The 98,339-nt window shown below is 71.5% G+C and carries 96 protein-coding genes and 1 tRNA gene (1 of these 97 running past the window's edge); 53 read left to right on the top strand and 44 right to left on the bottom strand.

Features of this window, described 5'->3' with window-relative positions; all coding sequences use genetic code 11:
• Nucleotides 1-223 (top strand): hypothetical protein (locus RUR49_RS26180; protein ID WP_409149663.1); only part of this gene is annotated, 223 nt, incomplete at its 5' end.
• A 436-nt stretch (nt 224-659) separates the two neighbouring features.
• Here the strand turns inward: RUR49_RS26180 and RUR49_RS26175 are convergent.
• Together RUR49_RS26175 and RUR49_RS26170 are read right to left on the bottom strand one after the other, a co-directional pair.
• Nucleotides 660-878 carry a hypothetical protein gene (locus RUR49_RS26175; RefSeq protein WP_409149661.1) on the bottom strand — a complete coding sequence of 73 codons (219 nt, stop codon included), beginning with the start codon at nt 876-878 and terminating at the stop codon, nt 660-662.
• 181 nt (nt 879-1,059) lie between these two features.
• Nucleotides 1,060-1,134, bottom strand: a tRNA-Asn gene (locus RUR49_RS26170).
• Nucleotides 1,135-1,393: 259 nt separating this feature from the next.
• On the opposite strand from RUR49_RS26170, the gene RUR49_RS26165 reads away from it, so the two are divergent.
• The 3 genes from RUR49_RS26165 (at nt 1,394) to RUR49_RS26155 (ending at nt 4,238) form a co-directional block, all read left to right on the top strand.
• Nucleotides 1,394-1,702 carry a hypothetical protein gene (locus RUR49_RS26165; RefSeq protein WP_409149659.1) on the top strand — a complete coding sequence of 103 codons (309 nt, stop codon included), beginning with the start codon at nt 1,394-1,396 and terminating at the stop codon, nt 1,700-1,702.
• 458 nt (nt 1,703-2,160) lie between these two features.
• Entirely contained in the window at nt 2,161-2,727 is a 567-nt protein-coding gene (cobU, locus tag RUR49_RS26160) for a bifunctional adenosylcobinamide kinase/adenosylcobinamide-phosphate guanylyltransferase (protein ID WP_409149657.1), read from the top strand.
• A gap of 26 nt (nt 2,728-2,753) precedes the next feature.
• The gene (locus RUR49_RS26155; protein ID WP_409149685.1) at nt 2,754-4,238 is read left to right on the top strand and encodes a cobyric acid synthase; all 1,485 of its coding nucleotides are present in this window, start codon (nt 2,754-2,756) and stop codon (nt 4,236-4,238) included.
• Here RUR49_RS26155 and cbiB read toward each other — a convergent pair.
• Entirely contained in the window at nt 4,196-5,185 is a 990-nt protein-coding gene (cbiB, locus tag RUR49_RS26150) for an adenosylcobinamide-phosphate synthase CbiB (protein ID WP_409149655.1), read from the bottom strand. The genes RUR49_RS26155 and cbiB overlap by 43 nt on opposite strands.
• Entirely contained in the window at nt 5,182-5,691 is a 510-nt protein-coding gene (gene ruvX, locus RUR49_RS26145; protein ID WP_409149653.1) for a Holliday junction resolvase RuvX, read from the bottom strand. The genes cbiB and ruvX overlap by 4 nt, the downstream gene beginning before the upstream one ends.
• Before the next feature lie 264 nt (nt 5,692-5,955).
• Here ruvX and RUR49_RS26140 point away from each other — a divergent pair, with 264 nt between their 5' ends.
• From RUR49_RS26140 to gatA, 3 genes are all read left to right on the top strand, one after another.
• Nucleotides 5,956-6,693 (top strand): metal-dependent hydrolase, encoded by a 738-nt coding sequence (locus RUR49_RS26140; protein ID WP_409149651.1) that lies wholly within the window; start codon nt 5,956-5,958, stop codon nt 6,691-6,693.
• A gap of 89 nt (nt 6,694-6,782) precedes the next feature.
• Nucleotides 6,783-7,070, top strand: coding sequence for an Asp-tRNA(Asn)/Glu-tRNA(Gln) amidotransferase subunit GatC (gene gatC / locus RUR49_RS26135; RefSeq protein WP_409149650.1), 288 nt, complete (start codon nt 6,783-6,785; stop codon nt 7,068-7,070).
• Between the two features lie 10 nt (nt 7,071-7,080).
• A complete protein-coding gene (gatA, locus tag RUR49_RS26130) occupies nt 7,081-8,559 on the top strand; it encodes an Asp-tRNA(Asn)/Glu-tRNA(Gln) amidotransferase subunit GatA (RefSeq protein ID WP_409149649.1) in 1,479 nt (492 codons plus the stop codon).
• A 4-nt stretch (nt 8,560-8,563) separates the two neighbouring features.
• Here gatA and RUR49_RS26125 read toward each other — a convergent pair whose 3' ends face one another.
• The 3 genes from RUR49_RS26125 to meaB form a co-directional block, all read right to left on the bottom strand.
• Complete coding sequence (locus RUR49_RS26125) at nt 8,564-8,983, bottom strand: type II toxin-antitoxin system VapC family toxin (protein ID WP_409149647.1); 420 nt, start codon at nt 8,981-8,983, stop codon at nt 8,564-8,566.
• Complete coding sequence (locus tag RUR49_RS26120) at nt 8,980-9,264, bottom strand: hypothetical protein (protein ID WP_409149645.1); 285 nt, start codon at nt 9,262-9,264, stop codon at nt 8,980-8,982. The genes RUR49_RS26125 and RUR49_RS26120 overlap by 4 nt, the downstream gene beginning before the upstream one ends.
• A 63-nt stretch (nt 9,265-9,327) precedes the next feature.
• Complete coding sequence (meaB, locus tag RUR49_RS26115; RefSeq protein ID WP_409149643.1) at nt 9,328-10,326, bottom strand: methylmalonyl Co-A mutase-associated GTPase MeaB; 999 nt, start codon at nt 10,324-10,326, stop codon at nt 9,328-9,330.
• 168 nt (nt 10,327-10,494) lie between these two features.
• Here meaB and RUR49_RS26110 point away from each other — a divergent pair, with 168 nt between their 5' ends.
• Nucleotides 10,495-11,307: a sulfotransferase family 2 domain-containing protein gene (locus tag RUR49_RS26110; protein ID WP_409149642.1), complete on the top strand. Its 813-nt coding sequence runs from the start codon at nt 10,495-10,497 to the stop codon at nt 11,305-11,307.
• Nucleotides 11,308-11,320: 13 nt separating this feature from the next.
• On the opposite strand, the gene RUR49_RS26105 is transcribed toward RUR49_RS26110, so the two are convergent.
• The 4 genes from RUR49_RS26105 to RUR49_RS26090 all read right to left on the bottom strand — a co-directional run bounded on the left by RUR49_RS26105 (nt 11,321) and on the right by RUR49_RS26090 (nt 14,998).
• Complete coding sequence (locus tag RUR49_RS26105; protein ID WP_409149640.1) at nt 11,321-11,866, bottom strand: SixA phosphatase family protein; 546 nt, start codon at nt 11,864-11,866, stop codon at nt 11,321-11,323.
• A 124-nt stretch (nt 11,867-11,990) separates the two neighbouring features.
• Nucleotides 11,991-12,986 (bottom strand): sulfotransferase family 2 domain-containing protein, encoded by a 996-nt coding sequence (locus RUR49_RS26100; RefSeq protein WP_409149639.1) that lies wholly within the window; start codon nt 12,984-12,986, stop codon nt 11,991-11,993.
• Nucleotides 12,987-13,006: 20 nt separating this feature from the next.
• On the bottom strand, nt 13,007-13,864 hold the full coding sequence (locus tag RUR49_RS26095; protein WP_409149638.1) for an AAA family ATPase: 858 nt from the start codon (nt 13,862-13,864) through the stop codon (nt 13,007-13,009).
• Nucleotides 13,865-13,981: 117 nt separating this feature from the next.
• Nucleotides 13,982-14,998 carry a sulfotransferase family protein gene (locus RUR49_RS26090; RefSeq protein WP_409149636.1) on the bottom strand — a complete coding sequence of 339 codons (1,017 nt, stop codon included), beginning with the start codon at nt 14,996-14,998 and terminating at the stop codon, nt 13,982-13,984.
• 219 nt (nt 14,999-15,217) lie between these two features.
• Between RUR49_RS26090 and dksA the strand changes: the two genes are divergently transcribed.
• Together dksA and RUR49_RS26080 are read left to right on the top strand one after the other, a co-directional pair.
• The gene (gene dksA / locus RUR49_RS26085; RefSeq protein ID WP_409149635.1) at nt 15,218-15,634 is read left to right on the top strand and encodes an RNA polymerase-binding protein DksA; all 417 of its coding nucleotides are present in this window, start codon (nt 15,218-15,220) and stop codon (nt 15,632-15,634) included.
• A gap of 371 nt (nt 15,635-16,005) precedes the next feature.
• On the top strand, nt 16,006-17,022 hold the full coding sequence (locus RUR49_RS26080) for a cytochrome-c peroxidase (RefSeq protein ID WP_409149633.1): 1,017 nt from the start codon (nt 16,006-16,008) through the stop codon (nt 17,020-17,022).
• On the opposite strand, the gene RUR49_RS26075 is transcribed toward RUR49_RS26080, so the two are convergent.
• Nucleotides 17,000-17,743 carry a hypothetical protein gene (locus RUR49_RS26075; RefSeq protein ID WP_409149632.1) on the bottom strand — a complete coding sequence of 248 codons (744 nt, stop codon included), beginning with the start codon at nt 17,741-17,743 and terminating at the stop codon, nt 17,000-17,002. The two genes, RUR49_RS26080 and RUR49_RS26075, sit on opposite strands and share 23 nt — an antisense overlap.
• 156 nt (nt 17,744-17,899) lie before the next feature.
• Between RUR49_RS26075 and RUR49_RS26070 the strand changes: the two genes are divergently transcribed.
• Entirely contained in the window at nt 17,900-20,827 is a 2,928-nt protein-coding gene (locus tag RUR49_RS26070; protein WP_409149630.1) for a response regulator, read from the top strand.
• Here the strand turns inward: RUR49_RS26070 and RUR49_RS26065 are convergent.
• Nucleotides 20,802-22,049, bottom strand: coding sequence for a winged helix-turn-helix domain-containing protein (locus tag RUR49_RS26065; protein ID WP_409149629.1), 1,248 nt, complete (start codon nt 22,047-22,049; stop codon nt 20,802-20,804). The genes RUR49_RS26070 and RUR49_RS26065 overlap by 26 nt on opposite strands.
• A 216-nt stretch (nt 22,050-22,265) precedes the next feature.
• Between RUR49_RS26065 and RUR49_RS26060 the strand changes: the two genes are divergently transcribed.
• Nucleotides 22,266-23,033 (top strand): methyltransferase domain-containing protein, encoded by a 768-nt coding sequence (locus RUR49_RS26060; protein WP_409149628.1) that lies wholly within the window; start codon nt 22,266-22,268, stop codon nt 23,031-23,033.
• A gap of 12 nt (nt 23,034-23,045) precedes the next feature.
• Here RUR49_RS26060 and metW read toward each other — a convergent pair whose 3' ends face one another.
• Together metW and RUR49_RS26050 are read right to left on the bottom strand one after the other, a co-directional pair.
• The gene (metW, locus tag RUR49_RS26055) at nt 23,046-23,666 is read right to left on the bottom strand and encodes a methionine biosynthesis protein MetW (RefSeq protein ID WP_409149627.1); all 621 of its coding nucleotides are present in this window, start codon (nt 23,664-23,666) and stop codon (nt 23,046-23,048) included.
• 20 nt (nt 23,667-23,686) lie between these two features.
• Nucleotides 23,687-24,871, bottom strand: coding sequence for a homoserine O-acetyltransferase (locus RUR49_RS26050; RefSeq protein WP_409149625.1), 1,185 nt, complete (start codon nt 24,869-24,871; stop codon nt 23,687-23,689).
• Nucleotides 24,872-25,096: 225 nt separating this feature from the next.
• Between RUR49_RS26050 and RUR49_RS26045 the strand changes: the two genes are divergently transcribed.
• From RUR49_RS26045 to RUR49_RS26030, 4 genes are read left to right on the top strand one after another with little or no spacing between them, the layout of a single operon-like run.
• Nucleotides 25,097-25,906 carry a chorismate mutase gene (locus RUR49_RS26045; protein ID WP_409149624.1) on the top strand — a complete coding sequence of 270 codons (810 nt, stop codon included), beginning with the start codon at nt 25,097-25,099 and terminating at the stop codon, nt 25,904-25,906.
• A 41-nt stretch (nt 25,907-25,947) separates the two neighbouring features.
• Entirely contained in the window at nt 25,948-27,048 is a 1,101-nt protein-coding gene (gene hisC, locus RUR49_RS26040) for a histidinol-phosphate transaminase (RefSeq protein WP_409149623.1), read from the top strand.
• 11 nt (nt 27,049-27,059) lie between these two features.
• Nucleotides 27,060-28,037, top strand: a complete 978-nt coding sequence (locus RUR49_RS26035) for a prephenate/arogenate dehydrogenase family protein (RefSeq protein WP_409149622.1) — start codon at nt 27,060-27,062, stop codon at nt 28,035-28,037.
• Nucleotides 28,034-28,867, top strand: a complete 834-nt coding sequence (locus RUR49_RS26030; protein WP_409149620.1) for a hypothetical protein — start codon at nt 28,034-28,036, stop codon at nt 28,865-28,867. Before RUR49_RS26035 ends, RUR49_RS26030 begins: the two co-directional genes overlap by 4 nt.
• Before the next feature lie 24 nt (nt 28,868-28,891).
• On the opposite strand, the gene RUR49_RS26025 is transcribed toward RUR49_RS26030, so the two are convergent.
• Complete coding sequence (locus RUR49_RS26025) at nt 28,892-29,929, bottom strand: DUF2125 domain-containing protein (protein ID WP_409149619.1); 1,038 nt, start codon at nt 29,927-29,929, stop codon at nt 28,892-28,894.
• Between the two features lie 239 nt (nt 29,930-30,168).
• Between RUR49_RS26025 and dnaK the strand changes: the two genes are divergently transcribed.
• The 9 genes from dnaK to RUR49_RS25980 all read left to right on the top strand — a co-directional run bounded on the left by dnaK (nt 30,169) and on the right by RUR49_RS25980 (nt 38,801).
• Entirely contained in the window at nt 30,169-32,085 is a 1,917-nt protein-coding gene (gene dnaK / locus RUR49_RS26020; RefSeq protein ID WP_409149618.1) for a molecular chaperone DnaK, read from the top strand.
• 130 nt (nt 32,086-32,215) lie between these two features.
• On the top strand, nt 32,216-33,358 hold the full coding sequence (dnaJ, locus tag RUR49_RS26015; RefSeq protein ID WP_409149617.1) for a molecular chaperone DnaJ: 1,143 nt from the start codon (nt 32,216-32,218) through the stop codon (nt 33,356-33,358).
• A 133-nt stretch (nt 33,359-33,491) separates the two neighbouring features.
• The gene (locus RUR49_RS26010; RefSeq protein ID WP_409149616.1) at nt 33,492-34,094 is read left to right on the top strand and encodes a class I SAM-dependent methyltransferase; all 603 of its coding nucleotides are present in this window, start codon (nt 33,492-33,494) and stop codon (nt 34,092-34,094) included.
• A 73-nt stretch (nt 34,095-34,167) separates the two neighbouring features.
• Nucleotides 34,168-34,758, top strand: coding sequence for an ATP-dependent protease subunit HslV (gene hslV, locus RUR49_RS26005; RefSeq protein WP_409149614.1), 591 nt, complete (start codon nt 34,168-34,170; stop codon nt 34,756-34,758).
• Nucleotides 34,745-35,803: a hypothetical protein gene (locus tag RUR49_RS26000; protein WP_409149613.1), complete on the top strand. Its 1,059-nt coding sequence runs from the start codon at nt 34,745-34,747 to the stop codon at nt 35,801-35,803. Before hslV ends, RUR49_RS26000 begins: the two co-directional genes overlap by 14 nt.
• Entirely contained in the window at nt 35,800-36,321 is a 522-nt protein-coding gene (locus tag RUR49_RS25995; protein ID WP_409149612.1) for a GNAT family N-acetyltransferase, read from the top strand. Before RUR49_RS26000 ends, RUR49_RS25995 begins: the two co-directional genes overlap by 4 nt.
• A gap of 1 nt (nt 36,322) precedes the next feature.
• Nucleotides 36,323-37,627 carry an ATP-dependent protease ATPase subunit HslU gene (hslU, locus tag RUR49_RS25990; RefSeq protein WP_409149610.1) on the top strand — a complete coding sequence of 435 codons (1,305 nt, stop codon included), beginning with the start codon at nt 36,323-36,325 and terminating at the stop codon, nt 37,625-37,627.
• Nucleotides 37,628-37,718: 91 nt separating this feature from the next.
• Nucleotides 37,719-38,129, top strand: coding sequence for a hypothetical protein (locus RUR49_RS25985; protein WP_409149609.1), 411 nt, complete (start codon nt 37,719-37,721; stop codon nt 38,127-38,129).
• Between the two features lie 261 nt (nt 38,130-38,390).
• Nucleotides 38,391-38,801, top strand: a complete 411-nt coding sequence (locus RUR49_RS25980; protein WP_409149607.1) for a hypothetical protein — start codon at nt 38,391-38,393, stop codon at nt 38,799-38,801.
• A gap of 72 nt (nt 38,802-38,873) precedes the next feature.
• Here RUR49_RS25980 and RUR49_RS25975 read toward each other — a convergent pair whose 3' ends face one another.
• The 4 genes from RUR49_RS25975 to RUR49_RS25960 all read right to left on the bottom strand — a co-directional run bounded on the left by RUR49_RS25975 (nt 38,874) and on the right by RUR49_RS25960 (nt 41,467).
• Entirely contained in the window at nt 38,874-39,431 is a 558-nt protein-coding gene (locus RUR49_RS25975) for an HNH endonuclease (protein WP_409149605.1), read from the bottom strand.
• A 156-nt stretch (nt 39,432-39,587) separates the two neighbouring features.
• Nucleotides 39,588-40,235, bottom strand: a complete 648-nt coding sequence (locus RUR49_RS25970) for an alpha/beta hydrolase (RefSeq protein WP_409149604.1) — start codon at nt 40,233-40,235, stop codon at nt 39,588-39,590.
• Between the two features lie 76 nt (nt 40,236-40,311).
• Complete coding sequence (locus RUR49_RS25965; RefSeq protein WP_409149603.1) at nt 40,312-40,953, bottom strand: DNA-3-methyladenine glycosylase family protein; 642 nt, start codon at nt 40,951-40,953, stop codon at nt 40,312-40,314.
• The gene (locus tag RUR49_RS25960) at nt 40,946-41,467 is read right to left on the bottom strand and encodes a hypothetical protein (RefSeq protein ID WP_409149601.1); all 522 of its coding nucleotides are present in this window, start codon (nt 41,465-41,467) and stop codon (nt 40,946-40,948) included. Before RUR49_RS25960 ends, RUR49_RS25965 begins: the two co-directional genes overlap by 8 nt.
• A 132-nt stretch (nt 41,468-41,599) precedes the next feature.
• Between RUR49_RS25960 and RUR49_RS25955 the strand changes: the two genes are divergently transcribed.
• The 9 genes from RUR49_RS25955 (at nt 41,600) to RUR49_RS25915 (ending at nt 55,100) form a co-directional block, all read left to right on the top strand.
• Nucleotides 41,600-42,778 carry an RluA family pseudouridine synthase gene (locus RUR49_RS25955; protein WP_409149600.1) on the top strand — a complete coding sequence of 393 codons (1,179 nt, stop codon included), beginning with the start codon at nt 41,600-41,602 and terminating at the stop codon, nt 42,776-42,778.
• Nucleotides 42,779-43,034: 256 nt separating this feature from the next.
• Nucleotides 43,035-44,336 (top strand): AmpG family muropeptide MFS transporter, encoded by a 1,302-nt coding sequence (locus tag RUR49_RS25950; protein WP_409149598.1) that lies wholly within the window; start codon nt 43,035-43,037, stop codon nt 44,334-44,336.
• A gap of 20 nt (nt 44,337-44,356) precedes the next feature.
• Entirely contained in the window at nt 44,357-44,848 is a 492-nt protein-coding gene (locus tag RUR49_RS25945) for a hypothetical protein (protein WP_409149596.1), read from the top strand.
• Between the two features lie 130 nt (nt 44,849-44,978).
• On the top strand, nt 44,979-47,297 hold the full coding sequence (locus RUR49_RS25940; protein WP_409149595.1) for a xanthine dehydrogenase family protein molybdopterin-binding subunit: 2,319 nt from the start codon (nt 44,979-44,981) through the stop codon (nt 47,295-47,297).
• Nucleotides 47,298-47,324: 27 nt separating this feature from the next.
• Nucleotides 47,325-47,885 carry a hypothetical protein gene (locus RUR49_RS25935; protein ID WP_409149594.1) on the top strand — a complete coding sequence of 187 codons (561 nt, stop codon included), beginning with the start codon at nt 47,325-47,327 and terminating at the stop codon, nt 47,883-47,885.
• A 225-nt stretch (nt 47,886-48,110) separates the two neighbouring features.
• Nucleotides 48,111-50,975 (top strand): xanthine dehydrogenase family protein molybdopterin-binding subunit, encoded by a 2,865-nt coding sequence (locus tag RUR49_RS25930; protein ID WP_409149592.1) that lies wholly within the window; start codon nt 48,111-48,113, stop codon nt 50,973-50,975.
• The gene (locus RUR49_RS25925) at nt 50,972-51,517 is read left to right on the top strand and encodes a (2Fe-2S)-binding protein (protein WP_409149591.1); all 546 of its coding nucleotides are present in this window, start codon (nt 50,972-50,974) and stop codon (nt 51,515-51,517) included. Before RUR49_RS25930 ends, RUR49_RS25925 begins: the two co-directional genes overlap by 4 nt.
• Nucleotides 51,518-51,528: 11 nt before the next feature.
• Complete coding sequence (locus RUR49_RS25920) at nt 51,529-52,815, top strand: c-type cytochrome (RefSeq protein ID WP_409149589.1); 1,287 nt, start codon at nt 51,529-51,531, stop codon at nt 52,813-52,815.
• A 257-nt stretch (nt 52,816-53,072) separates the two neighbouring features.
• A complete protein-coding gene (locus RUR49_RS25915; protein ID WP_409149588.1) occupies nt 53,073-55,100 on the top strand; it encodes a methyl-accepting chemotaxis protein in 2,028 nt (675 codons plus the stop codon).
• A gap of 295 nt (nt 55,101-55,395) precedes the next feature.
• On the opposite strand, the gene RUR49_RS25910 is transcribed toward RUR49_RS25915, so the two are convergent.
• Together RUR49_RS25910 and RUR49_RS25905 are read right to left on the bottom strand one after the other, a co-directional pair.
• Entirely contained in the window at nt 55,396-57,573 is a 2,178-nt protein-coding gene (locus RUR49_RS25910; RefSeq protein ID WP_409149587.1) for a molybdopterin cofactor-binding domain-containing protein, read from the bottom strand.
• Nucleotides 57,574-57,605: 32 nt separating this feature from the next.
• Complete coding sequence (locus RUR49_RS25905) at nt 57,606-58,049, bottom strand: (2Fe-2S)-binding protein (RefSeq protein ID WP_409149585.1); 444 nt, start codon at nt 58,047-58,049, stop codon at nt 57,606-57,608.
• Between the two features lie 356 nt (nt 58,050-58,405).
• On the opposite strand from RUR49_RS25905, the gene RUR49_RS25900 reads away from it, so the two are divergent.
• The 3 genes from RUR49_RS25900 (at nt 58,406) to RUR49_RS25890 (ending at nt 61,577) form a co-directional block, all read left to right on the top strand.
• Nucleotides 58,406-59,614 (top strand): putative DNA modification/repair radical SAM protein, encoded by a 1,209-nt coding sequence (locus tag RUR49_RS25900; protein ID WP_409149683.1) that lies wholly within the window; start codon nt 58,406-58,408, stop codon nt 59,612-59,614.
• 25 nt (nt 59,615-59,639) lie between these two features.
• Nucleotides 59,640-61,076 (top strand): UdgX family uracil-DNA binding protein, encoded by a 1,437-nt coding sequence (locus RUR49_RS25895; protein WP_409149584.1) that lies wholly within the window; start codon nt 59,640-59,642, stop codon nt 61,074-61,076.
• A 90-nt stretch (nt 61,077-61,166) separates the two neighbouring features.
• Nucleotides 61,167-61,577, top strand: coding sequence for a hypothetical protein (locus RUR49_RS25890; protein ID WP_409149583.1), 411 nt, complete (start codon nt 61,167-61,169; stop codon nt 61,575-61,577).
• Between the two features lie 46 nt (nt 61,578-61,623).
• Here RUR49_RS25890 and RUR49_RS25885 read toward each other — a convergent pair whose 3' ends face one another.
• On the bottom strand, nt 61,624-62,172 hold the full coding sequence (locus RUR49_RS25885) for a DUF4142 domain-containing protein (RefSeq protein ID WP_409149582.1): 549 nt from the start codon (nt 62,170-62,172) through the stop codon (nt 61,624-61,626).
• Between the two features lie 84 nt (nt 62,173-62,256).
• Complete coding sequence (locus RUR49_RS25880; RefSeq protein WP_409149581.1) at nt 62,257-62,595, bottom strand: ArsR/SmtB family transcription factor; 339 nt, start codon at nt 62,593-62,595, stop codon at nt 62,257-62,259.
• 82 nt (nt 62,596-62,677) lie between these two features.
• Between RUR49_RS25880 and RUR49_RS25875 the strand changes: the two genes are divergently transcribed.
• From RUR49_RS25875 to RUR49_RS25850, 6 genes are all read left to right on the top strand, one after another.
• A complete protein-coding gene (locus tag RUR49_RS25875) occupies nt 62,678-63,160 on the top strand; it encodes an SRPBCC family protein (RefSeq protein WP_409149580.1) in 483 nt (160 codons plus the stop codon).
• A 250-nt stretch (nt 63,161-63,410) separates the two neighbouring features.
• Complete coding sequence (locus RUR49_RS25870) at nt 63,411-64,253, top strand: DMT family transporter (RefSeq protein WP_409149579.1); 843 nt, start codon at nt 63,411-63,413, stop codon at nt 64,251-64,253.
• Nucleotides 64,254-64,386: 133 nt separating this feature from the next.
• Nucleotides 64,387-65,337: a DMT family transporter gene (locus tag RUR49_RS25865; RefSeq protein WP_409149578.1), complete on the top strand. Its 951-nt coding sequence runs from the start codon at nt 64,387-64,389 to the stop codon at nt 65,335-65,337.
• An 81-nt stretch (nt 65,338-65,418) separates the two neighbouring features.
• Complete coding sequence (gene gloB, locus RUR49_RS25860) at nt 65,419-66,195, top strand: hydroxyacylglutathione hydrolase (protein WP_409149576.1); 777 nt, start codon at nt 65,419-65,421, stop codon at nt 66,193-66,195.
• The gene (locus RUR49_RS25855; protein ID WP_409149575.1) at nt 66,192-66,674 is read left to right on the top strand and encodes a cupin domain-containing protein; all 483 of its coding nucleotides are present in this window, start codon (nt 66,192-66,194) and stop codon (nt 66,672-66,674) included. The genes gloB and RUR49_RS25855 overlap by 4 nt, the downstream gene beginning before the upstream one ends.
• A 228-nt stretch (nt 66,675-66,902) precedes the next feature.
• Nucleotides 66,903-67,778: a DMT family transporter gene (locus tag RUR49_RS25850; RefSeq protein ID WP_409149574.1), complete on the top strand. Its 876-nt coding sequence runs from the start codon at nt 66,903-66,905 to the stop codon at nt 67,776-67,778.
• Between the two features lie 7 nt (nt 67,779-67,785).
• Here RUR49_RS25850 and RUR49_RS25845 read toward each other — a convergent pair whose 3' ends face one another.
• The 12 genes from RUR49_RS25845 to RUR49_RS25790 all read right to left on the bottom strand — a co-directional run bounded on the left by RUR49_RS25845 (nt 67,786) and on the right by RUR49_RS25790 (nt 77,380).
• Nucleotides 67,786-68,139 carry a cupin domain-containing protein gene (locus RUR49_RS25845; protein ID WP_409149573.1) on the bottom strand — a complete coding sequence of 118 codons (354 nt, stop codon included), beginning with the start codon at nt 68,137-68,139 and terminating at the stop codon, nt 67,786-67,788.
• Between the two features lie 13 nt (nt 68,140-68,152).
• A complete protein-coding gene (locus RUR49_RS25840) occupies nt 68,153-68,857 on the bottom strand; it encodes an SDR family NAD(P)-dependent oxidoreductase (protein ID WP_409149571.1) in 705 nt (234 codons plus the stop codon).
• Between the two features lie 82 nt (nt 68,858-68,939).
• On the bottom strand, nt 68,940-69,149 hold the full coding sequence (locus tag RUR49_RS25835; protein ID WP_409149570.1) for a hypothetical protein: 210 nt from the start codon (nt 69,147-69,149) through the stop codon (nt 68,940-68,942).
• Nucleotides 69,146-69,946, bottom strand: a complete 801-nt coding sequence (locus RUR49_RS25830; protein WP_409149569.1) for a hypothetical protein — start codon at nt 69,944-69,946, stop codon at nt 69,146-69,148. Before RUR49_RS25830 ends, RUR49_RS25835 begins: the two co-directional genes overlap by 4 nt.
• Entirely contained in the window at nt 69,943-71,043 is a 1,101-nt protein-coding gene (locus RUR49_RS25825) for a Rieske 2Fe-2S domain-containing protein (protein ID WP_409149567.1), read from the bottom strand. Before RUR49_RS25825 ends, RUR49_RS25830 begins: the two co-directional genes overlap by 4 nt.
• Nucleotides 71,040-71,435, bottom strand: coding sequence for a hypothetical protein (locus RUR49_RS25820; RefSeq protein ID WP_409149565.1), 396 nt, complete (start codon nt 71,433-71,435; stop codon nt 71,040-71,042). The genes RUR49_RS25825 and RUR49_RS25820 overlap by 4 nt, the downstream gene beginning before the upstream one ends.
• Complete coding sequence (locus RUR49_RS25815; protein ID WP_409149564.1) at nt 71,432-72,337, bottom strand: alpha/beta hydrolase; 906 nt, start codon at nt 72,335-72,337, stop codon at nt 71,432-71,434. The genes RUR49_RS25820 and RUR49_RS25815 overlap by 4 nt, the downstream gene beginning before the upstream one ends.
• Nucleotides 72,338-72,339: 2 nt before the next feature.
• On the bottom strand, nt 72,340-73,602 hold the full coding sequence (locus RUR49_RS25810; RefSeq protein ID WP_409149562.1) for an OpgC family protein: 1,263 nt from the start codon (nt 73,600-73,602) through the stop codon (nt 72,340-72,342).
• Nucleotides 73,586-75,226, bottom strand: a complete 1,641-nt coding sequence (locus RUR49_RS25805) for a thiamine pyrophosphate-binding protein (protein WP_409149560.1) — start codon at nt 75,224-75,226, stop codon at nt 73,586-73,588. The genes RUR49_RS25810 and RUR49_RS25805 overlap by 17 nt, the downstream gene beginning before the upstream one ends.
• On the bottom strand, nt 75,223-75,726 hold the full coding sequence (locus RUR49_RS25800; RefSeq protein ID WP_409149558.1) for a hypothetical protein: 504 nt from the start codon (nt 75,724-75,726) through the stop codon (nt 75,223-75,225). The genes RUR49_RS25805 and RUR49_RS25800 overlap by 4 nt, the downstream gene beginning before the upstream one ends.
• Before the next feature lie 26 nt (nt 75,727-75,752).
• The gene (locus RUR49_RS25795) at nt 75,753-77,138 is read right to left on the bottom strand and encodes a tetratricopeptide repeat protein (protein WP_409149556.1); all 1,386 of its coding nucleotides are present in this window, start codon (nt 77,136-77,138) and stop codon (nt 75,753-75,755) included.
• Nucleotides 77,135-77,380 (bottom strand): zf-HC2 domain-containing protein, encoded by a 246-nt coding sequence (locus RUR49_RS25790; RefSeq protein WP_409149554.1) that lies wholly within the window; start codon nt 77,378-77,380, stop codon nt 77,135-77,137. The genes RUR49_RS25795 and RUR49_RS25790 overlap by 4 nt, the downstream gene beginning before the upstream one ends.
• Before the next feature lie 269 nt (nt 77,381-77,649).
• Here RUR49_RS25790 and RUR49_RS25785 point away from each other — a divergent pair, with 269 nt between their 5' ends.
• The 6 genes from RUR49_RS25785 (at nt 77,650) to RUR49_RS25760 (ending at nt 86,800) form a co-directional block, all read left to right on the top strand.
• On the top strand, nt 77,650-79,359 hold the full coding sequence (locus tag RUR49_RS25785; RefSeq protein ID WP_409149552.1) for a carbamoyltransferase C-terminal domain-containing protein: 1,710 nt from the start codon (nt 77,650-77,652) through the stop codon (nt 79,357-79,359).
• 130 nt (nt 79,360-79,489) lie between these two features.
• Nucleotides 79,490-80,245 (top strand): SDR family oxidoreductase, encoded by a 756-nt coding sequence (locus RUR49_RS25780; protein ID WP_409149551.1) that lies wholly within the window; start codon nt 79,490-79,492, stop codon nt 80,243-80,245.
• A gap of 54 nt (nt 80,246-80,299) precedes the next feature.
• The gene (gene uvrC / locus RUR49_RS25775) at nt 80,300-82,321 is read left to right on the top strand and encodes an excinuclease ABC subunit UvrC (RefSeq protein WP_409149550.1); all 2,022 of its coding nucleotides are present in this window, start codon (nt 80,300-80,302) and stop codon (nt 82,319-82,321) included.
• Between the two features lie 138 nt (nt 82,322-82,459).
• The gene (locus tag RUR49_RS25770) at nt 82,460-84,385 is read left to right on the top strand and encodes a putative bifunctional diguanylate cyclase/phosphodiesterase (RefSeq protein WP_409149549.1); all 1,926 of its coding nucleotides are present in this window, start codon (nt 82,460-82,462) and stop codon (nt 84,383-84,385) included.
• Between the two features lie 84 nt (nt 84,386-84,469).
• On the top strand, nt 84,470-85,717 hold the full coding sequence (locus RUR49_RS25765) for an MFS transporter (protein WP_409149547.1): 1,248 nt from the start codon (nt 84,470-84,472) through the stop codon (nt 85,715-85,717).
• 84 nt (nt 85,718-85,801) lie between these two features.
• Nucleotides 85,802-86,800 carry an MDR family oxidoreductase gene (locus tag RUR49_RS25760; RefSeq protein WP_409149546.1) on the top strand — a complete coding sequence of 333 codons (999 nt, stop codon included), beginning with the start codon at nt 85,802-85,804 and terminating at the stop codon, nt 86,798-86,800.
• 4 nt (nt 86,801-86,804) lie between these two features.
• On the opposite strand, the gene RUR49_RS25755 is transcribed toward RUR49_RS25760, so the two are convergent.
• Nucleotides 86,805-87,305, bottom strand: coding sequence for a PaaI family thioesterase (locus tag RUR49_RS25755; RefSeq protein WP_409149544.1), 501 nt, complete (start codon nt 87,303-87,305; stop codon nt 86,805-86,807).
• A 226-nt stretch (nt 87,306-87,531) separates the two neighbouring features.
• Nucleotides 87,532-88,611, bottom strand: a complete 1,080-nt coding sequence (locus RUR49_RS25750) for an EamA family transporter (RefSeq protein ID WP_409149542.1) — start codon at nt 88,609-88,611, stop codon at nt 87,532-87,534.
• Nucleotides 88,612-89,022: 411 nt separating this feature from the next.
• Between RUR49_RS25750 and RUR49_RS25745 the strand changes: the two genes are divergently transcribed.
• Together RUR49_RS25745 and RUR49_RS25740 are read left to right on the top strand one after the other, a co-directional pair.
• The gene (locus tag RUR49_RS25745; protein ID WP_409149540.1) at nt 89,023-90,513 is read left to right on the top strand and encodes a SulP family inorganic anion transporter; all 1,491 of its coding nucleotides are present in this window, start codon (nt 89,023-89,025) and stop codon (nt 90,511-90,513) included.
• 26 nt (nt 90,514-90,539) lie between these two features.
• Nucleotides 90,540-91,394 (top strand): universal stress protein, encoded by an 855-nt coding sequence (locus tag RUR49_RS25740; protein ID WP_409149539.1) that lies wholly within the window; start codon nt 90,540-90,542, stop codon nt 91,392-91,394.
• Nucleotides 91,395-91,412: 18 nt separating this feature from the next.
• Here the strand turns inward: RUR49_RS25740 and RUR49_RS25735 are convergent, their stop codons facing one another.
• From RUR49_RS25735 to RUR49_RS25725, 3 genes are read right to left on the bottom strand one after another with little or no spacing between them, the layout of a single operon-like run.
• Nucleotides 91,413-91,919 (bottom strand): tyrosine phosphatase family protein, encoded by a 507-nt coding sequence (locus tag RUR49_RS25735; protein WP_409149538.1) that lies wholly within the window; start codon nt 91,917-91,919, stop codon nt 91,413-91,415.
• Complete coding sequence (locus RUR49_RS25730) at nt 91,916-92,587, bottom strand: hydrolase (protein WP_409149536.1); 672 nt, start codon at nt 92,585-92,587, stop codon at nt 91,916-91,918. The genes RUR49_RS25735 and RUR49_RS25730 overlap by 4 nt, the downstream gene beginning before the upstream one ends.
• A gap of 3 nt (nt 92,588-92,590) precedes the next feature.
• Nucleotides 92,591-93,484 (bottom strand): YgfZ/GcvT domain-containing protein, encoded by an 894-nt coding sequence (locus tag RUR49_RS25725; protein WP_409149534.1) that lies wholly within the window; start codon nt 93,482-93,484, stop codon nt 92,591-92,593.
• 135 nt (nt 93,485-93,619) lie between these two features.
• Between RUR49_RS25725 and RUR49_RS25720 the strand changes: the two genes are divergently transcribed.
• On the top strand, nt 93,620-93,922 hold the full coding sequence (locus RUR49_RS25720; RefSeq protein ID WP_409149532.1) for a DUF3297 family protein: 303 nt from the start codon (nt 93,620-93,622) through the stop codon (nt 93,920-93,922).
• A 222-nt stretch (nt 93,923-94,144) separates the two neighbouring features.
• A complete protein-coding gene (locus tag RUR49_RS25715) occupies nt 94,145-94,552 on the top strand; it encodes a hypothetical protein (RefSeq protein WP_409149531.1) in 408 nt (135 codons plus the stop codon).
• A 101-nt stretch (nt 94,553-94,653) separates the two neighbouring features.
• Here RUR49_RS25715 and ftsH read toward each other — a convergent pair whose 3' ends face one another.
• The 3 genes from ftsH to ybgF form a co-directional block, all read right to left on the bottom strand.
• The gene (ftsH, locus tag RUR49_RS25710) at nt 94,654-96,585 is read right to left on the bottom strand and encodes an ATP-dependent zinc metalloprotease FtsH (protein ID WP_409149529.1); all 1,932 of its coding nucleotides are present in this window, start codon (nt 96,583-96,585) and stop codon (nt 94,654-94,656) included.
• Nucleotides 96,586-96,721: 136 nt separating this feature from the next.
• Complete coding sequence (gene tilS, locus RUR49_RS25705; protein ID WP_409149528.1) at nt 96,722-98,053, bottom strand: tRNA lysidine(34) synthetase TilS; 1,332 nt, start codon at nt 98,051-98,053, stop codon at nt 96,722-96,724.
• A 22-nt stretch (nt 98,054-98,075) separates the two neighbouring features.
• On the bottom strand, nt 98,076-98,339 hold the end of the coding sequence (ybgF, locus tag RUR49_RS25700; RefSeq protein ID WP_409149526.1) for a tol-pal system protein YbgF. It continues 891 nt past the right edge of the window; only the last 264 of its 1,155 coding nucleotides appear in the window; its start codon lies off the right edge, out of view; the stop codon is at nt 98,076-98,078.

The following is a 98,339-nucleotide window of genomic DNA, read 5'->3' as shown; positions in this document are numbered from 1 at the left end:
TCTCACAACCAACGAAATGAGGAATACAAACCCCTCTGTTCCGATCGCCAGCCAAACTATAAACAAAACAAAAATCGTCACGGCTCCTGCAATCAACCAAATCAAGAAATCTGCAAGAAGACATACAACAAGCAATATAAGTAGCAATGGGATGACTGCAAGAAAATATATCATCTTTCTTCCCCGTCTATTCAAACATGGAAGCTGCCAAAATCTTGCATAGACTCAGCTATATCTGTAGAATCCCCAGTGGCTGTGAGCACCAAGGTAAATCAGATTTTCTCCTAGGTCAGCCAAACGAAGGACTTGAGCATCTTGAATGGGCAACCCAAAGCCATTTGCCGCTTGAGGGCAAGTGTGCCTGTTTGTGTCAACCTATCAAGCGCTTTTGTCTGCAGACGCCGGAGCAGAAAGGCGGGCGCCCCAGTCTCAGGGGGGAGGCGAGACCGGCGCGCCCGCCTCCGGCCCGGGCAGGCCTGGGCGCAATATGACGGGATGCGGTGCGCTCCGCATCGCAGACAAACGGGACGAAGCGTTCCAGATGCCGCCGCCGCCCCTGTCCAGACTCACAGGAGACCCGTGGCGCGCGTTTCGGCCGGCCGGGAGTAGGGACGCCGGCCGGCGCCGTTTCGCAATGTGGATGGCTGGATTTTGATCGGTCAGCCTTGGGCGGCGTCCAGCGCGGCAACGAAAACACGGGCCTCCGTCAGCGCAACGCGCCACTCAGGGTGGGGTGGGTGCTTTTGATAGATCACCCCGTGCCGCGGCGGTGCTTCCTCCTTTGGCATGATCACTTTCGCGTTGTGCGCTCCGTGCCTGGCGCGAACCATGGCCTCTGCAACGCGCACCACCCGCGGGTCATCCACCCTCTCATCCATGGCATTCCCTCAACCAACGCCATCGCGGCACCCGTTATGCTACCGCAGAGCGTGGGGAGGGCAAGTCATCGCTAGAGTTGAGATGTGCGCACGTCGCGGAAGCCGAGCGGCAACCCGTACATATACCGTACATCACGCTGATTTGGCTTCGTCGAGACTTCCGGTAAGTGCTTGGAAGTGTTGGCTCCCCGGGCCGGATTCGAACCAGCGACCAACCGGTTAACAGCCGGTTGCTCTACCACTGAGCTACCGGGGAACAGGCGCTCGTACAGCCGGCGCGGGCTATAGCAATGCCGAACCGGAATGTACAGCCCCGCGATGCGGGAGCCGCCGACGGAACGATCCGGGCGGAGTCGGCGTTGCAGCCGGTCCGCACCACTGCGGCCCCGAGCCCCGAGCCGGTGGCGCCTTGTCCTCGCCCGACCGGCGGCCCATCTCGGGGGCGGCGACGGAGGGTCGCACGGGGACACCGCCCGCAGTCTGGACGACGCCCCGCATCTCGACGAGGAGCCTCGATGGCCGATCTGCGTTTCGGAAGCCGACGGATGCCGCTGCCCGCGTCGCGGGCGGCGCGGATCGCGCTCGGCAGCGCGCTGATCGTCGGCGGGCTGTTCGGCTTCCTGCCGATCGTCGGCTTCTGGATGCTGCCGCTCGGGCTGCTCGTGCTGTCGGTCGACCTCGCGATCGTGCGCCGGCAGCGCCGGCGTGCGGCGGTGTGGTGGGCGCGGCGGCAGCAGGCCCGCGCCGCGGCCCGCGCTGCAACCGCCACGGGCGCCCCGCAGCCGGGGCCGGCCGATCCCGGTCCCGCCGCGCGGCCGGACTGACGGGACGGAGCGGTGGCTCCGCCCGGCCTTCCCGATTTGTGACACCCCTTTTCCGCTTCCGGAGTCATTCCCGGCCTTGTGCCGGGAACCCATTCTTCGCCGCGCGCTCACCCCTCGCCATGGGAGCCGCCTGTGCGGCAGCCTCGCGTGGGTTCCCGGCACAAGGCCGGGAATGACCTCGAGGGAGGGGCGGGCAAGCGCGTTTGAGGCGTGATGTGCACGGCAGCGTGAGGAGAGGGGAGCCGCGCAACCCACCGCTCGCCATCAGCGCCGACTGTGCGGCGGCCCCGCATGGGTTCCCGGCACAAGGCCGGGAATGACCCCGAGGGAGGGGGGAGCAAGGGCGCGGGAGGCCGTGGCGAGTGGCGCGAGGCTGACACGGGGGCGGCGGCGCGCGATAACGGGCGCCCCGCGACGATTCCCGTCGCCCGTGCTCCCGTTCCGCAGGCCCCGCCGCCATGATCGATGCGTCGCGCCCAACCTTCCCGACCTCGCCCGTCGTGCTGGTGCTCGGCGGCGCGCGCTCCGGCAAGAGCGATTTCGCCGAGCGGCTGATCATGGTCAGCGGTCGGCGGCCGGTCTATCTCGCGACCGCCACCGCCGGCGATGGCGAGATGGCCGAGCGCATCGCCCGCCACCGCGCCCAGCGCGGCCCCGACTGGCTGACGCTCGAGGAGCCGCTCGAGCTCGCCGCCACCTTGCGCCGCCAGTCCGGCCCCGACCGGGCCGTGCTCGTCGACTGCCTGACACTGTGGCTGTCGAACCTCGTGTTCGCCGAGCGCGACGTCGAGGCGGAGACGACGCGGCTGATCGCGACGCTGCGCGACCTGCCGGGGCCGGTGGTGATGGTGTCGAACGAGGTCGGCCTCGCGATCGTGCCGGAGACGGCGCTCGGCCGCTCCTTCCGCGACGCTCAAGGAAGGCTCAATCAGCGCATCGCCTCGGCTGCGAGCGACGTCGTGCTCGTCGCCGCCGGCTGCCCGGTCAGGCTGAAGCCGGCGCCGGTGGTCGAGATCGCCCTGTGAGCGAGCGCCCGCCGGCCGCCGCCGTGATGCTGCAGGGCACCGGCTCGGATGTCGGCAAGTCGCTGCTGGTGGCCGGCCTCTGCCGCCATTTTACCCGCGCCGGGCTGACGGTGCGGCCGTTCAAGCCGCAGAACATGTCGAACAACGCCGCCGCCACCCAGGACGGCGGCGAGATCGGCCGCGCCCAGGCGCTGCAGGCGCGCGCCTGCGGGGTCGCGCCCAGCGTCCACATGAACCCGGTGCTCCTGAAGCCCGAGAGCGAGCGCGGGTCGCAGGTGATCGTGCAGGGCCGCCGCCACGCCACCGCGGCGGCGAGCGCCTACCAGGCGATGAAGCCATCGCTGATGCCGGCGGTGCTCGACAGCTTCGCGCGGCTGTCGGCGGAGGCCGACCTCGTCATCGTCGAGGGGGCGGGCAGCCCGGCCGAGGTGAACCTGCGCGCCGGCGACATCGCCAACATGGGCTTTGCCCGCGCCGCCGGGGTGCCGGTGGTGCTCGTCGGCGACATCGACCGCGGCGGCGTCATCGCCAGCCTCGTCGGCACGAAGGCGGTCATCGAGGCGGCGGACGCGGCGATGATCCGCGGCTTCCTGGTGAACCGGTTTCGCGGCGATCCGCGATTGTTCGACGACGGGCTCAGCATCGTGACGGAGCACACCGGCTGGCCGTCGCTCGGGCTGGTGCCGTGGTTTGCCGCCGCCCACCGGCTGCCGGCGGAGGACGCGGTGGCGCTGTCGAGCGCCGCGCCCGCGAAGGACGGAGCGCGCATCCGCGTGGCGGTGCCGATGCTGCCGCGGATTGCCAACTTCGACGACCTCGACCCCTTGAAGCAGGAGCCGGCGGTCGACGTGGTGTTCGTGCCGCGCGGGTCGCCGCTGCCGGGCGATGCGGCGCTCGTCGTGCTGCCGGGTTCGAAGGCGACGATCGCCGATCTCGCGGTGCTCAGGGCCGAGGGCTGGGACGTCGATCTGGCCGCGCACGTGCGCCGCGGCGGGCGGGTGCTGGGCTTGTGCGGCGGCTACCAGATGCTCGGCCGCTCGATCGCCGACCCGGACGGCATCGAGGGGCCGCCTGGCGTGGTGGCGGGCCTCGGCCTGCTCGCGGTCGACACGGTGCTGACCGCCGACAAGGTGACGCGGCCGGCCTCGGGCGTGGAGGTGGCGAGCGGGCTGCCGGTGACGGGCTACGAGATCCATCTCGGCCGGACGGACGGGCCGGACTGTGCGCGCCCCTTTGCGATGCTCGCCGGCCGGCCGGATGGGGCGACGTCGGCGGACGGGCTGGTCGCCGGCACCTATCTGCACGGGGCGTTCGCCGGCGATGACGTGCGGGCCGCCTTCCTTGCCCGCCTCGGCGTGCCGTCGGAACTCTCCTACGAGGCCGGCATCGAGGCGACGCTCGACGCCCTCGCCGACCATCTGGCTGAACACGTCGACACGGAGCGGCTGCTGTCGATCGCCCGCGAGCGTCAGACCGACAGCGCCAGCGCCACGGCGGCGATCGCACCATAAGCGAGGGCGTGCAGCCCGCAGGCGAGGCGGAAGACCCGGAGCGAGCGGGTGACGTCGGCGGCCTCGAGGGCGTGGCGGCCTTCGAAGTTCAGCCACGGCTTCTGGTCCGTCTCGCCGTCGTAGACGGTCGGGCCGAGGAGGGCGATGCCGAGCGCGCCGGCCATTGCCGCCTCCGGCCAGCCGGCGTTCGGCGAGGCGTGGCCGCGGGCGTCGCGGGCCATCACGGACAGCGCCGTGCCGATGCGGCCGCCGGCGATCGGTGCGGCGAGAGCGGTGAGCACGCCGGAGAGGCGGGCCGGGATCAAGTTGACGAGGTCGTCGAAGCGGGCCGACGCCCAACCGAAGGCGCGGTGGCGATCGTCGAGGTGGCCGATCATCGAATCGGCGGTGTTGACCGCCTTGTAGGCCAGAAGCCCCGGCAGGCCGCCGATCGCCAGCCAGAAGGCGGGCGCCACGACGCCGTCGGCGAAGTTCTCCGCCGCCGTCTCGATGGCGGCGCGGGCGACACCGCTCTCGTCGAGCGCCTGCGGGTCGCGGCCGACGATGTGCGAGACCGCCTCGCGGGAGGCGGCGAGATCGCCGGTGGCGAGGGCGTCGCGGACACGGGCGACGTGCTGGTCGAGGCTCTTCTGGGCGATCAGCACGGCGGCGAGCACCGCGGTGATGGCGAAGCCGGCCGGCGCCGGCAGCAGCTGCACGACCGCCTCGATCGCGAGGCCGACGCCGACCGCCACGGCGACGAGGGCGAACAGTGCCACGACGCCGCACAGCCGGCGGGCGCGGTCGCTCTGGCGGGGATCGTTCAGGCGGCGGTCGAGGGTGGCGATCAGGCGGCCGAACAGCACCACCGGATGCGGCAGGCGGCGCCACAAAGCCGGCGGGTCGCCGACGACGGCGTCGACGGCGAGTGCCGCCACCACGGCCGCCGTCGCCGCCGCGAGGCTCACGGGGGGGTGGCGCGCTGCGTCTCGTCGGCGCGCGCCATCATCGTCATGCGGTCCAGCGCGCCCTGCAGGATGTAGGTGGCGGCGAGCTTGTCGACGAGCTCGGCGCGGCGCGCCCGCGAGCGGTCGGCCTCGATCAGCGTACGGGTGACGGCGGCGGTCGACAGCCGCTCGTCCCAGTAGACCATCGGCAGGGGCGTGAGGGGGGTGAGGTTGCGCACGAAGGCGCGCGTCGACTGCACCCGCGGCCCCTCGCTGCCGTCCATGTTGAGGGGAAGCCCGATGACCAGGCCGCCGACGCCGTGGCGGGTGGCGAGCGCCAGCATCGTCTCGGCATCCTTGCCGAACTTCGTCCGCTTGATCGTCTCCAGCGGCGAGGCGATGCGGCGGCCGACGTCGGAGAGGGCGAGGCCGATCGTCTTGGTGCCGAGATCGATGCCGAACAGCCGCGCGCCGGGCGCGAGGCGGGCGAGCAGGTCGGCGAGGGAGAGCGTTGGATCATCGGCCATCGGCGGTGCGTAACACGGCCGGGAACCGGCGGCGAGGCGCAACGGTTGAGGCGCGGCTCCGTCTGCCTATACTGCCGCCGCTTCGGAGGCGGCGACACGCACTTGCTGACCCGCTCCCAGACCCCCTGACGGCCGATGCCATCGGCCATCGTCGACTTGCAATGAACCGGCCCTAAGACACGCCGGTGCGTCTCGCGCCTCCGCTGCGGCCGGCTGCTTCCGGCCGCATCCCCGCCGGAGGCCCGCTCCACGAGGAGATTGCCCATGAAGATCACCTGGTTCGGCCATTCCGCCTTCCGCGTCGAGATCGCCGATGCGGTGGTGCTGATCGATCCGTTCCTGACCGGCAACCCGGCCTTCGAGGGCTCGGTGGAGGCGGCCTCGGAGGGGTGTACCCACGTCGTGCTGACGCACGGCCACGACGACCATGTCGGCGATTCGCTGGCGATCCTGCAGGCGACCGGCGCCGAACTCGTCGCCAACTTCGAGATCTGCATGTGGCTGGCGAGCCAGGGTGTGGAGAAGTTCAACCCCGGCAATACCGGCGGCACGGTGCCGTGCGGCTCCTTCACGACCACCTTCACCCCGGCCCTGCACTCGTCGGGAACGGTGCGCGAGGGCCGCTCGATCTATCTCGGCAACCCGCTCGGCGTGGTGCTGAAGGCGCCGGGCGAGCCGACGCTGCTGCACATGGGCGACACCGACGTGTTCAGCGACATGAAGCTGATCGACGAGCTGCACCGCCCCGACATCGGCATCGTGCCGATCGGCGACCGCTTCACCATGGGCGCCAAGACGGCGGCCTTCGCCTGCCAGCGCTTCTTCTCGTTCAAGGCGGTGATCCCGTGCCACTACGGCTCGTTCCCGATCATCGCCCCGGACGCCGAGGCCTTCGTCAACGAGATGTCGATGAACTCGCGCGCCCTCGTCGTCGTGCCGGAGCGCGGCGTGCCGTTCGATCCGCTGGCGGGGCGTGAGGCGAACGGCGGCCCGGTGGCGTGATCGGCGCGTTGTGAACGGCGCGCGGCGGGTGCTATAGCCGGGCGCCCGCCGCGCCGCCGCGCACGAGATCGCCCGGAGACCCTTCGCCCATGTCGGTCGATGCCGCCACCGTCACCAAGGTCGCCCACCTCGCCCGCATCGCGGTGACGCAGGAGGAGGCGAACCGGCTCACGGGCGAGCTCAACGCCATCCTCGGCTTCGTCGAGGAACTCGCCGCCATCGACGTCGAGGGCGTCGAGCCGATGACCTCGGTGGTGGCGATGACACTCCGCACCCGCCCCGACGTCGTCACCGACGGCGAGAACGCCAAGGCGGTGCTGGCGAACGCGCCGGCGAGCGACGACGGCTATTTCCTCGTTCCCAAAGTGGTCGAGTGAGGGCGCACCGATGACCGAGCTCACCGCCCTTTCGATCGCCGACGCCCACGCCGGGCTGACGCGCCGCGAGTTCACCGCCCGCGAGCTGGCCGAGGCCTACCTGTCGGAAATGGAGGCCGCCCGCGGCCTCAATTCATACGTCCTCGAGACCCCCGAGCACGCCCGCGCCCAGGCGGCGGAGGCCGACGTGCGGCTTTCGCGCGGCGAGGCGGGGCCGCTCGAAGGCATCCCGATCGGCGTCAAGGACCTGTTCTGCACCGACGGCGTGCGCACCACCGCGTGCTCGCGCATCCTCGGCTCGTTCGTGCCGCCCTACGAATCGACGGTGACGGAGAACCTCTGGAAGGCCGGCGCGGTGCTGCTCGGCAAGCTCAACTGCGACGAGTTCGCCATGGGCTCGTCGAACGAGACCTCGGCCTTCGGGCCGGTGATCAATCCGTGGCGCCGGTCCGGGGACGAGACTCCCCTGGTGCCGGGGGGCTCATCCGGCGGCTCGGCCGCGGCCGTTGCCGCCAACCTCTGCGCCGCCGCCACCGCCACCGACACCGGCGGCTCGATCCGCCAGCCGGCGGCACTGACCGGCACGGTCGGCATCAAGCCGACCTACGGACGCTGCTCGCGCTGGGGCATCGTCGCCTTCGCCTCCTCGCTCGACCAGGCCGGCCCGATCGCCCGCGACGTCCGCGACGCCGCCGTGATGCTGGGCGCCATGGCGGGCTTCGATCCGAAGGATTCCACCTGCGTCGACGCGCCGGTTCCGGACTACGCGGCCGCGGTCGGCGCGAGCGTCAGGGGCCTGCGCATCGGCATCCCCCGGGAGTACCGCGTCGAGGGCATGCCGGCGGAGGTCGAGGCGCTGTGGGAACGCGGCAAGGCGTGGCTGGTCGACGCCGGCTGCGAGCTCGTCGACATCTCGCTGCCGCACACCCGCACGGCGTTGCCGGCCTACTACATCGTCGCCCCGGCCGAGGCGTCGTCGAACCTCGCCCGTTATGACGGCGTGCGCTACGGCTTGCGCGTCGGCGCCGACGACATCGTCGGGCTCTACGAGAAGACGCGCGCCGCCGGCTTCGGCGCCGAGGTGCGCCGCCGCATCCTGATCGGCACCTACGTGCTGTCGGCCGGCTACTACGACGCCTACTATTCCCGCGCCCAGAAGGTGCGGACGCTGATCAAGCGCGACTTCGACCAGGTCTTCGACGGCGTCGTCGACGCGGTGCTGACGCCGACCACGCCCTCGCCGGCCTTCCCGGTCGGCTCGAAGGCGAATGCCTCACCGGTGGAGATGTACCTGCAGGACGTCTTCACCGTGACGGTGAACATGGCCGGCCTGCCGGGCATCTCGGTGCCGGCCGGCCTGTCGGGCGACGGCCTGCCGCTCGGCCTGCAGCTGATCGGCCGCCCCTTCGACGAGACGACACTGTTCTCGCTCGCCGGCGCGGTGGAGAAGGCGGCTGGCCGGTTCACGCCGAAGGCGTGGTGGCGGTGAGGGGCTAGGCTGCCGGTTCGAACGGATTGAGGACGGCCACGCCGAGGTCGGCGACGTCGGCTCGGTTGCGCGTGACCAGAACGAGCCGGTGGACGTCGGCTGTCGCGGCCAGCAGGGCATCGACGACGGGGAAGCTTCTCCCTGCCGTCAGATAGGCCCATCGTTCCGCGACCGCCGCGTCGATCGGAAGAATTCGATCCGCGAAGCCCTCGATCACGGCTTCCAGCCATTCGTCGAGGGTCGTGGCCCGCTCAGGCTCGCGTCGGCGCAAGCCTTCGATGCCGCGTCTAATTTCCGCCGTCACAAGCACGCTGAGGTAGATGCTGTTCGCGTCGATCGTCGCATACCAGGCCGAGACGGCAGGGTTTATGTGCGCTCCCTTGCGGAGCTCGGAAAGGACGTTGGTGTCGAGCAGGTAGCTCACAGGTCGACGTCGCGGGGCAGATCCTTGTCGCGCCGCAGGTCCACGCCTTCCAGCGACACCGAGGCGAGCAGGGCCTTCAAGTCGACCGTCGGGGCAGGTGCAAGCGCACGCTTCAGGGCCGAACGTGCGGACTCTTGTCGTTCTGGGTCGTTCAGCGCGGCGGCCACGCGCTTGACCAGCGCTTCGTCGTCCCGACCAACCCGAACCTCCACCCGGACGATGCCGCGCTCCTTCAGGCGTTGCCTGTGGGACGCGAGATGAGTCGCCGGTTTCGAAGGCATGGTCACCACTCCGCGCGATGTCCGGAAATATTTCCGGAAATGTAGTTGGTACTCACGGCGGCGTCAAACCTCGCCCAGCCCGAGCCGCTCGGCCACCTCGTCGGCGGCGACGCTGGCGGCCAGCCGGCCCTCGCGGACGTCGGCCTCGAGCTCCGGCAGCCGCTCCGCCAGTGCCGGGTTGTCGCGCAGGCCGGCCTCGAAGCGCTCGCGGATCATCGCCCACATCCAGGCGACCTGCTGGCGCGCCCGCGTCTCGGCGAGGCGGCCGGAGGCCGTCATCCGCTCGCGGTGCAGCAGCACCTGGCTCCAGAAGTCTTCCAGCCCCTCGCCCGTCAGGCCGGAGACGGTGACGACGGCGGGCGTCCAGACCGGATCGTGGCGTCCGAGGATCTGCAGGGCGGCGCGCAGTTCCGCGGCGGCGAGGCCTGCACGCGCCCGGTTCTCGCCGTCGGCCTTGTTGACGGCGAGCACGTCGGCGATCTCGAGGACACCCTTCTTGATGCCCTGCAGCTCGTCGCCAGCGCCCGGCAACAGCAGCACGGCGAAGGTGTCGACCATCTCGGCTACCGCGGTCTCCGACTGGCCGGTGCCGACCGTCTCAACGATGACGACGTCGAAGCCGGCGGCCTCGCAGAGGAGCATCGCCTCCCGCGTGCGCGCCGCGACGCCGCCGAGACTGCCGCCGGAGGGGGAGGGGCGGACATAGGCTGCGCGGTCGAGCGAGAGGCGGGCCATGCGCGTCTTGTCGCCGAGGATCGAGCCGCCGGTGCGGGTGGAGGACGGGTCGATGGCGAGCACGGCGACGCGGTGGCCGCGGCCGGTGAGCATGGTGCCGAGGGCGTCGAGGGTCGTCGACTTGCCGACGCCGGGCGGTCCGGTGAGGCCGAGCCGGACGGCGCCGCCGGTCGCCGGCAGCACGGCCTGCAGGAGCGCCCGGGCGGTGCGGCGGTGCTCGGCCTTGCGTGATTCGACCAGCGTGATGGCGCGCGCCAAGACGGCGCGCTCGCCGCGGCGGAGCGCCTCGGCGATGGCGGCGACGTCGCCGGGGGCGGGCAGGGGCATCGCGGCTCCATATTGCGGCGGAGGCGAAGGGGCGGTAGCACGGGGCGATGCGGCTGTCAGCCGGGACGGCGCAACGCGCCGCCGGCGCCGGGCGCGCGGTTTGAAGAGTGTCGGCGAGGCGAGGCGATGGGAAGCGTTCCCCCGGTGCGGACAGAACGGCGGGGGCTGGTGGGTTGGCTCGCGGACGCGGTGCGGCCGAAGGCGGCGGTAAAGTCGCGCAAGCTGCGCAATGGCGGCCCGAAGCCGCTGATCGACCCCAAGGGCCGCTTCGTCGTCTACTGGTCGCCGAAATCGGCCTGCACGACGACGCTGATCTGGTTCCTGCACGTCTCCGGCTTCGGCGAGGAAGCGCGGGCCCACAGCTCCTGGCCGCACCGCTACCGGCTCGAGGTCTACAACCGCTCCGAGGCGTTCCACCGCGCGCTCGCCGCCGGCTTCAAGGACATGCGGCGCATCCGCGTCATCCGCGATCCCTATGACCGCGCCGTCTCGTCCTTCCGCCACGCCGTCGGCACAGGATATGCCGACGAGGGCATTGCCGCGTTCCTGCAGCGCGACCTCGCCGAGGATGCGAAGTTCTCCTTCCGGGAGTTCCTCGACTATCTGGAGAGCGAGGACATCGCCACCACCAACACCCACCATCGCCAGCAGATGCAGCCGATCGAGCGGCGCTTCCCGGCGACCGACGTCATCAACATCACCCGCCAGGACCTGTTCACCGAGCTGAACCGGCTGGAGCGCGAGATGGGCATGGCGCCGACCGACTTCTCCGCCCTCGACTGGCTGCACCGCACCGAGGCGCCGCGCAAGCCGATGGTCGCCGCCTCGGACGAGCCGGCCTACGAGCAGAAGATGTCGGCGGATGCGGCGCGCGGGCGCGCCTTCTGGCCGCCGACCGAAACGCTCCTCACCGAGGAGGCGCGGGCGCGGCTTTCGAAAATCTACCGGATCGACCTCGAGGCCTACCGCGACCACATCTGAGCGGCCGGCGTCCTCACTCGTCGACGCTGCCGTCGGGGTCGACCACTTCCAGCTCGCGCGGGCGGAAGAAGGCGACGATCCGCCCGCCGCGCGGGGCGATCTCCGACCACTTCTTCTCGGGGAAGTCGATGACGGCCAGCGCCGCCGTCGGATAGTCGGCGGCGATCGCCTCGATCAGCACGGGGTTGCCGGCGCCGACGAGGTCGACCGCGACCTCCTGCATCGCCGGATTGTGGCCGATGACGAGCAGTTGGCGGGCGGTGGCGCCATAGGCGCGGATGACGTCGAGATAGTCGCCGCGGCCGCTCTCGTAGAGATCGCGGGTCATGCGGATGTCGAGGTCGTTGTCGAAATGCGCCATCAGGCCGGAGAGGGTCTCACGCGTGCGGCGAGCGGTCGAGCAGACGATGCGGTCCGGCAGGAGAGCGTGGGCGGCCATGTGGCGGCCCATCAGCGGCGCGGCGTGGCGGCCGCGGGCGTTGAGCGGCCGGTCGAAGTCCTTCACCCCGGCCGCGTCCCACGACGACTTGGCGTGGCGCAGAAGCATCAGCCGCGGCATGCGCGCCCTCCCAGAAAAGCGACGATCGGCCGGAATCGCCTGGTCAGACGCTCGGGCGGGCGCACGGTCGCAGCCGGCGCCGGCGCTGTCCAGTCCACGGCGCCGGCGGCACGCCTGTGCGCGGTCATCGCAGCCGCACCGGCGAGCCGGGCAGCTCGATGTCGGTGCCGGCGATGCGTACCGAGGCGGTGGCCGGCAGGAACGGGCGGCCGGCGGCGAGCAGGAGCCGGCGCAGCGGCACGTCGAAGCCGGCGACGCCGGAGCGGCTCCGCCCGCTCGACTTCAGCCACGGCCGGAAGCGGTCGGCCTGGACGCGGGTGACCAGGCGGCCGCCGGCGTGGACCTCGAGTTCGAGGATCGCCTCGACGGCGCGATGCACGGCATAGCCGACGAGGCGGCCGCCCGGCGCGAGCCGCACCCGGCCGCGGTAGCCCTCTGCCTCGGCAAGGCCGGCGAGCCGGCGGGCGCGCAGCTTGTCGTAACGGTTGCGCAGGCGCCGGTAGACCGCGTGGTCGACGGAGACGAAGCGGCGGACCTGCTTGCGGAACACCGGGTCCTCCGCCTTCTCGCGCAGGCCGGGCGCGTAGGTGCCCTCGTTCTCGCGCAAAGCGGACAGCGGGTGGCCGACCTTTTCCGACAAGGCCCGCAGGTCGTCCTCGAAGGTGTCGGTGAAGCCGACGAAGCCGAACTCGGCCGGGTCGACGCCGCGGAAGAGGTCGGAGACGTGGCGGCTGAAGCGCGTCGTCTCGATGAACGCCTCGAGCTCGAGCTCGGCGCCGTAGCGCTCGACATAGTGGTTGTACTCGGAGATCAGCCGGTCGATCGGATCGCGCAGGAAGGTGACGAACGAGTCCGGGTGGAAGGCGTCCCAGTATTTGTCGGCGTGGAAGTGGCCGATCAGCAGCAGGCCGCGACGGTCGCCGAAGTGGCGGCGCAGGCCGACGCCGTCACCGGTGAAGCCGTCACGATAGAGGGCGTCGCGCAGGGCCGGCGTCGTCTGCTTCTCCTCGGCCCCGTAGTCGTAGAGCACGCGCCGGTCGCCACAGCCGCGGACGAGGGCGGTGCGCACGGCGCTGCCGCCGGTCTTCGGAACGTGCAGGAAGACGATGTCGCGCAGCATTCGGGTCCGCCCGGCCGCACTCAGCGGTCGGTACGCCCCCCGTCGCGGCCGGCGATGAAGGCGAGACGCTCGAGCACGTGGACGTCCTGCTCGTTCTTGACGAGGGCGCCGGCGAGGGGCGGGATGAGCTTGCGCGGGTCGCGGGCCCGGAGCGTCTCCGGCGACACGTCCTCGGCGACGAGCAGGCGCAGCCAGTCGAGGAATTCCGAGGTGGACGGCTTCTTCTTCAGGCCCGGCACCTCGCGCAGGTCGTAGAAGACGGCGAGCGCCTCCGACAAAAGCCGCTTCTTCAGTCCGGGGAAGTGGACGTCGACGATCGCCTGCATCGTCTCCGGGTCGGGGAAGCGGATGTAGTGGAAGAAGCAGCGGCGCAGGAAGGCGTCCGGCAGCTCCTTCTCGTTGTTGGAGGTGATGAAGACCACCGGCCGGACCGCCGCCCGCACCGTCTCGCCGGTTTCGTAGACGTGGAACTCCATGCGATCGAGCTCCTGCAGGAGGTCGTTCGGGAACTCGATGTCGGCCTTGTCGATCTCGTCGATGAGGAGGACCGGGCGCACGGGGGCCTCGAACGCCTCCCACAGCTTGCCCTTGCGGATGTAGTTGGCGATGTCGGAGACGCGCGGGTCGCCGAGCTGGCCGTCGCGCAGGCGCGCCACGGCGTCGTACTCGTAGAGGCCCTGCTGGGCGCGCGTGGTCGACTTGACGTGCCACTCGATCAGCGGCGCCCCGAGGGCGCTCGCAACCTCGCGGGCGAGCACCGTCTTGCCGGTGCCGGGCTCGCCCTTCACCAGCAGCGGCCGTTCCAGCGTGATCGCGGCGTTGACGGCGACCCTGAGGTCGTCGGTGGCGACATAAGACTTGGAACTACGAAACGTCATGGGCGGGCTCGCGGCTTCGTCCGGTCGGGCGCTCGGGCGCCGGGCCACCGTGGCGGTCCGGCTGCGGTGCGACGCCCGACGGGCGCCGCGGTCTTCTCTAGCGGGACTTTCTTGCTTTTAGCGGGACTTTCGCCCGAAGCCGAACAGGCGGCCGACGGTCGCCATCAGGCCGGCCGGCCAGCCGCGGCCGGACGCCGCCGCCGTCCGGTCGCGACGCTTCCGGCGCCCTGCCGGTGCCTCGCTACCCTCGGCCTTCTGCCGGCGGCCGGTCCTGAGGGGGCGCGGTGCGGCCAGCGGCTGCGGCGCGTCCGGGCCGAGGGCCGCCATCGCCGGGATGGCCGCACAGCGGTCGAGGTGCCCGGCGAGAGTGCGCACCGCGGCCTCCGAGCCGGGGTCACCGGTCATGCGGGCATAGAGCACCGCTGCCGCCACCGAGGCGACGCCGGTCGCCAGCACCTCCCGCGGGTCCGAGCGGACGTGGTCGCCGTCGTCGCTGACGAACGCGTCGATCTCCGCGCGCTCGGCCGCGCCGAGAGCGGGAAGCGGCAGCGCCAGCGCCGCGACTAGGCGTTCGACCTCGCGCGACTTGTCGCGCAGCAGCATGCCGTAGTCGGAGACGGCGCGCGGGCGCCCGCGCGTGTCGCGCTCCGCCGCAGCGACGTGGTCGGTCCACAGGGTGAGCGCAGTCGCCGCGTCCATGTCGTTGCGGGCGGCGAGCGAACTCGCGACGTCGGACGGACTGCGCACGGCCAGCACGTAGCGCGGCTCGGCGCCGAACTCGCGCAGCGCGAGGTCCCAGAACGGGACGAGGCGCGCCATCCGCGGCTCCTTGACGATGAAATGGCCGGAGGGCCCGAACAGCGTGCCGAGCGCCGTCACCGCCTCCCGGCGCAGGTCGGCGAACTCCGGGCCGACGAGGCGCTCGGCGGGCACCTCTCCCGGCGCGAACCAGTCGAGGCCGAAACGGGTGAGGATGCGGTTGTCGATGCCGATGATCGTGCGCGATTCCCAGACGCGACCGGTGTCCGGGGGCAGGGCGAGGCCGGCGAGCGACAAGGCCCGCGTCAGCGCCGACGTGCCGCTCCGGTGCATTCCGAGGACGACGACGGCGATGCGGGGAGGAGGTCGGTCCATGACGCCCTGTCGTGAGGAGCCCGCCGTCGCGGGGCCTGCGCTTCCCTAAACCAGGCTCTGCGGCGTGTCGAGGCGAGCGGCGGGCGACGGCCCGGCCTGTATCGTCCGGCCGAATGCCAGTCGCGAACGAGCCGGGCAAACGCGATCACCACAGGCCGTTGTCCCGGCGGGGGCGCATCGCTATAAGGGCGGCGCCACGAGGCGGAGTCGAGGAGCACCATGGCGGTTGACATCGACGAGGACTACCGTCCTTCCGACCATGAAGCTTTCATGAACGAGCGCCAACGGGAGTATTTCCGCAAGAAGCTGCTCGCATGGAAAGACGAAATCCTTCGGGAGAGCCGTGAAACGCTCAACCATTTGCAGGAAGAGAGCCAGAACCACCCCGATCTTGCAGATCGTGCATCGTCGGAAACGGACCGCGCCATCGAGCTTCGGGCGCGAGATCGCCAGCGCAAGCTGATCGCCAAGATCGATGCGGCGCTGAAGCGGCTGGAAGATGGAAGCTACGGCTACTGCGAGGAGACCGGCGACCCGATCTCCCTGAAGCGGCTGGATGCGCGGCCGATCGCGACCCTGTCGATCGAGGCGCAGGAGCGCCACGAGCGACGCGAGCGCGTCTACCGCGACGACTAGGGCCACCGCGCCGGCCTCGACGGCCGGGGCGCACGAGGGACTGGGCCGCGCCGGCGGAGGGCGCGACGGGTGCCCCGTGTGCGTCGCCCGCATGCGGCCCCATGGACTCCGGGCGGCCCGTGCCGGCACTGTTGCGGCGCCCGGCCCCAAACGCCGGGTCGACACGTCGCCGGCGCCCCGCGGGCGATCATCGGGGTGCCACGGTGAGCCCACCACCACCCTTGACCGCCGGGCCAATCGACACTGGTGCACTCGCACGTGCCGGCTGTTCCGGACGCGTCCGGGGCCCACGCCCGAGCCTGATTCGCGTTCGAGCGCTGGTTCGGGATCTCGCACGGCGTCTCGGTCGCCCGCTCACTCCGATCCTGTGCGTGGCTCTGGCGATGTGCCTCGCTCCGGTGCCCGGCCCGGCGCCATCGGCCGCCGAGATCGATGCGGCCGGCGAGATCGCCGCGTCCGCAAGGATCGACGCGTCCGGCGCTTCGCCGGCAGTCGTCGCCCTCGGTGCGGCGCTGTTCTCCGATCCCCGGCTGTCGCCAGACGGCCGCTTTTCGTGCGCGTCCTGCCACCGGCCGGATGCCGCCTTCGCCGAGCCGGGCGTCGCGCGGCAGCGCGGACGGGACGGCAAGCTGCTAGCCACCAATGCGCCAAGCCTCCTCGGTCTCGCCCGCCGCGGACCGTTCCGCCACGACGGGGCGGCGCCGACGCTCGCAGCACAGATCGCGGTGCCGCTGCTCGCCGCAAACGAGATGGCGAACCCGTCGCTCGCCGCGGTCGCCGCGCGGCTGGCGGCGGATCGGGCGACCGTTTCAGACTTCGAGGCGGCCTTCGGCGGTGGCCCGACGGAAGCGCGCGTCGTCGCGGCGCTCGGCGCCTATCTGCGATCCCTGACGCCGGAACCCTCTCCCTTCGACCGCTTCCAGGCAGGTGATCCGGCGGCCCTGTCGCCCGCCGCCCGGCGCGGCCTCACGCTCTTTCGCGGCAGGGCCGGCTGTTCGGCGTGCCACCTCGTCGACGGCGACTTCCGGGACGGGCGCTTCCACGACACCGGCATCGCGGCGCGCCGAATGCGACGGCCGTTCCCCGACGGTGTGCGCCCCTCGCAGGGCCGCATCGCCGTCACCGGCGCGGCGGTCGACCGGTTCCGCGTGCGCACGCCCGGCCTGCGCGCGGTGGCGCGCACGCCCCCCTACATGCACGACGGCTCGATCCGCACCCTCGCCGACGTCGTGCGCTACTACGCGGCGGGCGGCGCTGCCCACGCGGGGCTGTCGCCGCTGATCATTCCGTTCGCGGTCGACGAGGGCGATGTCGCCGACCTCGTGGCGTTCCTCGAGGCGCTGGGCGAGACGCCGACGGTTCCGGTCAGCGCCGCTCCGGCCGAATGACCCCGTCCGTCGGTCGCGGATCGGCATCGCGGTCGAGGCGCGGCACCGGTGCATCGCGCACGGGCGGCCGCGGCGCCGTGGCCGGTTCGACCGCCGGTGCCGAGGGCCGCACCGGTCGAACGTCGAGGGAGGCCGCCGGCCGCGGCGCGGGTGGGGTCGGCCGTTCCGGCGAAAGCCGCAAGGGGGCGGGTTCGGAAGCGGCCGGTACCGGCGGCGCGTAGGCGGGCGCAGCCGGCTCCGGTGGCCTCGGCGCCACAGTGACCGGCGGGCCCGGCGGCGGCGCGGCGGGCGGCGGGTCCGGCTGGCGCGCGACGGGAGCGGGCGGGGCGGCCGCGATGGGCGGCTCCGGGGCGACCTGTGGCGGTACATCGGCGGCCACTGGCGGTCGCGGAGTGGCGGGGGCAGCGGCGGGGCGTGCCGCCGCGCGGTTGATCGCCGTCTCGACGACGACGTCGCTCGGCCCGCCGATCAGCAGCAGGTGCTCGACGCCGTCGCGCCGCACCAGCACTAGCCGCCGGGTGTCGTCGACGCTGAGCGCCTCGACGAGCCCGAGCCGGCGCTGCGGCGTGCGTGGACCGGCGTCGCGCCCGCGCGCCCGCTTTCTGAGCACCGCGAAGACGACGAAGATCGCCGCGACGACGAAGGCGAAGGCGAGGACGAGTTGCAACCCGCGAGCGAGCAAGGGGTCGAGACCGAGGGCGTCTTGAAGCCAGACCGTCATGCGGGTCCCCTTGCAGGTGGAAGATAAGGGATTGTAAACGCCGCGTCGGGCATTACGAAACGGGGTTGCGGAACGCGACCTTCAGCGGCGTGCCGACGCCGACGGTCCGCGCGCGCACTCCGCGCCCGTATGTGACGGCGGGCTCGGGAGGGGCAGGTGGTCGACACCCGGCGCGGCAGACGGAGAGGGCGGGGCGGCGGACTGCTGGCAGTGCTACTCGCCGTGCTTCTGGCGGTCGGGACGGGCGCGCTCGCCGTGCTGTCGCCGGGCGAGATCGAGGCCTACCTCGTCTACGTGCTGGGAGCGCTGGCCGTCGTCGGCGTCTTCGCCGTGCTGGCGCTGGTCGCCGGCCTGATGCGCTTCGGCGAGGCGCACGGCGGCGACGAGGCGATCGATTCCTCCATCCTCGACGCCCTGCCAGAGGCGGTGCTGGTCGCCAGCGCCAATGGCGACAGCCTGCTCGCCAACAGCGCCTACAGGGTGCTCGCCGACGCCGACCTCGAGGGCCGCGGCGATGTCGCCGGACCCGAGCGGCTGCTCGCCGGCATTCCCGAGGCGTCCGAGACGCTGTTCCGCCTCGCCAAGGCGGCGCAGGAGGGCACCATCGTCGAGGAGGAGGTGCGCCTCACGCACCCGATCGGCCGCCCCGGCGGCGGGGCGCGCTGGTACCGCATGTCGGTGCGCCCGCTCGGCGGCGAGCGCCGCATCTGGCGGATCGCCGACGTCACCTCCGAACGGCGCGAGCAAGAGACGAGCTTCCTCGACCTGCAGAACGCTATCGATTTCCTCGACCACGCCCCGGCGGGCTTCTTCTCGGCCGACCCGGCCGGGCGCATCGTCTACCTCAACGCCACGCTCGCCGAGTGGCTCGGCTACGACCTCGCCGCCGTCGATCCCGGCCACATCGGCCTGCGCGACATCGTCGGGGGTGACGGCACGGCGCTGCTCACCGGCCTCACCGGCCGCCCCGGCGACACCCGCACCGAGACGGTGGAGGTCGACCTCGTCCGCCGCGATGGCCAGGCGCTGCCGGTGCGGCTCCTGCACCGCGTCGGCTTCGGAGCCCAGGGCGCGGCGGGGGATTCGCGGACGCTGGTGCTGTCACGCGCCGCCGGCGAGGACACCTCCGAATCGCTCCGGGCGGCGGAGGTGCGCTTCTCGCGCTTCTTCAACAACACGCCGCTCGCCATCGCCTCGGTCGACCGCGACGGCCGCATCGGCCGCTCCAACGCCCCCTTCGCCCGGCTGTTCGGCGCCTTCGTGCGGCGCTCGCCGGGCGAGCCGCGGCCGCTGCTGATCTCCTCCGTCGCCGAGCGCGACCGCGCCCGTCTGGCCGAGGCGCTCGGCGAGGCGATCGCCGGCCAGAGCACCATCGCCCCGGTAGAGGCGACCCTCGCCGACCGCGCCGACCGCAGCGTGCGGTTCTACCTCTCGGCCGTGCAGGATGCGCAGCCCTCCGGCGACGACGAGGCGGCGATCGTCTACGCCCTCGACACCACCGAGCAGCGGGCGCTCGAGCAGCAGTTCGCCCAGAGCCAGAAGATGCAGGCGATCGGCCAGCTCGCCGGCGGAGTCGCCCACGACTTCAACAACATGCTGACGGCGATCATCGGCTTCTCCGACCTGCTGCTGCAGAGCCACCGGCCGAACGACCCGTTCTTCCAGGACATCATGAACATCAAGCAGAACGCCAACCGGGCCGCCGGCCTGGTCGGGCAACTGCTGGCGTTCTCGCGGCAGCAGACGCTCCGGCCGGAGCGGGTGGTCATCAACGACGTGCTCGCCGACCTCAACATTCTGCTCGGCCGCCTGCTCGGCGAGACGGTGGAGCTGAAGGTCATCCACGGCCGCGACCTCTGGCCGGTGATGGCCGACGTCAACCAGCTGAACCAGGTGATGCTGAACCTCGCGGTCAACGCCCGCGACGCCATGCCGGAGGGCGGGCGCCTGCTGGTGCGCACCGCCAACGTGCCGTCGGCCGACGCTCTCCGCATCGCCTCGGAGGGCGGCCAGGAGGGGCTGGCGCCGGGCGACTATGTGATGATCGAGATCGCCGACACCGGCACCGGCATGTCGCCGGAGGTGCGCGCCAAGATCTTCGAGCCGTTCTTCACGACGAAGGACGTCGGCAAGGGCACCGGCCTCGGGCTGTCTACCGTCTACGGCATCGTCAAGCAGTCCGGCGGGGCGATCGCGGTCGAGAGCACCCAGGGCGCCGGCACCACGTTCCGCGTGCTGTTCCCGCGCGCTGCCGCGGAAGTGGTGCGCCCGGTCGAGGCGCCGCGCACCGTCGCCGACGCCACCGGCGCCCGCCGCCTTGCCGAGGCGTTCGGCGGCGGGCGCGAGACGGCGCGGGACGAGGCGGAGTTCGCGCCGCCGCGGCCGCCGCGGACACCGGTGCCGCCGCAGCAGTCGATCGTGACCTCGCGCCGGTCGTTTGACGCGATGTCCGAGGCGCCGGTTGCGGAGGAGGCAGCGGCAGAGGCTCCGGCCGAGACGGTGCGTGCTCGCACCGAAACACTGGCAGCTGCTCCGCTGGATCCCCCGCACCCCGTCGATCGGCAGACGGCGCCTGAGCGGCAGGCTCAGCGCGGCGCAGCGGCCGACGGCTTTGGGGCCACCCCCGCCGATCGGGAGCCTGCACCGCGGCCGCCCGCCGCCTCGCCGTCCGCCGCGCCGCCGCCGGCGACCGACCTCACCGGTACCGCCTCGATCCTGCTCGTCGAGGACGAGGAGGCGGTGCGTGCCTTCGCCGCCCGCGCGCTGACCTCGCGCGGCTACACCGTCCACCAGGCGGCGAGCGGCGCCGAGGCGTTGCGAATCATGGTGGAGACAGGCGGACGGGTGGACCTCGTCGTCTCCGACGTCGTCATGCCGGAGATGGACGGCCCGACGCTCTTGCGCGAGCTGCGCAAGACGCGGCCGGACCTGAAGATCGTCTTCGTCTCCGGCTATGCCGAGGATGCGTTCGCCCGCAACCTGCCGGACAACGAGAGCTTCAGCTTCCTGCCGAAGCCGTTCACGCTGAAGCAGCTCGCCACCGCCGTGAAGGCCGCCCTCAGCGAGCCGCCGCCGGTCCGCTGAGCGGACCCGTGGCCGCGACCGCTGCGGCGAGCGCCGGCGCGAGATCGCCTTTCGCCGCCACCGCCACACCCTCGAGCCCGAGCCAGCCGGCCATCGTCGCCAGTTCGGCAGCGAGTTCCGTCGCCGTGTCGGCGGGGGCGTGCGGCTCGGCGAAGGCGGCGAGCACGCGCAACTGCCCGGTCGCCTTGTCGGCCTTGAGGTCGACGCGCGCCACCAGCCGGTCGCCGAGCAGGAAGGGCAGCACATAGTAGCCGTGCACCCGCTTCTCCGCCGGCGTGTAGATCTCGATGCGGTAGTGGAAGCCGAACAGCCGCTCGGCGCGGCCGCGCTCCCAGACCAGCGGATCGAACGGCGACAGCAAGGCGCGGGCGGCGATGCGCCGGGGGCGGCGGGCCTCGGTGTGGAGATAGGCCGTCTGCGTCCAGCCGGGGACGGTGACGGGCACGAGTTCGCCGGCTTCGACGAGCTCCGGCAGCCGCGGCTTCACGTCGTCCGGCGACAGGCGGAAATAGTCGCGCAGGTCGCTCGCGGTGGCGATGCCCAGCGCCCGGGCTGCGATCGACAGCAGCGCGCGGTGGGCGTCCGCCTCGGGCGGCGTCGGCGTCGCCAGCACCGCGGCTGGCAGCACCCGCTCCGGCAGGTCGTAGAGCCGCTCGAAGCCGCGCCGCGTCGCGGTGGTGACGAGGCCGGCCCAGAACAGCCATTCGAGCGCGCGCTTGCACTCGCTCCACCCCCACCAGCCGCCCGCACCCTTGTCGCCTGCCCACGTCTCGCCCTCGAAGTCGGAGGCGGCGATCGGCCCGCGGTCGCGGACGGCGGCCAGCACCGTGTCAATGAAGCCGCGCCGTTCGGCGCCGAAGCGAGCAAGGCCGCCATAGATGCCGTGGCCGGCCTCGGCCCGTGCCATCCGCCAGCGCATCAAGGGCTGCGTCTCGAGCGGCAATAGCGAGGCCTCGTGCGCCCAGTACTCGAACAGGAGCTTGCGGCGCGACCAGGCGGCGTCGTCGAGGAGCGGCCGCGGGTAGGCACCAAGCCGCGAGAACAGCGGCATGTAGTGGGCGCGGGCGACGACGCTCACCGAATCGATCTGGATGAGCCCGACATGGCCGAGCACGCGCTTCAGGTGCCGCCGGTCGAGGACGGCGTCCGGGCGCGGCTGGCCGAACCCCTGCGCCGCCAGCGCGATGCGGCGGGCGGCGGGAAGCGCGATCGTCTCGGTCATCGGGGCGGAACTTGCGCGCGCATCGCCGGCATCGAAGCAGAGGATCTCACCGATCCGCCAGCCCAAATCGCTGCCGTCCCCAGGCACCTCTCCCAAACCCGGCCCAAAAGCAACTGAAGGTTCGATCGCCATCCGGTCGCGGCGCGGGGTGTCTCTCCGTCGCACGCTCGGGCTAGACTGCGCCGGCGCCGCGCGCGCTGCGCCACGGAACCGCCGATGCACCTCGACGTCTCCGACCTGATCGCCTTTTACGACACGCCACTCGGCCGCATCTCCCGCCAGCTCGTCGGTGCGCGGCTCGGGGCTCTGTGGCCGCGCGTCGGCGGCATGCGGGTGCTCGGGCTCGGCTACGCCGGCCCCTATCTGCAGCCCTTCCAGGCGGAGGCCGAGCGCGTGCTGGCTGTAGCGCCGGCGGCGACCGGGGTGACGGCGTGGCCGGGAGACGGCCGCCAGCGCGTCTGCCTCGCCGCCGAGGACCAGCTGCCGCTGCCGGACGCCGCCGTCGACCGCATCCTCCTCGTGCACGCGCTGGAGGTCGCCGAGGACCCGGAGCGGCTCCTGCGCGAACTCTGGCGGGTGCTCGCCCCCGGCGGACGCATTCTCGCGGTGGTGCCCAACCGCTCCGGCCTGTGGGCACGCGCCGAGACGACGCCGTTCGGGACGGGGCGCCCCTACAGCCGCCGCCAGCTCGACCGGCAGCTTTCGGACGCGCTGTTCTCGCCGGCCGCCTGGGACGAGGCCTTGTTTCTGCCGCCCTGGCCGCGCCGCTTCCTGATGAGCTCGGCGCGGGCGTGGGAGCGCGTCGGCAAGCGCGCCTGGCCGGCCTTCGGCGGGGTTCTTCTGGTGGAGGCCGAGAAGCGGATGTGGATGGGCATCCCGGCGAAGCGGAAGTCCCGGCGGGTGCCGGTGCTGGTCCCCGTGCCGGCCGCGGTGGCGCGCCGCGAGCCGCTGCCGCCGGGCGCGGGCGTCCTGGGCGGCGGCTGAGCGGACGCGCCGTCAGCGCCGCAGCAGGAACACCGCCTGCTCGCCGAACAGGTTCCAGAACTCCCACGGCGCATTGAAGGGGATGCGGGCGCCGTTGCCGTTCAGCGCCACGGCGCGCTCGACCTTGGCGTCGAGGGCCTCGGTGAGGGCGAGGAAGTCGCGGATCGTGCAGAAGTGGATGTTCGGCGTCTCGTACCAGGCGTGCGGCAGGTTCTGCGTCACCGGCATGCGGCCGCGCAGCACGAGGCTCGCGCGGATGCGCCAGTGGCCGAAATTCGGGAACGACACGATCGCCCGCCGGCCGATGCGCAACAGGTTCGCCATGACGAGGCGGGGGTCGCGCGTGGCCTGCAGCGTCTGGCTGAGGATGACGTAGTCGAAACTGTCGTCCGGATAGTCCTCGAGGTCGGTGTCGGCGTCGCCCTGGATCACCGACAGCCCGCGCGCCACGCACTCGTTGACGCCCTGCTGCGACAGCTCGATGCCGCGCCCGTCGACGCCGCGCTTCTCGGCCAGAAGATGCAGGAGCCCGCCGTCGCCGCAGCCGACGTCGAGCACCCGCGCGCCGGGCTGCACGAGATCGGCGACGACCTCGAGATCGACGCGGCGTTCGGGGAGGGGGGCGATGGCCATGGGGAGTGGTCCTTGTCGCCTCAGACCGCGCCCGCCGGCGGGGCGATGCCGCGGGCGTTGGCGGCGCCGGTGAGGAAGCCGCGGACGGTGCGGAACAGCTCCGGCTCGTCGAGCAGAAAGGCGTCGTGGCCGCGGTCGGTCTCCACCTCGACGAAGGAGACGTTCGCCGCGGCGGCGTTGAGCGCGTGCACCACCGTGCGGCTCTCGCGCGTCGGGAACAGCCAGTCGCTGGTGAAGGAGACGACGCAGAAGCGCGTGCGCGAGCCGGCGAACGCCTTCGCCAGCACGCCGCCATGGTCGGCGGCGAGGTCGAAATAGTCCATCGCCCGCGTCACGTAGAGGTAGGAGTTGGCGTCGAAGCGGTCGACGAAGCTCATGCCCTGGTGGCGCAGGTAGCTCTCGATCTGGAAGTCGGCGTCGAAGCCGAAGGAGATCTGCGGCCGGTCCTGCAGGTTGCGGCCGAACTTCCGGTGCAGCGCCTGCTCGGACATGTAGGTGATGTGGGCGGCCATGCGGGCGACGGCGAGGCCCTTGCGGGGCCGGAGGCCCTCGGCAATGTAGCGCCCGCCGCGCCAGTCCGGGTCGGCCATGATCGCCTGCCGGCCGACCTCGTGGAAGGCGATGTTCTGCGAGGAGTGCCGCGCGCCGGTGGCGATCGGCACCGCCGCGAAGACGCGGTCGGGGTAGCGCGACGCCCAGTCGAGCACCTGCATGCCGCCCATCGAGCCGCCGACGACGGCAAACAGCGTCTCGATGCCGAGCCGGTCGATCAGGCGGGCCTGCGCCCGCACCATGTCGCCGATGGTGACGAGCGGCAGGTCGAGCGCGTAGGGCAGGCCGGTGGCGGGATCGGTGTTGGCGGGCCCGGTGGTGCCCATGCAGCCGCCGAGCACGTTGGCGCAGATCACGAAGAAGCGGTCGGTGTCGACCGGCTTGCCGGGGCCGACCAGGGTCGTCCACCAGCCGGGCTTGCCGGTGACCGGGCTGTCGTTGGCGGCGTGCTGGTCGCCGGTCAGCGCATGGCAGAGCAGGATGGCGTTCGACTTGTCGGCGTTGAGGGTGCCGTAGGACTGGTAGGCGATCTGCCAGGGGCCGATCGACACGCCGGCGTCGAGCGGCAGCGCCTCGTCGGCGGAAAAGCGCGCCACCGGGCTCGACGGTGCATCGGCCTCCCGCCGCCGCGCGCTGTCGTCCACGCCGTCCATGCCGCCCGCCGCCATTTCACGCACCTGCCACAACGCGTTCCGCGGTAGGAGCGGGCCGGGTGACTGTCAACGTTTTCTTTGATTTCGCGGGTCGACCTGCTTAAGACCATGGCCCGCGACGGGGCGTGGTGCGCCACCGTCAACGATCCGCGGGCCGGCCGTTCCGTCTCGCGGCGCAGCCGATCCGACCGACGATCCGACACGAGTGTCCGGGCGCTTCCGACCATGACCGACACCCCCGCCGGCGATGCCCCGACCGCGACCGCGCCGTCGCTCGCCTCGCTGCGCGTGCGCATCGACGAGATCGACGCCGAGGTCCACACGCTGCTGATCGAGCGCTCGACGGTGATCGACGCGCTGATCCGCGCCAAGGGCAAGGCGCAGGGTGGCTCCGCCTTCCGGCCCGGCCGCGAAGCCGACATCATGCGGCGTCTCGCCGCCCGCCACGAAGGCTCGCTGCCGATCTCCTCGGTCGAGCACCTGTGGCGCGAGATCATCGGCACCTTCACCAATCTGCAGGCGCCCTTCCGCGTCCACGTCGCCGGCCTCTCGGCCCCGGACGGTGCGATGCGCGACCTCGCCCGCTACCAGTTCGGCTTCGACATCGAGCTCGTGCCTGCGGCCGATGCCGAGGCGGCGGCCGCCGCCGTCGTCGCCGAGCCGCGCGATCTCGCCCTGGTGCCGCTCGATGCCGAGCCTTCGACCGCGTGGTGGCGCGCCCTCGGCCCCGGCGGCGCCCGCATCATCGCGCGCCTTCCCTTCCTCGTCACCACAGGGCCGGGCGCGCGACCGGCCCTCGTGCTGTCCGGCGCCGAGATCGACGAGGCGCCGACCGAGATCGAGTGCCTCGCCGGCACCCTCGACGCCGCTCCCGACCGCGCGGCCCTGTCGGCCGCCGGCGTCGAGCTTATGGCCGCCGTCGGCAACGACGTCCTCGTCGCCCGCCGGCGCTCGCCGGCCGCCGCTCCGCTCGGCTCCCATATGCGGGCGGCCGGGGGCTATGCCGCGCCCCTGGTGTCGACCGCCACCCCCTAAAGCCGCGGCGAAGTCCCCTTTTTGAAGTCGAGGTCGACGTGATGTCCGCGTCCAACCGTCCACAGCCGCGCCCGAGCGTGCTCAAGATCGCCCCCTACGTCCCCGGCAAGGCGAAGGCCGGTGCCGTGCCGGCCGTCCACAAGCTGTCGTCCAACGAGACGCCGCTCGGCGCCAGCCGCAAGGCGGTCGAGGCCTTCAAGGCCGCGGCCGAGAAGCTCGAGCTCTATCCCGACGGCGCCCACACCCAGCTGCGCGAGGCGATCGCCCGGCGCTACGGGCTCGACCCCGCCCGCATCGTCTGCGGCGCCGGCTCCGACGAGCTGATCTCGTTCCTGTGCAACGCCTATCTTGGCGCTGGCGACGAGGCGGTGCAGAGCCAGTACGGCTTCCTGATGTACGCGATCTCGACGCTCGCCGCCGGTGGGCGGATGGTGAGCGCGCCGGAGCGCGACTTCCTCGCCGACGTCGACGCGCTTCTCGCCGCCGTGACGCCGAAGACGAAGCTCGTGTTCCTGGCGAACCCGAACAACCCGACCGGCACCTACCTGCCGTTCGCGGAAGTGAAGCGCCTCGCCGAGAGCCTGCCGCCGCACGTGCTGCTCGTCATCGACGCGGCCTACGCGGAGTATGTGCGGCGCAACGATTATTCGGCCGGGCTCGAGCTCGCGGCGACGATGGACAACGTCGTCATGCTCAGGACCTTCTCGAAGATCCACGGCCTCGCCGCGCTGCGCATCGGCTGGATGTACGGGCCGGCGGCGGTGGTCGACGCGGTCAACCGTGTGCGCGGGCCGTTCAACCTCGGCGCGGCGGCGATCGCCGCCGGCGCGGCGGCCATCGACGACACCGCCCACGTCGAGACCGCCATCGCCCACAACGAGATGTGGCTCGGCTGGCTCGAGGCGGAGCTGACCAGCCTCGGCCTCACCGTGACGCCGAGCGTCGGCAACTTCCTGCTCGTCCACTTCCCCGACGTCGACGGCAAGCGTGCCGCCGATGCCGACGCCTTCCTGCAGGACCGCGGCATCGTCGTCCGCCGCATGGACGGCTACGGGCTGAAGGGAGCGCTGCGCATCACCATCGGCACGGAAGCGGCCAACCGCGCTGTCGCGGAGGCGCTCGCCGCCTTCGTGAAGGGCTGAACGGAGGTCCGATGGCCGACCGGCAAGCTCCCCTGATCGGCCGCGTCGCCATCGTCGGCATCGGCCTGATCGGCTCCTCGCTCGCCCGCGCCATCGCGCGGGCGGGCCTTGCGCGCGAGATCGCCATCGCCGACCGCGATCCGGCGGCGCTCGCCCGCGCCGAGGCGCTCGGTCTCGGCACGAGCTACTACGCGACCGCCGCCGGCGCTGCCGAAGGCGCGGACCTTGTCATCGCCTGCGTGCCCGTTGGCGCCTGCGGGCCGGTCGCGGACGAAATCGCGCCGGTGCTGTCGGCGACCGCGATCGTCTCCGACGTCGGGTCGGTGAAGGGCTCGGTGATCCGCCAGATGGCGCCGCTGCTGCCGAACCCGCGCCGGCTGGTGCCGGCCCATCCGGTCGCCGGCACCGAGCACTCGGGTCCGGACGCCGGCTTCGCCGAGCTGTTCGACAATCGCTGGTGCATCCTGACGCCGCCTGAGGACGCCGAGGCCGACGCGGTCGAGACGGTCGCGGCGCTGTGGAAGGGCTGCGGGGCGAACGTCGAGGTGATGACGTCGGATCACCACGACCTGGTGCTCGCCATCACCAGCCACCTGCCGCACCTGATCGCCTACAACATCGTCGGCACCGCTGCCGACCTCGAGCAGGTGACGCAGTCGGAGGTGATCAAGTTCTCCGCCGGCGGCTTCCGCGACTTCACCCGCATCGCCGCCTCCGACCCGACGATGTGGCGCGACGTCTTCCTGCACAACAAGGACGCGGTGCTGGAGGTGCTCGGACGCTTTTCCGAGGACCTCGCGGCTCTGCAGCGGGCGATCCGCTGGGGCGACGGCGAGCAGCTCTTCGACGTGTTCACGCGCACCCGCGCCATCCGCCGCGGCATCATCGAGGCCGGCCAGGACACCGCCTCGCCCGACTTCGGCCGCCGGCCGGCGGTCGATGCGGCACCCGCAGCGGTCGAGCCGCCGGTGACGGCGAAGGCGTCGTGACGACGCCGCTGCATCTCGTGCTGCACGTGCCGAAGTGCGCCGGCAAGACGCTGGAGCGCCACTTCGAGGCGCACATGCGACCGGGTGAGTTCGTCAAGCCGAAGCGGCGGTCGGTGCCGGCGCGCTGGGTGCTGCCGCGCCACGCCCGGGACGCCGTGCCGGACACCGGGCGCGTCCGCGTCATCTCCAGCCAGCAGATCGGCAGGTCGCTGGAGGCGCGCTTCGCCGGCCGTCCGATCCTGCGCTCGACGCTGATCCGCGACCCGCTCGGGCACGCGCTGTCCTACTACAATTTCCGCATGATGCGGTACGTGGCGATGGGGTGGGGAACCTACGACTTCGACACCCACGTGCGCTCCGAGCCGAGGAACCGCATCACCCGGTTCCTGCTCGCGACGTATCTCGAGGTTCCCTGGCCGCGCCTGGTGGCGATGTCGGGCGAGGAGGCGTTCGCCCTCGTCACCCGCCACTTCCGCGAATTCTGGTTCGTCGGCTCCCACCTGCTCTGCGACGAATTGACGGGGGAGCTCGGACCGGTACTCGGTATCCCGCCCGTGGCGGTGCGCCAGAACGACCGGGCCGAGATGGCAAAGACGATCGTCTGGGACGAGCTCAAGGCGGCCGACCTCGATCCGAAGCTGCGCGCCGCGATGGTCGATGCCAACGCCGTCGACGAGGCGCTGTTCGACACCTTCGCAGAGGCCCGCCACGGGGCCGGAGCCGTCAAGCTCAAACCGCCGACGCGGGCGGCCCGGCTCGCGCCGCTCAGCCACGAGATTGCCCGTCCCGTCCACGAGGCGCGCCGGCGCCTCGGGCGCGGCTACTGGTAGCGGCCCGCGGCTTCTCTGTCTCGGTCAGGGCGAGCCCAGCGCGCGCACTGGCAGGCGTGGCAGCCGGCCGAGCGGGATGAGCCCGATCGTGCCGCGGCCCCGGCGGATCGTCACCGTCACCGTGCGCTGGCCGTCGCCGTCGTCACGCCCGAACGCCGCCACCGCGCCGGCCAGCGCCGCCGGCAGCTGGCTGTCCTCCGGCAGGAAGGGGCGCAATGTCGCGGCGAGCGCCGCAGGGTCGGCGATCGTCACGTCGAGCACGCCGTCGAGGCGGCCCTCGGCATCCACAGTGAGGTCGCCCGCGGCCCGCAGCTTCGCCGCGCCGCTGGCCAGCGACAGTTCCCGAATGAACAGCGGCAGCGGCTCGTCGCCGATGCCCTCGGTCAGCGGCCCGCGGCCCGAGAGCGCGGCGCCTTCGTCGCCGATCCGCACCACCGCCGACACGTCGAGCGGCAGCGGCAGCATCGGCGAGGCGAGGCCGGTGGCGGAAAGCGCAGCATCGGTGCCGGCCGGCGTGTCGCCATCGCCCGGCGCCCGACGCACGTGCGCCTCGAGGTGGCCGGCTCGGCCGGCCTCGCGGCCGGCGACGGTGAGGACTGGGGCCTCCAGCACGATGTCGGCGCTGTCGAGGAGGCGGCCGTCGCGCGCGCCGCTCGCCCGTGCCGATGTCCACGTGGCGTCGATCGCCGGGCCGTCCGCGGGCCGAACCGACAGCGGCCCATCGAGTTCGAAGATCGCCTTGCGCCAGTCGTAGGCGAGGGCGACCGCGGTGAACGCGCCGGCGGCGAGCGTGCCGCCGTCCGGCAGGGTGGCGGCCGTCGAGCCGCAGCGCGCCTCGACGCGGAACGGGTAGCCGCCGACCGCGAGCGGGTCGCAGACGACGACGGTGCCGTCCGGCAGCGGCCGCACCAGCGCCTCGCGCAGCATCGTCTCCACCCGGTCGGTGACGACCCACCAGTAGATCGACCAGCCGACCACCAGCACCGCGACCGCCGCGACCAGCAGTATGAAGTTGCGGCGCATGCGCGCGGGGCGGTGGAGGGGCGTCTCGGACGAGGGCATGCTCATTTCCGGTCGGTCTCAGATGCTGTCGCGGCGAATTGGCCCGCCATTGCGGCGAAATCGGCCCCGCCCCTCGCCTTGCGGCCGTTTGGGCCCCCTCTTATATACCCGTCGAGCGTCGCGTCCGGGCTCGCCGGGCGCCAAATCCCACGCTGTTGTTGGGGGCCGGCCCGGCCTCGCCGGGACCCGCGTTCGGATGCCATGTATGGGTCCGACCGGCCTGCCTGAAGGAGACGAGAATGGCAAAAGTCATCGGTATCGACCTCGGCACCACGAATTCCTGCGTCGCCGTCATGGACGGCAAGAACGCCAAGGTGATCGAGAATTCGGAAGGCGCGCGCACGACGCCGTCGATGGTGGCGTTCACCGACGATGGTGAGCGCCTGGTCGGCCAGCCGGCGAAGCGCCAGGGTGTGACCAACCCGGAGCGTACCTTCTTTGCGGTAAAGCGGCTGATCGGCCGCCGCTACGACGACCCGATGGTCGCCAAGGACAAGGACCTTGTCCCCTACAAGATCGTCAAGGGCGACAACGGCGACGCCTGGGTCGAGGCGGACGGCAAGAAGTACTCCCCCTCGCAGATTTCCGCCTTCATCCTGCAGAAGATGAAGGAGACGGCCGAGGCCTATCTCGGCCAGACGGTGACGCAGGCCGTCATCACGGTCCCCGCCTACTTCAACGACGCCCAGCGCCAGGCCACCAAGGACGCCGGCAAGATCGCCGGCCTCGAGGTGCTGCGCATCATCAACGAGCCGACGGCGGCAGCGCTCGCCTACGGTCTCGACAAGGGCGGCGCGTCGAAGACGATCGCGGTCTACGACCTCGGCGGCGGCACGTTCGACGTGTCGGTGCTGGAGATCGGCGACGGCGTCTTCGAGGTGAAGGCGACGAATGGCGACACGTTCCTCGGCGGCGAGGACTTCGACATGCGCCTCGTCAACTACCTCGCCGACGAGTTCAAGAAGGAGCAGGGCATCGACCTGCGCGGCGACAAGCTCGCCTTGCAGCGCCTCAAGGAGGCCGCCGAGAAGGCGAAGATCGAGCTCTCCTCGGCCACCCAGACCGAGATCAATCTGCCGTTCATCACCGCGGACCAGACCGGTCCGAAGCACATGACGCTGAAGCTGACCCGCGCCAAGTTCGAGGCGCTGGTCGACGATCTCGTCCAGAAGACGATCGGCCCGTGCAAGGCGGCCCTCAAGGACGCCGGCCTGTCGGCTGGCCAGATCGACGAGGTGGTGCTGGTCGGCGGCATGACGCGCATGCCGAAGATCCAGGAGATCGTGAAGCAGTTCTTCGGCAAGGAGCCGCACAAGGGCGTCAACCCCGACGAGGTGGTGGCGATCGGCGCGGCGATCCAGGCCGGCGTGCTGCAGGGTGAGGTGAAGGACGTCCTCCTTCTCGACGTGACGCCGCTGTCGCTCGGCATCGAGACGCTGGGCGGCGTGTTCACCCGCCTGATCGAGCGCAACACGACCATCCCGACGAAGAAGGGCCAGGTGTTCTCGACCGCCGAGGACAACCAGACCGCGGTGACGATCCGCGTCTTCCAGGGCGAGCGCGAGATGGCGGCCGACAACAAGATGCTCGGCCAGTTCGATCTCGTCGGCATCCCGCCGGCGCCGCGCGGCGTGCCGCAGGTCGAGGTCACCTTCGACATCGACGCCAACGGCATCGTCAACGTGTCGGCGCGTGACAAGGGCACCGGCAAGGAGCAGCAGATCCGCATCCAGGCCTCGGGCGGCCTCAACGACGCCGACATCGAGAAGATGGTGAAGGACGCCGAGGCCCACGCCGAGGAGGACAAGAAGCGGCGAGCGCTGGTCGAGGCGCGCAACCACGGCGAGGCGCTGGTGCATTCGACCGAGCGCACGCTCGCCGAGCACGGCGCCAAGGTCTCGGCGGCCGACAAGTCGGTGGTCGAGGCGGCGGTGGCCGACCTCAAGACGGCGCTCGCCGGCGAGGACGTCGAGGACATCCAGGCGAAGACCAACGCGCTGGCGCAGGCCTCGATGAAGATCGGCGAGGCGATGTACCAGTCGAGCCAGGACGGCGGCGACGACGCCGGCCCGTCCGGCGGCGAGGCCAAGCAGGACGACGTCGTCGATGCGGACTTCGAGGAAGTCCGCGACGACGACCGCAAGAAGTCCGCCTGATCGACGGCCGAGGACTGAACCGATGGCTCCGGTCGCCGCGTCGCACCCTTGCGAATCGGCCGGCCGGAGCCGCTCTTTTGCGGGCGGCGCCGACCGCCCGCCGGCCGGCCCCATTCCGAGACGCTGACAGATGGCCAAGCGCGACTATTACGACGTGCTGGGAGTGGCGCGCGACGCCGACGAAGCCGCCCTGAAGAGCGCCTATCGCAAGCTCGCCATGCAGTTCCACCCGGACCGCAATCCGGGCGACGGCGAGGCCGAGAGCCGTTTCAAGGAGGTCAGCGAGGCCTACGAGGCGCTGAAGGACCCGCAGAAGCGCGCCGCCTACGACCGCTTCGGCCACGCCGCCTTCGAGGGCGGGGCGGGCGGCGGCCCGGGCTTCGGCAACGACTTCGCCTCGGCGATGTCGGACATCTTCGACGAGTTCTTCGGCATGGGCGGCGGTGGCCGGCGGCCCGGTGGCGGCGGCGGCCGCGGCGGCCGCGAGCGCGGCGCCGACCTGCGCTACAACCTCGAGATCGAGCTCGAGGAGGCCTTCGCCGGCAAGACCGTCGAGGTGCGTATCCCGTCGTCGATCGCCTGCGAGCCGTGCGGCGGCACGGGCGCGAAGCCCGGCTCCAAGCCCGTCCCCTGCCGCACCTGCGGCGGCACCGGCCGGGTGCGCGCCCAGCAGGGCTTCTTCACCCTCGAGCGCACCTGCCCGACCTGCCAGGGCCGCGGCGAGACGATCGCCGACCCCTGCACCGCCTGCGGTGGCGCCGGCCGGGTGACGAAGGAGCGGACGCTCTCGGTCAACATTCCGGCCGGCATCGAGGACGGCACCCGCATCCGCCTCGCCGGCGAGGGCGAGGCCGGCTCGCGCGGTGGCCCGGCGGGCGACCTCTACATCTTCGTGTCGATCAAGCCGCACGAGTTCTTCCAGCGCGACAGCGCCGACATCTACTGCCGCGTGCCGATCTCGATGACGACGGCCGCCCTCGGCGGCGAGTTCGAGGTGCCGACGATCGATTCCGGCCGCACGCGCGTTCGGGTTCCGGAAGGGACGCAGACCGGCCGGCAGTTCCGCATGCGCGGCAAGGGCATGCCGGTTCTGCGCAGCGCCCAGCGCGGCGACATGTATATCCAGGTGGCGGTGGAGACGCCGCGCAACCTCACCCGCCGGCAGCGCGAGCTGCTGGAGGAATTCCAGCGCGACCAGTCCACCGACACCCATCCAGATGCCCAGGGCTTCTTTGCCCGGGTGAAGGATTTCTTCGACGGTTTGAGCGGCTGATACGTCACGAAGAAGTCACAGTCCGCAGTGAACCGATCGCTAACGGAAGTTGTTATAAGGTCGTCATCGGCTCTGGCGTAGCGTTCAGTCCAGTCTGGCGAATCGTCTTACCTCCCTCGAGTGGCAGATCGATATGAAAGCCAATGCACGTCGCTTATCTACCTTCGTCGGCGACGAGGTGCGCTTCTTTCGCGCCTGGATCGAAAAGCCGTTGACGATGGGCTCGGTGACGCCGTCGAGCCCCTTCCTCACCCGCGCCATCGCCGCCCAGGTCGAGATCGACCGGCCCGGCAAGATCGTCGAACTCGGTCCGGGCACGGGCGTCGTCACCGACGCGCTGGTGGCGCGCGGCGTGCCCCAGGATCGCCTCGTGCTCATCGAGTACAATGGCGAGTTCTGCAAGCTGCTGCGCAAGCGCTTTCCTGCCGCGACGGTGATCGAGGGCGACGCCTACGATTTCGACCGAACCCTCGGCCATCCCGCCGACGGGTCGCTCGCCTCGGTGATTTCCGGCCTGCCGCTTTTCACCAAGCCGATCGAGATGCGGCGCAAGCTGATGGACACCTCGTTCCGGCTGCTCGCGCCGGGCGCGCCGTTCGTGCAGTTCTCCTACGCGCTGGTGCCGCCGGTACCGGCCGAGGCCGGCCGCACGACGATCTGGACGAGCCCGTGGATCCTGCGCAACGTGCCGCCGGCCCGCGTCTGGGTCTATCGCACCGAGGCCGTGCCGGCCTGATCCTGCAGGGCCGTTTGCATCCGGCGCGCCACCGCCTACATATCGGCGGTCGCACTCCCGGATGCTCCCCGACATGACTGAATTCCTCGGTTCGGGCGCTGGCCCGAACATGTCCTCCCGTTTCCCGAACTGGCACGGCACGACCATCGTCACCGTTCGCAAGAACGGCCGCGTGGTGATTGCCGGCGATGGCCAGGTCTCCCTCGGCCAGACCGTCATCAAGGCGAGCGCCCGCAAGGTGCGCCCGCTCGGCAAGGGCGACGTCATCGCCGGATTCGCCGGTGCCACGGCGGACGCCTTCACGCTGCTCGAGCGCCTCGAGACCAAGCTCGAGCAGTATCCCGGCCAGCTCGTCCGCGCCGCCGTCGAGCTCGCCAAGGACTGGCGCACCGACCGCTATTTGCGCCAGCTCGAGGCGATGATGATCGTCGCCGACCGCTCGTCGAGCCTCGTCCTCACCGGCACCGGCGACGTGCTCGAGCCCGAGGGCGGCGTCATGGGCATCGGCTCGGGCGGCATGTATGCGCTCGCCGCCGCCAAGGCGCTCGCCGACACCGACCTCGACGCCGAGCAGATCGCCCGCCGCGCGATGGCGATCGCCGCCGAGATCTGCGTCTACACCAACGGCAACGTCATCGTGGAGAGCCTCGGTGCCGACGCCTGACGACTGGTCGGCGGCCGTCGCCGCCGGCCTCGTCGATCGCGCCGGTGCCGAGCGCCTCGCCGCCTTCTTCGCCGCCCGCGAGCGCGCGGAGTTCGCCGGCGACGCCGAGGCGGTGCGCTTCGTGCGTGGCTTCCACGACATCTTCCTGGCGATCGGCGTGGCGATCCTCGTCTTCGGCGTCGGCTTCGCCGCCATGCTCGTCGCGGGCATCCCGGTCGGCACGATCGTCCCGGCCGTTGCGGCGTGGGGCCTCGCCGAGGTCTTCACCCGCCGGCGCCGCCTGGTGCTGCCGTCGATCGTGCTCGCCGCCGCCTTCACGGCGGCCGTGGGCCTGACGGTCGCGACCCTCTATGCGCTCGGCGCCGAACTCGCCACCGCCGGCTCGTCCGACCTGCCGGCGGACTGGTCGGAGGGCGGCATCGGCATCGCCGGGGCGGCCGGCGGCATCGTCGGGGCGCTCGCCTTCTTTGCCCGCTTCCGCCTGCCGTTCGCCCTCGGCGCGGCGGCGCTGTCAGCGGTCGTACTGGTGCTCGTCGCGCTCATGTGGTGGGGCGCCGGCGACGACGTCTTCTCGCTCGCCACGCTCGCAACTGGCCTCGCGGTGTTTGCGGCCGCGATGGCCTTCGACCTCCAGGACCCCGGCCGCAGCGGCCTCGGCTCCGACAACGCCTTCTGGCTCCACCTCGTGGCGGCGCCGGTGATCGTCTATGCCGCGATCGGCCTGTTCGGCGTCGAGAGCCGCTTCGACCTCGGGCTCCAGGACGCCCTCGTCGTCGTCGGCATCGTCGTGGCCCTCGGCCTCGTCGCGCTCGCCGTCGACCGGCGGGCGCTGCTCGTCGCCGGGCTCGGCTATCTGGGCTTTGCCATCGGCCGACTGATCGCCGCCACCGAACTGACGAGCGAGACGATCGTCGCCGCGACCCTCGTCGTGCTCGGCATCCTGATGGTGGCGCTCGGCAGCGGCTGGCAGCCGGCGCGGCGGGGCGTCCTGCGGCTTCTCCCGGCGGGGCTCAGGGCGCGGCTGCCGCCGGTGCACCCGGCATGACCGCCGCCGCCGCCGCCTACGGCTTCTCCCGCGTCACCCGCGACGACTTCCCGATCCTGATGCGGTGGATGGGGGAGCCGCACGTGGCGCGCTGGTGGGGCGACGTCTACTGCGAGCTCGCGGCGCTTTCGCACGCCCTCGACGAGCCGGGGTTCGATGCCTATCTGGTGCACGTCGAGGGGCGGCCGTTCGCCTATCTGCAGGTGACCGACCCGTTCGCCGACGAGGACAACCCCTACCGCGACCAGCCGCGCGGCTCGCGTGGCCTCGACCTCTACATCGGCGAGCCGTCGATGACCGGCCGCGGCCACGGGCCGGGACTGCTCCAGGCGATGGCCGGGCGGCTGTTCGCCTCCGGCCATCCGCGGCTCCTGATCGACCCCGATCCGGCCAACCGGAACGCCATCCGTGCCTATGAGAAGGCCGGCTTCCGTCATCACAGCGTTCGTCGCGTGGTGGTGGCCGCTGGCGATGTCGCGGTGGTCCTGATGACCCGCGACCGCAACGAAAGCAGATGAGATGACCGATTTCTCTCCCCGCGAGATCGTTTCCGAGCTCGATCGCTACATCGTCGGCCAGCAGGCGGCGAAGCGGTCGGTCGCCATCGCGCTGCGCAATCGCTGGCGCCGCCAGCAGCTCGAAGGGCAGATGCGCGAAGAGGTGCTGCCCAAGAACATCCTGATGATCGGCCCGACCGGCGTCGGCAAGACGGAAATCTCCCGCCGCCTCGCCAGGCTCGCCGGCGCGCCCTTCCTCAAGGTCGAGGCGACGAAATTCACCGAGGTCGGCTATGTCGGCCGCGACGTCGACCAGATCGTCCGCGACCTCGTCGAGGTCGGCATCGGGCTGGTGCGCGAGAAGAAGCGCAAGGACGTGCAGGCGAAGGCGCACCTGCAGGCGGAGGAGCGCGTGCTCGACGCCCTCGTCGGCAAGGCGGCGAGCCCGTCGACCCGCGATGCGTTCCGCAAGAAGCTGCACGACGGCCTGCTCGACGACAAGGAGATCGAGATCGAGGTGACGCAGTCGGCGCAGATGCCGAGCTTCGACATGCCGGGCATGCCGGGCGGCAGCATCGGCGTGATGAACCTCTCCGACATGCTCGGCAAGGCGTTCGGCGGCGCCAAGAAGGCGCGCCGCGTCAGCGTGAAGGATTCATACGAGATCCTCGTCGCCGAGGAGAGCGACAAGCTCCTCGACCAGGATGCGGTGGTGGCCGAGGCGATCCGCTCGGTCGAGGACGACGGCATCGTCTTCCTCGACGAGATCGACAAGATCTGCGCCCGCGAGGGCCGCATGGGCGGCGATGTCAGCCGCGAGGGCGTGCAGCGCGACCTGCTGCCGCTGATCGAGGGCACGACGGTGACGACGAAGTACGGGCCGGTGAAGACCGACCACGTGCTGTTCATCGCCTCGGGCGCCTTCCACGTGGCGAAGCCGTCCGACCTCCTGCCCGAACTGCAGGGCCGCCTGCCGATCCGCGTCGAGCTGAAGCCGCTCGACAAGGCCGACTTCGTGCGCATCCTCAACGAGACCGAGGCGAGCCTGATCAAGCAGTCGGTGGCGCTGATGGGGACGGAGGGCGTTACCCTCGTCTTCACACCCGACTCCGTCGACGCCATCGCCGAGATCGCCGTGGAGATCAACGCGACGGTGGAGAACATCGGCGCCCGGCGCCTGCAGACGGTGATCGAGCGGGTGCTGGACGAGCTCTCCTTCACCGCCCCCGACCGTGCCGGCGAGACGGTGACGATCGACGCCAACCTCGTCAACGAGACGGTGCGCGAGCTCGCGAAGAACGCCGACCTCAGCCGCTTCATCCTCTGAGGCGGCGAGGCCGGCGGGGCGCGCGAAGGATCGGCACGCATCGCGCGTAGAGTGAGCGCACGCGCGCCGCGTGCGGGGGAGGACGCCGTCCATGACATCTCGATTTGCCGTCGCGCCGCTCACGCTGGCGCTGCTCGCCGCCGCCTCGGCCGTCCCGGCCGCCGCCGCCTCTTGCAAGCCGGAGTCGGTCGCCGGCCTGTGGGTCGGCCACGCCACCGTCCAGGTCGACCTCTACTGCCTGATCGACGTCAAGAAGTCGGGCGTCGTGGCGCAGTCGAGCTGCTTCAACCCGAAGACGCTGAAGCCCGAGGCCACCCTCGACGGCAAGGTGACGCTCGAGAAGGACTGCACCGTCAAGGCGACGTTCCAGTTCAAGAGCGGCAAGGTGACGGACCCCGCAAAGTTCCGCGGCAAGATGACGTCGGACGGCCAGAAGATGGCCGGCGACTTCGTCATCTTCGGCGCGCAGGAAGCCTACCGCTTCATCCGCCAGCTCGACTGAGCGGCGGCAGGCGGGGATCGGCCGGGCCGCGTGGGCTCAGCCGCTCCTCGCGCCAGGCGGCGCGGCACGACGGCCATCGTGGACCGTGCGCTGCCGAACGAGACAGCACGCGTTCACAATCCAAAGCGGAAGTCGGCCGCTCGACGTCGACTCACTCATCCCCTAGCTTACCCGCAGCCGCTGGTGGCATGCGGAAAGTTCAGAGCCTCTGCGACGCGTCGATCTCGTGCGCGCAGCACGGCCGGGGAGGGAATTCGCACCATGAGACGTCGATTCGCCATCGTGCCGCTGGCACTTTCATTGCTCGTCGCCTCGGCGATCTCTGCCGCCGCGGCCAACTGCAAGCCCGAGAACTTCGAGGGGTTGTGGGTGGCGTCCCCGACCGATGGCCAGTTTCCCACCTGCCTGATCGAGGTCAGTCGCTCCGGGAACATGCAGCGGGGGAGATGCTTCATCGGCGCGACCGAAAGGGCAGACACCACCGTGCGTGGACAGTTGAAGCTCGAACGGAACTGTCGTCTCACCGCCGACTTGCTGATCAAGAGCGGCTCCTTCAAGGGGCGGTGGCAGTTCCGCGGCTTCAGGGAGTTCGGCAATCAGAATGTGCTGTTCAAGGGCTTCATGTTCCAGCAGCGGCGGCAGGTGGAATCACTGATGTTCCGCCTCTCCTGAACGGCAGCGAGGGACACCGGCAGCGCCGGCGAGAAACGCCGGTAGCGCCCTGTCCAGCCGCCACGCCCGGGCCTACGGCTCCAGCTCGGCGTCCCAGTAGAGGAAGTCCATCCAGCTGTCGTGCAGGTAGTTGGGCGGGAACAGCCGGCCGTTGTTGTGCAGGTCCTGCACGGTCGGCCGGTAGGGGTGCTGGCGCGGGAACATCGCGACTTCCTCGCAGCGCTTGTTGCCCTTGCGCAGGTTGCAGGGCGAGCAGGCGGCGAGCACGTTCTCCCACTCCGTCTGCCCGCCCTTCGAGCGCGGCATCAGGTGGTCGAAGGTGAGGTCGTCGGTCGAGCCGCAGTACTGGCACTCGAAGCGGTCGCGCAGGAAGACGTTGAAGCGCGTGAACGCCGGGTTGCGCGCCGGGCGGATGTAGGTCTTCAGCGACACGACGCTCGGCAGCCGCATCTCGAACGACGGGCTGCGCACCGTGAAGTCGTATTCCGACACGATGTTCACGCGATCCATGAAGACCGCCTTGATGGCGTCCTGCCACGACCACAAGGACAAGGGGTAGTAGCTGAGCGGCCGATAGTCGGCGTTCAGGACAAGGGTCGGATGCGCGTCGGGAGAGACGTGGATGGTCAAGACACCACTCCAACCGTCCGGCCAGTCCCGCACCCACCGTCCGGACGAACGATTCTCGAGTACCGTCGATAGTCTATAGCCTCCGTGTCAGCCGTGTGAAGTCGACGCGACGACACACCCGCGGGCAGAATTCATCGTCGGCTACGATCGTCGCGCTCAGTGCGGCAGGGCGCGGCGCAGCACGCTGGCGGCAATCGCGAGGCCTGATTCGTCGATGCCGTGCGACAGGCCCGGGGCAATGTGCCACTCGACCGGGATCTCGGCGGCCGCCAGCGCCTCGCACGCCATCGGCAGGTACTCGACCGGCAGCACGTCGTCCTGGTCGCCGTGCACCAGCACCACCGGCGGCGACGGCCGCGGCGCGGCTGCGAGCGTGTCCGGGCGGGCGAGCAGGCCGGAGAAGCCGACGATCGCGGCGATCGCCGGCCGGCGGGAAAGGCCGACGTCGAGCGCCATCATCGTGCCCTGGCTGAAGCCGACGAGCGCCAGCGCCGAGGCCGGCAGCCGCATCCGCCCGAGCTCCTGCGACAGGAACGCGTCGAGCGCCGGCGCGGCGCGGGCGACGCCGCGCGGCACCTCCGCCGGATCACGCATCGTCAGCGGGAACCACTGCCGCCCGCCCGGGCTCATCGCGCACGGTTCGGGGGCGTGCGGGGCGACGAAGGCGATGTCGGGCATGTCGCGCGCGAAGTGGCGACCGAGCTCGATCAGGTCGTTGCCGTCGGCGCCGTAGCCGTGCACGAACACCACGAGCCCTTTCGCCGGGCGGCCGGAGGCGGGGGCGAGGCGGGGTCCGTCGAGCACGGGGGCGGCTCCCTTTGATTGGCGCAACCTCGGCGACGAGGCGAACCGATTGGCGGTGCGGGGCCCCGACTGCGGCTCAGAGCGGCGCGCCCTCGCGGCCCTCGCGGCGCGCCCGATAGTAGCCCCACCAGAGCCGCGCGGCCACCGACCGCCACGGCGCCCACGGGGCCGCTATGGAATCGAGCGCCTTCGCCTTCGGACGCGCCGGCAGGCCAAGTCCGTCGGCCACGGCGATCTGCAGGGCGAGGTCGCCGGACGGGAAGACGTCCGGATGGCCGGCGCAGAACAAGAGATAGAGGTCGACCGTCCACGGCCCGACGCCCGGCAGCACGGTCAGGGCGGCGTGCGCCTCGTCGGCCGGCAGCGATGCAAGATGGTCGAGGTCGAGCCGGCCCTCGAGGACGGCGGCGGCGGCGGCCCGCATCGTCCTCACCTTCGCCGCCGACAGCCCGCAGGCCCGGAGCGCCGCGTCGTCGAGGGCGGCGAAACCCACCGCCTCGTGGCCGCCGGCGGCATGAAGTCGGCCGAAGATCGCCGCCGCGCTCGCCGTCGAGACCTGCTGGCCCATGACGATGCGGGTGAGCCCCTCGAACCCCGGCTTGCCGCGCCTGAGCGGCAGCGGCCCGGCGATCGCGGCGATCGGCGCGAGCCGCGGATCGGCCGCCACCAGGGCGGCGACGCCCGCCGTGACGTCCGCGTCGGTCTCGATGCTACGCACACTCGTAGCTGAAAGCTTCAACCCACTCACCATCCAGTAGGGTGAAGCCGGTGAACCAGTCGAACAGGTCGACGGGCCTGCGGCCTTCCTCGAGGGCGGTCCCTACGTACTCATCGCCATTGTACGCGAAGCCGGCCTTGATCGGGCCCGGAGGATACGGCGTTCCATCGACGGCGGTGAGGGGCTTGCCGTAGGTTTTCCCCGCCAGGGCGGTGCCATATCCCAGCTCGCCCTCGTAACCATCCTTGCTGCCGTCGAAGAGTGGCCTTGTCTCACCACACGCAATACACCGCAGCGACATGCCGGCGATTGCTTCTTCATTGATGTCGGCGCGATGGACGTAGGTCCGAATCATCTCGAAAGCGGGTCCGCCACATGCTTGGCACGCGAGGGTGTAGGCCCTGTAGGCGAACTCCGGCGCTTCCTCGAACTCGACCATATCGAAGGCGAAAGGGGTCAGAAGCCGTGGGTGCACATCCGGGCCGACGGTCGTCTCTGAAGCTTCAGTCGTCATCTCGTCCTTCCCCGTTTCTTCAATTCCAAATTGTGCCACTGCCGCCGCAATCTCGCCAGATGGGCGGCCGTCCGGGCCAAGGAAGCGGCTTCGCCTTGTGCCGCAACCCGGTTCCTGATTGACAATGCCGGCATGTCAGGAATCGCCACCATCACCGTCGGCCGCGATGAAGCCGGAATGCGGCTCGACCGCTGGTTCAAGTCGCACTACCCCGACCTCGCCTTCGGCCGGCTGCAGAAGCTGGTGCGGACCGGCCAGGTGCGGGTCGACGGCGGCCGGGTCAAGACCTCGACCCGGCTCGAGCCCGGCCAGATGGTGCGGGTGCCGCCGCTGACGCCGCCGCCCGGCCTCGACGCCGAGCGCGACGATGAGGACGACGGCCGGCAAGAGCACGAGAACGCGGACGAGAACGCCGAACCGGACGAGGAGGCCGTCTTCCTCGCCAGCCTGCCGGGCTCGAAGGCCGCCCGGGCGCGCGCCAAGGCGAAGGCGCTTGCCGCGGAGGGGGCTGCCCAGCCCGCCACTGGCAAGGCCGTCGTCACCAAGTACGGCACTGGGCGTGCCGGCGATGCCGAGACGCTGCGGTCGATGCTCCTCTACGAGGACCGCGACGTCTACGTCTTCAACAAGCCGTTCGGCCTCGCCGTGCAGGGTGGCTCCGGCCTGACGCGCCACATCGACGGCATGCTGGAATCGCTCCTCGACTCCAAGGGCCAGAAGCCGCGGCTCGTCCACCGGCTCGACCGTGACACCACAGGCGTGCTGGTGGTGGCGCGCACGCGCCTCGCCGCGACGCACCTCACCGCGGCGTTCCGGGCGCGCTCCACCCGCAAGGTCTACTGGGCGCTGGTGAAGGGCGTGCCGAAGCCGAACCAGGGCCGCATCTCGACCTTCCTCGCCAAGGGCACCGGCCCCGACGGCGAGCGCATGCGGATCGCCCGCCACGGCGAGGACGACGCGGTGCACGCCGTCACCTACTACGCGGTCGTCGACCAGGCCGGCCAGCAGATGTCGTGGCTGTCGCTCCGTCCGGTGACGGGGCGCACCCACCAGCTGCGTGCCCACACCGCCCACATCGGCCACCCGATCGTCGGCGACCCGAAATATTTCGAGGTGGAGAACTGGGAGCTGCCCGGCGGCATCCAGAACCGCCTGCACCTGCACGCCCGCCGCATCACGCTGCCGCACCCCTCGGGCACCGGCAAGCTCGACGTCTCGGCACCCTTGCCCGACCACATGAAGCAGTCGTGGAACCTCCTCGGCTTCGATGCCACCCAGTACGACCCGATCGAGGAGGCGCCGGACGAATGAGGGGTGCTGCTCCGGTCGCGCGCTACGGGAGCGTCGGCACTCGCGGCGCCCCCCCTCCCTGCCCTCCCCCGCGAGGGGGGAGGGTTTCCGTTGTGCTTGGGGCAGTCGGTCGGCCCAAAACTCTGCGCGAACCCTCCCCCCTCGCGGGGGAGGGCAGGGAGGGGGAGCCGCGGGCACCACGCCAGTTTGAGCGGGCGACGCCCGACGCGGTGACCCCCGCCACACCCGCACCCGCCGCCTGCAGCGGCCGCCCCGCATGAGCGCCGCCGCCGGCAAGCCGACGTGGCGGGAGCGCATCGCCTTTCTCGGCGAGCGGCGCGTCTTCGTCATGCTGCTGCTCGGCTTCTCGTCCGGCCTGCCGCTCTTGCTCGTCTTCGGGACGCTGTCGGCGTGGCTGCGCGGGGCAGGCGTCTCGCGCACCGAGATCGGGCTGCTGTCGTGGGTGGCGCTCGCCTACTCGTTCAAGTTCGTCTGGGCACCCGTCGTCGACCGCTTCGACGTGCCCGTCCTCGCCCGTCTCCTCGGCCGGCGCCGGGCGTGGATGATCGTCGCGCAGCTCACCGTCGCCGCGGGTCTGCTCCTCATCGGCCTCTCCGATCCCGCCACCTCGCTCGGCCTCACCATCGCCGGGGCGCTTTTGACGGCGTTCGCCGGGGCGACGCAGGACATCGTCGTCGACGGCTGGCGCATCGACGCCGCGCCCACCGAGAAGCAGGGCACGATGGCGGCGACCTACCAGCTCGGCTACCGCTTCGCCCTGATGGCGTCCGGCGCCGGCGCCCTCTACATCGCCGAGTTCGTCGACTGGCAGGCCGCCTACTGGACGATGGCCGGCCTCGTCTCCGTCGGCATCGCCGCTGTCCTCCTCGCCCCCGTCGTCGACCGCGACCGGCCGGACCGCACCGGCGGCTTCAGCATCCGCGGGGCGGTGGTCGAGCCGTTCGCCGACCTCGTGCGCCGCTACGGCCTGGCGCTCCTCGTCATCCTGCCGGTGGTCGCCCTCTACCGCCTGCCCGACTTCATCGCCGGCGTGATGGCGAACCCGCTCTACATCGACGTCGGCTTCACGCTCACCGACATCGCCAACGTCTCGAAGCTCTACGGTGTCTGGATCGGCCTCGCCGGCGCCTTCGCCGGCGGCCTGCTGCTGCCGGTGCTCGGCATGCGCGCGGCCCTCGTCATCGGGGCGCTGACGGGGGCGGGCTCGAACGTCATGTTCGCCTGGCTCGCCCACGCCGGCGCGGACATCGTGCTTCTGACGCTCGCGATCTCCGTCGACAACTTCTCTGCCGGCTTCGCCGGCTCGGTGCTGATCGCCTACATGTCGGGCCTGACGGGGCCGGGCTTCGCCGCCACGCAGTACGCGCTGCTGTCGTCGCTCTACGCGCTGCCGGGCAAGCTCGTCGCCGGCCTCTCCGGTGTCATGGTCGATGCCTGGGGGTACCCGGCCTTCTTCATCGCGACGTCCTGCGTCGGCATCCCCGTGGCGATCCTCGCCTGGTTCGCGGCGAACACCGCAGGGCGCGACGCGCCGGCCGCCTCGCCCCCACCAGGCTGAGCGGCGAGGGGAGCGCGAAGATGAGATGGCAGGTGGGCGTCGCCTGTGTGATCGCAGTCGCCGTCTTCGCGCTCGGGTGGCTGATCCGGCCGGCTGAACAGGAGCCCGTCTCGTTCGCGATGGTGCAGTCACAAGTCGAGGTGTCGAGCGGGACGATATACTCGACCTCGTTCGGTAGGTTGTCCGAGCAGAGGGAGGTTGCCCTGCGCGAGGTACTGACAAAGGGGCTCGCCGACTGTTGGGTGGCGCCGCCCGCGACACTCGGGCGGGCAGTCCTCGATATGCGGGTTCGGGTCCAACTGGAGGGCAGTGGTCGCGTCCTCTCGGCGAGGGCGATTGCGCCTGACGCTCCAGCCGACAGCTTGCAGGCGATAGCGTCGATTGCCGCAGCGGAGCGGGCGGTCAGGGACTGCCAGCCCTACGACATTCCCGAGCCTGCCGGCCATGGACTCGAAACAGTCTTCGTTACCATCGACTTCAGGCCGGGCGGGTCACTGCCGCCTGCCCAGTGACGGCCGGCCTGTGCCTGGGCCACTGCGCTTCCTCCCCGCACTGCGGTAGCCGTCCGCCGCTCCGCGGACTAGATTAGACCCTCTCGTGCGCCGCGCCTCCACGCGGCCGCGCCTTCCGACCGAGGCCTCCATGAACCAGATGACCGCCCCCCCGAAGTTCGGCATCGGCGCGCCCGTGCGCCGCGTCGAGGATGCCGCGCTCGTCACCGGGCGGGGCCGCTATGTCGACGACATCGTGCCCGCCGGCGTGCTGGCGATGACGGTGGTGCGCAGCCAGGTGGCGCACGCCCGCATCACGCTCGGTGGCCTCGACGCGGCCCGCGCCGCCCCCGGCGTCCACATGGTGCTGACGTCGGCCGACCTCGAGGGCTACGGCGGCGTGCCCTGCAAGGCGATCATGAAGCAGGCCAACGGCACCCCCGTCGTGCCGCCCTATCGCCCGTTGCTCTGCGGCGAGATCGTCAAGCACGTCGGCGACGCGGTGGCGGCGGTGGTCGCCGATACGCTCGCGGCGGCGGAAGCGGCGGCCGAGCTCATCGAGATCGAGTACGACACGCTGCCGGCGGTGATCGACACTGTCGGCGCGCTCGATCCCGGCGCGCCGCTCGCCTGGCCGGAGCGCGGAACCAACCTCGCCTTCGAGTACGCCTTCGGCGACAAGGGCAAGACCGAGGCGGCGTTCGCCAGGGCGGCGAAAGTCGCGCGCCTCGAGGTGATCAACAACCGCCTCGTCTGCAACTACATGGAGCCGCGCGGCTGCATCGCCGAGTACGACGCGGGCACCGAGCGCTGGACGCTCACCGTCGGCACCCAGGGCGGCCACGGCATGCGCGGAATCCTCGCCGGCGACATCCTCAACGTCGACCCGTCCCGCATCCGCATCATCACGCCGGACGTCGGCGGCGGCTTCGGGCCGAAGATGCCGGTCTACCGCGAGTATCCGATCGCCATGATCGCAGCCGAGCGGCTGGGCAAGCCGGTGAAGTGGAAGTGCGGCCGCATGGAGCACTTCGTCGCCGACGCCCAGGGCCGCGACAACGTCACCACGGCCGAACTCGCGCTCGATGCCGACGGCAAGTTCCTGGCGCTGCGCGTCGACCTGATCGCCGCCGCCGGCGCCTATTTCCACCAGTTCGGGCCGTTCATCCCGTGGGTCGGCGCGACGATGTCGACCGGCGTCTACGACATCCCGGCGCTGGAGGTGCGGGTGCGCGGCACCTTCTCCAACACCGTGCCGGTCGACGCATACCGCGGCGCCGGCCGCCCGGAGGCGGCCTATGTGCTGGAGCGCCTCGTCGAGGAGGCGGCGCGCGTCGCTGGCGTCTCGCCGGTGGAGATCCGCCACCGCAACTTCATCCGCCCCGAGCAGATGCCCTACACGACCCAGACCGGCCGCATGTACGACACCGGCGAGTTCTCGGGCCATCTCGACCGGGCGCTCGACGAGGCGGACGTGGCCGGCTTCGAGGCGCGGGTGGCGGAGAGCGCCGCGCGTGGCCTCTATCGCGGCCTCGGGCTCGCGAGCTACGTCGAGGCGTGCGCCTTCCCGGGCTCCGAGCGCGCCGAGCTGTCGATCGATCCGGACGGCACGCTGACGCTGTTCATCGGCACCCAGACCAACGGCCAGGGCCACGCCACCGCCTACGCCCAGCTGATCGCCGACCACCTCGGCGTCGACATCTCCAAGATCAAGGTCGTGCAGGGCGACACCGACGCGGTGAAGACCGGCGGCGGCACCGGCGGCTCGCGCTCGATCCCGCTCGGCATGCCGTCGATCGACGTGGCGAGCCGTGCGCTGGTGGAGAAGATCAAGGCTGCCGCCGCCGACAAGCTGGAAACCTCGCCGGCCGATCTTGAGCTCGTCGGGGGCGAGGTGCGCATCGTCGGTACCGACCGCTCGGTGAGCCTCGCGACGCTCGCCGCCGCGATGCCCGCGGCCGACCGCACCACCGAGGGCGAGGTCAAGCAGACCGAGTGCACCTATCCGAACGGCACGCACATCGTCGAGGTCGAGATCGACCCCGAGACCGGCGTGACGAGCTTCGATCGCTACACCATCGTCGACGACTTCGGCGTCACGGTGAACCCGATCCTGCTCGCCGGCCAGGTGCACGGCGGCGTCGTGCAGTCGATCGGCCAGGCGATCCTGGAAAACACCCTCTACGACGCCGACGGCCAGCTGATCACCGCCTCGCTGCTCGACTATGCGCTGCCGCGCGCCGACGACGTGCCGTCGATCCACTTCGAGACGCGCAACGTACCGTCGACGACGAACGCCATGGGCATCAAGGGCGCCGGCGAGGCGGGCACCATCGGCGCGACGCCGGCGGTGATGAACGCGGTCGCCGATGCGCTCCGGCGCGGGGCGGGCGTGACGCGCATCGACATGCCGGCGACGCCGCTGGCGGTGTGGGCGGCGATCCGCGCCGCCGGGGCCGCGCAGGGGTGAGACGAGCCGTGAGGCGAGGGGTGACCGATGTCCGACGATCCGGCGCTGCGCGAGATGGTGCTCGACGCCATCGCGTACGTGGTGGCGGAGACGGGGGCGCGGGCCGTCAGCCTGGATGAGGCGGCGGCCCACGCCGACCTCGACCCGTGCGAGGTGCGCCGCGTCTTCCCAACGCTGGAAAGCCTGCAGGCGGCCGTGGTCGACCGTCTGTTCGAGACATTCTACGAGGACATCGCAAGGGAAGCCGGCGCCGACGACGGTCCCGGCGCCTTTGCGCACGCCTGCCTCGCCGCGACCCGCGCCCGCTTCGAGCGCAACGACTTCCCGCGCGTCGCCGCGGCCGTGCTGCCGTCGCTGCCGATTCATCCCGAGGTTCGCGCGGCGACGGTGGTGCATCGCCGCGCCATGCGCCGCTCCCTCGAGCAGGACGGCATGACGGCCGGCCACGCGGCTCTGTTCACCGTTGCGATCGACGGCCTCTGGCTCGCCTCGATGCTGGAGCTCGAGTCCCTCAGCCTCGAGGAGCGCGACCGGGTGTTCGACTGCCTGGAGAGCCTGCTGCCGCCGCGCGAGGCCGTTGCCGGCTGAGAGGCCTCCGGCCACGACGCCCCCCGATCGGCCTCGAGGACCGACCCGACGCTGCGGACGGCGTCGGCTTGCCGTGAGGTGAGGTGGCCCTGGGGACGCCGCGCCGCGCGCGAAAATTTGCTGTCATCCGAGCGGTTTGGAACGGTCCGAAGCACATCGGGCCATGCTAGGGATGGTGCAACACACGGTGCGGGGGCAACCGGATAACGACAAGTGGGGGAGCGGATGGCGAAGGGGCTGTCGCGCCGCGGTTTCCTGAAGGCGGGGCTGGTCTCCGGTGTCGCGTACAAGATCGCGATGCTGGCAGGTCCGGCGCGGGCCGACCTCGTCGAGGAGCCGCGCAACCGCGTGCCGCACTGGGTGGGCGCCGACGGCAAGGCCCGCTTCCGCTACGACGCCGTCGCCAAGGTCACCGGCGACAAGACCTTCGGCCGTGATTTCCGCGCCATCGACATGGCCGGCTGGCCGCGCGAGCAGACCCACGCCTTCATGATCTTCGGCGACCGCGCCGACCACGCCTTCGAAGGCATCGATCTGTCGGCGCTCGGCGCTGCCGGTGACGCCGACAACCTGCTGCCAGATCGCATCGTCATGGGCGCCGATCTAGTGCGCGACGGAGTGCTGCCGCCCGGCGGCTCCGAGGGCCTGCCCGCCGGCTTCTACGGTGACGTCTTCCTCGTGCCGGCCGGCGAGACACCCCGCTTTCTCGGCCAGCCGGTGGCGATGCTGTTCTATCGCGACTTCGGCCGCTACGACGCCGCCAAGCGGCGCATCCGCTTCGACACCGAGGTCGTGAAGTGGGGCGCCCACACCGGCCCGAACACGCCGGCGAACTACGGCAGCGGCCGCTATGTCCGCATCGGCGGCGCCCGGCCGGACGATAGGGACGTCTACTCGCCGCTGGACGGTGGCACGACCGTCCTTGGCCGCTTCGAGGGCGACGCCGTCCTCTGGCCGGCCGCCGACGAGGCCGGCGACCCGAATGCCCGGGCGATGTGGGCGGTCGCCGAGGTGGACCGGGAGATCGCCGCGGCGGGCGACGACGCCCTGGTGCTGACGCGCGAGCACTACTCCCAGTCCATCGACGCCTCGGCGATGGAGGCCGACAACGGCCTCGTCTGGTACGACCTCGTCACCGGCACCCTGCACGCCGTGCTCGGCACGCAGTCGCCCTACGAGACCGTCACCTCCACCGTCTCGATGTTCGAGCCGTCGCGCTTCCGGCTGACGAAGTTCGACCTGTCGATCGGCTACACCGTCGGCTACGGCACCAAGGACCACTCGGTCTTCCCGCTCTACGCCATCGTCGCCGGCCTCTATGGCGAGGGCCGGCCGGTGCGGCTGGCGCTCGACCGCTTCGAGCACTTCCGCACGGCGATGAAGCGGCATCCGTTCTGGATGAAGTCGACGCTTGTCGTCGACCGCACCACCGGTGCCTTCCGCATCCTGAAGGGCGAGTACCGCACCGACGGCGGTGGCCGCCGCAACTACTCGCCGGAGGTCTCGCTGGTCGGCACCTCGGCGGCGCAGTCGGTCTACTACTTCCCGAAGAGCGACCTGTCGGTCGCCTCCTACGCGTCGCGGGCGGTCGAGTCCGGCTCGACGCGCGGCTACGGCACCGTCCAGACGATGACAGCCACCGAAGTGCTGGTCGACGCGGCGGCGGCCGAACTCGGCATCGACCCGATCGCGCTGCGCCGCAAGAACCTCTTCCGCTCCGGCATGAAGAACACCCAGGGCGCCGTCCCCGGCGGGGCGCTGCGCAACGAGGAGATCCTCGACCGGGCGGCCGCGCATCCCTTGTGGCGGGACCGCGTCGCGGCCAAGGCGGCCTTCGAGGCGGCGAACCCCGGCAAGCGCTACGGCGTCGGCTACGCGCAGGTGCAGAAGGACTTCGGCAGCGGCGCGGAAGCTGCGATCACGACGCTCTTCTTCGATGCCTCGGGCCGTCTCACCATGCGCCAGCAGGGCATGGAGATGGGAACCGGCCTCACCACCGCCCAGGCGATGATGGTGGCCGACGTGATCGGCCGGGTGCCGGACGCTTGCGACTACGGGGCGACGAACTTCCCGGAGATGCCGCTCGTCTCCAACGAGATCCCCTATTCGATCTCGCAGCAGGACCAGGACCGGCTCGCCGCCGACCCGCACTGGACGCCGACCTATCTGTCGGGAATGACGGCGTCGAACAGCGTCTACTACATCGGCCACGCCACTCGTACGGCCGCGCAGGCGCTGCTCACCTTGTCGCTATGGCCGGCGGCGGTGGCGCTGTGGTCGCGCGGACCCGGCGGCGGGCAGTTCGCGGCGCTCTCCGTCACGCCGGCGGACCTGCGCTTCGTCGACGGGGCGCTCGCCGGAGGCGGCCTCGAGCCGCTGCCGCTCGAGCGCGTCGTCGCCGCCGCCCACGACCTCGGGCTCGTCACGGGCGTCAGCGTCCACACCTTCAACCGCTGGCGATGGGCGACGGCGACCTTCGACGTGCCCGGTGTCGGCCCGACGACGCTGCCGGTCGACGCCCTGTCGGTGCAGTACGGCGAGGGCGCTGCCCCCGAGCGCAAGGCGCTGATGACCGCCGGCGGCTTCCACTTCGTGCCGCGCACCACCGTCACCTATCCGGAGACGGCGCTGAACAACGCCGGCGTCACCTACTACACCTCGGTCGGCACCATCACCGAGGTGGTGGTCGACACCGCCACCTGCGAGGCGCGCGTCACCAGCCACCATTCGATCCTGGAGTGCGGCAACCAGGTGGTCCCGGAGCTCGTTTCCGGTCAGCTGCAGGGGGGCCTCGCCATGGGCATCGGCCACGCGCTCTATGAGGAGCTGCCGCTCTACGAGGGCGGCCCCGCCGACGGCACCTGGAACTGGAACCGCTACCGCCTGCCCCACGCCGCCGACGTGGCGGTGTGGAAGCAGACGTCGGAAATCCTGCCGCCGCTCTCCGACACCGACCCGCCGAAGGGCATGGCCGAGGTGGTGATGATCGCCGTCGTGCCGGCCATCATCAACGCCGTCGCGCACGCCATCGGCCACCGCTTCAGCGAGACGCCGATCACCCCGGCGCGCATCCGCGAGGTGCTGGCATGACGCTGCCGTCGACACCGCTGTCCCTCGTCGTCAACGGCCGCCAGGTCGGCCCGATCGACGTGCCGGACAACCTGATGATGGTCGACTTCCTGCACGAGTACCTGAACCTCACCGGCTCCCGGCTGGCGTGCGGGCAGGGCGTCTGCTGGGCGTGCACGATCATGCTGGAACAGCCCGACGGCACCCGTCGCGAAATCCGCAGCTGCATCACCGGCGCCCACTTCTTCGCCGGCCAGAAGGTCACCACCATCGAGGGCCACGCCGAGCGGGACGCCGACGGCAACGTCGTGGCGCTGTCGCCGATCCAGCAGGCCTTCATCGAGCACTTCTCCTTCCAGTGCGGCTACTGCACGCCGGGCTTCGTCACCGGTGCCACGGTGCTCCTGGAGCGGCTGCAGCGCGAGCCGGTCGCGCGCGCCGATGTCGAGCGCACCATCGAGGAGGCGCTCGCTCCGCACGTCTGCCGCTGCACGGGCTACGTGCGCTACTACGAGGCGGTGCGGTCGGTGATCCTCGACACGCCCGGCCTCGTGGTCGGGTAGGGGAGGGCACCATGATCATCCGCAAGGTCTGGCACCGGGTCGTCCTCGCCGCGGTCGTCATCGTCGTGCTCGGCGGCGGCTTCGCGCTCGCCGTCTTCGTCGGCGCCTTCGAGAAGAGCGTCGTCAGCGCCGCGGTCGAGACGCCGCTGACGGCGGAGGAGATCGCCGAGCTCGCGCCGCGCGGCCGCTACGTCGCCACCGCCGCCGACTGCGTTGCCTGCCACACCGCCGTCGGTGGCGCGCCGTGGGCGGGCGGACGGCCGTTCGAGATGCCGATGGGCACGCTCTACGCCACCAACATCTCGCCGGACCCGACCTATGGCATCGGCTCGTGGACGCGGGCCGACTTCCACCGCGCCATGCGCGACGGCGTGGCCAAGGGCGGCCGCCACCTCTATCCGGCGATGCCCTATGTCTCGTACCGGCAGATGAGCGAGGACGACGTCGACGCCGTCTGGGCCTACATGCTGACCCGCGAGCCGATGGCGGTGCCCGACCGCGAGGACAGCCTGCCGTTTCCTTACGTCCGCCAGTTCATGACGTTCTGGAACTTCCTGAACCTCCCCGGCGACGTGCCGGAGCCGGACGCGCAGAAGTCGGCCGCGTGGAACCGCGGGCGCTACCTGGTCGATGCCCTCGGCCATTGCGGCGAGTGCCACACGCCGCGCGACATCACCATGGGCATGGTGTCGTCGCGCTATCTCCAGGGCGCCGTCATCGAGGGCGTCGATGCGCCCGACATCACCCCCGCCGGCCTCGCCCGCCTCGGCTTCGCGCCGGAGCGGCTGGGCGACTTCATGCGCACGGGCATGGGGCCGGAGGGTGTCATGGGCTTCGCCATGTACGACGTCGTCCACCATTCGACGCAGTACCTGACCGACCAGGACGCCGCGGCGATGGCGGCCTATCTCGCCGGCGAGCCGGCTCCGGCCGCCCCCGCGTTTGCGGCGGCGCCGGTGTCGCCGGAGACGGCCGAGAACGGCCAGCGGCTCTACATCGCCGTCTGCGCCGGTTGCCACGGTATCGAGGGCGAGGGCACACCGTCGATGGCGCCGGCGATGACGACGAACGCCGAGCTGCGCCTGCCTCGGCCGACCAATCTGCTGGCGGTGCTCGCCGATGGCATCCCGTGGCGCGACTTCCCGCACGGCCGGCTTCAGGACATGCCGGGCTTCACCGATCTCCTGACCGATCAGGAGATCGCCGACCTGTCGAACTTCCTGCGCGCCACCTGGGGTGGCCGCGCGCCGGACGTCGCCGCCGCGGACGTCACAGCCCTCCGCCGCGCCGGCGACTGAAGTCGGGCGCCGCGCGCTCTCGCCTGCCGCTGCCAGCACCGCGGGCGGCCGGTCAGGCGCTCCCGCTGCGACGCCCCTTCGGCCACTTCCCCGCCGCCCGCCGCTTCACGCCAGCCCGGTGCAAGCCAGCGCGATGAATATCGCACCCCGGCGGGGCATAGCTTCCCTTTCGACGACCTCGTGGACTGGTGCGTCCACGGCGGCCTCCGAAAAGGAGTGTTGTTCACGCAACATCCCTATCGAAGGTGCACATCCTCATGTCTCGGTTACGTCTCACCATCGGCGCGAAGCTCGGCATCAGCGCCGCCGTCGGAATTGTTCTCGCGGGCGCGATCGTCGTCGCCCAGGTCATGGTCGGCTCCCTGCTGCAGCAGAGCGAAAAGGTCGTTCAGGACCAGCTGCACATCGAACTTGGAGCGCTGCAGTCGAACGTCGTTCTGCGCCGCATGCAGGCGACCACCAAGGACATGCGGCTGACGCTCGACCCGGCACAGGTCGACAAGTTCTCCGAGAGCATCACGGCCGACATCGCCGAGGCCGGCAAGCTTCTTGGCGAGGCCGCAGACCGGGCGACGCTGCCGGCGAACAAGCAGCGGCTCGAGAAGATCGCCAGCGACATCACCGCCTACGGCCAGTCGACCCTCGCCATTGCGGCCGTCCGCAAGGAAGAAATCGCCGGCCACGCTGCGCGTGACGCGGTCTCGGGCCAGTGGGGCGACCTCTCCGACAAGGCGAGAAATGCTCTCGAGGCGAGCAGCGATCCCCAGCAGCTGATGCGTACATTCTACGGGATCGAGCGCGACTACCAGACCATCCGCGCCTACTCGTGGCGCTATCTGACGACTCGCGATGCGGCGATCCTCCAGTCCATTGCGGACGCGGAGAAGCGTGCCACGGGAGCCTTCGCAACCTTGCGTGGTGCGGTCGCTGGCATCCCGGCGATCATGCAGCCGATCGAGGCGCTGGAGCAGGGTTTCAACTCCTATGTCACCACGTCGCAGGCGGTGCTGGCGCTGAACGATCGCGTCGACGAGATCGTCGACAAGGAGAGCCTGCCGCTGGCGGCCGCGGCGATCACGCTGGTGCGTGAGGCGATCGACGCCGCCGAAGCGCGCGTGAAAGAAGCGCAGGCTGCGGCCCACGCCGCCTCCGGCTTCGGCGAGATGGTCGTCTACGGCATGGTCGGCCTCTTGATCGTCGTGCTCGTCGGCTCCGCCATCTACGCGATCTTCGGCATCGCCCGTCCGCTGTCGGCGATGACGCGGGCGATGGACAAGATCGGCCAGGGTGCGCTCGACACCGAGATCCCGTCGGCCGGCCGCGGCGACGAGCTCGGCGAGCAGTCGACGGTGCTCGGCGTCTTCCGCGACGGTCTCGCCGAGGCGAAGCGGCTCCGCGAGGAGACGGCGCGTGCCGAGGTCGAGGCGGCGGCGAAGCGCAAGGCCGACATGCTGGCGCTCGCCGAGCAGTTCGAGGCGGCGGTCGGCAAGATCGTCGAGATGGTGTCGTCGGCGGCGACCGAGCTGCAGGCGGCGGCCCAGAGCCTGACGGCCACCTCCGAGGAGACGGCCGCCCAGGCGGCTGCCGTCGCCGCGGCGGCGGAAGAGGCGGCGACCAACGTGCAGACGGTGGCCGCTGCGGTCGAGGAACTCGCCGCCTCGGCGAGCGAGATCGGCCAGCAGGTCAGCCAGTCGACCAACGTCGCCTCGCGCGCCGTCGGCGAGGCGGGTGAAACCAACACCCGCATGACCAGCCTGCGCGCCGACGCCGACAAGATCGGCGCCATCGTCGGCCTGATCGGCGACATCGCCGCCCAGACCAACCTGCTCGCCCTGAACGCGACCATCGAGTCCGCCCGCGCCGGTGAAGCCGGCAAGGGCTTCGCGGTGGTGGCCCAGGAGGTGAAGAGCCTCGCCGAGCAGACCTCGAAGGCGACGGCGGAGATCTCCGCCCAGATCGGCGGGATGCAGGGCTCGACCGAGGACGCGGTGGTGGCGATCTCCAACGTCGGCCGCACCATCGGCGACATCAACGGCATCGCGGCTGCGATCGTCGCGGCTGTCGAGGAGCAGGGTGCGACGACGGCGGCGGTCGCCCGCAACGTCCAGCAGGCGGCGATGGGCACCAACGAGGTGACCACCAACATCGCGGCCGTGCTGCAGGCGGCGGAAGTGTCGTCCTCGGCGGCGACGCAGGTGCTGTCGTCGGCGAGCGAACTCGCCCGCCAGTCGGAGACGCTGCGCGGCGAGGTCCGCAAGTTCGTCGACCACGTCCGGGCCGCCTGAGGCGCGGACAGAACCGGAAAGTACCGGGCCGCCTGAGCCCCGGACAAGACCGACAAGCTCCGCGCCGCCTGAGGCGCGGACAGATACCGGAAAGTACCGGGCCGTTCGCGGCCCGGCAGAGACGAGGCCGCCGCCCGCCCCACCCGGGCGGTGGCCTGCGCGGGAGCGGGGGCTCGGTCCCCTCCCGCCGAAGGCGCGGCACGGACGGCCATTTCGCCGATCCGCGCCGCGCCTTTCCCGTTTTGCGGGGTCCTGTCGCCCGGCTCGCCCGGCGCCGAATGGCCGGCAGCCCGGCCTAGTCGTCGTCCATCGTGCGGCCGGGATAGAACGGCAGCGCGCGCAGGCGGGCGCCGGTGAGCTTCGCCCAGGCGTTGGCGACGGCCGGGGCGACGCAGGGGACGCCGGTCTCGCCGACCCCGCCCGGATCCGCCTCGCTCGCGACGATCTTCACGCTGATCGCCGGCATCTGCTGCAGCTTCAGGACCGGGTAGCGGTCGTAGTTCGCGACCCGCGGCTTGCCGGCGACGAAGGTCTGCTCGTTCCACATCGCGGCGCCGAGGCCGTGGGCGATGCCGCCCTGGATCTGCGCCTCGACGGAATCCGGGTTCACGACGATGCCGCAGTCGATCGCACAGGCGACCTTCGTCACCCTGATCTCGTTGGACGAGGACTTGGTCACCTCGGCGACGAGGGCGATGTAGCTGCCGAAGCCCTTGAGGAAGGCGACGCCGCGGGCGCTCCCGGAGGGCGGCGCCTTCGACCATCCGCTCAACTTCTCGACCGCCTTCAGCACCCCGGTGCCGCGGGCATCGCCGCGCGACCCGGCGAGGAGAGCCTTGCGGAACGCCAGCGGATCCTTGCCGGCGGCCGTCGCGAGCTCGTCCACCGCGCTCTCCACGGCGAAGGTGTTGTAGGACTCGCCGACGGAGCGCCAGTAGCCGAGCGGGATGTCGCACGGCAGCGCCACGTACTCGATCCGACGCTTGGCGATCCGGTAGGGAATGCCGACCGCGCCGGCGACGGCGCCGGTGTCCTCGGGGTTGGTGATGTCCGAGGGGGCACGCTGCTGGCTGATGGACGGCGACACGTTGCGATAGACGAGCGCAGTGAAGGCGCCGTTCGCGTCGGCACCGGCCTGCACGCGGATCTTGGCGCTCGGCCGGTACATGTCGTGCTGGAAGTCTTCCTCGCGCGACCAGGTCAGCTTGACCGGCTTGCCGACGGCCTTCGACAGCTTCACCGCCTGGGCGATGCAGTCGGTCTCGATCTTCCGCCCGAAGCCGCCGCCGCAATAGGTGGTGTGGACGGTGACGCTCGCGGCCGGAAGCCCGGTTATCCCGGCGACGAGCGGGATGATGAACTGCTGCCCCTGGGTGGGCGCCCAGATCTCGCAGGCGTTGGCGGTCACCGAGGCCGTGCAGTTCATCACCTCCATCGCCGCGTGGGCGAGGAAGGGGAGCGAGTAGGTGGCATCGACCCGGATCGGTGCGCTGGCGGGACGCGGCGTGCCGACCTTCTCGGCGATGAAGTATTCGGCCTTCTTCGACCTCACGAGCGCGTCGGCGGCGGCCTCGAGGGTGGCGGAATCGCGCGTCGCCGTGCTCTCCGGCAGGGTCCAGCCGATCGTTCCGGCGATCGAGCGGGCCGTGCGCATCGCCGTCCAGGTGTTGGAGGCGACGACGCCGACGGCATCGCCGAGGTTGACATAGGTGGTCCCGCTGCGGCTCGGCGGCACCGTCTTCACGGTCCCGCCGAGGGTCGGGCAGTGGACGACCGACGCGAAGACCATGCCGGGCACCTTCACGTCCGTGCCGAACACGGCCGTACCGAGGATCTTCTCCGGAAGGTCGAGGCGCGGGATGCGCTGCCCGACGAAGCGCCGGGTGGTGGCGTGGGTCGCGGTCGCCGGCGGCGTCAGCTTCGCCGCGGTCTCCAGCACGTCGCTGAAGCGGCAGGACGTGTCGCCGCTGACGAGCATGCCACCGCGGCCGAGCGACCAGGTGCCGCCGAACTGCTTGGCCGCCGCCGCGATCAGAACGTCGCGGACGATCGCGGCGGCGGTGCGCAGCGGCTTGTACCAGCCCATCATGCTGGTGCTGCCGCCCGTCAGCTGCGCGCCGAAGATCGGGTTGCCGTAGGGGTTCGGCCACTCCGTCGAGGCGGGCGCATGCACCGCGCGCACTTGGCTCCACTCGAGGCCGAGCTCCTCGGCCACAAGCTGCGCGAGGCCCGTCATGATCCCCTGGCCCATCTCGGTCGAGCCGATCGAGACGGTGACGATGTTGTCCGCGTCGATGCTGACGTAGGCGCCGAGCGAGACCGGCCCCGCCGCGGCCCGGGAGGCCGCCTTGGCACTCGCCTCGCGGGGGGAGAGGGAGACGGTGAAGGGGATGATCAGCGTCGCCGCCGCGCCCTTCAGGAAGTTGCGGCGATCGAGCGCGACGGCGCGGCCGGATGAGGCGGTGTCTGGCATGGTGCTCTCCGTTGCGGCTGCGGGCCCGGTCGTCAGAGGGTCTGGCAGGCCTTCTTGATGCGCTCGTAGGTGCCGCACATGCAGATGTTCTCGATCTCCTCGGCGATCTCCCGGCCGCGGTGGCCGTCCTTCAGGGCACCGGTGGCGGCGATCATCATGCCGGGCTGGCAGAAGCCGCACTGCGGCACCTGGTGCGCCTCCCAGGCGGCCTGCACGGCCTTGCCCTGCGGGTCGGCCGCCAGGCCCTCGACCGTGATGATCTTGCGCCCGACCGCCTCGGAGACCGACTTGTCGCAGGACTTCTCCGCCTCGCCGTCCATCAGCACCATGCAGGCGCCGCAGATCTCGATGCCGCAACCATACTTCGTCCCGGTCAGGCCGATGATGTCGCGCAGGACCCAGAGGAGCGGAGTATCCTCGTTGTCGACCGTCACCGAATAGGCGGTGCCGTTCACGTTCAGCTTGTATTGAGGCATCGAGAAGTCTCCCCGTTCAAGAGAAAGACCACTGCGAAGACGGGTGTCGGCAGGAGGCAACACGAGATCTTCGACATCGACGCCGGACCCGCGGGTCGATGCAGTGCGGAGTTTCTCTTTTTCTTCACGTCCTGTCGCTGGGTCGCACGGCGGTCACGGTGGCGACAAGGGACCAAGGTCGGATGAATTGACCCGGAGGTCGGAGGACTTTCGATCCCCCCGGCCGGAGCGCGGGCGAGGCCGTGCGGCGGCGCATCCATCGGGAGACCATCGCGTCCTGCGGCGCGAAGGTGTTTCTCCACCTTCGCCTCGTCGGGCGGCTTGTCACGGAACAAAGGATGAACAACTATCGGGGCATGGACCTCGCCCGCAAGCTCGCCATCCTCGCCGACGCCGCCAAGTACGACGCGTCCTGCGCCTCCGGCGGCACCACGAAGCGCGATTCCGTCGGCGGCCGCGGCATCGGCTCCACCGAGGGCGCCATCTGCCACTCCTATGCGCCGGACGGGCGCTGCATCTCGCTCCTGAAGATCCTGCTCACCAACGCCTGCGCCTTCGACTGCCTCTACTGCGTCAACCGCTCCTCCTCGAACGTGCCGCGCGCGCGCTTCACGGTGGAGGAGGTGGTCGAGCTCACCATCGACTTCTACCGGCGCAACTACATCGAAGGGCTGTTCCTCTCCTCCGGCATCATCCGCTCGCCGGACTACACGATGGAACAAGTGGTGCGGGTCGCCCGCACGCTGCGCGAGGAGCACGACTTCCGCGGCTACATCCACCTGAAGACCATTCCCGACGCGAGCCCGGACCTGCTGGCCGAGGCCGGCCGCTATGCCGACCGGCTGTCGATCAACATCGAGCTGCCGACCGATACCGGCCTCAGCGCCCTCGCCCCCGAGAAGGACGCCCGTGCCATCCGCCGCTCGATGGGGCGGATGCGCGGCCACATCGACGCCGCGAAGGAGGATCGCAAGGCGCCGTCGTTCGCCCCCGGCGGCCAGAGCACGCAGATGATCATCGGTGCCGACGCCACCGACGACCGCCAGATCCTCGCCACCAGCGCCGGCCTCTACGGCTCGTATCGTCTGAAGCGCGTCTACTATTCCGCCTTCAGCCCGATCCCCGATGCGAGCCGCCGCCTGCCGCCGGTGGCACCGCCGCTGGTGCGCGAGCATCGTCTCTACCAGGCCGACTGGCTGATGCGCTTCTACGGCTTCGACGTCTCCGAGATCGTCGAGGGCGAGGAGGGCAACCTCGCCCTCGACATCGACCCGAAGCTCGCCTGGGCGCTCCGCCACCGCGAGCGCTTCCCGCTCGACGTCAACTGCGCGAGCCGCGAGGAACTCCTGCGCGTGCCCGGCCTCGGCAAGAAGGCGGTCGAGCGGCTGCTCTCGGCGCGGCGCGTGCGGGCGATCCGCACCGCCGACCTCGGCCGCCTGCGCGTGCCATTGGCCAAGGCGCTGCCCTTCCTGGTGCTGCCCGACCACAGCCCGGGCGGCCTGATCGACCGGGTCGACCTCCGGCAGCGGGTCGCCCCGCCGCGCCAGCTCGCCCTGCCGCTCTGAGCGACCGCGGTGCCGGGAGACCCTCATGCACGCCGTCGTCCTGCCCGGCGAGACCGACTTCTCCGGCTTCCGCGCCGTCGCCCGCGACCTCATCGCCCGCGCCGTGCCGCCGGAGCGCGTCGCCTTCAGCGTCAAGGGTGGCGAGGCGCCCGACCTCTTCGCCGGCGCCGCCGAACCGCTGCCGGCGCCGGTGCCGGCGGCGCCGCTCGCCGTGCCGCGCGGCTTCCTGACGCTCGCGGAAACCGTCGTGCTGCACCGCGACCCCGAGCGTTTCGCCCGCCTCTACCGCCTCGTCTGGCGCCTGCGCACCGAGCCGCAGCTGATGCGTGTCGCCGTCGATCCGGACGTCGCCGAGCTCGAGGCGATGGCGAAGGCGGTGCGCCGCGACATCCACAAGATGCGCGCCTTCGTGCGCTTCCGCCGCTCGGAGCTCGCCGGCGAGCCGTGGTTCGTCGCCTGGTTCGAGCCCGACCACCGCATCGTCGCCGCCAACGCGCCGTTCTTCATGCGCCGCTTCGCCTCGATGCGCTGGTCGATCCTGACGCCGGATGCCACCGTCCACTGGGACGGCGAGGGCCTCGCCTTCGGCCCCGGCAGCCGCCGCGCCGACGCGCCGACCGACGACGCGCTGGAGGCCCTCTGGCGCGGCTACTATTCCAGCATCTTCAACCCCGCCCGGCTGAAGGTCGGCGCCATGCGCGCCGAGATGCCGGAGAAGTACTGGCGGAACCTGCCGGAGGCGCCGCTCATCCGCCCCCTGATCGCCGAAGCCCGGCGCAGGAGCGAGGAGATGGTCGAGACGGGACCGAGCGCCCCCAACCCGCGGCCGCACCGCCCGCACGCGATCGCGGTCGCCGCCCCGGCCGAAACCGGTACGCCCGCGGCGCTCGCCGCCGAGGCGGCGGGCTGCCGCGCCTGCCCGTTGTGGGAGCCGGCGACGCAGACGGTGTTCGGAGAGGGGCGGGAGGATGCGCCGCTGCTCTTCGTCGGCGAGCAGCCCGGCGACCAGGAGGACATCGCCGGCCGCCCGTTCGTCGGCCCCGCCGGCCAGCTCTTCGACCGCGCGCTGTCGGAGGCCGGCGTCGACCGCGAAGACGCCTACGTGACGAATGCGGTGAAGCACTTCAAGTTCGTGCCGCGCGGCAAGCGTCGCATCCACCAGAAGCCGTCGACCGGCGAGGTCCGCGCCTGCCAGCCCTGGCTGAAGCGCGAGATCGCCTTCGTCCGCCCGCGCCTGATCGTGGCGATGGGGGCCACCGCCGCTCTTTCGGTGCTCGGCCGTACAGTTCCGATCGGCAAGAGCCGCGGCCGCATCATCGAGGGCCCGGACGGCACGGCGGTGCTCGTCACCGTCCACCCCTCCTACCTGCTGCGCCTGCCCGACCCAGCGACGAAGGCGACGGAATACGCCGCCTTCGTCGAGGATCTGAGGCTGGCGGGGGAAACGGTCCGCGGAGGGTGAGGGGCGGTTGAACGGGACCTCGCATTGAGCGAAGGGATGAGGGTGAGAGCGGCGTTTGCCGTCCCAACCCTTCAGCCGCCGAGCCGCCGCATGAACAGTCGGGACCTCTTCCGCGCGCACCTGCCGCCCTACCTGCTGTCGCACATGGTCGAGCACGGCGGCGAGACCGTCTTTCCCTACCGGGCGATCCCGGCGGTGATCGAGGCGAGCCGTGTGGCGGGCCTCGTCAATCTCGGCGGCAACCTGATGCTGCTGTTTTCACCCGGCGTCTGGGAATCGCCGGTCATGCAGGTGAACACCAGATCGGAGAAACTGCGCGGGCTTCCCTTGCAGGAGCGGATCGACCAGGCCGCCGCAATCGCGCTCAGCGATTTTCTCGATCTCGGCAGCGAGGCGGAACTGCTGCAGGAGGCGGCCATCGGTGCCGGCCGCCCGCAGATCGCCGAGGGAGCGGACGCGTGGCGGAAGCTCTACTTCACATGGTTGGTGAACCGACCCTGAGATGCGTCCCGCCGCTTCAGCGACAGGGCGCCACCGTTAGGACCGCTCAGGACCCCAGCGCGTAGCACATCTCGAGGTGCATCTCGATCATCGGCAGGGTGTCGGCGGCGAACGCCTTCAGCACGGCGTTGTCGCCGCCCTTGGCGTAGCCGGCGAACAGGCCGACAGCGGCCTGGTGGCCCTGCGTCTGTGCGGCGATGTAGTCCTTGTCGAAGGCCGCGCCGCTCTCGCCCTGCAGCTTGTCCATGATCGCGCCGAGCTCCGCGCCGAGGCCGTCGGGCGGCGTCAGGCCGGTGCCGGCCTTGCCGAAGGCGGCGACGAAATGCTCGCCGATCATGGTGTGATCCGTGATCATCTTCTGCGCGAAGGCACGCACCGCCGGGTTCTGCGACTTCTCGAGCGCGAGCCGGCTCGAGGCGATCTCGAAGGCGTTGGCGGCCGGCGCGGTGGCGACGAAGGCGGCCGTCGTCGGCACGCTCGCGGAGGCGGCGATCTCCGCCGGCGTCGGCCCGGCTGCGGTGGCCGCTGTCGGCAGCACGGGAAGGGTGGCGAGGAGAAGGGCGGCGAAGGCGGCACGGAGGGCAGGCACGCGCATGGGAAATCCCTTCTCGTTGTCGCGGCCACCTTAGCGTGCTTCGGGCGCGTTGCCGACGAGGATCGGCTGCGGGCCGGCCCTCGCTCACCCTGACCCGGGCACCGCCTCCAGGTCCGCCTTGAGGCGATCGAGCAGGGACACCGCCTGCATTGCGTAGGCGCCGATCCAGCGGTCGTGGATGTGCTTGATCGGCAACGGGTTGAGGTGGTTCCAGCGCTCGCGGCCGACCTTGCGGGCGATCACCAGGTCGGCCTCTTCCAGCACCTTCAGGTGCTGCATCACCGTGCAGCGGTCGAGGGCGGGGAAGTGCGCGCACAGCGCGCCCGTCGTCTGCGGCGCGTCCTTCAGGGCATCGAGGATCGCCCGCCGCGTGCCGGCCGCGAGCGCCCTGAAGACGAGCTCGTCTTCCGATTCGATTGACATGTTATGAAATTATAACATGATGCCTGCCGTCGCAATGCGGGGGTGGCGCCGGCTGGCCGAGACCGGTCGCGGAGGACGTGTCATGGACCTGAAGTTCGAGGTGTCCGCCCACATCGCGCGGCCGGTGGAGGAGGTATTCGAGGCGGTCGCCGACCCGGCCAAGCTGTCGGGCTATTTCACCACCGGCGGCGCCAAGGGCCGACTCGAGACCGGCGCCACCGTCACGTGGGACTTCGCCGACTTTCCGGGCGCCTTTCCGGTCGAGGTGGTGGAGGTCGAGCCGAACCGCCGCATCGTGCTGCGCTGGGAGGCGAACGAGGGCGCCCCGTCCGACGGCGAGGCCGCCGTCACGGCAGGGGCGGGCTACAGCACCACCGTGACGATGACCTTCACGCCGCTCGACGATGGCCGCACCCTCGTCACCATCGCCGAGGAAGGCTGGCGGCCGACGCCGGCGGGGCTCGCTGCCTCCTATGGCAACTGCCAGGGCTGGTCGCAGATGCTGGCGGTGATGAAGGCGTGGGTCGAGCACGGCATCAACCTGCGCGAGGGCATGTACCGGTAGCCGTCTCGCCTTGCGGCCAGCGACGAACACCGGGCGGCTCGTCGCCGTGGCGTCCCGCATGCCGCGTCCCGCTTGGCGGCGGCGTGCGGATGTGGTCCATGCGGTGCGGCCGCCCCGCGCGGCGGAACGAGAAGGGTCGCCGGCCTCCGCCGGCCATGACCCCGCCACCACGGATGCCATGACCGCCCCCGCGCCCCCGTCCGCCAGCGCTCCCGCCGCTCCGCCGCTGCCGACCGTCGGGATGGCCCTGATGGCGACGGCGATGCTGTCCTTTCCGCTCGTCGACGGGCTGGCGAAGCACCTGGCGCTGGAGGCGTCGCCCTATTTCGTCGCCTGGGCGCGCTATGCGGTGGCCTCGCTGGTGGTGCTGCCGTTCGCGCTCGCGATGCACGGCTGGCGCCTGTTCCCGCGCGAGCGGCTCGGCTCGCACTTCCTGCGCACGGCCTTCCTCGTCGTCGCCATGACGCTGTTCTACCTGTCGATGGTGCGGGTGCCGCTCGCCACCACCTTCAGCGCCTATTTCGTCGGGCCCATCATCGCCGCCGCCCTCTCGGTGGTGATCCTCGGCGAGACGATGACGCGCCGCAAGCTCCTCGGCCTCGTTCTTGGCTTCGCCGGTTCGCTCGTCATCCTGCGCCCGGGCACGGGGCTCGAGCCCGGCGTGATCTTCGCCTTCGGGGCCGGCGTCTTCTACGCGTGCTACCTCGTCGCCACCCGCCGGGCGGCGATGACCAGCGACCCCGTCCCGACGCTGCTCTTCCAGTGCGTCGTCGGCACCGTCCTGATGACGCCGCAGGCGATCCTCACCTGGTCCCTGCCCGTCGGCGGCGACGCGGTCCTCCCCGGGCTGCTCGCGCTTTACGGCCTGCTCGGCCTGTCCTCGGCCGCCTGCCACTTCCTGGTGATCCTCGCCTTCCGCCGCGCCGACGCGACCACGCTCGCCCCGCTCGTCTATCTCGAACTGATCGGCGGTGCGCTGATCGGCTATCTCGCCTTCGGCGAGGTACCGGGGCTGCCGATCGTGGTCGGCGCCGCCTTCATCGTCGCCGGCGGCCTGGTGCTGCTGCGCCGGCGCCCGGGCGCGGCCGGCTAGGCCGAGTGCGCAGCACAGCCGGTCGCGCCGCCGGCTTGCTCCCGCCCGCCGCCCATGCTCTTGAGGGCGCGCCCGCCGCGTCGCGCCCGCCCGCGGCCACCGTCCGCCCGGCCCCCGCCGGCGAGAGCTTCCGATGTCCGCCCCTTCCGCCCCGCATACCTCCCGTCGCGACCGGCCGCTCGTCGGCATCGGCTTCAAGCTGGTCTCGACGCTGCTGTTCGCGGTGATGATCGGCCTCATCAAGGTGGTCGCCGAGCGGGTGCCGACCGGCGAGATCGTCTTCGCCCGCAATTTCTTCGCGCTCATCCCCGTCGCCATCGCGATCATCGTCGCCCGCGACGGCCTTGGTGTCTTCCGCACCCGCCACCCCTTCGGCCATGTCTGGCGGGCGTCCGCCGGTGTCGTCGCGATGATCCTCTCCTTCGAGGCGATCGCCCGCCTGCCGATCGCCGACGCCACCGCGCTGAGCTACGCCGCCCCGCTGATCACCACCGCGCTCGCCGTGGTGCTCCTCGGCGAGACGGTGCGCGCCTACCGCTGGGTGGCCGTCGTCGTCGGCCTCGCCGGCGTCGTCGTGGTGCTCTGGCCGCACCTGACGCTGGAGCCCGCCGTCGGCGGCACCCGCGCCCTGATCGGCGTCGTCTGCGCGGTCGCCGCCGCCTTCTTCGTGGCGCTCGCCATGATCGCCGTGCGCTCCCTGACGAAGACCGAGGCGACGCGCACCATCGTGCTTTACTTCACCCTCGTCTCGAGCCTCGTCGGCCTCGCCACGCTGCCGTTCGGCTGGGTGGTGCCGACGCCGATGGACGCTGTGCTGCTCGTCTCCATCGGCCTCGTCGGCGGCGTCGCGCAGCTGTTCATGACGCAGTCCTACGGCTACGCCGACGCCTCCGTCATCGCCCCGTTCGAATACGCCACGATGGTGTGGACGCTGATCGCCGGCCTCGTCGTCTTCGACGAGGTGCCGGCGCCGCTGGTGCTGGTCGGCATGGCGATCATCATCGGCTCCGGGCTGATGATCATCTGGCGCGAGCGCCGCCTCGGCCTGCCGCGGCCGGAACGCGAGGTCGAGCCGCCGACCTGACGGCCCGTCCCCATCCGATGGGGGTTGCGGCGGCGGCGCCGAACGGCTTCTCTGCCACGCTCAAGCGCGGGAGGACACGCGATGACGGCCTTCGAGATCCGGCAGGTGCCCTGCCTCGGCGACAATTACCTCGTGCTCGTCCACCACCCCGAAAGCACCACGACGCTCGTCGTCGACGTGCCCGACGCGGACGCGGCGCTTTCGGCGCTCAACGAAACCGGCTGGACGCTCACCCACATCCTCATCACCCACCACCACGCCGACCATATCCAGGGCGTGCCGGCGGTGAAGGCGGCGACGGGCGCGACCGTGATCGGCCCGGCGGCGGAGGCCGCGCGCATTCCCGGCCTCGAGCGCGAGGTCGCCGACGGTGAAAAATTCGAGCTCGGCGGCATCCGCATCGAGGCGATCTCGACGCCGGGCCACACCCTCGGACAGGTCTCCTACTACCTGCCCGACGCCGGCATCGCGTTTACCGGCGACACGCTGTTCTCGCTCGGCTGCGGGCGCGTCATCGAGGGCCGCCTCGACCAGATGTGGGCCTCGCTCCTGAAGCTCCGCCAGCGCCTGCCGGCGGCGACCACGGTCTATTGCGGCCACGAATACACCCAGGCGAACGCCCGCTTCGCGCTCTCCGTCGACCCGCGCAACGCCGCCCTCAAGGCGCGCGCCGCGGCCGTCGACGCCGCCCGCGCCGAGGGCCGCCCGACGCTGCCGACCGACATGGCGAGCGAGTGCGCGGCGAACCCGTTCCTGCGCGCCGACGATCCCGCGCTCGCCGCCGCCGTCGGCCTCGGCGGCGCCGAGCCCGCCCGCGTCTTCGCCGAACTGCGCACCCGCAAGGACCACTTCCGATGAGCCGTTCCCAGCCCACCGGCGCCGACTTCTCCGCACCCGACCTGTCGGTCAAGGACATCGTCCGCCTGCTCGACATGAAGCCCCACCCCGAGGGCGGCTTCTTCGTTGAGACCTTCCGCGACGCCGAGCCCAAGGGCGGCCGCTCGCACGGCACCGCGATCTACTACCTGCTCGGCGCCGGCGACGTCTCCGCCTGGCACCGCTGCGACGCCACCGAGATCTGGCACTGGTACGCCGGCGCGCCGCTCGCTTTGACGATCTCCGAAAACGGCCACGATGCGGCGAGCCACCGCCTCGGCAACGACCTCGCCGTCGGTCAGCGCCCGCAGGTGGTGGTGCCGGCGAACGCCTGGCAGACGGCCGAATCCCTCGGCCACTGGACCCTCGTCGGCTGCACGGTCTCGCCCGGCTTCGAGTTCAAGGGCTTCGAACTCGCCCCGCCCGACTGGCGCCCGACGCCGCGGACGGGGAGGGGGTAGGGGAGAGGGGCGACGACAGGCGCAACGCGTCCCTCCCCTGACAGGGGGAGGGACAGCCGGCGCAGCCGGCAGGGTGGGGCCCGTGAATCAGAGGCTCGACCTCGATTGGTGTCTCACTCCGGATTCACAGGCCCCACCCTGGCGACCTGCGGTCGCCTGTCCCTCCCCCTGGCAGGGGAGGGACGCTCCACCGTCTTCCGTCCTTGCCCGCCCGCCGGAGCCTCCCGCATGGATCGCCGCCGCTTCACCCTCGTCGGCCTCACCGCCGTCGCCATGTGGTCGACCCTCGGGCTGCTCACCGCCGGCTCGGGCGCGGTGCCGCCGTTCCTGATGAACGCGCTGTGCTTCGGCATCTCCGGCGTCGTCGGCCTCGCGATCCTCCTCGTCCGCGACCGCTCGATCGCCGTGCTGCGCCAGCCGGCGATCGTCTGGGTGGTCGGCATCGGCGGGCTGTTCGGCTACCACTTCTTCTACTTCACCGCGCTGAAGGCGGCACCGCCAGTGGACGCCGGCCTGATCTGCTATCTCTGGCCGCTGCTGATCGTGCTGCTCTCGGGGCTGCTGCCGGGTGAGAAGCTCAAGTGGCACCACGTCGTCGGTGCGCTCGCCGGGCTCGCCGGGGCGGCGCTGATCGTCACGAAGGGCGGGCAGGTGGCGTTCGCGCCGCAATATGCGCTGGGCTACGGCGCTGCCTTCATCGCAGCCTTCGTCTGGGCGATCTACTCGCTCGCCTCGCGCCGGCTGCCGAAGGTGCCGTCGGACGCCGTCGTCGGCTTCTGCCTCGCGACGGCCGCTCTGTCGGTCGCCTGTCACCTGGCGCTGGAGGAAACAATCTGGCCCGCCGGCGCCGGCGAATGGGCGGCGGTCGGGCTGCTCGGGCTGCTCCCGGTCGGGCTCGCCTTCTTCGTCTGGGACATCGGCGTCAAGCGCGGCGACATCCAGGTGCTCGGCGCCGCCTCCTACGCGGCGCCGCTGCTCTCGACGCTGCTCCTCGTCGCCTTCGGCCACGGCGCATTCACGTGGGTCGTCGCGCTCGCCTGCGTGCTGATCTCCGGCGGTGGCCTGATCGCGGCGAAGGACATGATCTTCCGCAAGGCGTCCTGAGGCGCCCTCAGAGCCGCGTCTTCACCGCCGCCGTCGCCGCGTCGCCGGTGTTTGGCGTGCCGGCCGGCTCGATCAGCAGGAGGTGCACCTCCTCCTCCGCCACCGGCCGGTGCTCCACCCCCTTCGGCACGACGTAGAGCTCGCCCGGCCCGAGGGTCACCTCGCCGTCGCGCAGCTCGATGCGCAGCCGCCCCTTCAGCACCAGGAAGAAGTCGTCGGTGTCCGGGTGCGCGTGCCAGACGAACTCGCCCTGCACCTTCACCACCATGACGTCGTGGCCGTTGAAGTCGGCGACGACCTTCGGCGACCAGTGCTCCGAGAAGGCCGAGAGCTTCTCGGCGAGCCGGACGGGTTCGGCCATCGCGGCGTCCCCCTCAGCCGCGGCCGGTGATCGGCACCGCGGCGCCGGTGACGCCGCTCGCCCCCGGCGAGACGAGGAACGCCATCACCTCCGCCACCTGGTCCGGCGTCACCCACTTGGAGGTGTCGGCGTCCGGCATGGCGGCACGGTTCTGCGGGGTATCGATGGTCGAGGGCATGACGGTGTTGACCGTGATGCCGTCGCCCTTCAGCTCGTCGGCGAGGCTCTCGGTCAGGCGGATGACGGCGCTCTTCGAGGCGGCGTAGGCGGCCAGCCCCGACGGCGCCTTCAGCGCCGCGCCGGCGGCGATCGAGACGATGGCGCCGCGGCCGGCCTTGCGCATTGCCGGCACGACGGCGCGCGCCATGTTGAGCGTCGTCTTCAGGTTCACCGTCATCATCAGGTCCCATAGACCGTCGTCGGTGTCGCTGAGGGGGGCGGCGCGGAAGGTGCCGACGGTGTGGACGAGGCCGTCGATGTGCCCAGAGCTCGCGAGCACCCGCTCGGCCATCGCGGCGCAGGCGGTCGCATCCGTGAGGTCGACGCCGGCCTCGACGATGTGGCCGCTGCCGGCGAGCGCGCCGACGAGGGCCTGCAGCGGCTCAACCGCGCGATCGACCGCGACGACGGTGGCGCCGCGCGCGGCGAGGAGTCGGGCGGCGGCCGAGCCGGCATTGCCGGCGGCCCCGGTGACGATGACGACGGATGGGGTGGACATCGAGGCTTCTCCGAAGAAGCGCCGGCGGGCGCCGGGCGCGAAGAGGCGAGGGGACTGGTACGCGAGGCGTAAGCGGTCGGTCTCAGGGCGGATGCCGGCGCCGCGCGAGCCGCAGCAGCACGGCGTCGGCGACGGCGAGGAAGACGAGCACGGCAACGGCCGCGATGAGCAGGCGCAGGTCGCCGAGGATCGGGCCGATGGCGAGGCGCGGCGCGTTTTCCCAGACGAACCAGGCGCCGGCCGCCACGACGAGCGTCGCCACGGCCGTGACGAACTGGGCACGGGCGCTCACGGCAGCACCCTCGCTGTCTTGAGATCGGCTTTCAGCACGAGGAGGTCGTCGACCTTCTCGACGTCCGCCTCGATCTCGACGAGGCGGGCGACGAGGTCGCGGTAGTCCTCGGCGGCGGGCTCGCCGCCGGCGGCGTCGCCGACGAGGAAGAAGACTTGCCCCTCCACCGGCCCGGTCGAGACGAAGACGAGCGGCAGGCCGCCGGCGAGGCAGAGGTTGGCGCAGGCCTTGTGGGCGAGGCCGGTGCCGGGTCGCATGGCGCCGGCATAGCACTTGCCGTCGCAGAGCTCGCCGACGAGGCGGTAGCGCCCGAGCGGTGTCGATGGCGGCGGTGCGGCGGTCGGAGCCGTCCCGGCCGGCGCCTCCGTCGCGACGAGCCCCTCCGGCCCGTCGAGTTGCAGCATGTCGAGGTCGCCGCGCTTGATCAGGAAGCCCGCCGCCGTCGCCGCCTGGCCGTCGAGCGGTTCGGCCGGCGCCTGCGCGCCGACCTTGCCGACACCGGCGAGCATCACCGCATGGCCGTCCGGGTGCGCCGCGCTCGGCGGCAGCCGCAGGATCGGATAGGGCCGCGCCTGTACGACGCCGGCCATCTGCTGCCGGCCGGCCGCCCAGTCGAAGCCGCCGGAGCCGGGGTCGCCGGTGCTCGCGCCGAGCCCGAGCGCCAGCGCCGCGAAGCCGGCGACGAGCGCGGCGGCGACGAAGGTGAGGGGCACGGCGAGGGCCGCCGGCAGGCTCGCCCAGCCGATGAAGAACGGCGGCTCGGGGGTCGGCTCGGTTGCGGGCCGGGGGGCGCTCATGCCGGCGCTCCCCCGTGCACGGGCGCGCCGCCGCGCTCGCCCTCGACTTCGAGAACCGCGATGCCCGCCGTCGGCGTGCCCGGCGGGTTCGGCCTCGGATCGATGAGCACGCGATCGCCGTCGCGGCGCAACTCGTAGGTGGCGATGCGCTCGGTGAAGGGCGGCGGCGCGCGGCCGTCGAGGAGGCGGTACTGGTAGCCGTGCCACGGGCAGGTGACGCAGCCGTCGACGATCCGGCCCTCGCCGAGCGGGCCGTTCTGGTGGGCACAGACGTTGGAGACGGCAGCGAGGCGGTCGCCGTCGCGGAACACCGCCGCCGCCGTGCCGTCGGCGAAGCGCACGGTGATCGCCCGGCCGGGAGCGAGCCCGTCGGCGCCGGCGACCTCGACCCATCCCGAGGTCGCGGCAGCCGTCGCCTCCGTGTCGATCGTTCGCCGCCCCTTCGCGGCAGCGGCGAGATGCAGCCCCACCACCGTCGCCACGCAGAGCGCCGCGACGATGCCCATCAGCGGCCCGTCCTCGCCCTGCAGCGCGCCGAGGCCGATGTGGGCGACGACCAGCGCATAGGCCGCATAGATCCCGAAGTGGAGGGCCTTCCAGACCGGCGGCGTCAGGAAGGCGAGCCAGAAGTCGTGGCTCGTCGCCGCCAGTACCGCGAGGATGAGGAGCGCCGCGAGCCCGAGCGCCTCGAACGGGAAGCCGAGGAGCTGCCCGTAGCTGGTGTTCGCCGACAGGAGCGCGACGTAAGTGTCGGTCGGCGAGAAGGCGAAGTACCAGCCGAGCACGTGGCTCGCGTGGATCGCCGCCACAACTGCGGTGGCCACGCCGAGATGGCGGCGGTTGTAGAGAAGCGGCAGGAAGCGGCGGTCGAGCCGGGCGAGGGGACCGATGGATAAGGCCAACGTCAGCATCAGGAAGGCGCAGGTGCCGAAGGCCTGCATGCGCGCCACCGCGCCGTCGACCGGCAGCGTCACCCCCTGGAAGGCCGGCGCGAGCTGCAGGTAGACGGTGATGTAGAGCCCCACCGCCGCCGCCAGCACGGCGTCGTAGACGATCTTCGAGCGGTTCCAGCCGACGGGGCGGTAGCCGGCGCTCATGGCGGCGCCCCCGCGGCCGCCTCGCCCGGCGGTGGCGCGATCCGCACGGCCGCCGCGTCGCGCGGCCCCTCCTGGTGGATCGCCGCGGCGACGATGAGGATCGCCGGCAGCACCACGGCGAGCACCGTCCAGATCCGCCGGTGCACGCGCGCCGGCGCCGTCCGGTCGAAGCGGCCGGCCGTCTCCGGCGCCCGCGAAAGTACCCGCCAGCGCCACAGCACCAGTGGCCACAGGAGCACGATCCCCGGCACCAGCAGCGGCCGGAAGGCGACGGCGCCGTGCGCCGCCGGGTCGATGCGATCGATCCCCCACAGCAGGAAAACCGCCGCCACCGCCAGCCCAACGACGCCCCAAGCTTGGGCCAGCGTCACGAGGGCGGCGGCGACCGTCATTGCTGCGTCTCCGCCGGGCAGGTCGCGTCGAGGTGCGCCGACAGCCAGCCGAGCGCCGGCACGATCGCCGCCTTCCAGTTCGCCCAGTCGTGCCGTCCGTCGAAGACCCGAAGCTCGCTGTCCATGCCCGCCCGCTTCAGCGCCAGGTGAAGCCGCACCGTGCCGTCGACGAGTGACAGGAAGTCGTCGTCGCCGGCGGTGAGGAAGACGGCCGGCGGCGGCGTCGCGGCGGCCACCGTCGGAACCTTCGGAAACAGCGTCCAGGCGTTGAAGCGCTCGCGGTCGAAGGGCTCACCGAAGGCGGCGCCGAACACCGTCACCGGCGGGCCGGGCCGCATCGGCGCCCCCTCCGGGATCGGCGAGAAGATCGAGCCCGACAGGCTGATCGCGGCTGCATAGAGGTCCGGCCGGTCGAAGGCGTAGAGGAGGGCGCCATAGCCGCCCATCGACAGCCCGCCGGTGGCGCGCGCCGCCCGGCAGGCGGCGGTCGGATAGCGCGCGTCGACGGCGGCGACGAGGTCGGTGGTGAGCGCCGTCGCCATGCGGCTCTCGCCCGCCGGATCGTCGACGTACCAGCTGTCGCCCGCCATCGGCATCACGACGATCATCGGCCGCATCCGCCCGGCGGCGATCTCGCGGTCGAGCGTCGCGGCGATGTCGCCGGCGCCGACCCAGTCGCTCTCTCGTCCCCCGAGGCCGTGGAACAGGTAGAGCACCGGCAGCCGCGGTCCGTCCGGCGCGACGGCGCCCTCCGGCAGGTAGACGGTGGCCGGAATGGCGTGGCCGAGGGCCGGGCTATCGAAGGCGACGCCAGTCTCGACGCGCCCGGCCGCCTCCGCCGGTGGCGCGGCGACGAGGAGCCCCAGCGTCGCCGCGACGAGGCTCCGGCAGAGGCCGCGCATCGTCATCCCCGCGCTGGGGCGGTCGGCGCCGCCGGTGCGTTCGGCGCGGGATGTCCAGCGGACGCGGGTGCCGCCACCCGCGGCGGGGCCGGTGCGCGCCGAGCCCATGGCGGGTTCTTGAACCACTCGGCGATCGCCGCGGTGGCGATGAGCACGGCGAAGCCCGCGAGGTTGGCGATCGCGTAGGTGAGGAGGTCGCGCCCGGCGATGTCGAGGAAGACGCCGAGCAGCTGCGCCAGGATGATGCCGGTCATGAACACCGGCAGCGCCTGCCGGCCGACGAGCTGCGAGATCGTCGACAAACGCCCGAGCGCTGCGAGCCGCCGCCCGCCCTCGCCGGCGGCGAGCATGGCGAGATAGGCGAGCGCCAGGAAGTGGACGACGCGCAGGATGCCCAGGTGCGTCTTGTCGATCACGAGGAACAGGGCCTCGTTCATCGGGCGCAGCTCCGGCACGTAGAAGTGCAGCCGGTGCCATGCGAATGGCACGGTCAGCACGACCACGGCGAGGGCGAGCGCCAGCAGTCGCCGGTCGAAGGCCGGCACCGGCAGCCAGCCGCGCTGGAAGCCGAAGCCGAGGAAGAAGATCAGCTGCCAGGCGAACGGGTTGAAGTACCAGGTGCGGTCGGTCCACGGGTCGGCCGGCAACTCCGCCAGCCGCAGCCCCGCGACCAGCCAGATCGCCACCGACAGCGCGATCGGCCACAGCGGCCCGGCGCGCTCGGCGATCATCATCGCCGGCAGCAGGGCGAGGATGCCGAGGTACATCGGCAGGATGTCGAAATAGTTCGGCACGTAGGTGAGCGTGAACAGCCCGACGAGGCCGGCCTTCGGGTCGGCGAACAGGTGGTGGAGGTTGAGCGCTCGCAGATAGGCATCGTCGCCGGTGCGCGCGTCGATGACGACGAGCACGGTGATCAGGAGCAGCGTCAGGCAGATGTGGGCCCAGTAGATCTGCCAGACCCGGTAGAGCACGCGCGCCGCCCCAACGAGCCAGCCGGCGCGGTCGAAGACGCCGCCGAAGGCGATGGCCGAGGCCATGCCCGAGCAGAACACGAAGATCTCGGTGGCGTCGGAGAAGCCGAAGCGGGCGGGGATCCACTGCGCCCAGCCGTTCCACGGCACGTGGGCGATCAGGATGATGAACATGCCGGCGCCGCGGAAGAAGTCGAGCCGCGGATCGCGCGGCCGCCGCGCGGGCAGGAGGTGGGCGGTCGCCCCGTGCGCCGGCTGACCGTGCGCCTGGGCCTCAGATCCGGTCGACATAATCGCTCGCCTCGATCTCGCAGACGATGACGGTGAAGGCGTCGCGCGAAAGCCCCGCCCGCACCGCCGCCTCGAACGACGCAGCATCGGCCACGCGCACGCCGGTGCCGCCGAAGGCCTCCGCCACCGCCTCGAAGCGCGTCGCCCCGAGCCGCACGCCGGCGAGCGCCAGCCCGGCCTTCGCCTGCTTCAGCTCGATGAGCGCCAGGCTCTCGTCCTGCAGGACCACCACCACCACCGGCAGGCCCGCGTCCCGCAGCGTCGCGAGCTCGCCGAGCGTCATCTCCAGGCCGCCGTCGCCCAGAAGCGCCACCACCGGCTGACGGGGGGCGGCGAGCTTTGCGCCGATGGCGAGCGGGATCGCCGACCCCATCGTACACCAGCCAGAAGACTGCAGCACCGACAGCGGCCGTCGCGCCGGGTAGCGCTGCGAGAACAGGATGCGGTGGGCGCCGCTGTCGACCGTCACCACCGCATCGTCCGGCAGCGCCGCCGCCAGCCCGTCGACGACCGCGTGCGGCCCCCACGAGGACGGTGGCGCGAACAGGCGGGCGAGTTCGGCCTTCGCCGCCGCCGGCTCGCCGCCCTGCCAGAAGCGGTGCTCGGACAAGCCCTTCTCCACCGCCGCCAGCACCTCCAGCGGATCGGCGAGGATGGTCGTGCCGGCGAGATGCATGCCGTGATCGACCGGGTGGCGGGTGAGCTCCACCACGATGTCGGGATCGGCGAACGGGTCGAGCCAGCCCGGCCGCATCTCGATCGGGTCGTAGCCGACCAGCAGCACGAGGTCGGCGGCCGCCACGAGCGGCTTCAGCACGCCGTCGGCGAGCGGCGAGAGACCGGCGGCGCCGAGGGCGTTCGACAGCCGCTCGTCGAGGGCACCCTTCGCCTTGTAGGTGGTCAGCACCGGCACGCCGCGCGCCGCGAGCCGCGCCAGCACGCCGCGGGTGTCGCCGTTGCGGGCGGCGCTGCCGTTCGGCCCGCCGAGCCGCACCGTGTCGAAGCCGGCGATGACGAGTGGCCGCACCGCCTTGCCTAGCCGGCCGCGCAGGGTGTCGATCGCGGCATGGCGGGCGTCGATGGCCGCGACGGTCGTGCGCGGGGCCCGCTTCGGCATGGGCTCGGTCGTCGCGAGCGCCGCCGTGTCGGGGGCGAGGTCGAGGTGGACGGGGCCATAGGGCGGCGTCGTGGCGAGATGGATCGCCCGGCGCACCGTCGCCGCCACGCCGGCAGACTCGATCTCGAAGCTCGCCTTGACCAGCGGCCTGAGCAGCGCCGCGTGGTCGACGATCTGGTGGGTATAGCGGGACCGCACGCCGCGCTCGACGACACCGGAGACGACGATCAGCGGGATGTGTTCCTGCGCCGCGTCGGCGATGCCGTTGACGGCGTTGGCGAGCCCCGGCCCGAGCGTGGTGACGAGCAGGCCCGGGGCGCCGCCGAGCGTCGACGCGCCGGCGGCCATCATCGCCGCCGCCGTCTCGTTGCGGGCGAGCACGAAGCGGATGTCGGCGCTGGCCAGCGCGTCGACGAACGTCACCACCTCGCCGCCGGGCATGCCGAAGGCGAGGCGGACCCCGTGGGCTGCGAGCGTCGCCGCCGCGACGTCGGCGACCCGGCTCACGCAGCCCGGCTCCCGTCGCGCCAGCGCACGACCGCGGCCGTGACGACGCCGAAGATGATGTGGCCGACGAGCGAGGCCCAGGTCAGCGTGATGAAGCCGAGGAAGGGCGGCAGACCGGCGATCAGGTGCGCCATCACATAGAGCGCGAACACCCACAGCCCGACGCCGAAGCCGGCGCCGACCAGCCACCACGGCAGCATCGGCAGGATCAGCCGGGCGAGCGGCCGGGCGATGTACAGGTAGCCGAGCGGGTAGAACACCACGCCGACGACGAGGTGGATGAGCTCGGCCGCCGGCCGGCTCGACAGGCCGAACACCGACTGCACCAGCCCGGCCGGCTCGAGCGGACCGCCGACCCAGAACGGCGTGATCAGCCGCGCCCAGACCTCCCAGGCGATGTCGGCTGCCGCACCCGCCATGACGGCGGTGACGAGCGTGCCGAGCGTCAGGGGCGGCACAAGCGGACTGGCCGCGACGCGGGCGGTGGAGGCGGTCGACATCTTACGGGTCCCCCCGGGGTGATGATTCAGACGGGCGCCGCCGCGGCGCCGGCCGGCGCCCGCGTGCGGTCGAGCGCGGCGCGCAGCGAGGCCTCGAAGCGGTCGGCCCGCCGCTGTTCGCAGCGGATCGCACTGACGCGCATCGTCGCCTCTGCGTCGCCGCCGGAGGCGGCGGCGACCGCGAGGGTGCGCACGAAGACGTCGCGCTGGGCGTGGCTGCCGCCGATGGCGGGCAGGCGGCGGGCGATGTCGGGCACCGCCGCACCGCCCGCGCCGTCGACGATGACGCGGGCGAGGTCGGCGCCGACGCTGCCGGCGACGCTCGCCTGGTCGTCGGTGCCGAAGAGGCCGTGGCGGCCGATCGCCTCGGCGAGCTCGCTCGCCGCGGTCTCGTCGCCGCTGCCCTTGAGGGCGAGCAGGTTGTGCAGGCTCGCGAAGATCAGCGTCGTCTCGGTGCGCCGGCGACGGGCGATCTCGGCGAGCTCCTCCCAGCGCGCGCCGACGTCGACGCCGTGCTGGCCGAGCCGCCACAACAGCGAGACGGCGTTGGCGACGTCGCGGAAATCGTCGGTCGGCTGCGGCCGCACCTCGGCGTCGTAGAGCGCCAGCACCCGCTCGGTGTCGCCGGCCTCGAGATGGAAGAGGGCGAGGTGCCAGGCGACGTGGAAGGCGAAGTTGTTGCAGCCGCCCCAGGCGCCGCGCGTCGCCTCCAGCCAGTCGATGCCGGCGGCGCTGCGGCCGGTCATCTCGTAGACGTGGGCGACGGCGTGCAGGCCCCAGGCGTCGTGCGGCTCGCGCTCGACGGCGGCGCGGCCGACGCGTTCGGCGAGGCCATAGTCGCCGCTCTCCTCGAGCGTGAAGGCGTGGCAGCCGAGCACGAAGCCGTAGCCGGGCGTCCGGTCGCTGATGCGGGCGATGGTCGCCGTCGTTAGCCGGGCCATGCCGGGAAGGTCGCCGCGCATGAAACGCAGCGCCTGCGACAGCTTGATCAGCAACAGCGCGTCCGGCGCCGCGCCGAGGCGCACGTCGAGCCGGTCGGCCGCCGCCGCGAGATGGCCGTCGACGGCGAGCCCGAGAGCCTCGACGAGCGTGATCTCGTCCATGGTCGGCGGCCGCTCGGCGAGCGCCGTCCGCGCCGCGGCGAGGTGGCCGCGGGCCGCCGCCATGCACTCGCTGCGGGCGAGCACGACGGAGGCGAAGCCGCGCAGCGCGTGGGCCGCCGCCATCTGCGGGTCGGCGGCGAGCGCCCGCCCCAGTGCCGGCCCGGCCTCCGGGCGATGGGCGCAGACCGCCCACACCGCCTCGGCGAAGGCGGTCAGCGCCGTCTCGTCGGCGGTGGCATGGGAGAAGCCGTAGGCGTCTCGCTCGCCGTGGGCGGAGCGCGGCGAGCGGAAGGGCGGCAGGGCGTTCATCGGCGCGGGGTCTCCTCGTCGCTGACACGGAGCGCGGCCAGTACCGCCGCCTCCGCCCCCGCCGTCGGCCGCACAGGTGGCCGGTGGCGGAGCATCGTCTTCAGCCCCCGCATCTGCTCGATGTACGTTCGGCACCCCTCGCAGATCATCAGATGCAGCCTGAGCTCGAGCCGCGCGAGCAAGGGCAGCCTGCCGTCGACGGCCTCGCTCGCCCGCTCGGTCACCTGACGACAGCTCAGCATCCGGTCCTCTCGCCATCCCGTCCGCCTGGACGTCCATGTTCCTGAGACTCCCGTCCGCGAGAAACGTTACAGCGCCATCGTGATGATCTTTCGCTGCGGAGAACCGCGGCGTTACGCGCCGGCGCAAGGGAATCGTCCCGCCGCTCCCGCGGGGCTGGTGCGGCGGATGGGCGTGCGCGGGGCTTTATGCCGCCGCGCGAACCGTCTAAACCCGGCCCGCCCGTCACTTGCGCCCGTCACCTGCGCGCGTCGCCGGGAGTGGAGTTCGCATGCTGATTCTCGGCGCCTACGACCGACACGATGCCTCCGCCGCGGTGTTCGAGGACTACCGGCTGAAGGCAGCGGTGGCCCTCGAGCGCCTCACCCGCATCAAGGGCGACGGCTACCGCTTCCCGGCCGAGGCGGTGGACGAGTGCCTGTCGATCGCCGGTGCCACCCGCGGCGACGTCGACGTCGTCTGCCTGCCGCGCACCAAGTACGAGCCGCGCTATTTCCACAGGAAGCTCGTCGACGTGATCGGCCTTGGCGGTCTGCGCTCGCACGAGCTCATCCGCGAGATGGCGTTCTGGGGCACGGCCGATCCGCTCGCCCTGTTCGACGGCGCCCGCTGGCTCGCCGACCACGGCTTCCGGCCGGACGCGCGCATCCACTTCTACAACCACCACAAGGCGCACGCGCTCGCCGCGCTCTTCCACATGCAGAGCGACGACGCCGTCGCCTGGACCGCCGATGGCTACGGCGACCGCGTCTACTACTCGCTCTATCGCCTGAAGGACGGCCAGCTGACGGCGCCGATCGGCGGCGAGGCGGAGAGCCTCATCCGCGGCCGCGCGCAGAGGCGCGAGAGCGCCATGGGCCGCCTCTATCACGACGCCACCGAGGCGCTCGGCTTCCGCCCGATGCGCCACGAGGGCAAGGTCCTCGGCCTCGCCGCCTTCGGCCAGCCGGTCTTCTTCGACGAGCTGCGCGCCTTCTACCGGGTCACCCCTGACGGCCGCATCGAGGCGACCGCCTCGCGCCGCACCATCCGCGACGCCATCCGCCGCATCGCCAAGCATGGCCCGCGCGACGGCGTCGCCGCCTCCGTGCAGGGGGTGCTGGAAAGTGTGATGCTGGAGGCGATGGACCGCATCGTCGGCCGCGACAAGCCGAAGGGACTCGGCGTCGCCGGCGGCGTGTTCTCCAACGTCAAGCTCAACCAGCGCCTCGCCGAGCGCTTCCCGTTCGAGGAGGTATTCGTCTACCCGGCGATGACCGATTGCGGCGAGCCGGCCGGCGGCGTGCTCGACTTCCTGCTGTCCCGTGACGGCCTGCCGCGCTGGCTCGGCGAGCGCTATACCCTCAACGACGTCTATTTCGGCCGCGACTATGACGACGTCGCTGACGACGCCTTCCGCCAGGCCGGCGCCACCGCTGTCGCCACCGGCGATGTCGCCACGGCGGTGGCCGGGCTCGTCGCCGACGGCAAGATCGTCGGCACCTATCTCGGCCGCATGGAGTACGGGCCGCGGGCGCTCGGCGCCCGCACCATCCTGGCGTCGGCAACCGACCGGCGCATCAACGACTGGATGAACAAGCGGCTCGACCGCACCGAGTTCATGCCGTTCGCACCCGTCGTGCGCGCCGACCGCGCCGCCGAGCCGTTCCTGCTCGGCGCCAACATGGCGTATTCCGCCCGCTTCATGACGATCACCTGCGACGTCGCCAAGGCCTGGCATGAGCGCATCCCGGCGGTCGTCCACGTCGACGGGACGGCGCGCCCGCAGCTGGTCGAGCGCGAGCAGAACCCGGTCTATCACGACATCCTGACGGCCTATGAGAAGCAGACCGGGCTGCCGGTGCTGATCAACACCTCCTTCAACGCCCACGAGGAGCCGATCATCAACGCCCCGGCCGAGTGCGTGAAGGCGCTGAAGGACGGCCGCGTCGACTACGTCACGACGAAGCAGGCCGTCTGGTCCTTCGCGCCGACGGCCTGATCGGCGGCGCCTCGCTCACCCTGCCGGCTGGCTGTTCGGCCTTGCAGGCCGGGGCATCGGCTCCATGTAGCGGGCTCGATAGCGCGAACGGGGGATCGCGATGCCACCTGCCAGGACAATTCCTGCCACCATGCCGCCCGCCGCCCTCGTCACCGGGGGTGGACGCCGCATCGGCGCCGCCATCGCGCGCGGCCTCGCCGAGGCCGGCTTCGCCGTCGCCATCCACTGCAACCGCTCAGCCGCGGAAGCCGAGGTGCTGGCGGGAGAGATCCGGGCGGGCGGCGGTCGTGCGACGATCGTCGTCGCCGACCTCGCCGATCCCGCTGCCGCGGCCGCCCTGATCGACACCGCCGCCGCCGAGGTCGGGCCGCTCGGCGTGCTCGTCAACAACGCCTCGGTGTTCGAGGTCGATGCTGCCGACAGCCTTGAACCGACCCCGCTCCGGCACCACCTCGCGGTCAACCTGGAGACGCCGTGCCTGCTGGCGAGCCGGCTCGCCGCCCGCCTGCCGGATGGCGCCGACGGCCTCGTGATCAACATCATCGACCAGCGGGTGTGGAAGCCGACGCCGCAGTTCTTCTCCTACAGCCTGTCGAAGGCGGGGCTGTGGTGGGCGACGCAGACGATGGCACAGGCGCTCGCACCGCGGGTGCGCGTCGTCGCCATCGGCCCCGGCCCGACGCTGAAGAGCGAGCGCCAGCAGCCGGAGGACTTCGCCCGCCAGAAGGCCGCCGTGCCGATGGGCGCCGGCCCGTCGCTCGCCGATTTCGCCCGCACGGTCGATTTCCTGGTGGCGACGCCGTCGATCACCGGGCAGATGATCGCCCTCGACGGTGGCCAGCACCTTGCGTGGGAGACACCCGACGTCGTAGGCGTCGGCGAATAGGACCGACGTAACGCGAGTTGAAGACCTGCCGCCGCCCCCGGCGGCCCGTGAGCGATGACCGACCCGACAACCCCCAACGATCCCTCCGACCCGTCCGCCGATCTGGTGGTCGATCCGGTCGAGGCGCCGGCGACCACGCTCACCGAGGCGGCGGCGGGGCCGGTGCGCCGCGGCGTCGAGGTGATCGCCGAGATCGTCAAGCGCCTGCCAAACGGCCCCGGCGTCTACCGGATGATCGACGCCAAGGGCGACGTCCTCTATGTCGGCAAGGCGCGCAGCCTGAAGAAGCGCGTCGCCTCCTACGCCCGGCCGATCAACGTCTCGACCCGCATCCTGCGCATGGTGCAGGCGACGGCGGCGATGGAGTTCGTCTCCACCCGCACCGAGACCGAGGCGCTGCTGCTCGAGGCGAACCTCATCAAGCGCCTGCGCCCGCGCTTCAACGTGCTTTTGCGCGACGACAAGTCGTTCCCCTACATCCTGATCACCGGCGACCACGAGGCGCCGCAGATCCTCAAGCACCGCGGCGCGCGCAACCGCAAGGGCGACTATTTCGGCCCCTTCGCCTCGGCCGGCGCGGTGGGGCGGACGATCAACGCCCTGCAGAAGGCGTTCCTGATCCGCTCCTGCACCGATGCGGTCTACGCGAGCCGGACGCGGCCGTGCCTCCTCCACCAGATCAAGCGCTGCGCCGCCCCCTGCACGGGGGAGGTGGATCTTGCGACCTACGGCGAACTGGTGCGCGAGGCCCGCGCCTTCCTCACCGGTCGCAGCGCCGCGGTGAAGTCGGAGCTCGCGACCGCCATGGAGGCGGCCTCGGCCGATCTCGACTTCGAGCGCGCCGCCGTCTACCGCGACCGCCTGGCGGCGCTGTCGCACGTCTCGTCCCACCAGGGCATCAATCCGCGCGGCGTCGAGGAGGCCGACGTCTTCGCCCTCCATCAGGAGGGCGGGCAGACGGCGATCCAGGTGTTTTTCTTCCGCACCGGCCAGAACTGGGGCAACCACGGCTACTTCCCGAAGGCGGACCCCACGCTCGAGCCGGCCGAGGTGCTGGAGAGCTTCGTCGCGCAGTTCTACGACGACAAGCCTGTGCCGCGGCTCGTGCTGGTCTCCCACGCCTTGCCCGAACAGGCGCTGCTGGCCGAGGCGCTGTCGGAGCGGGCCGGCCGCCGCGTCGAGATCGCCACGCCGCAGCGCGCCGAGAAGCGCGACCTCGTCGACCACGCGCTGACCAACGCCCGCGAGGCGCTCGGCCGCCGCCTCGCCGAGACGTCGAGCCAGACGATGCTGCTCGAGGGTCTCGCCGGCGCCTTCGGGCTCGCCGGCCCGCCGCGCCGCATCGAGGTCTACGACAACTCCCACATCATGGGGACGAACGCCGTCGGCGCGATGGTCGTCGCCGGCCCCGAGGGCTTCGTGAAGGGGCAATACCGCACCTTCAACATCCGCTCGACCGACCTCACCCCCGGCGACGACTTCGGCATGATGCGCGAGGTGCTGACGCGCCGCTTCGCCCGCCTCCTGAAGGAAGCCGGCCCGCGTCCGGAGGCCCCGGCCGTCGCCACGGGTGATGCGGACGAGGGGGAGGCGGCTGAGGCGAGCGCCGAGACGGTCCGCCCCTGGCCCGACCTCGTGCTGATCGACGGCGGGGCCGGGCAACTCGCCGCCGCCCAACTCGTCCTCGCCGAGCTCGGCATCACCGACCTGCCGCTGGTCGGCGTCGCCAAGGGCGCCGACCGCGATGCCGGCCGCGAGACCTTCCACATCCCCGGCCGGGCGCCGTTCCGCCTGCCGATCCGCGACCCGGTACTCTATTTCGTGCAGCGACTGCGCGACGAGGCGCACCGCTTCGCCATCGGCACGCACCGCGCCCGCCGCTCGAAGGAGTTCGTCGCCAACCCGCTCGACGAGGTCGCCGGCATCGGCCCGACGCGCAAGCGGGCGCTGCTGCGCCACTTCGGCACCGCCAAGGCGATCGCGCGCGCCGGTGTCGAAGATTTGATGACCGTCGACGGCGTCTCCGAAAGCCTCGCGCGGGCCATCCATGCGCACTTCCATGACGGGCGCGGCTGACGGTGGGGCGTCGCCGGTCGGAGCGCGGCTAGCGGGGCGTTATCGATACTTGCAGCTGAAACCAACCGGCCACTGGTGCGGCGTCCTGGGCTGACCTAACATCGCTTCTTGACCCCTCTGCGGGGAGGCTGGGCTTTCATGGGTTGTTTTCCCGACGCCGCCCCGGTGGGGCCGGCACCGGCGGCCGGGGAGCCGCCGCTGAAGAGCCCGGCCCGCCACGCCGCCTCGTTCGAGGCGCTGCTCCGGCTCCAGAACGAAATCCTCGAAGCGGTGGCCTCCGGCCGGATGCTGGGCGACGTCGCGGCGCTCCTGTGCCGCCGGGTCGAGGCGCTCGTTCCGGGGGTCCTCGCATCGGTGCTGACGGTGGATGCCGAAGGCCGCCTCCAGCATCTCGCCTGCCCGTCGCTGCCGGCCGAGTTCGAGACGGCCTTCAACGGCCTGGCGATCGGGCCGGCCGTCGGGTCGTGCGGCACCGCGGCTCATCACGCCCGCGAGGTGGAGGTCGTCGACATCGCCACCGATCCGCTCTGGGCGGCCTATCGCGATGCCGTGCTGCCGCACGGCATCGTTTCGTGCTGGTCGACGCCGATCATCGCGCGCGATGGTCGCGTCGTCGGCACCTTCGCCTTCTACAGCCGGCAGCGGCGCGGCTCCGACGACCAGCAGCGGCAGATCGTCCGGGCGTGCGTCCACCTGTGCGCCATCGCCATCGAGCACGACCAGATCTGGTCCCGCAACCATCGCCTCGCCTACTACGATGTGCTCACCGGCCTGCCCAACCGCAGCCACTTCCTGGAGGCCCTGCGCACCGCCGTCGCCGATGCCGGGACGCGGACCGGGATGCTGTTGTTCGATATCGACGGCCTGAAGGCGATCAACGACACGCTCGGACACGACGCCGGAGATGCCCTCATTTCCGAACTGGCGAGACGCCTCGGCGACGCCCGCGTACCGGGCCGTGCGTTCCGGCTGGGAGGCGACGAGTTCGCCGTCCTCGTCGCCGACTGCCCGAGCAACCGCCGGCTGGCGTCTGCGGCGCAGCGTCTGCTCCGCCTGGTCGGGGCGCGCTTCGTCACCGATGGCCAGACCGTGCCGATGCACATCACCGTCGGCGGCGTCCTGCAGGGCGAGGACGGCGACGACCCGGACGCCCTCCGTCAGAACGCCGACTTCGCCCTCGAGAAGGCAAAGCACACCCGCCGCGGCGGTTTCCTGAAGTTTCGCGAGGAGTTCCGCGAGGAGTCGGGGGGGCGCGCGAAGTCGGTCCGCACCGTCAGCAACGCACTGCGCGAGGGGCGGATCATCCCCTATTTCCAGCCGGTGTTCGACCTCCGGACGGGCATCGTCACCGGCGTCGAGTCGCTGGCGCGCATGATGCTGCCCGACGGTTCGCTCGTGCAGGCGAAGGACTTCCAGCAGGCCCTGACGGACCCGAGGATCACCTACGACCTCACGGGGCTGATGCTGAACGAGATCACCGCCGAGTTGCGACGCTGGCGCGACCAGGGCCTGCCGCCGCTGCTGTTCGGCCTCAACGTTTCGACGGGAGACCTCGAGCGGGGCGATCTCGAGGCCCGCGTCGTCCGGGCGTTCTCGCGCTACGATGTGCCGCTCGACCATCTGGTCCTCGAGGTCACCGAGAAGGCGATGATGGACGGCGATGATGCGATCGTCGCCAGCACCATCGGCGGATTGCGCAAGCGCGGGGTGCATCTCGCCCTCGATGACTTCGGCACCGGCTACGCATCGCTCACCCACCTGAAGAGCTTCCCGGTCGATGTCATCAAGATCGACAGGAGCTTCGTCTCGGTCATGCTTGATGACCCCGCCAGCGCCGTCATCGTCGACACGATGATCGACATCGGCCACCGTCTCGGCATGGCGGTGATCGCGGAAGGGGTGGAGACGCGGGAGCAGGCGGACCGGCTCATAGCCGTGGGGTGCCCGCTCGCGCAGGGCTATCTGATGGCGAGGCCGGGGCCGGCCGACGTGCTTCGGCAAAAGGTGGCCAGCGGGGCGTGGAAAGTGGCGCCGCCACACCCTCGTAATCATCAAAAAAAGTGATGTGAGATTACCCACCAATCAGAGTAGCGTCCCTTTCGCGCCTGCCGGCCTCCGCCCCGCGGCCGCCTCTGCGAAAGGCCCGTCATGTCCGCGTCCTCGTCGAAGCCGGCTGCCGCCGGCCCGCACGCGACCCCCGTCGCCGTCGCCGCCCAGGCGCTGCCCTTCATCATCGGCGCCGGCTGCCTGATCGCCATCATCTCTTTCGGCCCGCGCTCGGCGCTCGGGCTGTTCTTCACGCCGATGATCGAGGCGCGCGGCTGGTCGCGCGAGGTGGCGGCGCTCGCCATCGCCATCCAGAACCTGCTCTGGGGCGCCGGCCAGCCGATCGCCGGCATGGTCGCCGACCGCTACGGCACCGGCCGCGTCCTCGTCGCCGGCGCGATCCTCTACGCCATCGGCCTGATCGGTACCGCCTCCGTCACCTCCGGGCTGATGCTGCAGCTTTTCCTCGGCGTCTTCCTCGGTCTCGGCCTCGCCGCCGCCTCGTTCTCGATCGTGCTCGCCGCCTTCGGCCGCGCCGTCACGCCGGAGAAGCGCTCGATCGCCTTCGGCATCGGTACCGCCGCAGGCTCTCTCGGCCAGTTCCTGTTCGCGCCCCTTGGCCTCGCTTTGATCGACGCCTTCGGCTGGGACACGGCGCTGATCATCCTCGGCGTCGGCATGCTGGCGATCATCCCGCTCGCCACCGCGCTGCGCGGCCGCGGTGCCGTCCACACCGGCCCGGCGCAGTCGATCCCGCAGGCGCTGCGCGAGGCCTTCGGCCACGGCTCCTACGTGCTGCTCGTCATCGGCTTCTTCGTCTGCGGCTTCCACGTCGCCTTCATCACCACTCACCTGCCGCCGTTCATCGCCGACATGGGCCTCGCCCCGGGCTGGGGTGCCTGGGCGATCGCCCTCATCGGCCTGTTCAACATCATCGGCTCCCTCGGGGCGGGCTTCCTCGGCCAGCGCCTGCCGAAGCAGAAGTCGCTCGCCTTCATCTATCTCGCCCGCTCGGTGGTGATCCTGCTGTTCATCCTGGTCCCCGTGTCGCCGGCGAGCGTGCTCGTCTTCGCCGCCGCCATGGGCCTGCTCTGGCTGTCGACGGTGCCGCTCACCTCCGGCCTCGTCGCCGTGATGTTCGGCCCGCGCTACATGGCGACCCTGTTCGGCTTCGTGTTCTTCTCCCACCAGATCGGCGCCTTCCTCGGCGTCTGGCTCGGCGGCCGCCTCTACGACCAGACCGGCTCCTACGACGTGGTCTGGTACATCTCGATCGGTCTCGGCGTCTTCGCGGCCCTCGTCCACTGGCCGATCAGCGAGGCTCCCGTCGCCCGCCTGCGAACGGCCTGACGCTTCGCCTCGCCCGAGAGGCTTGCGCCCGAGGCCCCCGCCGCGCTCAAATCGTCGCGAGGGCAAAAAACGGGAGGCCGGCCGGTGGAGCGTTTCAAGGCGATCCTCGTCACCCGTGACGAGGCGACGAAGCAGCAGCGTCCGGCCGAACTCGTCGAGCTCGGTCTCGACGACCTGATGGAGGGCGACGTCACCGTCGCCGTCAGCCATTCCACCATCAACTACAAGGACGGCCTCGCCGTCACCGGCAAGGCGCCGGTGGTGCGCCGCTTCCCGATGATCCCCGGCATCGACCTCGCCGGCACCGTCATCACCTCCGGCTGCTCGTCCTTCCACGCCGGCGACCCGGTGATCCTCAACGGCTGGGGCGTCGGCGAGACCCACATGGGCGGCTATGCCGGCCGCGCCCGCGTCCGCAAGGACTGGCTGCTCGCCCGCCCCGAGGGCCTCGGCGCTGCCGAGACGATGGCGATCGGCACCGCCGGCTACACCGCCATGCTCGCCGTATTGGCGCTGGAGCGCACCGGCCTGACGCCTTCGAGCGGCCCGGTGGTGGTGACGGGAGCGGCCGGCGGCGTGGGCTCGGTGGCGATCGCGCTGCTCGCCGGCCTCGGCTTCACGGTGATCGCGTCCACCGGTCGGCCGGAGGAGGCGGACTACCTGAAGGGCCTCGGCGCCACGGACGTGATCGATCGCGCCGAGCTCTCCCAGCCCGCCCGACCGCTCGGAAAGGAGCGCTGGGCCGGCGGCATCGATTCGGTCGGCAGCCACACTTTGGCGAACGTGCTGGCCTCCACCCGCTACGGCGGGGCTGTGGCGGCCTGCGGGCTCGCCGGCGGCATGGACCTGCCGTCGTCGGTCGCGCCGTTCATCCTGCGCGGCGTCTCGCTGCTGGGCATCGATTCCGTCATGGCGCCGGTGACGCGCCGCCGCGAGGCGTGGGACCGCCTCGCCACCGATCTCGACCGCGACAAGCTCGCCGCCATGACGACGACGCTGCCGCTTGAGGCGGTCATCGGCGTGGCCCCGGACATCCTCGCCGGCAAGGTCCGCGGACGCATCGTCGTCGAGGTCGGCGGCTGAGACCTCACCCGCGCGACGGATGCCCCTCTGTCGCGGCGAAGATCATGCAGGTCTCCGTCCCGTGGGCGTAGAGCTTGCCGGCCTCGTCCTTCAGTGTCCCCTCGGCGGTGGCGAGGCGGCTGCCGCGGTGGACGATGCGGCCCTCGCAGACGAGCCGCATCCCCGGCCGGATTGCGCGGGTGTAGTTCAGCTTCATCTCCACGGTCGTGTAGGTCTGGCCCTTCGCGAGCGTCGAGTGGACGGCGCAGGCGAGCGCCGAATCGAGCAGCGTCGCCGCCCAGCCGCCGTGCACCGCCCCCATCGGGTTCAGCACCGCCTCGTTCGGCGTGCCGGTGAACACGGCGCGACCGTGCTCGACCTCGGTCAGGCGGTAGCCGAGCGTCACCGCCATGGCCGGCGAGGCGATGCGGCCGTCGGCGATCGCCTGCAACTGCTCGAGGCCGGTGGTGGTGGCGATCGTCTCGGGGTCGAGCATCGGCGGCGAGGCCTGCTGCGGTGTCGTCACGAAGGTCCTGCTCCTCAAAGCGTCTCGCCTGTGTCGCCCGTCACAGCCGGCCGGGCCATCGCGGCCTAGGGTGGCCTCGTTCGCTCCCAAGGCACACGACTTTTCGACGCCTCTCCCGTTCAGATCCGCCACTTTTCCGCTCCCGCCGATTGCTCACCATCCGATTGCCTCCAGGCCCGTCCCGGTCCCGCCGGGGCGGGCCGTTTTCGTGGACCGAGCCCACGGCTCAGTGGTTGTGGCGGTGGTGCAGGTCGGGCGTGTGGGCGTGGCGGTGGCGCAGCGCCCGGTGCCGGTGGGGATGGCTGTGCGGCTCGCCCACCGGATCGTCGGGACCGTGGTCGTGGCGGTGGTGCTCGTCGTGGACGTGGCGATGCTCGTGCGCCATCTCCTCGTGGGTGTGATCGTGCTCGTGCCGCTCCGTCAGGTGGAGGTAGACGCCGACGGCCATCAGGGCGGCGGCGGCGACGAGCAGCGGCGTCACCGCGTCGCCGAGCAGCGGCACCGCCAGCGCCGCGCCAATGAAGGGTGCCGTCGAGAAATAGGCGCCGGTGCGGGCCGTGCCGACGTGGCGCAGCGCCAGGACGAACAGCACGAGGCTCACCCCGTAGCCGAGGAAGCCGACCGCGGCCGCACCGGCGATCGTCGCCACCGGTGGCAGCGAGGCGCCGAGCGCGATGGCGAGCACCGTGTTGGTGGTCCCCGCCGCCAGCCCCTTGACGATGGTGATCGCGACTGGATCGGCGCTGCTGAGCTTGCGCGTCAGGTTGTTGTCGATGCCCCAGGCGAGGCAGGCGCCGACGATCGCCAGGGCCCCGAGGCCGACCCCGCCGTCCGCGCCGCCGCCGTCCCCGGCGGGCCACGACAGCAGGAGGGCGCCGGCGAGGATCGCCGCCGCGCCGGTGAGCAGCCGGCGGTCGACGCTCTCGCGAAACACCAGCCAGGCGATCGCCATCGTCGCCAGCCCCTCGAGATTGAGCAGCAGCGCCGCATTCGAGGCGGCGGTGGTGGTGAGGCCGACCATCAGCAGCACGGGACCGACGACGCCGCCGGTCAGCACCACCAGCGCCAGCCACGGCAGGTCGGCGCGCCTGAGCGGCGCCTCGCCGACGGGGCCCGCACGCAGCCGGCCGGCGAGATGGATCAGGCCCAGTCCGAGCCCGGCGCCGAGGTAGAGCAGCCCCGCCAGCAGCCACGGCCCGAGGCCGCCGTCGAGCAAAAGCTTGGCGAACGGCGTGCTGGCGCCGAACAGGACCGCTGCGCCGAGCCCCAGAAGCGGACCGACGGTTCGGCTGGCGGATCGGCTCATCTGCGGCGGTCTCCGCGTCGCGGCTCCGGGCCTGGCCCCGACGGCGGTGCATTGTCGGGAGCCACGGGCCGGCGGTCAACGCGGCAGGCCGGATCGTGCCGGGGCCAAACCGCCCGCGGAAGCCTGCCGGTCATTCCCCGCGGGACATCGCCGGACGACTTTCGCCTTGTCGCCTATCGTCGAGGCGGTTAGGACAGGCTGTCCGCTGCATTGCAGCATGCCGGCCAGGGATCATCCGTCACCCATGTAGGCAGCCGCAACCCACCGTCGTCCGGCCTGTGACGCCGCTCCCCCGAGGAGCCGCGCGCCTGTGACGACGCCGCTGCCGTGACGGTCACTCTCCGCCAATCCGCCCTTTTCCGCTTCCCATCGATCCGCCTCCGCGGCGTTTCGCCGGCATGGAGCCTATCCGTGGCCCACTCCTCGCTCGCCCGCCTGCGCACCGAATGGTTCGGCAACATCCGCGGCGACATCCTCGCCGGCCTCGTCGTCGCGCTCGCTCTCATCCCCGAGGCGATCGCCTTCTCGATCATCGCCGGCGTCGACCCCAAGATCGGCCTCTACGCGTCCTTCTCGATCGCGGTCATCATCGCGTTCGTCGGCGGCCGGCCGGGCATGATCTCGGCCGCCACCGCCGCGACCGCGGTCCTGATGGTGACCCTCGTCAAGGAACACGGGCTGCAATACCTGCTCGTCGCCACCGTGCTCGCCGGCATCCTGCAGGTGATCGCCGGGGCACTGCGGCTGAACCTCGTCATGCGCTTCGTCTCGCGCTCGGTGATGACGGGCTTCGTCAACGCCCTGGCGATCCTGATCTTCCTCGCCCAGGTGCCGGAGATGATCGGCGTGCCGCTGCTCACCTATCCGATGATCGCCGCCGGCCTCGCCATCATCTACCTGCTGCCGCGCCTCACCCGGATCGTGCCGTCGCCGCTCGTCTGCATCCTCGTGCTCACCGCCGTCTCGCTCGCCCTCGGGCTTGACCTGCGCACCGTCGGCGACATGGGCGAGCTGCCGTCGTCGCTGCCGGTGTTCCTCATCCCCGACGTGCCCTTCACGCTCGAGACGCTTTGGATCGTGCTGCCCTATTCGGCGGCGGTGGCAGCGGTCGGCCTGCTCGAATCGCTGATGACCGCCTCGATCGTCGACGACCTCACCGACACCCGCAGCGACAAGGCGCGCGAGTGCGTCGGCCAGGGCATCGCCAACATCGCCACCGGCTTCATCGGCGGCATGGCCGGCTGCGCGATGATCGGCCAGTCCGTCATCAACGTGAAGTCCGGCGGCCGCGGCCGGCTGTCGTGCTTCTGCGCCGGCGCGTTCCTCTTGTTCCTCATCGTCGTACTCGGCGAGTGGGTGGCGATGATCCCGATGGCGGCCCTCGTCGCCATCATGATCATGGTCTCGATTGGCACCTTCTCATGGTCGTCGATCCTCAACCTGCGCACCCATCCGGTGAGCTCCAGCATCGTCATGGTCGCGACCGTCGTCGGCGTCGTCGCCACCCACAACCTCGCCATCGGCGTTCTGATCGGCGTGCTGCTCTCCGGCATCTTCTTCTCGTGGAAGGTCGCCCGGCTGTTCCGCGTCACCTCCACATTGTCGGAGGACGGCACGGCGCGTACCTACCGCGTCGAGGGCCAGGTGTTCTTCGCCTCGGCCGACGAGTTCGCCGCCGCCTTCGACTTCAAGGAGGCCCTCGAACGGGTGACGATCGACGTCTCGGCGGCGCATATCTGGGACATCTCCAGCGTCGCCGCGCTCGACACGGTGGTGCTGAAGTTCCGCCGCGAGGGCGCCGACGTCGAGATCGTCGGCCTCAACGCGGCGAGTGAGACGATCGTCGAGCGGCTCTCGATCTACGACAAGCCCGGCGCCCTCGAGCGCCTGTCCGGCCACTGAGACCGAGATCTGAGGAGGAAACGCCCGTGGCGAAGATCACCGCCCTCATCGACGCTTCGGTCTATGCCGCCAGCGTCTGCGACCACGCCGCCTGGGCCGCCGGCCGGCTCGCCGCCGGGGTCGAGGTGCTGCACGTGCTCGGCCGCCGCACCGCCGCCAGCCCGCCTGCCGACTACAGCGGCAGCCTCGGCGCCGACGGCCGCGACGCCCTGCTCGAAGAGCTCGTCGCCTTCGATCGCGAGCACGCCCAACTCGCCCAGAAGCGCGGCCGCCTCATTCTCGAGCAGGCGAAGCAGCGCCTAGCCGACGCGGGCGTCGCCGAGGTGACGACCCGGCTCCGCCACGGCGATCTGCTGGAGGCGGTGGCCGAGGTCGAGGCCGGCGCCGACCTCCTCGTCATCGGCAAGCGCGGCGAGGCAGCCGACTTCGCCTCCCTCCACCTCGGCTCCAATCTCGAACGGGTGGTGCGCTCGAGCAGCCGGCCGATCCTCGTCACCTCACGCGCCTTCCAGCCGATCCGCAAGGCGCTGATCGCCTTCGACGACGGTGCCAGCGCCCGCAAGTCCGTCGATGCCATCGCCGCGACGCCGCTCTTGCACGGCGTCGAGATCGTTGTGCTGCGCGTCGGCACGCCGACGCCGGAGATCACGACGGGCGTCGAGGCCGCCGCCCGTCGTCTGCGCGACGCCGGGCTCGCGGCCACCGCTTCCGTCCAGCCGGGGCAGGCCGAAAGCGTCATCGCCGGCGTCGTCGAGGCGCAGGGCATCGGTCTCGTCGTGATGGGCGCCTACGGCCACTCGCGCCTGCGCACCCTCGTCATCGGCTCGACAACCACCGAGATGATCCGCTCCTGCAAGGTGCCGCTGCTCTTGTTCCGGTAGAGCCAGCGCGGCCGCGCCTCAGTCGAGTGCCAGCACGAACGGTTCACCCTCGGCGGCGAAGGCGCCGCGGCCGATGCCGTCGATGGCGCGCACCATCCGGCCCTCGCGGCCGAGGTGGTCGTCGGCGAGCCGCACCAGCCGGGCGTTCGGCGTCGCCGTCGGCGAGGCCCGCCGCAGCGCCTCGGCCACCGTGCGCTCGTCGCGGTGCGGGGCGAGCGCGCAGGCGGTGACGAAGGCGGCCGCCGTCGAGCGGCTCATGCCGGCATAGCAGTGGATGACCAGCGGCGTCGCCCGGTCCCAGCGCTGCACGAAGCCGAGCAGCGTCTCGACGTGCGGCGAGCCGGCGAGCACCAGCCCGTCGGCCGCCTCGACGATGTCGTTGATGCCGATGCGCAGGTGGTTGTCGAGCGTCACCACCGCCGGCCGCTCCACCGGCGTGCCCTCGTTGATCAGCGTGACGACGTGGCGGGCGCCGGACCGCTCCACCGTCTCGGCGAGGCGGTTCAGCGAGCAGACGTAGATCATCGGGACGCTCCTTGCGACGGGCTGTTCTTGGCCGGCGAGGGGGCACCGGCATCCGGCCGACGCTCCTCGCGTTCGGAACATAGGGCGTGGAAGCGGGCGAGAAAGCTCTCGGCCGCGCGTTCGGCCGGCCACGGCTCCAGCGTCATCGCGTCGGCCCCGGCGGGGGGCGTGCCGAAGAAGCGGCGGGCCTCGCTGGTGGCAAAGCCGGCGAGCCGCGTCGCCTCCAGATAGGCCGCCGCCCTGTCGGCCTTCTTCACCGCCGCGTGCAGCGCAGGAGGCGTCACCGGCGGCAGGCCGAAGCGGCGGTGGATCGCCGACAGGAGCCGCGCCTCCACCGCCTTGTAGTCGCCGCCGAGCACCGCCTTGAACGGCGAGATCAGGTCGCCGACGACATATTCCGGGGCGTCGTGCAGGAGCACGATCAGCCGTTCGTCCGCTGTCAGCTTCGGCGTCGTCGCGGCGGCGATCTCCTCGACCAGCAGCGAGTGCTGCGCCACGGAGAAGGCGTGCGCGCCGGCGGTCTGGCCGTTCCAGCGGGCGACGCGGGCGAGGCCGTGGGCGATGTCGGCGATCTCGACATCGAGCGGGGAGGGGTCGAGGAGGTCGAGCCGCCGGCCCGACAGCATGCGCTGCCAGGCGCGCGGCGGCGCCCCGGGGCGGTCGGCCATGGCTCAGACGTCCTCGGCGGCCGCCGTCGCCGGCCAGCCGAAGCTCGCCCAGGGCGGAATGGAGAGCGTCACCGTGGTGCCGTCGGCGACGATCGGCTGGCCGGCATCGATCGCGGCCTTGGCGCGGTCGAGGCGGACGAGGGCGAGCCCGGCGGTGCCGCTCACGGTGCCCAGCGTGCCGACCGGCCGGTCACCGGCCGTCAGCGCCGTCCCCGCCGGTGGCAGCGCGCCGTCGGCGCTCGCCATGACGATGCGCCGCCGCGCCGTGCCGCGGTGCTGCATCCGCGACACCACCTCCTGGCCGACATAGCAGCCCTTGGCGAAGTCGATGCCGGCGAGCGCGTCCATGTCGGCGTCGTGCGGGAAGGCGTCGCCGAAGGCGAAGTCGCGCCCGCCCTCCGGCACGCCGAGGGCGACGCGGTGGGCGTGGAAGGCGCCGGAATCGGTGCGGGTGAGGCCGGGCAGGGCGAGCACGCCGGCGACCGAGCCGCGCGCCACGAACACCCGCTTGCCGAGCGCCGGCAGCCGCGGATCGGTGTAGGCGACGCCCGGCAGCGTCGCCGGCGGCTCGCCGCCCCAGAACGCGATCACGGCCTCGTCGGCGGAAAGATCGGCCACCGTCACCCGCGCTCGCAGCTTGTAGAAGCCGAGGCGCTGGGCGAGGGCGGCGGCGTTCTCGGCGGCCGTGTCGAGGCGGTAGCCATCCGCCTCGCGGAGCGCCAGGAAGTCGAACAGCATCTTGCCCTGCGGCGTCAAAAGCGCCGCATAGGCGGCCTCGCCATCGGCGAGATGCTCCACCTCGGAGGTGACGAGGTTGTTGAGGAAATGCGCCGCGTCCGGCCCGCCGACCCGCACCACGCCGCGCTCGGCGAGCTCGGTCGCGAAGGTTCCGGCCATCTTGAGTCCTCCCCGTCGGCACCACCCGACATAGGCGAGGCGGGCGGGCGGGGCAAGCGCGGCGAGGGTTGGCACGCCGCCCGCGAATGGCTACCAGTGGCCGCCAGAAACGACCGCACCGCCGGAAGGACCGCCATGACCGATCCCGAAACCCCCGAGATCCCCGGGACCGCGACCACGGGCAGCGAGGCGACCGCCGCCCCGGCACTGCCGGACCGGCTCTCGACCGACCCGGCGAGCCCCTATTACGACGAGGACCTGCTGACGCGCGGCGTCGGCATCAAGTTCAGGGGCGCCGAGAAGACCAACGTCGAGGAGTACTGCGTCAGCGAGGGCTGGATCCGCGTCTCCGCCGGCACCGCCCGCGACCGCAAGGGTCGCCCGCTGACGCTCAAGCTGCAGGGCCCGGTCGAGCCCTACCTGCGCGGTGCCGAGTAGGGCCGCCCGGCTCCAGCCTCCTCAAACGTCCGGCGAACGGGCCGCGGTGCTTCTGGCGCCGCGGCCCGTCCGCGTTCGGGGATCGCGGCACGCCGGCGGGGCGAGGGCTGTGAACGGCTTCACAGACCCGTGAGGCAATCGACGGTAGCACCTGCAACGCAGAGTGCAGCGACGCCCGACAGTGGGCGGCCGCTGCGACCCTCCAATGTGCAGGAAGCCATCATGAGAAAACTGACGACCGTCGCCGCCGCCGTTGCTGCCTTGCTGTCCTCGGCCGGCATCGCCGCCGCCGCCGAGAAGTGCAGCCCCCAGTCCGTCGCCGGCGTCCACGTGCTGCGCACCACCGCGCCGTCGGTGTGCATGCTCGAGGTCAACAGCAAGGGCCGGATCACCGAGAGCCGCTGCTACGACCCCGCCTTCGAGACCGAGCTCGGCACGCTCGAGGGCACGCTCTCCGTCGCCGCGTCCTGCCGCATGACCGGCACCGTGACGCAGATTCTGCGCGAGCAGCGCCGCGTCGAGTTCGTCATCCAGGCCCGCGGCGCATTGGTTGATGGTCTCCTCGAGGTCCAGGGCACGGCGAAGAGCGCGTCGCAGAAGCTGAAGATCGAGGGCGCCCGGCAGTGGTGAGCCCCCGCTCCCTCTGACGTCAGATGCAACAGGGGCCGCCCAATGGGCGGCCCCCTTCATTTTCCGTGTTGTGCGGCGGCTCCTCGCCGGCAGCCCGCCCGTCAGGCCTGCGGCTGCGGCTCCAGGCCGACGTCGCCCTCGCCCTTGCCGCGCGCCTTGCCGGTGCCGGTGGTCGGCACCACCGAATGGCGCGGCGGGCCGGAATCATCACCCGTGTCGCGGATCGGCGGCTTGCCGGCGAGGAGGTTCTTGATCTCGTCGCCCGACAGCGTCTCGTACTCGAGCAGCCCCTTCGCCAGGATCTCGAGCTCGTCGCGATGCTCGGTGAGGATCCGCGTCGCCTCGGCGTAGCCCTCCTCGACGAGGCGCTTGACCTCCGCGTCGATCGTCTGCGCCGTCGCCTCGGAGATGTTCTGCTGGCGCGACACCGACATGCCGAGGAAGACCTCGTCCTGGTTCTCGCCATAGGCGACCGTGCCGAGCTGGTCGGAGAAGCCCCAGCGCGTCACCATCGCGCGGGCGAGCTTGGTCGCCTGCTCGATGTCGGAGGAGGCGCCCGACGTCACCTTCTGCTTGCCGAACACCTGTTCCTCGGCGACGCGGCCACCCATCAGGATGGTGAGCCGCGAGATCATCTGCTCGTAGCTCATCGACAGCTTGTCGCGCTCCGGCAGCTGCATGACCATGCCGAGGGCACGGCCGCGCGGGATGATCGTCGCCTTGTGCACCGGGTCGGTGGCGGTGACGTGCAGCGCCGTCACGGCATGGCCGCCCTCGTGGTAGGCGGTCAGCCGCTTCTCGTCCTCGGTCATGACGAGGGTACGCCGCTCGGCGCCCATCATCACCTTGTCCTTGGCGTCCTCGAAGTCGGCCATGGTGACGAGGCGCTTGCCGCGCCGCGCCGCCATCAGCGCCGCCTCGTTGACGAGGTTCATCAGGTCGGCGCCCGAGAAGCCCGGCGTACCGCGGGCGAGGATCTTGAGGTTGACGTCCGGCGCCAGCGGCACCTTGCGGACGTGCACCTTGAGGATCTTCTCGCGCCCGACGACGTCGGGATTCGGCACGACGATCTGGCGGTCGAAGCGGCCCGGGCGCAGCAGCGCCGGGTCGAGCACGTCCGGACGGTTGGTGGCGGCGATCAGGATGATGCCCTCGTTCGCCTCGAAGCCGTCCATCTCGACGAGCAGCTGGTTCAGCGTCTGCTCGCGCTCGTCGTTGCCGCCGCCGAGGCCGGCGCCGCGATGGCGGCCGACCGCGTCGATCTCGTCAATGAAGATGATGCAGGGCGCATTCTTCTTCGCCTGCTCGAACATGTCGCGGACGCGGCTCGCGCCGACGCCGACGAACATCTCGACGAAGTCCGATCCCGAGATCGTGAAGAACGGCACGTTCGCTTCACCGGCGATGGCGCGGGCGAGCAGGGTCTTGCCGGTGCCGGGAGGGCCGACCAGCAGCACGCCGCGCGGGATGCGGCCGCCGAGGCGCTGGAACTTCTGCGGGTCGCGCAGGAAGTCGACGATCTCCTGGAGATCCTCCTTCGCCTCGTCGACGCCGGCGACGTCCTCGAACGTCACCCGGCCGTGCGCCTCGGTGAGGAGCTTCGCCTTCGACTTGCCGAAGCCCATGGCCTTGCCGCCGGAGCCCTGCATCTGGCGCATCACGAACAGCCAGATGCCGAGGATCAAGAGCATCGGGAACCACGAGATCAGCATGTTGAACAGCGAGAAGTTCTCGCCGGCCGGCTTCGCGGTGATCTGCACGCCCTTGGCTTCGAGCTTGTCGATGTAGCCGGCGTCGCGCGGCGCGAACGTCTGGAACGTGCCGCCACCGCTGCGGGCGTACTGGCCCGTAATGTTCTGGTCGGTGATCACCACCGAGCGGACGTTGTCGCTCTCGACATCGCTGAGGAACTGCGAGAACGGGATTTCCTGCGCGGCGGTGCGGCTCGTCGGGCTCTGGAAGAGCTGGAACAGCGCAATCAGCAGAAGCCCGATGATGACCCACAGGGCGAGGTTGCGGAACATGTTGTTCATAAGGGACCCTTCACCCCGGGTCGGACGGGCCCTCGGCCCCCGCGCCCCGACGCTTGTCGCTCTGCAAGATAGGTCTCGCGAAGGCCTCTGCCAAGTTGAGGGCCGGCGCGGAGGCGAAGGAAAGGGTGACGCATGCCTAACGGCCGGCCGGATCGATGCGCACGGCCGACCGCCAGGCGTCGTCGGCGAACACCCCGAAGGCCGGCACGGCGACCACCGCGCCGTCGGCGAACGCGGCCGGAACCGTCGCCAGCGCCGCCGCCGGCCACCGTGCCGCGGCCCGTCCGACGGCGCCTTTCGCCCCCGCTCCCAGCGCCGCGATGGTGACGGCCGAGGGTGCCGACGCCGACAGCGTGGCGTGGAAGCGGCCGTCCCAGGCGAGCGTGCCGCCCGGCACGAGCCGCAGCGACGGCAGGCCGCGGCGGCCGGCCTCGCGATGAACCCACAGCCGCTCGCCCCGCCGCTCCACCACGGCGCCGCCGAGCGTCCGGCGGAAACGCCCGCCATCCCCCGTCGGAGGTGACTGAAGCTCGGCGTGCAGCCGCTCGAGCCGCTCGAGACGCGGCCCGTAGGGCTCGCCGCCGATCTCGCCGACGGCACGGGCGATGAGACGTAGCACCACCTCCTCCGGCGCCGTCGCGATGGCCGCCAGGTCGATCGCCGTGACGCCGCCGGGATGGCGCGCGACGGCTGTGGTCTCAAGCGCGTCGACCGCCATCTCGATCGCCGCATCGGCCCGCGCCAGCCGGCGGGCGCTGGTGGCGAGCGCCAACGGCGTCAGTCCCGCCTCCGCCAGCGGTCCGGCGAGCGCGCGCAGGCGCGGCCGGGCGAAGCGGGTGTCGACGTTGCTGGGGTCGTCTGTCCAAGCGATCCCGGCGGCGGTCAGCGCGTCGCGCAGCATGTCGCGCCCGACGGCGAGAAGCGGCCGCAGCAGCACGACGCCGTCGCCGAGCGGCCGTTCGGGGCGAATCGCCGCGAGGCCGGCGAGGCCGCTGCCGTGCGACAGCCGCATCAGCAGCGTCTCGGCCTGGTCGTCACGGATGTGGGCGGTGACGACCGCATCGAGGCCGTTGTCCCGGGCGAAGCCGGCGAGGAGCCGGTAGCGCGCCGTCCGCGCCGCCGCCTGGACGTCGGACGCCGGCTTGTCGCCCTCCCAGACGAGGGTGGCGTGGGGGAGGGCGTGCGCGCGCGCCAGCTCTGCCACCGCCTCGGCCTCGGCTGCCGCCTCGCGGCGCAGACCGTGGTCGACGGTGGCGACGATGGCGGGCGGCACGGTGACGGGCGATGCGTCACGCCAGCGGGCGAAGAGGTGGAGGAGGGCGACGGAATCCGAACCGCCGGAGACAGCCAGCACGACGCCGCGGCGGCCGTGCAGGGGCGCGAACAGCGCCGGCAAGGCGTCGTCACGAATCGGAGCCGGCGAGGGGACCGGTGAAGCGGCCGAGAAGGGAGCTTCGCGCTCGGTCACCGGGCCGCCGGTCCTCCGCGGGTCAGCAGCGCGCCGTCTGCTGCTCGGCGGAGACGCGGTCGCGCAGCGAGGACGAGGCCTGCGGGTAGCGCTGCAGGAGCTCGGCATAAGACGCGCACGCCGCGTCCTTCTCGCCGATGCCGGCGAGCGACTGGCCGAGCTTGAACAGGCTGTCCGGCCCCTTCCGGCTGTCGGGATACTCGGTGTAGCCCTTCAGGAAGGCCTGGGCAGCGGCGCGGTAGTCGGCGCGGGCGTAGAGGCTCTCGCCCAGCCAGAACTGCGCATC

Origin of the sequence: Pseudoxanthobacter sp. M-2 (assembly GCF_046156265.1) — a bacterium.
Classification (GTDB): domain Bacteria; phylum Pseudomonadota; class Alphaproteobacteria; order Rhizobiales; family Segnochrobactraceae; genus CAMDHY01.
Note: the sequence above shows the minus strand (reverse complement) of the source record. Positions and strands in the feature narration are given on the sequence as shown.

Bases quoted from the DNA above. Each gene is read 5' to 3' on its own strand.
- RUR49_RS26175 (WP_409149661.1), bottom strand. From the start codon at position 878: ATGGATGAGAGGGTGGATGACCCGCGGGTGGTGCGCGTTGCAGAGGCC.
- RUR49_RS26165 (WP_409149659.1), top strand. From the start codon at position 1,394: ATGGCCGATCTGCGTTTCGGAAGCCGACGGATGCCGCTGCCCGCGTCG.
- cobU (WP_409149657.1), top strand. From the start codon at position 2,161: ATGATCGATGCGTCGCGCCCAACCTTCCCGACCTCGCCCGTCGTGCTG.
- RUR49_RS26155 (WP_409149685.1), top strand. From the start codon at position 2,754: ATGCTGCAGGGCACCGGCTCGGATGTCGGCAAGTCGCTGCTGGTGGCC.
- ruvX (WP_409149653.1), bottom strand. From the start codon at position 5,691: ATGGCCGATGATCCAACGCTCTCCCTCGCCGACCTGCTCGCCCGCCTC.
- RUR49_RS26140 (WP_409149651.1), top strand. From the start codon at position 5,956: ATGAAGATCACCTGGTTCGGCCATTCCGCCTTCCGCGTCGAGATCGCC.
- gatC (WP_409149650.1), top strand. From the start codon at position 6,783: ATGTCGGTCGATGCCGCCACCGTCACCAAGGTCGCCCACCTCGCCCGC.
- gatA (WP_409149649.1), top strand. From the start codon at position 7,081: ATGACCGAGCTCACCGCCCTTTCGATCGCCGACGCCCACGCCGGGCTG.
- RUR49_RS26120 (WP_409149645.1), bottom strand. From the start codon at position 9,264: ATGCCTTCGAAACCGGCGACTCATCTCGCGTCCCACAGGCAACGCCTG.
- meaB (WP_409149643.1), bottom strand. From the start codon at position 10,326: ATGCCCCTGCCCGCCCCCGGCGACGTCGCCGCCATCGCCGAGGCGCTC.
- RUR49_RS26105 (WP_409149640.1), bottom strand. From the start codon at position 11,866: ATGCCGCGGCTGATGCTTCTGCGCCACGCCAAGTCGTCGTGGGACGCG.
- RUR49_RS26100 (WP_409149639.1), bottom strand. From the start codon at position 12,986: ATGCTGCGCGACATCGTCTTCCTGCACGTTCCGAAGACCGGCGGCAGC.
- RUR49_RS26095 (WP_409149638.1), bottom strand. From the start codon at position 13,864: ATGACGTTTCGTAGTTCCAAGTCTTATGTCGCCACCGACGACCTCAGG.
- RUR49_RS26090 (WP_409149636.1), bottom strand. From the start codon at position 14,998: ATGGACCGACCTCCTCCCCGCATCGCCGTCGTCGTCCTCGGAATGCAC.
- dksA (WP_409149635.1), top strand. From the start codon at position 15,218: ATGGCGGTTGACATCGACGAGGACTACCGTCCTTCCGACCATGAAGCT.
- RUR49_RS26075 (WP_409149632.1), bottom strand. From the start codon at position 17,743: ATGACGGTCTGGCTTCAAGACGCCCTCGGTCTCGACCCCTTGCTCGCT.
- RUR49_RS26065 (WP_409149629.1), bottom strand. From the start codon at position 22,049: ATGACCGAGACGATCGCGCTTCCCGCCGCCCGCCGCATCGCGCTGGCG.
- RUR49_RS26060 (WP_409149628.1), top strand. From the start codon at position 22,266: ATGCACCTCGACGTCTCCGACCTGATCGCCTTTTACGACACGCCACTC.
- metW (WP_409149627.1), bottom strand. From the start codon at position 23,666: ATGGCCATCGCCCCCCTCCCCGAACGCCGCGTCGATCTCGAGGTCGTC.
- RUR49_RS26050 (WP_409149625.1), bottom strand. From the start codon at position 24,871: ATGGACGGCGTGGACGACAGCGCGCGGCGGCGGGAGGCCGATGCACCG.
- RUR49_RS26045 (WP_409149624.1), top strand. From the start codon at position 25,097: ATGACCGACACCCCCGCCGGCGATGCCCCGACCGCGACCGCGCCGTCG.
- hisC (WP_409149623.1), top strand. From the start codon at position 25,948: ATGTCCGCGTCCAACCGTCCACAGCCGCGCCCGAGCGTGCTCAAGATC.
- RUR49_RS26035 (WP_409149622.1), top strand. From the start codon at position 27,060: ATGGCCGACCGGCAAGCTCCCCTGATCGGCCGCGTCGCCATCGTCGGC.
- RUR49_RS26025 (WP_409149619.1), bottom strand. From the start codon at position 29,929: ATGCCCTCGTCCGAGACGCCCCTCCACCGCCCCGCGCGCATGCGCCGC.
- dnaK (WP_409149618.1), top strand. From the start codon at position 30,169: ATGGCAAAAGTCATCGGTATCGACCTCGGCACCACGAATTCCTGCGTC.
- dnaJ (WP_409149617.1), top strand. From the start codon at position 32,216: ATGGCCAAGCGCGACTATTACGACGTGCTGGGAGTGGCGCGCGACGCC.
- RUR49_RS26010 (WP_409149616.1), top strand. From the start codon at position 33,492: ATGAAAGCCAATGCACGTCGCTTATCTACCTTCGTCGGCGACGAGGTG.
- hslV (WP_409149614.1), top strand. From the start codon at position 34,168: ATGACTGAATTCCTCGGTTCGGGCGCTGGCCCGAACATGTCCTCCCGT.
- RUR49_RS25995 (WP_409149612.1), top strand. From the start codon at position 35,800: ATGACCGCCGCCGCCGCCGCCTACGGCTTCTCCCGCGTCACCCGCGAC.
- hslU (WP_409149610.1), top strand. From the start codon at position 36,323: ATGACCGATTTCTCTCCCCGCGAGATCGTTTCCGAGCTCGATCGCTAC.
- RUR49_RS25985 (WP_409149609.1), top strand. From the start codon at position 37,719: ATGACATCTCGATTTGCCGTCGCGCCGCTCACGCTGGCGCTGCTCGCC.
- RUR49_RS25980 (WP_409149607.1), top strand. From the start codon at position 38,391: ATGAGACGTCGATTCGCCATCGTGCCGCTGGCACTTTCATTGCTCGTC.
- RUR49_RS25960 (WP_409149601.1), bottom strand. From the start codon at position 41,467: ATGACGACTGAAGCTTCAGAGACGACCGTCGGCCCGGATGTGCACCCA.
- RUR49_RS25955 (WP_409149600.1), top strand. From the start codon at position 41,600: ATGTCAGGAATCGCCACCATCACCGTCGGCCGCGATGAAGCCGGAATG.
- RUR49_RS25950 (WP_409149598.1), top strand. From the start codon at position 43,035: ATGAGCGCCGCCGCCGGCAAGCCGACGTGGCGGGAGCGCATCGCCTTT.
- RUR49_RS25945 (WP_409149596.1), top strand. From the start codon at position 44,357: ATGAGATGGCAGGTGGGCGTCGCCTGTGTGATCGCAGTCGCCGTCTTC.
- RUR49_RS25940 (WP_409149595.1), top strand. From the start codon at position 44,979: ATGAACCAGATGACCGCCCCCCCGAAGTTCGGCATCGGCGCGCCCGTG.
- RUR49_RS25935 (WP_409149594.1), top strand. From the start codon at position 47,325: ATGTCCGACGATCCGGCGCTGCGCGAGATGGTGCTCGACGCCATCGCG.
- RUR49_RS25930 (WP_409149592.1), top strand. From the start codon at position 48,111: ATGGCGAAGGGGCTGTCGCGCCGCGGTTTCCTGAAGGCGGGGCTGGTC.
- RUR49_RS25925 (WP_409149591.1), top strand. From the start codon at position 50,972: ATGACGCTGCCGTCGACACCGCTGTCCCTCGTCGTCAACGGCCGCCAG.
- RUR49_RS25920 (WP_409149589.1), top strand. From the start codon at position 51,529: ATGATCATCCGCAAGGTCTGGCACCGGGTCGTCCTCGCCGCGGTCGTC.
- RUR49_RS25915 (WP_409149588.1), top strand. From the start codon at position 53,073: ATGTCTCGGTTACGTCTCACCATCGGCGCGAAGCTCGGCATCAGCGCC.
- RUR49_RS25910 (WP_409149587.1), bottom strand. From the start codon at position 57,573: ATGCCAGACACCGCCTCATCCGGCCGCGCCGTCGCGCTCGATCGCCGC.
- RUR49_RS25905 (WP_409149585.1), bottom strand. From the start codon at position 58,049: ATGCCTCAATACAAGCTGAACGTGAACGGCACCGCCTATTCGGTGACG.
- RUR49_RS25900 (WP_409149683.1), top strand. From the start codon at position 58,406: ATGGACCTCGCCCGCAAGCTCGCCATCCTCGCCGACGCCGCCAAGTAC.
- RUR49_RS25895 (WP_409149584.1), top strand. From the start codon at position 59,640: ATGCACGCCGTCGTCCTGCCCGGCGAGACCGACTTCTCCGGCTTCCGC.
- RUR49_RS25890 (WP_409149583.1), top strand. From the start codon at position 61,167: ATGAACAGTCGGGACCTCTTCCGCGCGCACCTGCCGCCCTACCTGCTG.
- RUR49_RS25885 (WP_409149582.1), bottom strand. From the start codon at position 62,172: ATGCGCGTGCCTGCCCTCCGTGCCGCCTTCGCCGCCCTTCTCCTCGCC.
- RUR49_RS25880 (WP_409149581.1), bottom strand. From the start codon at position 62,595: ATGTCAATCGAATCGGAAGACGAGCTCGTCTTCAGGGCGCTCGCGGCC.
- RUR49_RS25875 (WP_409149580.1), top strand. From the start codon at position 62,678: ATGGACCTGAAGTTCGAGGTGTCCGCCCACATCGCGCGGCCGGTGGAG.
- RUR49_RS25870 (WP_409149579.1), top strand. From the start codon at position 63,411: ATGGCGACGGCGATGCTGTCCTTTCCGCTCGTCGACGGGCTGGCGAAG.
- RUR49_RS25865 (WP_409149578.1), top strand. From the start codon at position 64,387: ATGTCCGCCCCTTCCGCCCCGCATACCTCCCGTCGCGACCGGCCGCTC.
- gloB (WP_409149576.1), top strand. From the start codon at position 65,419: ATGACGGCCTTCGAGATCCGGCAGGTGCCCTGCCTCGGCGACAATTAC.
- RUR49_RS25855 (WP_409149575.1), top strand. From the start codon at position 66,192: ATGAGCCGTTCCCAGCCCACCGGCGCCGACTTCTCCGCACCCGACCTG.
- RUR49_RS25850 (WP_409149574.1), top strand. From the start codon at position 66,903: ATGGATCGCCGCCGCTTCACCCTCGTCGGCCTCACCGCCGTCGCCATG.
- RUR49_RS25845 (WP_409149573.1), bottom strand. From the start codon at position 68,139: ATGGCCGAACCCGTCCGGCTCGCCGAGAAGCTCTCGGCCTTCTCGGAG.
- RUR49_RS25840 (WP_409149571.1), bottom strand. From the start codon at position 68,857: ATGTCCACCCCATCCGTCGTCATCGTCACCGGGGCCGCCGGCAATGCC.
- RUR49_RS25830 (WP_409149569.1), bottom strand. From the start codon at position 69,946: ATGAGCGCCCCCCGGCCCGCAACCGAGCCGACCCCCGAGCCGCCGTTC.
- RUR49_RS25825 (WP_409149567.1), bottom strand. From the start codon at position 71,043: ATGAGCGCCGGCTACCGCCCCGTCGGCTGGAACCGCTCGAAGATCGTC.
- RUR49_RS25820 (WP_409149565.1), bottom strand. From the start codon at position 71,435: ATGACGGTCGCCGCCGCCCTCGTGACGCTGGCCCAAGCTTGGGGCGTC.
- RUR49_RS25815 (WP_409149564.1), bottom strand. From the start codon at position 72,337: ATGCGCGGCCTCTGCCGGAGCCTCGTCGCGGCGACGCTGGGGCTCCTC.
- RUR49_RS25810 (WP_409149562.1), bottom strand. From the start codon at position 73,602: ATGTCGACCGGATCTGAGGCCCAGGCGCACGGTCAGCCGGCGCACGGG.
- RUR49_RS25800 (WP_409149558.1), bottom strand. From the start codon at position 75,726: ATGTCGACCGCCTCCACCGCCCGCGTCGCGGCCAGTCCGCTTGTGCCG.
- RUR49_RS25795 (WP_409149556.1), bottom strand. From the start codon at position 77,138: ATGAACGCCCTGCCGCCCTTCCGCTCGCCGCGCTCCGCCCACGGCGAG.
- RUR49_RS25790 (WP_409149554.1), bottom strand. From the start codon at position 77,380: ATGCTGAGCTGTCGTCAGGTGACCGAGCGGGCGAGCGAGGCCGTCGAC.
- RUR49_RS25785 (WP_409149552.1), top strand. From the start codon at position 77,650: ATGCTGATTCTCGGCGCCTACGACCGACACGATGCCTCCGCCGCGGTG.
- RUR49_RS25780 (WP_409149551.1), top strand. From the start codon at position 79,490: ATGCCGCCCGCCGCCCTCGTCACCGGGGGTGGACGCCGCATCGGCGCC.
- uvrC (WP_409149550.1), top strand. From the start codon at position 80,300: ATGACCGACCCGACAACCCCCAACGATCCCTCCGACCCGTCCGCCGAT.
- RUR49_RS25770 (WP_409149549.1), top strand. From the start codon at position 82,460: ATGGGTTGTTTTCCCGACGCCGCCCCGGTGGGGCCGGCACCGGCGGCC.
- RUR49_RS25765 (WP_409149547.1), top strand. From the start codon at position 84,470: ATGTCCGCGTCCTCGTCGAAGCCGGCTGCCGCCGGCCCGCACGCGACC.
- RUR49_RS25750 (WP_409149542.1), bottom strand. From the start codon at position 88,611: ATGAGCCGATCCGCCAGCCGAACCGTCGGTCCGCTTCTGGGGCTCGGC.
- RUR49_RS25735 (WP_409149538.1), bottom strand. From the start codon at position 91,919: ATGATCTACGTCTGCTCGCTGAACCGCCTCGCCGAGACGGTGGAGCGG.
- RUR49_RS25730 (WP_409149536.1), bottom strand. From the start codon at position 92,587: ATGGCCGACCGCCCCGGGGCGCCGCCGCGCGCCTGGCAGCGCATGCTG.
- RUR49_RS25725 (WP_409149534.1), bottom strand. From the start codon at position 93,484: ATGGCCGGAACCTTCGCGACCGAGCTCGCCGAGCGCGGCGTGGTGCGG.
- RUR49_RS25720 (WP_409149532.1), top strand. From the start codon at position 93,620: ATGACCGATCCCGAAACCCCCGAGATCCCCGGGACCGCGACCACGGGC.
- RUR49_RS25715 (WP_409149531.1), top strand. From the start codon at position 94,145: ATGAGAAAACTGACGACCGTCGCCGCCGCCGTTGCTGCCTTGCTGTCC.
- ftsH (WP_409149529.1), bottom strand. From the start codon at position 96,585: ATGAACAACATGTTCCGCAACCTCGCCCTGTGGGTCATCATCGGGCTT.